Consider the following 90,233-nt stretch of genomic DNA (forward strand, 5'->3'; position numbering starts at 1 on the left):
AGTTCCCGCTCAATGCCTCCGGCAAGCTGGATCGCAAGGCGCTGCCCGCACCGACGTTCGCGGCCAAGGTATTCCGCGCGCCCACCACCGCGGTGGAGGAGATCGTCGCGGGCACCTTCGCCGAGGTGCTCGGACTGCAGGGCGCCGGCCAGCGCATCGGTCTGGACGACGATTTCTTCGAACTCGGCGGCAACTCGCTGATCGCCACCCAGGTCGCCGCCCGACTCGGCGCGGCACTGGACACCCACATCCCGGTGCGCGCGCTGTTCGAGGCTTCGAGTGTCGCGGCGCTGGCCGCACTGGTGGAATCGACCGCCGGTGCAGGCGGTCGGGCACCGCTGACTCCGCAGCCGCGCCCCGAGCTGGTCCCGCTCTCGCTGGCCCAGCAGCGGATGTGGTTCCTGAACCGCTTCGACAACCGCACCGCGGTCAACAACATTCCGGTCGCCGTTCGGCTCACCGGCGATGTCGATCTCGCGGCGCTGCATGCCGCCATCGGCGATGTGTTGGCCAGGCACGAGGCGCTGCGCACCATCTACCCGGAGGTCGAAGGCACGGGCTACCAGCACGTCCTGCACACCGACGAGGTGCGCGTCGAGCTGGCGACCGAGACGATCACCCCCGCAGCGGTGCCCGCGCGCATCGTCGAGCTGGCGAGCGTGCACTTCGATGTGACCACCGAGGTGCCGTTCCGGGCCAACCTGCTCAGCATCGATGCGGACAACCACATCGCGGTGCTGGTCATGCACCACATCAGTGGTGACGGTTTCTCGCTGCGTCCGCTGCTGCGTGATGTGGTGCTGGCCTACACCGAGCGCAGCCGCGGTGAGGTGCCCGCCTGGGCGCCGCTGGATGTCCAGTACGCCGACTACGCGCTGTGGCAGCGCGCGGTGCTCGGCAGCGAGGACGATCCGGAATCGGTCGCGGCACAGCAGCTCGCGTACTGGACCGAACAGCTGGCCGATCTGCCCGATCAGATCGAACTGCCCGCCGACCGCTCGCGACCCGAGGTCGCCTCCAATGCCGGTGGCACCCATGGCTTCTCGATCGACGCCGAATTGCGCGCGGCATTGGCCGAACTGGCCCGCGCCCGCGGCGTCACGCTGTTCATGGTCATGCACGCCGCATTGGCGACCTGGGCGGCCCGGCTGTCCAATAGCACCGATATCGCCATCGGCACGCCGATCGCCGGGCGCGGTGAACGCGCGCTCGACGACCTGGTCGGCATGTTCGTCAATACGCTGGTGCTGCGCAATGCGGTCGAGCCGAGCGCCAAGTTCGGCGATCTGCTCGCGCAGGTGCGTCGCACCGATCTGGCGGCCTTCGCCAATGCCGATGTGCCGTTCGAGCGGCTGGTGGATGTGATCAGCCCGGCTCGGTCGCAGGCGCATCACCCGCTGTTCCAGGTGGCGTTGACCTTCGAAGCCGCCTCGGCCGCGGATATGGGCACCGTCGCGCTGCCGGGTGTCGAGCTGTCGGTGGTCGAATTCGATGCCGGTACGGCCAAATTCGATGTGCAGCTGACCGTCGGCGAGACCGCCGACGGTGCGCTGGGTATGTCGTGGAACTACGCGACCGAGCTGTTCGATCCGGAGACGGTGGCGTCGTTCGCCGATCGGCTGGTCCGGATTCTGCGGAGTGTGGTCGAGAATCCCGAGATCATCATCGGCGATATCGATCTGCTGGGTGAGGCCGAGCGCCTGAATGTGTCGCAGCGTTGGGTGTCGTCCGGATTCGACAGCCTGGCGCGCGCGACGGGCCAGGAGGCGGCAACCGCACACAACCGGGGGGCCGTCAACGCGGCACTCGGCAAGGTGCACACGGAGGGCACCAGAGGCGCCGCAAGCCGGCACAGCACAGCGCGATTCAACGCGCCGGGCACCACGCTGGTGGACCTGTTCGACCAGGCGGTGTCCGCGCATCCGGACAATACGGCGGCCAAATTCGGTATCGAATCGCTGACCTACGCGGAGCTGGATCGGCGCGCGAATGTGTTGGCGCGCAGGCTGATCGCCGACGGCGCGGGTCCCGAATCGCTGGTCGCGGTCATCCTGCCGCGCTCGCTCGATCTCGTGGTCGCCCTGCTCGCGGTGGTGAAGACCGGTGCGGGCTATGTCCCGGTCGATCCGACCTATCCGGCCGACCGTATCGCCTATGTGCTCACCGATTCGCGTCCGACCAGTGTGATCCTCGATTCCACGGTCCAGGTGAGCGTGCCCGCCGAACTGCCGACCGTGGTCCTCGATGGATTCGCGGTGGAGGCCGGCAATGTCGAGGACGCCGACGATGGCCCGATCACCGACACCGACCGCCTCGCCGCGCTCGGCCCGGACAATGTCGCGTACGTGATCTACACCTCCGGCTCGACCGGCCGCCCGAAGGGTGTGGCGGTCGCGCACCGGAATGTGGTGCGGCTGTTCGCCAATACCGATCGTGACTTCGGCTTCGGCCCCGGCGATGTGTGGACGCTGTTCCACTCCTACGCCTTCGACTTCTCGGTGTGGGAGCTGTGGGGTCCGCTGTTGTTCGGCGGCACCCTGGTCGTCGTCGACTACTACACCTCGCGCTCGCCCGAACAGTTCCTGGAACTGCTGCGGGTGGAACAGGTCACGGTGCTCAACCAGACGCCGTCCGCGTTCTACCAACTGGCCGAGGCGGATCGCAATGCCGCATCGGATGCCGAGCCACTGGCACTGCGTTACGTGGTGTTCGGCGGTGAAGCCCTCGAACTGCGCAGGCTCACGGATTGGGTCGCCCGGCACGGCGACGGTGTCGACCGGCGCTACGCGACCGCAGCGCGGACCGCTCCGCTGCTGGTCAATATGTACGGCATCACCGAGACCACGGTGCACGTGTCCTACCGCGCACTGGACGCGGCGACCATCGCCGCCGCATCGGGCAGCGTGGTCGGCCGCGCCATCGCTGGTCTGCGCGTGTACGTCCTCGACAACCGGCTGCGGCCGGTTCCGGTCGGCGTCGCGGGCGAAATGTATGTCACGGGACCACAATTGGCCCGCGGCTACCTCGGCCGCCCGGACCTGACCACCACCCGTTTCGTCGCGAACCCGCTCGCCGACGCGGACGCCGCGGGCACCCGCCTGTACCGCTCCGGCGACCTCGCGCGCTGGAACCGCTTCGGCGAACTCGAATACCTCGGCCGCGCCGACGATCAGGTCAAGGTGCGCGGCTTCCGCATCGAACTCGGTGAGATCGAATCCGCCATCCTGGCCCAGCCGGGCATTGCCCAGGCCGCGGTCATCGTGCGCGAGGACCAGCCGGGCGATCAGCGGATCGTGGCCTATGTGGTTGCCGAACCCGAGGTGATCCCGGATCTCGACGTGGTGCGCAGCGGCGCGGCGCAGCGACTTCCGTCCTATATGGTGCCCGCGGCACTGGTGCGACTCGAGTGGATTCCGTTGACCGTCAACGGCAAGCTGGACCGTCGCGCGCTGCCGGCGCCCGCGGTGCAGGCCAAGGCCTTCCGCGCCCCGGTGACGCCGGTCCAGGAGACCGTCGCCGCAGTCTTCGCCGATGTGCTCGACCTACCCAGGGTCGGCGTCGACGACGACTTCTTCGACCTCGGCGGCAATTCGCTCATCGCGACCCGGGTGGTATCCCGGATCGGCGCGGCGCTCGGCACCACCGTCCCGGTGCGCGCGCTGTTCGAGGCATCCACCGTGGAGGCGCTCGCGGCCCGGGTGGAATCGCATGCCGACGGCGCCGCGCGCGCCCGGTTGATCGCCCGGCCGCGTAAGGCCGACGAACTGGTGCCGCTGTCGTTCGCACAGCAGCGCATGTGGTTCCTGAACAAGTACGACACCACATCCGCGGCCTACAACATCCCGGTCGCCATCCGGCTGACCGGCACATTGGATACGGATGCACTCCGACTTGCGATGGCGGATGTGGTGCGCAGGCACGAATCGCTGCGCACCCGCTACCCGGAGCATGGCGGAACCCCGGTCCAGGTGATCGTGCCCGCCGATGCGATCGCACACGACCTGCAGCCGGTTTCGGTCGATCCGGCCGAGCTGACCGCGGTGGTGACCGAATTCGTGACCACCGGATTCGATGTGTCCGAACAGGTTCCGCTGCGGGCCAGGCTCTTGCGCGCCGGTGCCGACGAGCATGTGCTCGTCGTCGTCGTGCACCACATCGCGGCCGACGGCTTCTCCATCGGCCCGCTGACCCGCGACGTGATGCTGGCCTACACCGCGCGCACCCAGGACGCCGCACCCGGCTGGGCGCCGCTGCCGGTGCAGTACGCGGACTTCGCCATCTGGCAGCGCGAAGTCCTCGGCGCCGAGGACGATCCGACTTCGCTGATGGCGCGTCAGGTGGCGCACTGGCAGCGCGCACTCGACGGCGTTCCGGACGAACTGCCGCTGCCCACCGACCGGCCGCGCCCCGCGATCGCCTCGCATCGCGGCGCGACCCTGCGGACCGATCTGCCCGCCGAACTGATCGCGGCGCTGGAAGGTATTGCGCGCCAACGCGGTGCGTCGCTGTTCATGGTGATGCACAGTGCGCTCACGGTGCTGCTGGCCCGGTTGTCGGGCACCGACGATATCGCCGTCGGTTCGCCGATCGCGGGACGTGGTGAGCAGGCGCTCGACGATCTGGTCGGCATGTTCGTCAATACCCTCGTGCTGCGGACCGGTATCGATCAGTCGGAATCCTTTACCGCGCTGCTGGACCGAGTGCGGTCGACCGACCTGGATGCCTTCGGCAATGCCGACGTACCGTTCGAACGGCTCGTGGAACTGCTGTCGCCGCAGCGTTCGCAGGCGCGCAACCCGCTGTTCCAGGTGATGCTCGCATTCCAGAACCTGGAGCGCACCGCACTCGAATTGCCGGGTCTTTCGGTGGCCGCGCTCGACCTCGAAGAGAATGTTGCCCGCTTCGACCTGCAGTTCACCCTGTCCGAATCCGGTTCCACCGGAATGACTTTGGCGCTGACCTACGCCACCGAACTGTTCGACGAGTCGACCGTGGCGCTGATCGCACAGCGTTGGCGACGGGTGCTCGAGGCGATTGCCGCCGACCCGACGATCACGGTGGGTGCCATCGATGTGCTCGACGCGCAGGAGCGGGCCGAGCTGATCGCCCGCACCGGTGCGCCCGCGGTGCCCGCACGCACCCTGCCCGAGCTGCTGGCCGAGGCCGCCGCGCTGGATCCGAACGCGACCGCCGTGGTGTTCCAGGGGACACGTGTGTCCTACGGCGACCTCGACGAGCGGTCGAACCGGTTGGCGCGCTTGCTCATTGCCGAGGGCATCGGTACCGAGGATCTGGTCGCCGTCGGCGTGCCGCGATCCGCGGATTCGGTCTTCGCCGCCTGGGCGGTATCGAAGACGGGTGCGGCATTCGTCCCCGTCGACCCGAACTACCCGGCCGAGCGCATCGCGCACATGGTGACCGATTCCGGTTCTCCCGTCGGTCTCACCGTCGCGGCGGTCCGCGACGGCCTGCCGGATTCGGTGCGCTGGCTGGTGCTCGACGAACTCGACCTGGACGGATTCGACGGCGCTGCGATCACCGACGCCGACCGGGTCCGCCCGCTGCGTCCGGCGCATCCGGCCTATGTCATCTACACCTCGGGCTCTACCGGTGTGCCCAAGGGTGTGGTGGTCACCCACGCCGGTCTTGCGAACTTCAGTGTCGAGCAGATTGTGCGTTACGACCTCGATTCCGGTTCGCGCGCACTGCATTTCGCTTCGCCCAGCTTCGATGCCTCGATTCTCGAACTGCTGCTCGCGGTCGGCGCCGGTGGTGCGCTGGTGGTGACGCCGCCCGGCGTGTACGGCGGTGAGGAACTGTCCGAGCTGATCCGCACCGAGCGGGTCACGCACGCGTTCATCACCCCTGCCGCGCTGGCCACCTTCGATCCGACCGGCCTGGATTCGCTGCGGGTACTGGTCGCCGGTGGTGAGGCGGTACCGGCGGATCTGGTCGCGAAATGGGCGGTGCCGCTGGAGAACGGGTCAGTCCGCAGCTTCCACAATGGTTACGGTCCGACCGAGACCACCATCATGACCAATATCAGCGCTGCGCTGGTGGCCGGTGACACGGTGGTGATCGGTGCGCCGATCCGCGGCATGCAGTCGCTGATCCTGGATGCCCAGCTCCGGCCGGTGCCGGTGGGTGTCGCGGGTGAGCTGTATCTGTCGGGCATCCAGTTGGCGCGCGGTTATCACGCCCGTGCCGGGCTGAGCGCCGAACGCTTCGTGGCCAACCCGTATGTCGCGGGTGCGCGCATGTACCGCACCGGTGACGTGGTTCGCTGGACGAACAACGGTGAGGTCGAGTATGTGGGCCGCTCCGACTTCCAGGTGAAGGTGCGTGGCTTCCGCATCGAACTCGGTGAGATCGACGCGGCGCTGGCCGCGCACGAGACCGTCGACTTCGCGGTCACCGTCGGCCACAAGGGCGGTGCGGGCGCCACCTCGCTGGTGTCGTATGTGGTTGCGGCGCAGGGGCATTCGATCGATGTCGCCGAACTGACCGCGCACGTCGAGCAGCGCCTGCCCGCGTATATGGTGCCGTCGTCGGTGATGGTGATCGACCATATCCCGCTGACCCCGGTAGGCAAGCTGGACCGCAAGGCCCTGCCGGAGCCGGTCTTCGCGACCGAGGTGGTCTTCCGCGCACCGCGCACGCCGATCGAGCACACCATCGCCGAGGTCTTCGCCGAGGTGCTCGGCCTCGAGCGGGTCGGTGTCGACGATTCGTTCTTCGCGCTCGGCGGCGACAGCATCGTGTCGATCCAGCTGGTTTCGCGGGCCAAGGCCCGCGGTGTGGTCTTCACCCCGCGCCATGTCTTCGAGCAGCGCACCGTGGCCGGACTCGCCGCGGTCGCCGAAACCGCCGACAGCACCGAAACCGCCATTGCGGCACTGGCCGAGCTGCCCGGTGGTGGCATCGGCACCATGCCGCTGACCCCGGTGGTCCGGTTCATGGCGCAGCGGCAGGGTTCGTTCGGCCGGTTCAACCAGACCATGGCACTCGAATTGCCGGTCGGCATCGATCGAGCGGGCATCGCGAAAACCGTTGCCGCGGTGATCGACCGCCACGACATGCTGCGGGCGCGGCTGTACCGCGCGGAGGACGACTGGATCCTCGAAACCGCCGAACCCGGCACCGTGGATGTGGACGCGCTGATCGAGCGCACCGAATTCGCCGCCGATATCGACGATGCCGGACTGTTCGACATCGCCTCCGCCGCACTGGATGCCGCGCTGGATCGACTCGATCCGGCCGCGGGCGTGGTGATTAGATTCGTCTGGCTGGAACCGTCGGATGGCAGCCGCGGCGGCCGGCTCATCGTGGCCGCGCATCACCTCGTGGTGGACGGTGTTTCCTGGCGCATCCTGGTGCCGGACTTCGTCGCCGCATGGGGCCAGCTCACCGCGGGTCAGGAACCGCAGCTCGTCGCACCCGCGACCTCGATGCGGGCCTGGGCGGACGCACTGCGCCGCGAGGCCGAAAGTGCCGAGCGGGTGGCTGAACTCGACTACTGGCGTTCGGTGGTCGCGACGCCGGATGCCCTGCTGACCGACCGTCCGCTGGATCCGACCGTGGATACCTCGGGCGCCATCGAGAAGCTGCAGGTCGAGGTGTCCGCCGAGGTCACCAAGGCGCTGCTGACCACCGTGCCCGCCCTGTTCCACGGCGGCGTGAACGACGGTCTGCTCACCGCGCTCGCCCTGGCGACCGCGAAGTGGCGCGCGCGCCGCAGCACCGGCCGCACCGACGATGCGCTGCTGATCCGGCTGGAGGGCCACGGCCGCGAAGAGGGCATCGTGCCCGGCGCGGATCTCTCGCGCACCGTCGGCTGGTTCACCGCGATCTTCCCGGTCCGCTTCGACCTGTCCGGCATCGACATCGATGCCGCGCTGACCGGCGGCCCGGCGCTCGGCAAGGCCATCAAGGCGGTCAAGGAGCAGCTGCTCGCGGTGCCGGACAAGGGCATCGGCTACGGCCTGCTGCGCTACCTGAACGCGGCCACCGCCACCGAACTGCCCGTCGAACAGCCGGGCCAGGTGAGCTTCAACTACCTGGGCCGCGTCTCCGAGGGCGATGTGCCCGAGGCACTGCGCGGCTTCGGCTGGATCCCGGCCGCCGAACTCGGTGCGCTCGGCGGCGCCTACGACGCGGATATGCCCGCGATGGCGCCGCTGGATATCAATGCCATCGTGGTCGGCGACAAGCTGACCGCCAATATCGGCTACCCGACCACCCTGCTCGACGCCGAGCAGGTCCGCGAATTCGGCGAACTGTGGACCACCGCACTGGAAGCGGTTGCCCGGCACGCCAATTCGAACGGCGCGGGCGGGCACACACCGTCCGACTTCGCCCTGGTGCGCTCGACCCAACGCGATATCGACAACTGGGAGCAGCGCTTCCCGGCGCTGGCCGATATCTGGCCGCTGTCCGCGCTGCAGGCGGGTCTGCTGTTCCACGCGCGCTTGGCCGCCACCTCGGTGGACGTCTACACCGCGCAGGCTGTGCTGACGCTCACCGGCCGCGTGGATCCGACCCGATTGCGTTCGGCCGCACAGGCTCTGGTGGATCGCTACGAGAACCTGCGCACCGCCTTCGTCACCGATAGCGATGGCAATCCGGTGCAGGTCGTCCTCGACAGCGCCCGCGTCGCCTGGGCCGAGCACGACCGGACCGAATCCGGCGATGCCGCCGATATCATTGCCGCCGATCGCACCCAGCGGTTCGATCTGACCGTGCCGCCGCTGATCCGCTTCACGCTGATCCAGACCGACACAACCCGTTGGCAGTTCGTGGTCTCCAACCACCACATCCTGCTCGACGGCTGGTCCATGCCGCTGCTCATGCGGGATCTGCTGGTGCTCTACGCGGCGCACGCCGATGCCAATGTGCTGCCCGCGGCGCGCTCCTACCGACACTTCCTGGAATGGACCAGGCAGCAGGATCACGCCGCCTCGGTGGCCGCGTGGACGGTTGCGCTGCGCGGTGTCAGCGAACCGACGCTGCTGTCGCGCCCAGATGCGAGCCGCGAAATCACCGCGCTGTCCGGCGAATACTTCTTCGAGCTGGACGAGCAGGCGACCGCGCGACTGACCGCACTCGCTGCCTCGCTCGGCGTCACCCCGAATACCGTGCTGCAGGTCGCCTGGGGCTTGTTGATCGGCCGGATGACCAGCCGTGACGATGTGCTGTTCGGCACCACGGTGTCCGGCCGTCCGGCCCAGCTGTCCGGCGTCGAATCGATGGTCGGCCTGTTCATCAACACCGTTCCGGTGCGGGTGCGCTTCGATCCGTCGGAATCGGTGGAGCAGTTGCTCACCCGGACCCAGGGCGAGCAAGCGGATCTGCTCGATCACCACTACGTCGGCCTGGCCGATATCCAGTCCGCCGCCGGTATCGGCGGCCTGTTCGACACGCTGGTGGTCTTCGAGTCCTACCCGGTCGATGCCGAGGGCATCCGGGCGCAGGCCGCCGATATCGATGGCATGGCCGTGGTCGACATGCAGGCCGCCGATGCCACGCACTATCCGTTGACCCTGATCGCGCAGCTGGACTCCCAGCTGCGGATTCGCGCGGGCTACCTGCGCGACCTGTTCGACGAGCCGACGGTGCGCCGCATCGCCGATCGACTGGTGCGGGTACTCAGCGCGATCACCACCGAGCCCGCCGCGCCGGTCGGGGATATCGAACTGCTCGACACCGCCGAGCGCGAACTCGTGGTGTCCGGTTGGAACGACACCGCGCACCAGGTGGACGCGGTGGCCACGCTGGTCTCGATGTTCGAGGCCCAGCTCGCTGCGTCGCCGGACGCGACCGCGCTGACCTTCGAGGGGACGAGTCTGACCTACGCCGAGTTCGGCGCTCAGGTCTTCCGCCTCGCGCGCTGGCTCATCGAACGCGGTGTCGGCGCGGAATCGTATGTGGCCCTTGGTATGCGCCGGTCCATCGATCTGGTGGTCGGCATGTACGCGGTGGCCGTGGCCGGTGGCGCGTATGTGCCGCTGGATCCGGACCATCCGGCCGAGCGCACGGAATACATTCTCGCCACCGCCGATCCGGTCTGTGTGCTGACCTCCGGTGACGATCTGAAGATCGATACCGCCCAGGTGCGCATCGATCTGCTCGACCTGTTCGGGCTGTCGGACCAGCCGGTGACCGAGGCGGAACGGCGGGTGTCGCTGCGGCCGTCGAATACCGCGTACGTGATCTTCACCTCGGGTTCGACGGGTCGGCCGAAGGGTGTGGCGGTCAGCCACGCCGCGATCGTGAACCGTCTGGTGTGGATGCAGTCGGCCTTCGGGCTAACCAGCGCCGACGCCGTATTGCAGAAGACGCCCGCCACCTTCGACGTTTCGGTGTGGGAGTTCTTCTGGCCGTTGCAGATCGGTGCGCGCCTGGTCATCGCGAGGCCGGACGGGCATCGCGATCCGGCCTACCTCGCCGAGATCATTACCGCGGAGCGGGTCACCGTCACCCACTTCGTGCCGTCCATGCTGTCGGTCTTCGTGGCCGATGCCACTGCGGCGCTGAGTGATCCGGCGCGCGCGGCGCGGTCTGATTCGCTGCGGCTGGTATTCGCCTCCGGTGAGGCGCTACCGCCCAAGCCCGCGCATCGCCTGCGCGAACTGACCGGCGCGGCGCTGCACAACCTGTACGGCCCGACCGAGGCCGCGGTCGACGTCACCTTCCACGAGGTGGTCGCGACCGATACCGACACCGTGCCGATCGGTGCGCCGGTCTTCAATACCCAGGTGTACGTGCTGGATTCGCGGTTGCGTCCGGTTCCGGTCGGTGTCGCGGGTGAGCTGTATCTCGCGGGCACCCAGCTGGCGCGCGGTTATGTCGCGCGTCCGGATCTGACCAGTGATCGGTTCGTGGCGAACCCGTTCGCCAGCGATGGTGCGCGCATGTACCGCACCGGCGACCTGGTGGCCTGGACGGCCGACGGTGAGCTGGATTACCTGGGCCGCACCGACTTCCAGGTGAAGCTGCGTGGTCTGCGCATCGAACTCGGGGAGATCGAATCGGCGCTCACCGCGCTGGACGAGATCGCCCAGGCCGTCGTGGTGGTGCGCAGTGATCAGCACACCGGCGATCAGCTCGTCGCGTATGTCATCGCGACGCCGAACCTGCGGCTGGATATCGAGGCGGCGCGCGAGGATCTGGCGCGGCAGTTGCCCGCGTACATGGTCCCGTCGGTGGTCATCGTGCTCGATGCCTTCCCGCTCAACGCCTCCGGCAAGCTGGATCGAAAGGCGTTGCCCGCACCGGTATTCGAGGCCGCGGTCTTCCGTGCGCCGACCACGCCGGTCGAGGAGATCATCGCGGCCACCTACGCCGACGTGCTCGGCCTGGAACGCGTCGGCCTCGACGACGACTTCTTCGCACTCGGCGGCAACTCGCTGAGCGCCACCCAGGTCGCCGCCCGGCTCTCGGCCGCACTGGATACCGATCTCGGTGTCCGCGAACTGTTCGAGGCGTCCACGGTGGCCGCCCTCGCGGCCCGCGCGGAGTTGCGGGCCGGCGCCGGTGCGCGCACGGCCCTGGTGCCACAGCAGCGCCCCGAGCGGGTGCCGCTGTCGCTGGCACAGCAGCGCATGTGGTTCCTCAACCGCTTCGATCCGGAATCGGCCGTGGACAATATCCCGGCCGCGGTCCGGCTGTCCGGTCTGCTCGACCGGCAGGCACTGCAGATCGCGGTCGCCGATGTGCTGGCCCGCCACGAATCGCTGCGCACCTTCTACCCGGAACACGACGGCACCGGCTACCAGCAGACCGTCTCCACCGGCCGGGTGATCCCGGATCTGACGTCGATCGATGTCACCGAAGCCGAACTGCCGCAGCGCGTTGCGGAGGTCATCCTGACCGGCTTCGATGTCACCGCCGAAGTCCCGTTCCGGGCCAAGCTGTTCGAGATCAGCCCGACCGAACATGTGCTCGCCCTGGTGGTGCACCACATTTCGGCCGACGGCTTCTCGATGGGTCCGCTCACCCGCGATGTGATGACGGCCTACGCGGCCCGCGTCGAGGGCGGCGAGCCCGCCTGGCGGCCGCTCGAGGTGCAGTACGCCGACTTCGCGCTGTGGCAGCGGGCGGTGCTCGGCGCCGAATCCGATCCGGAATCGGTGATCTCGGCGCAGATCGAGTTCTGGTCCGAGACCCTGCGCGGCCTGCCCGAACAGCTCGACCTGCCCGCCGACCGGCCGCGTCCGGCGGTGGCATCGGGTCGCGGTGCCACGCACGTCTTCGAGATCGATGCCGAAACCCACGGCAAGCTCACTGAACTCGCGCGTACCCGGGGTACGACGCTGTTCATGGTCGCGCACACCGCGCTGGCTGTGCTGCTGTCGCGGTTGTCCGGCGAGGAAGATATCGCGATCGGTACGCCCATCGCCGGACGTGGTGAGCGCGCGCTCGACGATCTCATCGGCATGTTCGTCAACACCCTGGTGCTGCGGACCCCGATCGACGGCACCGCCACCTTCACCGAACTGCTGCGCACCGTGCGTGCCATCGATATCGGCGCATTCGGACATGCCGACCTGCCGTTCGAGCGGCTGGTGGAGATCCTGAACCCGGCCCGTTCGCAGGCGCGGCATCCGCTGTTCCAGGTGATGCTGTCGTTCCAGAACACCGGCCAGAACAGTCTGGAGCTTCCGGGACTCACGGTCAGCGCGGTCGATCTGCCGATCGATGTGGCCAAATTCGATCTGCAGCTGGTGCTTTCGGAGCAGACCGCGACCCCGATCACCACCACCAACGGTGCCGGTACCACCGTCGCCCCATCGGGCATTGCCGCCGAATTGATCTACGCCACCGATCTTTTCGACGCCGACACCATGGCGGCGTTCGGACAGCGGTTCAACCGGCTGCTGCGAGCCGTCGCGACCGAACCGGATCGGGCCATCGGTGATATCGATCTGCTCGACGCGGACGAAGCCGAACTGGCACTGCGTGGTTGGAACGACACCGAGCGCGATCTCGGTGCGGTCGGCACACTGGTCGACGAATTCGCCCGGCAGGCGGCGGCGACGCCGGATGCGGTCGCGATCGTGGATCCGGCGACCGGAACCTCGTTCACCTACGCCGAATTCGGTGCCCGCGTGCACCGCTTGGCGCGGCGCCTCATCGCGGACGGGGTCGGCCCGGAAAGCCTGGTGGCCCTCGGTTTGCGGCGCTCGGTGGACCTCGTGGTCGCGGCCTATGCCGTGCACGAGGCCGGTGCCGGCTATGTGCCGCTCGATCTCGATCAGCCCGCGGAGCGGATCGGGTATGTGCTCGAGTCCGCGGCACCGGTCTGTGTACTGACCACTTCGCGTGACGACTTCGACGGCACCGGTCTGCCCATCCTCGTCATCGATGACCTGGATCTGTCCGAGTACTCGGACGAGCCGGTCGCCGATGCGGAGCGGATCGCGCCGTTGCGGTCGGAGAACACCGCGTACGTGATCTTCACGTCCGGTTCGACGGGTCGGCCGAAGGGTGTGGCGCTGCCGCATGCCGCCGTCGTCAACCAGATCCGTTGGATCACCGGTGAATACGGCATCGGTGCCGATGACGTGGTGTTGTTCAAGACCCCGGCGACCTTCGACGTGTCGGTGTGGGAACTGTTCGGCCCGTTGTCGACTGGCGGTCGGATTGTGGTCGCGAGCCCGGACGGGCATCGCGACCCGCAGTACCTGGCCGACGTGATCGCGGCCGAACGGGTCACCATGACCTCGTTCGTGCCCTCGATGCTGAGTGTCTTCGCGAGCAGTGTGGACGCGGCCGTCGGTAGCGAGGCGCTGGCATCGCTGCGTGCGCTCCTCATTGCCGGTGAGGCCTTCACCGCCGATGCCGCGACCGCTATCCGCCGGGTCAGCTCGGCCGAGCTCTACAACCTGTACGGTCCGACCGAATTCACCGTCCACGCGACCCACGGTCCGGTGGCCGACCAGATCGACGGCGCGGTGCCGATCGGCCTGCCGGTGTGGAATTCGCAGGCGTACGTCCTGGACTCGCGTTTGCACCCGGTCGCGCCGGGTGTCGCGGGTGAGTTGTATCTGGCCGGTGCGCAGTTGGCGCGCGGCTACTTCGGTCGCACGGATCTGACCGCGGATCGCTTCGTGGCCAACCCGTTCGGCGCACCGGGCGCTCGCATGTACCGCACCGGTGACCTGGTGACCCGGGCCACCGACGGTGCCATCGAATACCTCGGCCGGACCGACTTCCAGGTCAAGCTGCGTGGTCTGCGCATCGAGCTGGGGGAGATCGAAACCGCCCTCACCGCACATGATTCGGTGGCTCGAGCCGTGGCACTGGTGCGTTCGGATGCCAGGACCGGCGATCAGCTGGTCGGCTACGTGGTGCCCGCGAATGGCGCCACCGTCGACATAGCCGAACTGCGTACGCACCTGACCGCGCAACTGCCGTCGTACATGGTCCCCGCGGCGCTCATGGTGCTCGATGCCATGCCGTTGAACCCCAACGGCAAACTCGATCGCCGCGCACTGCCCGAACCCGCCTTCGAGGCCAAGGAATTCCGGGCACCGTCCACCCCGATCGAAGAAATCGTGGCCGACACCTTCGCCGAGGTGCTGGGTCTGTCGACCGCGGACGGCGCGCGTCCGGTGGGCTTGGACGACGACTTCTTCGACCTCGGCGGCAACTCGCTGATCGCCACCCAGGTGGTCGCGCGCCTCGGCGCCGCACTCGACACCCGCATTCCGGTGCGGATGCTGTTCGAGGCGCCGAATGTCGCCGCGCTCGCCGCGCGGATGGAGGGGCAGCAGGGTAGCGGCCGACGTCGAGAACTGACGGCCGGGCCACGGCCGGAACAGATTCCGCTGTCGCTGGCCCAGCAGCGGATGTGGTTCCTCAACCGCTTCGACAACCAGACCGCCGTCAACAACATTCCGCTGGCCGTCCGGCTCACCGGCGCACTCGACACCGATGCGCTGCGCCTGGCCGTCACCGATGTGATGGACCGGCACGAGGTGTTGCGCACCGTCTACCCGGAGACCGCGGACGGTCAGGGTGTGCAGGTCGTACTGCCCACCGGTCAGGTTCACCTCGACCTGAACCCGGTCGTGGTGTCCGAGACCGATATTCGCGCTCGCATCAGCGAGCTGGTGCTGACCGGCTTCGACGTGACCGCTGATGTTCCGGTGCGCGCCAAGCTGTTCCGGCTCGCGGCGCCGGCGGGAGCGGAGCCTGCGCAGCGACCAGAAGACACAGATGGCTCTGTGTCAGGCATCCACGTGCTGGTCTTGGTGGTGCACCACATTTCCGGTGACGGCTGGTCGGTGCGTCCGCTGGCCCGCGATGTGATGGTCGCCTACGCGGCCCGCAACCGCGGCGAATCGCCTGCCTGGGCGCCGCTGCCGGTGCAGTACGCCGATTTCGCGCTCTGGCAGCGCGACACCCTCGGCTCCGAGGACGATCCGGAATCGCTGATCGCCCAGCAGGTCGCGTACTGGTCGCGGAATCTGGCGGGGCTGCCCGACCAGCTGGATCTGCCGTCGGATCGTTCGCGTCCGGCCGTCGCGTCCAACCGCGGTGATGTCTACGAATTCGGCATCGACGCGCAGTTGCTGACCGGGCTCAACGCACTGGCCCGCGCGAATGGCGCGAGCCTGTTCATGGTGGTGCACGCGGCGTTCGCTGCCCTATTGTCGCGGTTGTCCGGCAGCGACGATATCGCCATCGGTACCGCGATCGCGGGTCGCGGTGAGGCCGTGCTCGACGATGCGATCGGCATGTTCGTCAATACCCTCGTGTTGCGCACGCCGGTCGATGCGGGTGCGTCCTTCACCGATGTGGTCGCGCGGGCCCGGGAAACCGATCTGGCCGCCTTCGGCCACGCCGACCTGCCGTTCGAGCGCCTGGTCGACATCCTGAACCCGGCTCGTTCGCAGGCCCGGCATCCGCTGTTCCAGGTGATGCTGTCGTTCCAGAACACCGGTGAGGCATCGTTCGAGCTGCCGGGTCTCGAGGTGGCCGGTGTGCCGCTCGACGTGGTGACCGCGAAGTTCGATCTGCACCTGAACCTCGCCGACCGGTTCGACGCGGCCGGGAACGCGGACGGTATGACCGCCGAATTCGCCTACGCGACCGATATGTTCGACGCGAAGACGATCGCCGGTGTCGCCAAGCGCCTGGTCCGCCTGCTGCATGCGGTGGTCGCGGATCCGGCCGTCGCGGTCGGCGACGTCGAACTGCTGGATGTCGACGAGCGTCGCAGCGTGCTCGAAAAGTGGAACGAGACGGCCGCTGTCGTCGATGCCGAGGCCACGCTGGTCTCGATGTTCGAGGAGCAGGCGGCCCGGAGCCCGCAGGCGACCGCGCTGACGTTCGAGGGGACGAGTCTGTCCTACGGTGAGTTCGCCGCGCAAGTGAATCGCCTTGCCCGGCACCTGCTTTCGCTGGGTGTCGGACCCGATTCGATGGTCGCGCTCGGCATGCGCCGGTCCTTCGAGCTGGTGATCGGCATGTACGCGGTGAGCGTGGCCGGTGGCGCGTATGTGCCGCTGGATCCGGATAATCCGGCCGACCGCACCCGGTATGTGCTCGACACCGCGCAGCCGGTCTGCGTGCTGACCACCGGCGCCGACGAGTTCGACGCGGGTACCACAATGGCGCTGGATATCGCGGCACTGGATCTCTCGGCATACTCCGCCGAGCCGCTGAGCGATGCGGAACGTCTTGCGCCGCTGCGGCCGTCGAATACCGCGTACGTGATCTTCACTTCGGGTTCGACCGGTCGGCCGAAGGGGGTCGCGGTCAGCCATGCCGCGATCGTCAACCGCCTGGTGTGGATGCAGGCCGAATACGGGCTGGATCGCGGCGATGTGGTGCTGCAGAAGACCCCCGCCACCTTCGATGTGTCGGTATGGGAATTCTGGTGGCCGCTGCAGGTCGGCGCGCGCCTGGTCATCGCGCGGCCGGACGGCCATCGCGATCCGGCCTACCTGGTGCGCACCATTGCCGACGAGCAGGTCACCACGGTGCACTTCGTGCCGTCCATGCTCTCGGTCTTCGTGACCGACGACCGGGTGAGCGAATGCTTCGACCTGCGTAATGTTTTCGCCTCCGGCGAGGCGCTGCCGGCGGTGACCGCACAGCGGTTGCGCGAGCTGACCGGTGTCTGGCTGCACAACCTGTACGGTCCGACCGAGGCCGCGGTCGACGTCACCTATCACGAGGTGACCGATGCCGATACCGTCTCGGTCCCGATCGGCGCTCCGGTGTTCAACACCCAGGTGTACGTGCTGGATTCGCGGCTGCACCCGGTTCCGGTCGGTGTCGCCGGTGAGCTGTACCTCGCGGGCGATCAGCTGGCGCGTGGCTATGTGGCGCGTCCGGATCTGACCGCGGATCGCTTCGTCGCCAACCCGTTCGGCACCGGTGCGCGGATGTACCGCACCGGTGACCTCGTCACCTGGACCGCCAGTGGTGAGTTGGAATATCTGGGCCGCACCGACTTCCAGGTGAAGCTGCGCGGTTTGCGCATCGAGCTCGGCGAGATCGAATCGGCGCTCACCGCGCTGGAGCCGATCGCGCAGGCGGCCGTGGTGGTCCGCTCCGATGACCGCCTCGGCGATCAGCTGGTCGGCTATGTGATCGCGGCGGCGGATCGTGCGGTCGATATCGACCAGGTGCGTGCCGAACTCGCGGGTGAGCTGCCCGCGTACATGGTGCCGACGGCCTTCGTCGTCCTGGACGCGTTCCCGCTCAACGCCTCCGGCAAGCTGGATCGCAAGGCGCTGCCCGCGCCGGTGTTCGAGGCGAAGGTATTCCGCGCACCGTCCACCCCGATCGAGGAGATCGTGGCGGGCGTCTTCAGCGATGTGCTCGGGGTCGCGCGCGTCGGCCTCGACGACGACTTCTTCGAACTCGGCGGCAACTCGCTGCTGGCCACCCAGGTGACCGCACGCATCGGCGCGGCGCTGGATACCCAGCTCGCGGTCCGCGATCTGTTCGAGGCATCGACCGTCGCCGCGCTGTCGGCCAAGGCCGAACACAATGCCGGATCCGGCCGCAGCCGGCCGCGGCTGGTCGCGGGGGAGCGTCCGGCCCGGGTGCCGCTCTCGCCCGCGCAGCAGCGGTACTGGTTCCTCAACCAGTTCGATACGACCACCTCGGCCGTGGACAATATTCCGCTCGCGGTGCGGTTGTCCGGCGCGCTGGATGTGGCGGCACTGGAGCAGGCGGTCGGCGACGTATTCGCCCGGCACGAGGTGCTGCGGACCACCTACCCGAGTTCGGCCAGTGGCCCGCACCAGGTGATCCTGCCCGCCGATCAGGCCACCCCGGAGCTGACCGTCATCGATATCTCGGAGTCGGACCTGGTGGGCACGGTGATCGAATTCGCGCTCACCACCTTCGATGTCACCGTGCAGGTGCCGCTGAAGGTGGCCCTGTTCCGGCTCGCCGAACAGGATCACGTACTGGCGTTCACGGTGCACCATGTCGCGGCCGACGGTTCGTCGATGGGTCCGCTGGCCCGCGATGTGATGACGGCGTATGTGGCGCGGGCCCAGGGTGAGATCCCGCAGTGGCAGCCGCTGCCGGTGCAATATGCCGATTACGCGCTGTGGCAGCGTGCGGTGCTCGGTTCCGAGGAGGATCCGGAATCGCTCGCGGCGCAGCAGGTCGCCTACTGGCAGTCCGCGCTCGCGGGTATGCCCGATCAGCTCGAACTGCCCGCCGACCGGCCGCGCCCGCCAGCACAGTCGTTCCAGGGCAAGGCGATTCGTTTCGAGATCGCACCGGACAAGCACGCCCGGCTGCACGAGCTGGCGCGGGCCAATCACGCCTCGCTGTTCATGGTCGTGCACGCGGCGCTGGCCGTCCTGCTTGCGCGGCTGTCGGGTACCGATGACATCGCGGTCGGCACCCCGATCGCGGGTCGCGGTGAACGTGAGCTCGACGATCTGATCGGTATGTTCGTCAACACCTTGGTGTTCCGTACGAACCTCGAGCCCGGTGATACCTTCGCCGACCTGCTCGCCGATGTGCGCGAGCGGGACCTGGAGGCCTTCGCGAACGCCGATGTGCCGTTCGAGCGGTTGGTCGAGGTGCTCAACCCGGAGCGCTCGACCGCGCGCAACCCGCTGTTCCAGGTGGGACTTTCGTTCCAGAACCTGGCCGAGACCACCTTTACGCTGCCCGGCCTGTCGGTCAGCGCGGTGAACTTCGATTCGCAGCTGGCCAAGACCGACCTGCACGTCACGCTGTACGACCGCTACGCCGAGGACGGCACGCCCGCCCAGATTCTCACCGAATTCGGTTACGCCATCGACCTGTTCGATGAGGCGACGGTGCAGGGCTTCGCCGACCGCTTCGTCTTGGTGCTCGATGCCGTACTGGCCGATCCGGATGTGCGGGTCGGCGAGATCGATCTGCTCTCACCCGCCGAGAACGCGCGAATTCTGCGCGCCTGGAACGACACCGCGCATCCGCTCGATATCGACGCCTCGACCACGCTGGTGTCGCTGTTGGACGCCACGGTGGCGGCGAGCCCGGATGCGGTGGCGCTGGTAGCCGACGACACGACGCTCACCTACGCCGAATTGGATGCCAGGACCAACCGCCTTGCGCGCCACCTGATCACCCTCGGTGTTGGTGCGGAAGACCGAGTGGCGCTGGCCATCCGGCGCTCGGTGGATCTCGTGGTCGCCATGTACGCGGTGGCGAAATCGGGTGCGGCGTATGTGCCGATCGATCCCGATCAGCCCGCCGAGCGCATCGACTACATCCTGCGCACCGCGGCACCGGTCTGCGTGCTGACCACCGGCCGCGACGCTTTCGACAGCGCCGTGACCGAGGTGGTGTCGATCGACGAGTTGGATCTGTCCGGCGTCGCGGCCGATGCGATCTCCGACGGTGAGCGGCTGCGACCGCTGGCGGCGGCGAATACGGCGTATGTGATCTTCACCTCGGGCTCCACCGGTCAGCCGAAGGGCGTCGCGGTGCCGCATGCGGCGATCGTCAACCAGTTGCTGTGGAAGACCGCCGAATTCGGCCTCGGTGCCGATGACGCGGTGCTGCTCAAGACCGCGGCCACCTTCGACCTGTCGGTCTGGGAGTTCTGGTCGGCCGCCGTCTGCGGTGGTCGTCTGGTCATCGCCGACGCCGATGGTCATCGCGATCCCGCCTACCTCAACGACCTGATGCGTTCCACCGGCGTCACGACACTGCATGTGGTGCCGTCGATGCTCGACGCACTGCTCACCGAATCCGGTCGCCACCTGCCGCCGTCGTTGCAGCGGGTGCTGGCGATCGGTGAGGCGCTGCCCGCGATGACCGCACAGCGCTTCCGGCTGGACAACGCGGCCGAGCTGTTCAACCTGTACGGGCCCACCGAGGCCGCGGTGTCGATCACCGCGCACACCGTCACCGACGCCGACACCGTGTCGGTGCCGATCGGTGGACCGGAGTGGAACAGCCAGGTGTACGTGCTGGATTCGCGGCTGCGTCCGGTTCCGGTCGGTGTCTCCGGTGAGTTGTATCTGGCCGGTGCGCAATTGGCGCGCGGATACTTCGGACGCGTGGATCTGACCGCGGATCGCTTCGTGGCCAACCCGTTCGGCGCGGGTACCCGGATGTACCGGACTGGTGACCTGGTGGCCTGGAATGCCGCCGGTGAGCTGGAGTATCGCGGCCGCACCGACTTCCAGGTGAAGATCCGTGGCTTCCGCATCGAACTCGGTGAGATCGAAGCGGCCCTGTTGCGGCAGCCCGAGGTTTCGGCCACGGCGGTGCTCGCACACACCGACCCGAATCTGGGTGACCGGCTGGTCGCCTATGTGGTGACCCAATCCGGTGAACTCGACAGCGGGCAGCTGCAATCGGCATTGGCCGCCGAGCTGCCGTCCTACATGGTGCCGACGGTCTTTATCGCGCTCGATGCGCTGCCGTTGAACGCGAACGGCAAGCTGGATCGCAAGGCGCTGCCGGAGCCCACCTTCGAGAAGGCGGTCTTCCGCGCGCCGGTCACCCCGATCGAGGAGATCGTCGCGAACACCTTTGCCGAGGTGCTGCACCTCGGTTCGGGAGCGCATGCGCGCCAGCTCGGCCTGGATGACGACTTCTTCGCGTGGGGCGGCAACTCGCTGCTCGCGACCCAGGTCGCGGCCCGCCTCGGCGCGGCACTGAACACCCGTGTCCCGGTGCGGCTGCTGTTCGAGGCGCCGACCGTCGGCGCACTGGCCATCCGGGTCGAACAGCAGGCCGACGGGCATGGGCGGCACGCCCTGGTCGCCGGTCCACGGCCGGAACATATTCCGCTGTCGCTGGCACAGCAGCGGATGTGGTTCCTCAACCGCTTCGACACCCAGTCCGCCGCCTACAACGTCCCGATCGCGGTGCGACTGACCGGCGCGCTCGATGTGGACGCACTGCGCGCCGCGATCACGGATCTGGTGCGCAGGCACGAGGTCTTGCGCACCATCTACCCGGAGACCGAATCGGGTCCGGTGCAGCTGATTCTGCCGGTGGGACAGGCGATTCCGGAGCTGGACATCCGGACGGTCACCCCCGATCAGATCGAATCCGCCGTGATCGAGTTGATTTCGGCGCCGTTCGACGTCACCGCCGAGGTGCCGGTGCGGGTGCGGTTGTTCGAGATCGACACCGAGAGTTCGGCTCCCGAGTTCGTGATCGCGATGGTCGTGCATCACATCGCCGGTGACGGTTCCTCGATGGGACCGCTGACGCGCGATCTGATGACGGCGTACGTGGCGCGCTCGGCGGGTGTCGCACCCAACTGGGCGCCGCTGGCGGTCCAATACGCGGATTACAGCATCTGGCAGCGCGAGCTGCTCGGCAACGAGGACGATCCGGATTCGCTGATGTCCAAGCAGGTCGCCTACTGGCGGACCGCGCTGGCCGAGCTGCCGGAGCAGTTGGACCTGCCCGCGGATCGTCCGCGGCCCGCGGTGCAGTCCTTCGCCGGTGGCACCGTCACGGTGCGCATCGACGCCGATACCCACCGCGGTCTCGGCGACGTGGCGCAGGGCGAGGGCGCGACGCTGTTCATGGTCGTGCACACGGCGCTGGCCGTCCTGCTGTCGCGGTTGTCCGGCACGCAGGACATCGCGATCGGTACGCCGATGGCGGGCCGGGGTGAGGCGGCGCTGAACGATCTGATCGGCACATTCATCAATACGTTGGTGTTCCGGACCCGACTGGATTCGGCTGAGTCGTTCACGGATCTGCTCAGGCGGCAGCGCGAAACCGACATCCAAGCGTTCGCGCATGCCGACGTGCCGTTCGAGCGGTTGGTCGAGGTGCTGAACCCGGTGCGGTCGCAGGCGCGGCATCCGCTGTTCCAGGTGGGTCTGTCGTTCCAGAACCTGGCTCAGACCACCTTGGAATTGCCGGATCTCACGGTCTCCGCCGTGGAGTTCGATACCCGTCTGTCGCAGTTCGATCTGCACCTGATCCTCACCGACCTGTACGACGAGTCCGGGGCTCCCGCGGGCATCAGCGGCGTATTCACCTACGCCACCGACTTGTTCGACCGGAGCACGGTCGAAGGGTTCGCGGACCGGTTCACCAGGCTGCTCGGCGAGATCATCACCGCGCCGCGCACGGTGGTGGGCGAACTCGAGCTGCTCACTCCGGTGGAGCGGGAACAGATGCTGGCCGGCTGGAACGCCACCACGCATACGGTGGCGCCCGAGCTGCTGCTCGACGGGTACCGGCGCGCCGCCGCGGCGCATCCGGATGCCGTCGCAGTGGTCTTCGAGGGCGCCGAGCTTACCTACCGCGAATTCGACGAACGGGTGAACAAGCTTGCCCGCCTGTTGATTTCGCGGGGTGTCGGTGCCGAGTCGCTGGTCGGTCTCGCCGTTCGGCGCTCGCTCGATCTGGTCGTCGGCATGTACGCGATCGTCGCGGCCGGTGGCGCGTATGTACCGCTGGATCCGGATCATCCGGCGGAGCGGATCGCGCACATCCTGGATACCGCCCAGCCCGCGTGCGTGGTCACCACCGTGGCCGACGCGGTGCCGGTCCCGGCGGACATCCCGGTGCTCGAACTGGATTCGCTGGAGCTGGACGGGTTCTCGTCCGCGCCGATCGAACCCGGTGAGCTGCTGCGCCCGGTCACCGAGGACAACTCGGCTTATGTCATCTTCACCTCGGGTTCGACCGGTCGTCCGAAGGGCGTCGCGGTATCGCACGGGGCGATCAACAACCAGATCGAATGGATGCTCGCGGAGTACCCGCTCGGCCCGGACGACGTGTACCTGCAGAAGACCGCGACCACGTTCGATGTGTCGCTGTGGGGCTACTTCATGCCACTGCGCGCGGGCGCGAAGCTGGTGGTCGCCACCCACGACGGCCATCGTGACCCGGTCTATGTGGCGGATGCGATCGCCGCGCACGGGGTTACGGTCACCGACTTCGTGCCGTCCATGCTGACGGTGTTCGCCGCGCAGCTGGCGGCGGGCTCCTGCCCGACCCTGCGGGACGTGTTCGTGATCGGTGAGGCGCTGCCGCCGGAAACGGTGACGGCGTGGCGGGCCGTTTCGGACGCGGTACTGCACAACCTGTACGGGCCGACGGAGGCCGCGGTGTCGGTGACCTACTGGCCCGCGCGCGATACCGATGTGCGCACCGTGCCGATCGGCTTGCCGCAGTGGAACACTCAGGTGTTCGTCTTGGATTCGCGGCTGCGGCCGGTGCCCGCCGGTGTCGCCGGTGAGCTGTATCTGGCCGGTGATCAGCTGGCCCGCGGTTACGTCGCGCGCCCGGATCTGACCTCGGATCGCTTCGTGGCCAACCCGTTCGCGCCCGGCGAGCGGATGTACCGCACCGGCGACCTGGTGGTCTGGCGTGCACCCGCGGGTGCGGGTCAGCGCCTGGAATACCTGGGGCGCACCGACTTCCAGGTGAAGTTCCGCGGCCAGCGGATCGAGCTCGGCGAGATCGAGACGGCGCTGCTGGCACATGCCGCGGTGAGCCAGGCGGTGGCACTGGTGGCCGCCTCGGCGCTGGGTGACCAGTTGGTCGCGTATGTCGTGCCCGCGCCGGGACAGTCGGTCGAGCAGCGCGAGCTGCTGGCCGCGGTATCGGATGCGCTTCCGGCATACATGGTTCCGGCGGCCATCGTCGTGCTCGACGCCTTCCCGCTGAATTCGAGCGGCAAGCTCGACCGCAAGGCGCTGCCCGAACCGAGCTTCACCAGTCGCGAATTCCGTGCCCCGGCAACGCCGGTGGAGGAGATCGTGGCGGGCGTCTTCGGCGATGTGCTCGGTATCGAGCGTGTCGGTGCCGACGACGACTTCTTCGCGCTCGGCGGCAACTCGCTGGTCGCCACCCAGGTGGTCGGCCGGTTGAGCGCCGCGATCGGTGGGCGGGTGCCGGTGCGCGCGCTGTTCGAGGCGCCCACCGTGGCGGCCCTCGCGGTGAAGCTGGAGCAGCTCTCCGGTGTCGGCGAGCGGCGGGCGCTGGTCGCCGCCGCGCGGCCGGATCCGGTGCCGTTGTCGCTGGCGCAGCAGCGGATGTGGTTCCTGAACCGTTTCGACACCGAGTCGGCGGCCTACAACCTGCCCATCGCGGTCCGGTTGACCGGTGCGCTGGATGTCGATGCGCTGCGCGCGGCGATGGCGGATCTGGTCGGCAGGCACGAGATTCTGCGGACGGTGTACCCGGAGACCGTGGGTGCCCCGGCGCAGGTGATTCTCCCGGCGGCGCAGGCCGTTCCGGCGCTGGAGCTGCGGCCGATCGCGGCCGCGGAGCTGGAATCCACGGTGATCACGGTGATGGCGGCGCCATTCGACGTCACCGCCGAGGTGCCGGTGCGGGTCGAGCTGTTCCAGGTGATGGACGCACCCGCCGCTGTGTCATCGGGTCACTCCGCAGGCTCTGCTCCTGCCCCAGCCGAGTTCGTGCTGGTGCTCGTGGTGCACCACATCGCGGGTGACGGTTCGTCGATGGGCCCGTTGACCCGGGATCTGATGACGGCGTACGCGGCCCGCTCGGTCGGCGAATCCCCGACGTGGGCGCCGCTGCCGGTGCAGTACGCGGACTACGCCATCTGGCAGCGCGAGCTGCTCGGCAGCGAGGACGATCCGGAGTCGTTGGCGGCCAAGCAGATCGCCTACTGGCGGTCGGCATTGGCGGATGTGCCGGATCAGCTGGATCTGCCCTCGGATCGTCCGCGTCCGGCCGTGCAGTCCTTCACCGGCGGCAAGGTCGAGCTGAGCATCGACGCGGAAACGCACCGTGCGCTGGTCGGTCTGGCCCGCGCCGAGGGCGCGACGCTGTTCATGGTGGTGCACACCGCGTTCGCGGTACTGCTCTCGCGGCTCTCGGGCACCGATGACATCGCGATCGGTACCCCGATGGCCGGCCGTGGTGAGGCCGCGCTCGATGATCTGATCGGCATGTTCGTGAACACCTTGGTATTCCGTACCCAGCTGGATCGCGACGAGCCCTTCACCGAGCTGCTCGGCCGGCAGCGCGAAACGGATATCCAGGCGTTCGCGCATGCGGATGTGCCGTTCGAGCGGTTGGTCGAGGTGCTGAACCCGGTGCGGTCGCAGGCGCGGCATCCGCTGTTCCAGGTGGGTCTGTCGTTCCAGAACCTGGCGCGGACCAGACTGGAACTGCCCGGACTCACGGTGGCCGGATTCGATATCGACACCCAGTTGTCGCAGTTCGATCTGCATCTGATCGTGGCGGACAGCTACGACGAGGATGGCATTGCGTCCGGTATCGGCGGGTACTTCACCTACGCCACCGACCTGTTCGACTCGGATACCGTCCGTGGCTTCGCCGATCGCTTCGCCCGCGTGCTCACGGAGATCATCGCGGCGCCGCGCACCGCGGTCGGCGATCTCGAGATCATGGCTGCCGACGAACGCCGCGCACTGGTCGCCGGTCGGAATGCGACAGCGCACCAGGTGGATTCGTCCGCGACGCTGGCGTCGCTGCTGGATCGAACCGTTGCGGCCACGCCGGACGCGGTGGCGCTGGTCGGTGACGACGGCACCGCCGTCGCCTATGGCGAGCTCGCTGCTCGGGTGAATCAGCTTGCCCGGCATCTGATTTCGCTGGGTGTCGGACCGGAAGCGCGAGTGGCGCTCGCGCTGCGCCGCTCGGTGGACCTGGTGGTCGCGATGTACGCGGTGACCCAGGCCGGTGGCGCGTACGTGCCGCTGGATCCGGATCAGGTGGGTGAGCGGACCGACTACATTCTCGAGACCGCTCGGCCACTGTGTGTGGTGACCAACGCCGACACCGATTTCCAGACCTCGGTGACCGAGGTGGTCCGGATGGACGCACTCGCGGATGTCGCGGACGCGCCGATCACGGATGCGGAGCGGATCGCGCCATTGCGCGCGGCGAATACGGCGTACGTGATCTTCACCTCGGGTTCGACCGGCCGCCCCAAGGGCGTCGCGGTGCCGCATGCGGCCATCGTCAACCAGTTGCTGTGGAAGACAGCCGAATTCGGCCTCGGTGCCGATGACGCGGTGCTGCTGAAGACGGCCGCGACGTTCGACCTGTCGGTGTGGGAGTTCTGGTCGGCGGCGGTTTCCGGTGGCCGACTGGTCATCGCGTCCGCCGACGGACATCGCGATCCGTCCTACCTCAACACGCTGATGCGTGATACCGCCGTCACCACCCTGCATGTGGTGCCGTCGATGTTGGATGCCCTGCTGACCGAATCGGACGGACAGCTGCCCGAGTCGTTGCGCCGGGTGCTCGCCATCGGTGAGGCGCTGCCCGCGGCGACGGCACAGCGGTTCCGGGAGTCGAACGCGGCCACCTTGTTCAACCTCTACGGCCCGACCGAGGCCGCGGTCTCGATCACCAACCACGAGGTGACCGCTGCGGATACCGTCTCGGTGTCGATCGGTGCCCCGGAGTGGAACAGCCGTGTCTATGTGCTGGATGCGCGGTTGCGTCCGGTGCCGGTGGGTGTTTCGGGTGAGTTGTATTTGGCCGGTGCGCAATTGGCGCGCGGTTACTTCGGGCGGGTCGATCTGACCGCGGAGCGGTTCGTGGCCGACCCGTTCGAATCCGGTGCTCGGATGTACCGCACCGGTGACCTGGTGGCCTGGAACGCCGCCGGTGAACTGGAGTACCGCGGCCGCACCGACTTCCAGGTGAAGATCCGCGGCTTCCGCATCGAACTGGGCGAGATCGAGGCGGCCCTGCTGCGGCAGACCACGATCACCTCGGCAGCGGTGCTCGCGCATACCGATTCGACACTCGGTGACCGACTGGTCGCCTATGTGGTTTCGGCAACCGGCGAGCTCGATAAGCCCGCGCTGCAATCGGCGTTGGCCGCCGAGTTGCCGTCGTACATGGTGCCGAGCGTCTTCCTGGAGCTCGATGCCCTGCCGCTCAATGCGAACGGCAAGCTTGATCGAAAGGCGTTGCCGGAGCCCACCTTCGAACATGCCGCATTCCGCGCGCCGGTCTCCCCGGTCGAGCAGATCGTGGCCGGTGTGTTCGCCGATGTGCTCGGCATCGAACGGATCGGCGCCGAGGACGACTTCTTCGCACTCGGCGGTAACAGCATCCTGTCGATCCAGCTGGTATCGCGGGCGAAGGCGCTCGGTGTGGTGTTCTCCGTGCGCGACGTCTTCGACAAGCGCAGCGTCGCCGGACTCGCCGCGATCGCCACCTCGACCGCCGATCTGCGGCAGGCCACCATGGCCGAACTGCCGGGCGGTGGCATCGGCGAGATTCCGCTGCCGCCGAGCATCGCGGCGGTGCTGGCGAACGGCACGGCGTACCAGCGCTTCTCCTATGAGACGGCGGTGGCACTGCCGAGCGAACTCGATGGGGATCGGCTGCGTGCGGCGATCGCCGCCCTGGTCGACCGGCACGATGCGCTGCGCACACGCTTGCGCCCGGCGGGCGAGGGCTGGGAATTCGAAGCGCTCGAGCGCGGTGCCATCGATATCGATGCGCTGGTGCACGAGGTCGCCTTCGATACCACCCTCGACGAGGACTACGGCTATGACGAGCTCATGCGGCTCGCCGATAACGAACGCGCGGCCGCCGCGGATCGCCTCGATCCGGCCAACGGTGTGCTCGCACAGTTCGTGCGCTGCACCGCCGACCGGCTCGACGGCGGCAACTTCCTGCTCGTCGTGGTGCACGGCTTCGCGGCCGATCCGAAGTCCCTCGGCATCCTGACCGGTGATCTGCTCGAGCTGATCGCCGACGACCAGGTCGCCCTGCCGGAGGTCGGTACCTCGCTGCGGCGCTGGGCCTACGGCCTGGCCGAGCAGGCGAGTGGCCGCACCGCCGAACTGCCGTTCTGGCAAGAAGTTTCGGCCACATCCGAGCCGCTGCTCGGTGCGCGGGCCTTCGATCCGGCGCTGGATACGGTCGCCACCACGCGCCGGGTTCGCGTCGAGGTGCCCGCGGAGATCTCCGAGGTACTGCTCACCACGGTTCCGGCCCGATTCCACGGCGGCGTGCCGGACGGACTGCTGTCGGCATTGGCCATGGCGCTGCTGCGCTGGCGCGGTGCACAGCACGGATCGGAGGTGCTGATCCGGCTCGATGGTGATGGAAGGGCGGCGGTCCCCGATGCCGAATTGTCGCGCACCGTGGGCGCTTTCACCGCCCTCTACCCGGCCCGGCTCACGCTGGGCGGGATCGATCTGGCCGACGCGTTCGATGGCGGCGACGCCGCGGGTTCGGTCATCAAGTCGGTGAAGGAACAGCTGCGCGCGGTGCCGGATCAGGGCGTCGGCCACGGGCTGCTGCAACTGCCGCCGGCGGGTCAGGTCGGCTTCCGGTACCAGGAAGTGGCGGTCAAGACCGAGCGGGATGCCGCGATGCCCGCGAACGGGGCGCTCGATATCGCCGTGACCGTCGGCGACGAGGACGATGGTCCGCGGCTGCTGGCCACCTTCGAGTTCCCGGTCGGTCTGCTGTCCCCGGAGCAGGTGCAGGAGTTGGCGGAGCTGTGGGTCAGCGCGCTCACCGCGCTTGCCGAGCATGCGCGGCGGCCGGATGCCGGTGGTCATACGCCGTCGGATCTGCCGCTGGTGCAGGTCGGCCAGGCCGATATCGACCTGTGGGAACAGACCTACCCGGGCCTCGATGATGTCTGGCCGGTCTCGCCGCTGCAGTCCGGTCTGCTCTTCCACGCGCTGATGACCTCGGCCACCCTGGACATCTACACCATCCAGGCCGTGGTGCGGCTGGCCGGAACGGTGGATGTGGCGCGGCTGAACGCGGCCGCGCAGGCGATCCTGGATCGGTACCCGAATCTGCGCACCGCATTCGTCACCGACTCCACCGGTCAGGTCCGGCAGGTCGTGCTCGATCGGGTCGAAGTGCCTTGGCGCGTGGTGGATCTCACCGAACTGCCGGAGGCGGAGCGGGACGCGGAACTGCGTCGCCGGATCGAGGCGGACCACGCGGAACGCTTCGATATGTCCACCCCGCCGCTGGTGCGCTACACGCTGTTGCGCACCGCGGCCGAGGAATGGTCACTGGCGATCACCACGCATCACGTACTGCTCGACGGCTGGTCGATGCCGCTGCTGATGCGGGATCTGCTGGTGCTCTACGCGACTCGTGGCGATCAGTCGGTACTGCCGCAGGTCTCCTCGTACCGGGACTTCCTGGACTGGCTCGCCACGCGCGACGAGGACGCGTCGTTGCGGGTCTGGACCGAGGCCTTCGACGGCGCGACCGAACCGACCGAATTGGCCGCGCCCGCACGGACGGCCGAGACCTACGAGACCGCCAAACTGATCACCCGGATCGATGCCGACCGCACCCGTCAGCTGACCAAGCACTGTGCGGGACTCGGCATTACGGTCAACACCCTGGTGCAGGCGGCCTGGGGCATCCTGCTCGGCAGGCTCACCGGCCGCGCCGATGTGGTGTTCGGCGCCACGGTGTCGGGTCGGCCCGCCGAACTGACCGGCGTGGAGTCGATGGTCGGCCTGTTCATCAATACGCTCCCGGTGCGGGTGCGTATCGATGACCGCGCGACCATCGGCGATCAGCTCGAGCGGTTGCAGCGCGACCAGGCCGACCTGCTCGATCATCACTACGTCGGCCTCGTCGATATCCAGCGGGCCGCCGGAATCGCCTCGCACTTCGACACCCTGCTGGTGTTCGAGTCGTACCCGATCGATCGGGAGGCGATCGCCGCGGCGAGTTCGATCGATGGCATGTCGGTGACCGATGTCGGTGTGGACAGTGCGACGCACTATCCGCTCACCCTGCAGGTGACCGCGGAGTCCACGCTCGAGTTCACCCTCGAGTACCTCATCAGCCGGTTCACTGCCGATGAGGTGGAAACCCTGTCCACCAGGCTGGTCCGGGTACTGGACGCACTGATCGGCGATCCCGCCGGGCTGGTCGGCGATATCGATATCCTCGATGCCAGTGAGCGGGCTCAACTGCTCGTGGAATCCGGTATCGGGGGCGCGGCGCCCGTGTTGGAACCGGTGGGCCGGGTCGGTGCGCGCACGGTGTCGCGGGTGCTCGCCGAGGTGGTCGAGGCGGATCCCGAGGCGCCCGCGCTGCTGGTTGACGGCGACGAAATCGCCTACCACGTGCTGGATCGCCGTTCCTCGCAACTGGCCAGGGTGCTCATCGCACACGGTGCCGGACCCGGCGACGTGGTGGCCATGGCGCTGCCGCGTTCGGTGGATGCGGTGGTCGCGGTCTGGGCCATCCAGAAGGCCGGTGCCGCCTGCCTGTTCGCCGGTGATCTGACCGTCGCCGAAATGGTCACCGCCGGAGCTGTTTTCGGTATCACGCTGGAACCGGTCGATGGCCCGATCAACTGGCTGGTGCCGAGCGATCCGGCGGTACAGGCCGAATTGGCCACCGCCCCGGTGCATCCGGTCTCCTACGCCGATCGGGTGCGCCCGCTCAGCGAGGAACACCCGGCCTTCGTGGTCCTCGCGGCCGACGGCACGGCACGCGCCTTCAGCCAGACCGAGGCGCTCGAACAGGCCGAGCGCGTGCGCTCGGAATACGACATCGATTACGAGTCGACGACATTCACCACCGCCGTCTCGGGTCGAGTCGCACTCCTGGAGTGCATGGCGGCGGCCATCGCCGGTGCGTTGTCGGTGCTGCCCGGCGCGGACGAGATCGCGGATGACCTGGCCGACGGCGAGGTCAGCCACTGGTTCGTCGCCGTGGACGAGCCGACCGACGCGGCGGACGAGAACGTGCGGATCGTGGTCGTCGAGTAGGTCCGAACGCAGTGCGAAAGCCGTTGCCAGTGCATGGCAACGGCTTTCGCTGTTTATTGGCGGTTATGCCGTCTGTGGGTGTAGCAGCGCGGCAAGGTCTGGCGGCGTCGGCATCGGCTGGCGCAGCCCGACGTTCGTACGGCCGGTATTGCCTTCGGGGTATCGGCCGGTCAGCGATCCGGGGGCGGCGACGATGATCCGCACGATCTGTCCAAGCGCCTCGCGGCGATCTCGCTGCCGGACAGCGAGGGCGAGCATGGCGATGTGATTGCCGGTGTGCAGCCAGGGATCCGGTTGCGACAGGATGTGCGCGCGTTCGAGATGCGTCCACCGTTGAGCGGGGTCGGCGGCAGAACGCGCAGCGCGCATTTCCTCCTGATAGCGGAGGCGGGCCTGGGCGGGAATGCGGGTCATAGGTGTGCCTTTCGCGGTGTGCTGGTGAGGTCGGTTCAGCCGAGGAACAGGACGCCGATCGCTACCGCAGCCACTGCGGTCATCGACTCCCTCCCTTAAGTAAAAGCATGCGAATGTGACTATATATTGTACGGGCGACGGGCCGAGAAGTGGTGGGCCGAACTGCCCCGGCGACACTCCATGCTGTTCGGAGTGACGGGCGACTGTCACGTTCCGTTCTGTAAGTGCGATTCGCCCGGGCCACCCGGCACAATATCTCCAGATCCAGCTTTTCGGCGCGGAGCGAGAACCCACGCCGGGCCGAGTTCAGCTAGCGGTGGCCCGGGCAATGCGGTCGGCCAGGTCTTTCGAACATGCGATGAGTTCGGGAGGTGCCTCGATGGTGTACGGCTCGCCGACTGCCGCTAGCGCGACCGCCAGCCACTCCCACGAATCGACGCTGGTGGTATAGCGGCAACTGGTGTCGTCGATGGCCTCGAGGGCTCCTGCCTCGGCGCCGAGTCGTTCGGCGACCACCGACACCGGCGCGCCGAAGCGCACCACCCCGCGTCGGGCGGTGGCAGGCATCCGAGTGCTGTCCTGAACAAAGCTGACCGAGTCATCGGGCGGAGGTTCGCGAGGGATGAAGGTGGTGCCCGGTGTAGTGACCGCGCCGATCCGGTCGATGCGGTAGGTGCGCCAGCCCTCGCGGTCGAGATCCCAACCGAGCAGATACCAGCGGCGACCGAGTGCGACCTGCCGATGCGGCTGTACCCGTCGCTCGGTGTGCCTGCCTGCGCGGTCCGTGTATTCGAAGCGCACGTCGAGATGCTCGTGCGCTGCGGAGGCAAGCGTCTGCATGATCCGAGGATCCAGTGCGCGCATGGTGCGGGAGGCGGCCACGGTGGAGGCGGTCAGCGCGTGGATGCGGGAGCGCAGCCGAGTGGGCACGTTGCGCTCGAGCTTGCGCAGTGCGCCGTCGGCGGCCTCGCCCAGGTGGGTGAGAGCGGCGATCCGTAGGCCGATGACCAACGCGACGGCCTCGTCGTCGGTGAACAGCAGCGGCGGCATGGCTCGCCCCGCCACGAGCCGGTATCCACCGCTGCGTCCACGCGAGGCGGACACCGGATAGCCGAGCGTGCGCAGCCGGTCGAGATCCCGGCGCAGGGTCCGCGGCGACGTGTCCAGCCGCGCGGCCAGTTCGGCAGCCTGCCAGCTTCGTTTGCTCTGCAGCAGGGACAGCAACTCCAGCATTCGCGCACTCGGATCTGTCATCGGATTCCAAGCTACCTTCCATTGTGGTCAGGATCCGGCCACAATTGCTCCTAGCGTTCGTCGTATGACACACATCGGCAAGAAGATCGTTGTCACCACACCGACGGGACACGTCGGTTCCCGAGTCGTGCGGCTGCTGCTGCAGGCGGGTGTCCGGCCGACCCTGCTGGTGCGGGACCCGGCCAGGCTCGATGCAGTAACCCGGGACCGCGTTGACATCGTCCAGTGCGACCAAGGCGACTCCGACGCGGTGCGCCATGCGACACGGGGCGCAGACCGTCTGTTCTGGGTCGACCCGCCCGCCCCCGCGGACAGCAACCCGATCGCGCATTACACCCGCATGGGCGCCAACGCGGCACATGCCGTCGAGGCCAACGGCATCGGACACGTCGTCTTCCTCAGTAGTGTAGGAGCGGAAAAGCGAACTGGTGCAGGAGAAATCGACGGTCTGGCCCGGACCGAGCTGCTGCTGGACGAGACCTCGGCTGAGGTTGTGCACCTGCGCTGTGGCTACTTCTTCACCAACCTGCTCATGGATCTCGCCGGGCTCCGCGCCGGACAGTTGCCCACCTCGTGGCCGCTCGACTACCCGATGGCCTGGGTGGATCCGCGTGACATCGGCGAGATCGCGGCCGCCCGTCTGCTGTCGGACTGGTCGGGTCGGCAGCGGCAGGCCGTGCACGGCCCACAGGACCTGACCTTCACCCAGGTCGCCGCGATCCTGAGTCGGGCGCTCGGCCACCCGATCCGCGCGACGCGCATTTCCCACAACGACTTTCGCGCCACCCTGCGCGCCGCCGGCCTGAGCCCGGACCACGCCGAGGGAATCGCCGGAATGTCGGCCGGCCTGAGCGAGGGTTTCGTCCCCGAGGACAAGCGCTCGATCATCACCACGACTCCCACCGCCCTTGCCGCGTGGGCCCACGTGCATCTGGCGCCCCTGGTCGGGACCAGTTAGTGCCCAGAGGGTGTCTTATGTGGTTGTGATTCGTCGAGGGGAGAAATGATCAACCGCAAGTCGGACCTCGGGAAACTTTCCGGAGCCGACTCGTCGTTCAAACGTGCGGTCCAACTGGGAACTCTCCAAGTCATGTTCAACCGGTAAGGTGCGGATTCGGTTCTGGTAGAGGGGGATTCGGCGGTGGTAGACCAGTCGAGGGCTGGAAGACGGTGTGCGCGCAACCTGTAGCATCAATCCGTGAAACTCGGAATGCTCTCTTTCATAGGTGCTCTCACCGCTGCTGCGGTGTCCGTGGCGGCTCCCACTGTCTCGGCCTTCCCGACCGGCTCAGCCGGAGGCGGGGACGGACGAGCAGTGGTGATCATCGACGGCACCATGGAGCTGAGCGACCTTGACTCGTGCTGGGCTAGTGGCTTCCCGCGTGACATACGCTTCGAGAACCGCAGCACGCGCAATTTCCTGGTGTATGCGTCCAAGGACTGCACAGGTGAACCCACCGCGACCGTGGCTCCGGGGGGATTCGCGACGTATTACGGCTGGTCGGCCATGGCGGCCAGGTAGACAGCACTCAGGTGCGCAAGTAACCAACGCAGTTGACTCCGGACGAAGCTGGTTTCGTCCGGAGTTTGCTATTACTAGAACGTGCGGATTCGTGCGTGAAGGCGCGAACTCCGTTGCGGTGGTGGATAATTCAAATGTAACCGCCCCGGAAGCCCTGGTCGGCTTCATTTTGTGAACTCAGATGATGGTCAGTGACGGGCCTTGGTGCTGGGCGCCAGCGCGAGCAGTTCATCGACCGACCATTGGTCATCGGCGTGTTGACCGAGTTTGCTGGCAAGCACACGCCCGTCGGGTGCGATGAGGAAATCGCCGGGGAGGCCAAGGCGGCCGCCTTCGGGTTTCGCTGGGGGAGCAGGCTTTTCCTTGCGGAGGACGGCCATGCTTACGGTGACGACGCTGCGCAGGATCGTGGGCCAGGCGCGGGGGTCGAGGAGGGCGCGGGGTTTGGCTTCGATGCCGAATTCGCGGTAGAGGGTTCGGGTGGGGTCGGCGATCAGGTCGAAGGGGAGGTCGCCTTCGTATTTGCGCAATTCGGCTGCGCTGGAATGGAAGACGACGACCTCGCGGATATCGGCGGCGCGGATTTCGGCGTGCCGGACCGCGAACGAGCGTAGGTGCAGGTTACAGATCGGGCATCCGGCGAAGCGGCGGAATTGCAGATGGGTCAGGCAATTCTGATCCGGAATCCGAAGTGTGCTGTCGGCGATGGTGACCAGTTCTCGGGTGGGCACCGTGGTCGGCAATGGCATGGGAACTCCCTTCGTAGGTGTACTGCGTACTCCTATGACAAGTATGCGCGTACCTTGTACGCTGTCAACCCGTGCCCCGCCCTCGCTCGCTGACCAGCCCCGCCATCGCGGCCGCCGCCATCGCGGTGCTCGACCGCGACGGTCTGTCCGGCCTCACCATGCGCGCGGTCGCCAAGGAACTCCGCATAGCCACCATGGGCCTCTACCGCTACGTCGCCGACCGCGACGCACTCGAGGTGCTGGTCGTCGACCATCTCTTGGCCGATATCGACCTCACCCCACCGGCCGACACGGACTGGCGCGACCGCGTCGCGGTCCTCCTGGACCGGATGCGCACGACGGTATCCAGCCACCTGGCTACGGTCCCGCTGGTCGTGCGCCACCGTCAGTCCGCCCCGAACAGTCTGCGCTGGATCGAGGCGATGCTGACCGTCCTCACCGATGCGGGCTTCACCGGTATCGGCCGCGTCCTGGCCCAACGCACCCTCATGGCCTTCCTGCTCGGTCACCTCCAGAACGAGCACTACGGCCCACTCTCCGGTGCGGGCACCGCCGCCATGACCCGACTGGCCCCGGCCGAATATCCGGTACTCGTCGAAACCGCCACCGACGCCAGAAATGTCGATGCCGAGACGGAATTCCGCCTCGGCATCGACATCGTCCTGCGTGGCCTTGCCCCGTAGTCAGGTAAGTCCTGGAATGGACATGGTCGCCCCCATGGTGCGGTGGCCCGCATCGTTCAAATGCAGACCGTCGCCACTGTCGAGATCGGGTCGAATGAAGTCGGGATCATTCGGATCCTCGACGGCGGCAGCAACATCGAACACCGCATCGAAAATCCTTGTGGTGCGAAGCCATTCGTTGACCGCGCGGCGTGCCATCCGCCCCTCGGCGACATTGAGGTCCGGATAGATGGCACCTGCGAAGGGGCCGATGGTGTTGGCGTACACCGCGAGTCCGGCCGCATGTGCACGTCCGGCCAATTGCCGGAAACCGGCGATGAGCGCATCGGCCGACGATGTGCTGTTGTCGAGGATCAGATCGTTGATGCCGAAGTTCAGCACAACATGAGTCACGCCGGGAACTGCGAGCACATCGCGGTCGAAACGGGCCACACCGTGCTCGCCGATCTGGTCGGTCAGCAAACGGTTTCCGCCGATGCCCTGATTGAGAACCCAACCGCTGGCGAGGCGTTCATTGAGGACATCGACGCTACGATGGTTCGCACCCGAGGTGGACCCGACCCCTTCGAACCAGGAGTCGCCGAATGCGACGACGATCGGGGCATTCGTCGAGGTGAGCACGTCGACGCCGGTCACGTAGAAGCGTGAGGTGGTCTCCTGCGCATCCGACAGCGCGGTAGCGGCGGCCTGATCACCGGCGGCGACGAAACCGGATTCCATCGGCAGGTGTGAAAAGGGTGCCAGGCCAGTCTCTTTCGGCAGATATATGCTCAGCGTCAGATCGGTACCGGCTGTCGTCACGAAATCGACTGGGTCGCTGACGATATCGGCCCCCGCCGGAATGGTCACCTGCGTCTTGCCGTCGAAGCGCAGTTCGGTATCGGTCTCCGCGACGATATCGGCCCCGGACTTGCGCACCGCGATCCGGGCCGCGCCGATCGTCACCGGCGTCGCGCCATAGCGGTTCGTCAGCCGCACCCGCAGCTGCTCGCCGCCCCCGACCAGGTGCAGCACCTGACGCACAGTCTCATCGGCGAAGTCGCGCGGCTCGGCCAACCGAATCCGCTCGGCGGGGTCGACCAGTGTGCAGCGGAAGCCCGCGACCCAACGCGAAGAGGTAGTCATCGGAATCTCCATTTAGTTGCGGTGAGGAATATTGCAGTGACAACAATCTAGCGTACATATTCCTCATGTCAACTATCCCCGCAGCAACTATGTCGGCTAAGCTCGGCGCCGTGGACGCAGAACTCTTCGACGACCCCAGGCTCACCACCATGGGCCTGCTCTACGAGGCGTACGACGGCCTGATCCGAAAGTTGGAACCGACCTGGAAGAAACACGGTCTGTCCGGCCTCGATGTCAATGCGCTCATGCGCCTGAGCCGCTCACGGGACCGTCGCCTGCGGATGACCGATCTCGCCGCCCAGACCAACCTGTCCACCAGCGGCGTCACCCGCCTGGTCGATCGCTTGCAGCGCAACGGTTTCGTCCGCCGCGAACTCGACCCGGTGGACCGCCGCAGCTCCTACGCCGTGCTCACCGCCGCCGGTGCGACCCGCTTGGCCCGAGTGCTCCCCGAATACCTCGAGGTCATCGAACGCTGGTTCACCGGTCTGCTGCCCCCTGACCAGCTCGACGCCTTTGTCACCGGCCTGCGCACCATCCGCGATCAGGTGAGTCCGGAAGCCACCGCGCGCGAAGCCGATTGAAACCCCTGGAGGTCGGCGTCGGTTGTCAGGTCGCGGACATGACGATCACGACGCACGATTCTGATCGTCGACGACCCGCCACTGCGGGACGGATTCGCGGCGTTCGGCGAAATGTGGGGTCCGCGGCCGAATCCGCCCGCGACCGCGTGGCGAGGTGGCCGGACTCGCCGTGCCAGGAGCGGTTGTCGAGATCGAGGCCGTCGCCGTTCTGGTGTGACCGCTGGTTGTAGGAGGGCTGGCGGCGCTCAACTAATCGCCGCCTGCCCTCGCTCGACAAGGGAGCGTTGTGGTGGTTCATCGGTCATTCTCTGATGTCGTGTCACCGGTGGGTGAGCCGGATCTACGGCGGGCCGCTCGTCGACGCGCCGCGTCGTGCGCCGTCCGAAGCAGACTTTCCGCCAATGCGTGAGTCTGCGTGTCCGGGTTGACGATCGAGATCCAGCCCTGTCTGCGATACACCGGATGAGGCAGGACGGTGTCGACTGCGGTGAAGTCGACTACGCCCGTGCCAGCTCGGGGATCCTCGCCGATGAGTTCGGAGAAGGCGCTCCTGCCGACGTGAATGTTCAGCCGCCATCGGCCCGGCCGATCGAGGTCACACGAAGTGTCGTCGGGGTAGTTTTTCGTGACGATGGTGGCGTAGGGCTGCTCACGTTGCGGCACTTGGCCATCGGGGGCGTAGTAGAAGAAGTGGTCGCCCCACGCAATCTCGGGGAACGGGCTGCCTTCGGCCGGCGCAAGCTCGAGGACACCGTCGAACGCGCGGATCGTCTCGAGGAATTGATCCATACTCATGGTTCAAGTGTGCGGTTGAAGCGCTTATGGAGGGTTGACTCATGATCGTGACCATCAGGCGGCGGAGTTGCTGACGGTCTCGGCGCTGGCAGCGGCGACCGGCTACTCCGTCCAGCAGGTCCGTGACTTGGAGCGGCTCGGTGTCATCGCATCCGCGAACCGGGCGGGTAACGGATACCGACAGTTCTCCGCAGACCACGTCCGCGACCTCGGCGCCTACCGCGATCTCGCGTACGCCGTTGGGCCAGTCGAGGCCCGCCGAGCGATGCGCGCAATCCGCTCGCTGCCAACCGACCAGGCGACCGCTCTGGTGTGCACCTTCCACGCACGGCTCAACCAGGAACGAGAGCAAGCGCTGGCTGCCCGCGCAGCGCTGGAGGCCATCCACAGCGAGGCCAAGACCGACGCCAACCCGGTAGAAGCAGATGCGATGACCATCACCGAACTGTCGCAAGCGCTCGAGCTTCGTGCCTCCACCCTGCGCTTCTGGGAGCAGCAGGGGCTGGTGCGGCCGGAACGGATCATCACCCGAGCAGGATCGGCCCGGCGCTATCAGCTCGCGGCGATCCGAGAGGCACGCATCACAGCAGCCCTGCGGGCCGCCGGCTACCGCATTCCCGACGTCCGGAAAGCAATCACAGCGATCCGGGACCTGGACGACGCAGGTCACTCGCTCGAAGCGCTCGACGCCCGTCTCATCACCATCGCCCAGCGTGGCCTTGCGCTCATCCGCGCAGGAGCGACGCTGGTCCAGATCATCCGGCCAATCGCTGAGAAAGCAGCGGCAGCACCAGCCATGAGCTCGCCCCGGTCGCAAAAGCCGTGACCCGCAACAGCTCATCGATCGCCGAGGTGCGGCAATCGGTGAGTTCGCTGATGTGGGCGATCAACTCGGGGGTCCGTGTTGTGCCCGACTCTAGCCTTTGCCACGTGTGGCGGTGAACTCGAAGCCCCAGTTGTACATGCGCGCGATTTCGCGCACACCGCCGCCCGGATGCCCCGAGGGCGGCCGGATGAAGGTGCCGTCGCGCCGAACGATCAACTCGCCGTTGACATTCTCGATATGGGCGAGGATCACATCGCGCGAATTATCGTGACAGCCGCTGATGATCATTTCGATCGGTGGCGAGTTCAGCGGATACAGCGTGGCGGTGGACTCCACGCCCTGGAAGTTGTTCGTGCCCTCGTAGATCGAAGCGAAGACCAGAATCCGGCGGAACTGCGCGGTGTAATCGAGATTGATATCGAGATTCTCACCAGTCGCGCTGCCACCGGTCCGGTCGTCCTGATCGAGCCGGATGAACGGCGGGCGATCCAGCGCGCCGAACGAACGGTCCAGGGCGCGAACGGATCCGATCCGGCCATCGGCCAGTTCGAAGAAGCAGCACAGATCGAGGTCGAGGGCATTGGCGCGCTTGCGGCCGAACAGGCCACCGCCACCGGTCTGCGCGGTGGTCCAATTCAGGTTGACCCGCATGGTTCCCGAGGTCGCACCGTGCTTGGTCAGCGAGACCGTCGGCGCTTCCTTCGTCAGCGAAACCTTGCTGAGGTTGACCGGCGCACCGAAAGCGGCAGCAGGCGGGGCGAATTGGTTGGACGCGGTCGGCGGCGCATAAGGCTGCGGTGGTTGGTTCGGTGGGTAAGGCGGCTGCGCGTTGGGCTGCGGCGTGGGGTTCGCCGGATACGGCTGCGCCGGATTCGGCGGATGTCCGGGCGGTGCCGCGGGCGGATACGGCGAAGGTGCTCCGAACTGCTGAGGCGCGGGCGGCGGCGTGAACTGCTGCTGCGGCGTGGGAGGTGGGTACTGCTGTGTCGGCGGCGGAGGGTAAGCTGGTTGCTGGTGGGCCGCAGGCTGCTGTCGCGACTGCCCGGTCCCCGGATCATCGACCGAAATCCCGAAATCGGTAGCCAGCCCGGCCAATCCGGTCGCATACCCCTGACCAACCGCCCGGAACTTCCACGCCCCTTGCCGTCGATACAGCTCCCCGAGCACGAACGCGGTCTCGGTGGTCGCACCGGTACTGTCGAACCGCGCCGCCTCCGCGCCGCTCACCGCATCGAGCACTCGCACATAAAGCCCATGGAACTGTCCGAATGTGCCACCATCCGCGGATGCCGCAATCACAATCGTGTCGATCTGTGCTTCGACCTGCGCCAGATTCACCGACAATGTGTCGATGACTGTCGGTCCCGGACGCTTACCATCGTGTCGCACCGCGCCGGATGGATGATTCGGCTGGTTGTAGAAGACGAAGTCGTTGTCCGAGCGCACCTTCCCGGAGGCCAGTAGCAGCGCGGAGGCGTCCGCATCCGGAACCCCTGGACCTGATTGCCACCCCAGCTCGACGCGGACTGACGACATCGGCACCGCGACATTGGCACCCTTCATCATCGACACATCTGCCAAGGTATACGACGTGAGCGCGGCCTGTTCGGTCACCGCGGCCCCGGCTATCAGCGGGTAGGCGGCGCGATCTGCCAATGTTGTTGCAGCGCACCGGCGATCTCCGGCAGCACGGTGATCGGCACGCGCTTGCGCCGCAACATGGCCCGAATCTCGTTGACCTGCTCGCGTTTGCGCATGTCATACGCTCCGGCGACCGGCCGCCACACCGGCGGGATGGACAGCAGTACGAGTTCGCCGTGCCGTTCGTCGCCGCCGATCAGATCCAGCGCGAGTGACCAGCGGGCCCGCTCGTCGAGTGCGAACCGTCCGGCTACCACCCGCTCCCAGTCGATACTGGATTCTCGCCACGGGGTGCGCTGGTAGATCGATGCCTCGGTAAGGACGACGACATCGCGCCCGAACAATGCGGCCAGCATCGCGATTCCCGCGACCGCACCGGCCAGCAGACCGGTGAAGATTCGGTTGACCCCGAATCCGGCCACGATCGCACTACCGACCAGCACGGTGACCACGATCCCGAGCGTCCCGTACAACATTGCCCGCCAGGTCGGAACCACACCCGCCCGTACCATCGACATCTCGACCTCCCTGCGTACCGCACACCAACCTAGTTGGTGGGTTGACCGGTGGCTTCCCGACGCGGGCGGGTTCCTCAATATCTCCGACGACAGCTCAGGACGCCAGCGCGACCGCCGCCTCACGGGTGTAGACGAGGAACTGCAGACTCTGCTGGAAGTAGAGCTGCACCGATTGCGCGTCGTGGGTCAGGTAGCCGATGGAGAGGTCCTGGCCGAGCTGTAGATCGAAGTCGCCGCCGCGCGTGGTCAGCACGAACGCACCGTCGATGGCCGGGGCCCAGATGATCTCGCCGTCCGGGAGGAGGCGTTCTATATGGGTGCGGATCGGGTGACCGTGATCGGAGGTCTCACTGACCGCCGTGTACAGATCCGCGCTCAACAGCGCCGAATACGGACCGTCGACGCCCGCCAACCGCAGCGCGCTCAGCGCCTGGGCGACGGACTCCGGCACCAGTCGCGGATCGCTGGGCAGTGTGATCGGGGAATTGGACGAACTCGCCCGAATGCCGGTAATATTCGCGGCCCGATAGCCCTCGAAAATCGCCCGGTCCTCGGCGAAGGCGATCTTGCGCGCCGCTTCCTTGACCGCATCCAGATCGGTGTCCTGCGCACCGCGCTCGACATCGTCGAGTTCCTCGCGCGACAACGTGAACGGCACCCGCAACTCGACCAGCGGTGCGACCACGCGCTGGCGGGCCTGCACACCCTCATCCGGCGCGGTGATGACGGTGGTGCGGCCGAGGCCGACCGCGGAGTAGTCGGTGCCATGCGGTCCGGACAGATCGACCACCCGGCGACCGGCGATATGGCGCTTGAAGGTGCGCGTCGCCTCGTGTTCGATGGCCTCCCATGCCTCGGCGGTGATCGGCGCGAGTTCGCGATGGAGGTTATTCATGACTGCGTGCTCCTTTTCAACGTGCCAATACCCAGAGAACCGTTGCTGCCAACACGATTCGGCGATAGAGATTCCGCGAGCGCGGTCGCGGCGACCTCGGGTGCGTCGGGGAGGTCGTCGAAGAAGTCGAGCGGCGGTGTGAAGAACAGCGTGCCGGTCACCGCGATGGAGAAGTCCAGGATCCGGTCATAGGCCGCCTCCGCCGTCCCGACGAACATCCGGGACAGCATGGTTTCGGTAATGCTCGGGCTGGCCGCGTAGGCGATGTAATACGTGCCGAATTCGCCGTCCTTGACGCTGCCGAAGGGCATATTGGCGCGCAGGATCTTTCGTTCGGTGCCGTCGGCGTCGGTGACAGTGTTGACCGCGACATGTGAATTCGCGGGCTTATCCGCATCGGAGAGCTCGAAATCGTCGAGTTTGGTGCGTCCGATCACCCGCTCCTGCTCCTCGACTGAGAGCGCCCGCCATTGCGCCATCGTGTGCAAATACTTCTGCACGATGACATAGCTGCCGCCCGCGAAGTCGGGGTCCGCATCGCCGATGACGGCCGCATCGACGGCCGCGGTGCCCTCCGGATTCTCGGTACCGTCCACGAAGCCGAGCAGATCACGCTGCTCGAAATACCGGAAGCCGACGGTCTGATCGACAATGGTGACCGCGCCTTCGAGCCGGTGACCGATGGTCATCGCCAATTCGAAGCAGGCGTCCTGGCTTTCGGATTTGATGTGGAAGAGCAGATCTCCCGGCGTGGTCGGTGCGCTGTGGTGCGCGCCGACGAATTCGGGCAGCACATGCAATTCGGCCGGTCGCGGTCCCGCGAAGAGGCGATCCCACGCGGTCGACCCGATCGATGTGACGCAGGTCAGCCCCGCGCCGGGCAGCCGAAAGCCGACCGAACGGCGTAACCCGGGAAGATCGGCGAGCAGGTCGCGCACCGTCGCTTCGCCGCCCTCGTCGATGGTGGCGACGAGGAAGATCGCGGCCGGTGTGAGCGGTTCGAGGATCGGCTGCGGCGCACTCATGCGCTCCACCCTAGGGCCCGGCACCGGCAAACCGGCCATGCGGTGCGGCCCGTCGGCTACTACTTGGCGACTGTCAGCAGGAATGCGACATCGTCCACGGCCTTGACGCTGTGCCGCGCCCTTGGCACGACCAGCAGGTCTCCGGCCGAGCCCTTCCACTCGTTGGTGCCGCTGAGCAAGGTCAGTGTGCCGCTGAGCACCAGCAGGGTGGCCTCACCCGCATTATCGTGTTCGGCCAGGCTCTGGCCCGCCGATAGACCGACCACCGTCTGCCGGAGCGCATGGGCGTGACCACCATAAATGGTTTGCGAACTGCGCCCGCTCGTGGCGGTGGCGGCCAACTTCAATTGTTGGCGCGCTACCGCAGTCAGCGATTTCTTGTCCATGGACACCGCCTTTCGCAGATGCATATCAGCCGGATCAGAGCTGGTGACATGGGCTGATATCCAGGAGTATGCCCGAATGGCGGGTGATGTGTGTCCGGTTTGGTCGCCTCGCCGGTATGCCGTGCGTTCAATGCGGGCCGGTACGAGAAGGGTGTCGTGTGGGCGGCGAACGCGCGATAAGGAAAGTTTGCGAAATAGTTGGCTTACTGACGGGTGTAGCGACGAATCCGGAAGCGCAGGCCGGACTTGGACTCGCGCCACGGCTCGGTATCGTCGGCGTGCCATTCGGGGCCGATGACGGGTGCGTAGGCGTCACCGTCGACGGCGGTATCCACCTCGGTAACCAACAGGTCGGTCGCGAAATCCATGGCGGCTCGGTAGATTTCGCCGCCGCCGATGATCCAGATGTCCTGTGGTGTTGTCATCGCCATGGCTTCGGTCGGCGATGCGGCGCGTTCGGCACCCACACCCGACCAGTCCGGCCGGCGGGTCACCACGATATTGCGGCGGCCGTCGAGCGGGCGGAATTTGGGCGGCAGGGAGTCCCAGGTGCGCCGACCCATGATGACCGGATGCCCCATGGTGACGGCCTTGAAGTTCGCCATATCCTCGGGCAGGCGCCAGGGGATGGTGTTCTCGAAGCCGATCACCCCGTCCGGAGTCTGTGCCCAGATCAGACCGATGGTGCGGTCACGCCCTCCCGTCACCCGAGCACCACCCCGCACCGAATCGCTACGCGATGCTGCGTTCATACCGCGACCGGTGCCTGGATCGCCGGATGGTGTTGGTAGCCGACCACTTCCACATCTTCGTAGGTGTAATCGAACAGCGTCGGCGCGGGCCGTAGGTTCAATGTCGGGAACGGGTAGGGCTGTCTGGTCAGCTGTTCGGTGACCTGCTCGACATGGTTGTCGTAGATATGGCAGTCGCCGCCGGTCCAGATGAAATCACCGGGTGCCAACTCGGTCTGCTGCGCGACCATGTGCGTGAGGAGGGCATAGCTGGCGATATTGAACGGCACGCCGAGGAACAGGTCCGCGCTGCGCTGATAGAGCTGGCAGGACAGCTTGCCGTCGGCCACATAGAACTGGAAGAACGCGTGGCATGGCGCCAATGCCATCTTGTCGAGTTCGGCCACGTTCCAGGCCGAGACGATGATGCGCCGGGAATCCGGATTGGTGCGCAGCGTGTGCAGCACTTCGGCGATCTGGTCGATATGGGTGCCGTTCGGTGTGGGCCAGGACCGCCATTGCACGCCGTAGACCGGGCCGAGTTCACCGTGGCGGTCCGCCCATTCGTCCCAGATGGAGACGCCGTGCTCATGCAGCCAGGCCACATTGGAATCGCCGCGCAGGAACCATAGCAATTCGTAGACGATCGACTTCAGATGCACCTTTTTGGTGGTGATCAGCGGAAACCCCGCGGCGAGGTCGTAGCGCAGCTGATGGCCGAAGATGCTGCGGGTGCCGGTGCCGGTGCGATCCGCCTTCGCGGTGCCGGACTCCAGGACCAGTCGCAGCAGGTCCTCGTACTGGGTGTCAGCGTTATTGGCCACGTCTGGCGAGCTTACCCATGTCGTGCCTGGCAAGCTCGAGCCATGCGCAAGCTCTATGTGATCGGCATCGGTGCCGGGGATCCGGACCAGGTGACGGTGCAGGCGATCAAGGCAATGCGGCAGGTCGAGGTGTTTTTCGTGATCGGAAAGGGGGGCGAGAAACAGGAGTTGGTCGACGTGCGCACGGCGATCCTCGCCGAACATCTCGATCACCCGTACCGCATCGTGCAGATCGCCGATCCGCCGCGCGACCGGGATCCCGCCGACTACCAGGGCGTTGTCGAGGATTGGCACGATCGCCGTTCGGCGCTGCTGGAAGATGCGTTCGCGCGGGTCGACGGTGTCGGCGGCATTCTCGTCTGGGGTGATCCGTCGCTCTACGACAGCACACTGCGCATGGTCGAGCGGGTGCTCGATCGCGGGGCGCTGAGCTTCGATTACGAGGTGATTCCAGGCGTCACCAGCGTGCAGGCATTGGCCGCTCGGCATCGGATGGTGCTGCACCGCATCGGCGAGCCGGTGCACGTCACCACCGGGCGTCGACTGCGCGAGGACGGGCTCAGCGGCTCGACCGTGGTGATGCTCGATGGCGACTGTTCGTTCACCGAGGTGCCCGGTAATGATGTGCACATCTGGTGGGGTGCATATCTGGGCATGCCCGACGAAATAGTAATCGAGGGCCCACTGCGCAAGGTCGAGCAAGAGATCCTCGAGCGGCGCACCCACTTGCGTACCGAAAAAGGTTGGATCATGGACGTATACCTCCTGCGCCCAGGTTCCTGATCAAGATCAGGTGGAATCTATGGCGGCATCCCCCGAGAAGCCCCTCCACAACTTCCACCTGATCTTGATCCATCGTGTCGGTGGGGCCGGGTAGCGTGAGGGCGTGCCCGAGCTACCGGAAGTGGAGGCGTTGGCGCAGTTCCTGCGGGAGCACGCCGTCGGCGCCGTGGTGGGGCGTGTCGATGTGGCGGCCCTGAGTGCGGTCAAGACGTTCGATCCGCCGGTTACGGCGCTGTCCGGCCGCGATGTGACCGGGGCGGGCCGGTGGGGGAAATTTCTCGGGCTGGAGTGCGACGGGCTCTGGTTGATCACTCATCTGTCGCGCGGCGGCTGGTTGCGCTGGATCGATGAGCCGAGCCAGACACCACCCAAACCGGGCGGCAAGAGCCCGCTCGCATTACGGGTGCACTTCTTCACCCCCGAGGGCATGACGCCCGCATTCGACCTGACGGAGGCGGGCACCAAGAAACGACTCGCGGTGTATATCGTCGACGATCCGAAACTCGTGCCAGGCATCGCGCGCCTCGGCCCCGACGCCCTCGAGGTGACCGAGGAGCAATTCGGCGAGATCCTGCACGGCGCATCGCAACGCATCAAGACCGCGATTGTCGACCAGTCCCTGCTCGCCGGAATCGGCAATGCCTACTCCGACGAGATCCTGCACACCGCCAAGATCTCGCCCTTCGCCACTACCAAAACCATGTCGGCGGAGACCATTTCGGTGCTGTACGAGGCCATGCGCTCGGTGCTCACCGACGCCGTGCGGCGTTCCGTCGGGCAGGATGCCGCCCGCCTCAAGGGCGAAAAGCGTTCCGGCATGCGGGTACACGCCCGCGCCGGACTGCCGTGCCCGGTATGCGGCGACATCGTCCGCGAGGTTTCCTACGCCGAGCGCTCGTTCCAGTACTGCCCGACCTGCCAGACCGGCGGGAAGGTACTCGCCGACCGCCGCATGTCACGCCTATTGAAGTAGGTCAGATCAAGGTAGGCACCCGGATTCCTTGCCAGGCAATCCGTTTGGCCTGGTCCGGATCATTCTCCAACCGGGTGATCTCATCGATGATCAGCGTCGTGCGCCGGTCTTCGGTATAGGCGGGCCAGGAGGGGAGCGGTCGGCCGGTCCGCGCGAATGCGAGCCAATTGTCCTGGAACTGCTGGGTGACCGAGAGCAGTCCGCGCCGCCCACCCGCGACGGTCAAGGCCCGGCCGATCGGCGAATTGCCCGCGCCGAAGACCGGGATCAGCTCGGTGGCATGGGTCGCGCCGATTCCTGCGAGCCGCAGTGCGCGCGGAGCGAAGTCGTAACGGTAGGCATAGGTCGGGGCATAGCGACTGTGCCCGGCCGCGACGGTGACCGAGGGCCGCCAGAACACATAATCACCACCGGCACGAACGGCGACCTTCGCATCCGGATAGCCCGGATAGGCCGCTATGACTCGGGATTCGAGTTCCGCGCCACCGGCCCGGGTGAGCAGGGCATGCAGGCGGTCCGGGGTGGTCGGCAGTTCATCGGCGAATTTCGCGAACAAGGTGCCCTCATCGCGATTGGTGCCGATGATGAGTGGAACCTGTTGTGCGGCACCGCTGGTGATCGCATCGATGGGGGACTGCGGCAGATATTCGCCGTCCACGACCGGCGCGACGGGGTACAGTCCGGGGCGCTCCCGCCAAACCTTATCGCTGGTCCTGTCGACAGCCCGCCGAATGTCATTGGCACCGGCGGTGATCAGGGCTTTGGCCGCGGTATCCGGTGTGGCGCCGAGCGCGTCTATGCATCGGCGGGCAAACGCGCGCCCATCCTCGGCGCTCATGCCCCAATCGGCGGGCGGGCTCTGTGCGATGCCGCGGTGGAATAGTCCCTTGGCCGCCGGTGTGGCCAGCAGCGCGAGTACCGCATGGGCGCCGGCGGATTCGCCGAAAATAGTGACATTGCCCGGATCCCCGCCGAATGCGGCGATATTGCGCTGTACCCATTCCAATGCCGCGACCTGATCGCGCAGCCCGAGGTTGCTGTCGAAAGGTCGTTCGGGCGTGCTGAATTCACCGAAATCGACATAGCCGAACGCACCGAGCCGGTAGTTCAGCGACACCACGATCACATCGCCGCCGACCGCCAGTCGCGCACCGGAATACAGACCGAGCGCCGAGGTGCCGATCTGATATCCGCCGCCGTGAATGAACACCAGCACGGGCCGGGGTGTCGACGATGGTTCGATCGGTGCGACGACATTGAGTGTCAGCGCGTCTTCACTGGTCGGCTGATACCGGCGCGGCCCGATCCTGGCACCGGACCGATGCTGCATCGCAGCGAACCCGAATGTGGTCGCCTCGCGGACACCGGTCCACGGCGTCACCGGCTCCGGCGCGCGAAATCGCAGGTCGCCGACCGGTGCGGCGGCATAGGGCAGGGAGCGCCAGCGCAGCACGCGACGGCCGCGGTAGCCGCGGACAACTCCATCGGCGGTCGTGATATCAGACATCTTTCCGATGGTAACTACGCGCGGTGGGCCTCCAACAGACGCAACCAGAACTCGCTCACCGTTGGATAGGCTGGCACTGCGTGCCACAACGCGGCCAGCGGCACCCTGCCGACCACAGCGATGGTCGCCGCGTGGATCAGCTCGCCGACCCCCGGGCCGACGAAAGTGGCGCCGAGCAGCGTGTCGGTCGCGGTATCGATGACGATCTTCGCCCGCCCCGCGTAGTCGTCGCGGGCCAGCGACGATCCGGCGACCGCGATATCCAGCTCGACGGTGTCGACCGCATAGCCCGCTTTACGCGCCGCTGCCTCGGTACGCCCGACGGATGCGACTTCCGGTGCGGTGAAAATCACCTGCGGCACCTGTCCGTGGTCGGCCGTCGCCGCGTATCGCGCATCCGCGAGCGCACGCCCCTCGGCCCGTGCGGCAATGACATCACCACACACCCTGGCCTGGTATTTCCCCATGTGTGTCAGCGCGGCCCGGTGATTCACATCGCCGACCGCGTACAGCCAGTCGCCGTCGATGTCCAGAACCGTCAACCGGTCGTCCACGTCGACATAGCCGTCGGCGAGCCCGACCGAGCTCAGGCCGAGTTCCGCGGTCGCGGGCCCGCGCCCGGCGGCCACCACGATCTCGTCGGCCTCGATCTCGCTCTGCCCGATCTCGACGGTCACCGGACCGCCATGAATCCAGCCCTCGCCGGAGTCCTTCGCATCGACGCGGGTCACCCGAGTCGGTTGGGTGCCGAATCGAATCCGAACACCGGCTTCGGACAGTGCCGCGGTCACGCGTGCGCCCGCGAACGGTTCGGCATTGCCGAGCAAGGCATCGCCGCGGACCAGCATGGTGATCTCCTCCGCGCCGAGCGCAGCGAGCCAGGTAGCCGCCTCACACGCGACCACACCGCCGCCGACGATCACCACCCGGCGTGGCACCTCATGCAGATTGGTCGCATCCCGGGAAATCCACGGCAGCGCGTCGCGCAATCCGGGCACGTCGGGAACCGCGGCCTTGGAGCCGGTGGCCAGCACCACCGCGTGGCGGGCGCGCAGCTGTCGGCCGCCGACCTCGACGAGTCGTTCGCCAACGAGCCGCCCCGTCCCGCGGACCACCGCGATGCGATTGTCGGTGGCCCAGTCGACCTGCGAGCGGTCGTCGTGGTTATGCGTGAAGGCGTCGCGCCGCCGCAACACCGCGTCGACATCGAGGCCGCTCGCGGTGATTCCGGCCATGGCCTTGGCGCCGGACAGCACGTGGGCCGGTCGCAGTAGCGCCTTGCTCGGTATGCACGCCCAATACGAACATTCACCGCCGACCAGTTCCCGCTCCACGATGACGGCCGTGCGGTCACTGCCCGCGATCGCGTAGGCGGCGGCGTTCTCACCGGCGGGCCCACCGCCGATCACGATGACGTCGTATTCGGCCGCGGAATCGGCGGTCACTGGAGATAACCCTCGACCTGGCGGGCCGGGTTCTGCTGCGCCTCATCTGGCGTGGTACCGGCATCGATCCGCGCCCGGCGCTGTCGCAGCAGATCCCAGGCCTGATCGAGCATTACTTCCAGTTCGGCGAGCTGCTGCCGCTCGAGCACCGGATCGACCGCACCAGCGGTCGCCTTGGACCGCAATTCGTGCTCGCGATCGACCAATTTCTTGATGCGGGCCAGGATGTCCTGTTCGGTCATGGGGACTATGCTACGACCGCGTTGGCGCGGTCACGATCCTTCGGGAATCGGGGAGGGAGCGGCGGCGCGGAATCCGGCGGAAGCACAAATCGACCCAGAGCTGGGTCACGATGCCGCGCACACCGCGGTGTCGAACACATGCTGTAGCGCCGAGGTGGACGTGGGATCGGTGGGCCGCTGATTGGCCACCACGGTCACCGCGCGGCCCTTCGCCGTCACCCCGTCGGTGGTGCGGAAGCCCGGGATGGAACCGCCGTGCCCCCACACCTGGGCGTCGCACGGCACCGCCAGCCGGGCCAGGCCGAGACCGTAGTCGATACCGGCGGGCCGGTTCGTGAGTGGTTTGGTGTCGCGCTGCATCTGCGCCAATTGCGTCGGCTGAACCAGTTTTCCGGCGAGCAGCGCGGTGAAGAACCGATTCAGGTCGCCGCCCGTGGAGACCAGCGCGCCGGCTGCTCCCGCCCAGGTGGTGTCCAGTCGCGTGACATCGACGCGTTTGCCGTTGTCGGGTTCGTAGCCCTGCGGGTGCGGATCCCGCAGATCGAGGTCACCGGTGGCCGGAAAATAGGTGTGGCGCAACCCAAGTGGCTCGATGACCCGGCGGGTGACCTCCTCGGCGACGGGATGCCCGGTGACCCGTTCCAGCACCATCCCCACCAGCAGATAGTTGGTGTTGCTGTATTCGGCCTTCGCCCCCGGCGGGAAATGCGCGGGCATGGTCGACAGCGCGCGCTGCACCAGATCGGCGGCATCGTGATGCTGGGTCAGCATCACGTCGTAGTCGACGTCGAGTTCCGGTAACTCCAGGTATTCGGGCAAACCGCTGGTGTGCTGCATGAGGTTTCGCACAGTGATGCGGTTGCCGTCGATGCCCTCGCCGCGCACCACCCCGGGCAGGTACCGCTCCACCGGCGCGTCCAGCTCGACCGTCCCCGCGGCCACCAGCTGCATCATCGCCGTGGCGACGAAAGCCTTGGTGTTGCTGCCGACCCGGACGACAGCATTGTCCGGGAACACCGCCCCCGACTCGGTGTTCCCGACGCCCGCCGAGGCGGTCCAGTCCCGGCCGTCCTCAGTGACGACCACCTGCACGCCGGCCAGGCCCGTCGCCACCGCCGCCTCCAGCGCGTGCCGCACCGCGGCCCGATCACTGTCGGAAAGTTGTCGCGGCGCAGCGGAATCCGTCCCCGAATCGCAGGCTGTCAGGGCGAACATCGCGGCGACCCCGCCCGCCACGATCCGCCGAACCCTCAGCGAAGTCATACCTGCACGGTGACACGGCCGCACCGGGCCCCGCATCGCCCTCAGGTCTCACCCCGCCCTGGGGATTGCCCCTGAGTGAGCCCTCAGGGCCGCACGCCGCTACAGCGAGCTGTTGCGGGCGGCTGCATCAAGCTTGGACTGGCTGTTTTCACTGGGGGCTCCGAAGCAGCCAGTTCTGCGGACACGAAAAGGCCCGATCCGAAAGATTCGGACCGGGCCTGATGCTCTGCTCTTGCCGGGGACTACGCGCGGTCGAACTCGCCGTCGGAAACGCCTGCCGTGAAGGCGTCCCATGCGCCGGGGGTGAAGACGAGTGCGAGGCCAGCCGGATTCTTCGAATCCCGAACTCCGACCATGCCCTCATCGAGGAATGCGACCTCGACGCACTCCGAGTTCCCGGCACTGCGGGTGCTCTTGAACCACTTAGCCCCACCAGGCGGTTGTTGTCCACTTTCACGAATCCCTTCTTGCCACCTGCCGCAGCAGGGCCCTGCTGGCCACCACATCCAGCGCAGCGTGCTGGATTGTCGCGAACGCCTTACGGTACTTGTCGACATCCGACTCTCCTTCAAGGTACGCATCACCGGTGAAGTTCTCGACATAAATCACAGTCGGATCGGCTACCCCCTTTATGTCGGGCTTGAAGTCCAAAATGACGAACGGGCCTACCGCCATTCCGAGTGGGAAACCTGCCCTGAACGGCAGTATGCGGATTGAGATGTTCGGCCTGGTGCTGAGATCGGCGAGATGTCGTAGCTGGGCCGCCATGACCACTTCGTTGCCAACCATCGAGCGCAGCGCCGACTCATGCAGTATCAGATCGACGCTGATCGGCGACTTCTTGCGCGTAATGATCTTCTGGCGCTGCAACTTCAGCTCGATTCGACGATCCTGCTCCTCCTCGGAGTCCTTGGGGAAGTAGATCCGATTGAGTGCGCGGGCATAGTCGGCCGTCTGAAATAGACCGGGCACCAGGTCGGGCCGAAAGATCTCCATGGCGTGCGCATCTGTTTCCAGCCGCATGTACACGTCAAGGTTCTGGCGGATCAAGTCATTGAAGGTGTTGTACCAAGTCTTCTCGCCGGCAATCGGAATGGCGGTGCTCAACTCGGCCCAGCTCAGTGCGGTGTAGCTGAGTGCGACGCCGATTCGGTCATGGGGACTATGCTACGACCGCACCGGCGATCCGAATGGTTAGTGCGATCCGGTATCGGTCGCCGGTATATCTATACCTCGCTGCAGTGCGGCCACGATGCCGTCCAGGATTTCGTACAGCGCCGCGATCGAATGGTCGGTGCCGAGCATCCAATTGTCGAGGCCGACGCCGAAGGCGGCGAAGCAGGTGGCGGCGACCAGTTGCGGGCGCAGATCGGATTCGGGCAGACCGGATCGCTTGGCGAGGAATTGGGCGAGGGCATGTTTGCGGCTCATGGCCCCGGTGAAATTCTCCTGGCGCAGTTCGGGATTGGTGACCAGCAGGTGGCGGGCGCGGCGGGCGGTATCGGCCTGATGGCGGCGCAGCGCCGCTTCGGATTTGTCGAGCAATAGCTCCTGGATCGCCGAACGCATTGCGGTGAGCGCGGATTCGGTGACCGGTCGGCGTTCCAGTGCCGAAAGCAGTTGCGCCATCAGATCTTCCTCGTGCGCGAACACCACGGCCATCTTGGACGGGAAGTGCCGGTGGAAGGTGCGCCGCGAAACCTGCACGGCGTCGGCGATCTGCTGCACTGTGGTCTGTTCGAAACCCTGCCGCTCGAACAGGCGTAGCGCGGCATCGATCAGTTCCCGGCGCACCCGGGCCTTCTCCTGCTCGCGCAGACCGCTCGGCTCCATGCGCCCTCCCGAACATATCTGTCTCAAAGTGACACTTTCTAGTCTAGTCTCACTGAAGTGTCTCAATGAGACAGCAACTCCGAGTGAGAGGAATAGTGTCGATGCGTCGCACACTGATCACCCTGGCCACCGCGGCCATGCTGGCCGGACCATGGGTCGCCACCGCGCAGGCGGATCCGGTCGAACCAGCACCGGGAACAGTGGTGCGCGACGAGGCGCTGCCATCGGATCTGTGGCTCGCGGGCACCGGATCGGCGCGGCGACTCACCTATTGGACCAGCGACTCCGACAATCGCCCCGCCCAGTCGACCGGCGCGATCTTCATCCCGGCGGGTGCACCCCCACTCGGCGGCTGGCCGGTGCTGTCCTGGGAGCACGGGACCGTCGGCGTCGGCGACGATTGCGCACCGTCGACGACGGGCCGGTCCGAGCGCGACCAGAACTATCTGGGCACCTGGCTACGGCAGGGTTATGCCATCGTGGCCACCGATTACATCGGCCTCGGCACACCCGGTGTGCATGCCTATCTCGATAGTCGGGCCGAGGCGCATGCCGCGATCGATATGGTGCGCGCCGCCCGCGCCGTCGACGATTCGCTCGCGTCGAAATGGGTGGCCATCGGTCAGTCCCAGGGCGGCGGGGCCGCGGTGTTCACCGCGTCGCTGGCCACGAAGTATGCCCCCGAACTCGACTACCGCGGTGCGGTCGCCACCGGTCCCGCTTCGAATATCGTCGACGCGGCCATGCTGGTCGGACCGTCGACACCGGCGCTCAGGTCGTCGCACCTGACCGCGTACGCGACATATGTGATGAACGGTTTACAGGCGGCACGTCCGGACTTCGACTTGGACAGCTACCTCACACCCGTCGGTAAGGAGTTGGTCGATGCGGCCCGGACGCTGTGCTTCACGCCGCTGGCCCAGCGCGCCGAGGGCATCACCCTGGATCAGCTGTTCTCCCGGCCGCTTTCGGAAGGTGACTTCGCCGCGACTGCCCGTCCGATCATGGATGTGCCGATGACCGGATACGACCGCCCGCTCTTCATCGGCCAGGGCACCAATGACACCGATGTGCCCGCGCCGTTGACCGCGAAACTGGTCGCCGATCTTCAAGCCAATGGCGTCCGGCCCGAGGTCCACGTCTACCCCGGCCTGGACCACAGTGCGACCGTCGCGGGTTCGCTACCGGACAGCATGCCCTTCGTCGCCCGATTGTTCGGCTGAAATCAGCACCTGGGGCTGCGTAAGGCAGTCTCCGGCAATCGGAATGGCGGTGCTCAACTCGGCCCAGCTCAGTGCGGTGTAGCCGAGTGCGATGCCGAAGGTGTGCGGACCAGCCGCCGTGGCGAGTGGATGTTGTTGTGCGGCAAGGTGGTGGCGGGACAGTCCGTCGAGCGCCACCCCGCGTGCTCGGCCCGCTGCCACGGCACGCTGTTCGGCCGCGAGCGAATCCAGTGGCACCACCACGTGGGAACCCGCATCGTCGCCGAGTACTTCGAGTCCGCGCCGGCGCAGCTCGGCCACGACCAGGGCTCGGCGCGGCGGCACCGCGCGGCGCAGCCGGCGCAGGTGTCGGGCGAGATCGCCGTGCCGGGCGAATGCGGTGAGCACGCGCTGGCCGACCGGGCTCGGGCCGGTACCGGTTCGCTCGCGATGCGCGATAACAGCTTCGGTGATATCCGGGGCGGCGACGAGCCAGCCGGTGCCCAAGGTCGGTGTGAGGATCTTGCTCGTGGTGCCGAGATGGACGACGACGTCCGGGGCCATCGCCGCCAGCAGTGGCAAAGGCGCGGTGTCGTAGCGCAATTCGCCGTCGTAGTCGTCCTCGATGATGAGCAGGCCCGCACGCCTGGCGAATTCGACGAGCTGTACCCGCCGCGCCGCTTGCATGCGGGTGCCGAGTGGAAATTGGTGCGCCGGAGTGCAATACACGGCCTTGATGCCATCGGGCAGTCGATCGACGCGCAGACCGTCGGCATCGATCGGCACCGGCAGTACCCGGACGCCGGCCGCGACGAATGCGCCCGCGGCCCGCTGATAGCCCGGATCTTCCATGGCAATGGCGTCACCGGGACGCAGCAGGGCGGTCGCGAGTTCGCCTACGGCCGAACTGGTTCCGGCCGTCGCGAGCACCACGGTCTTGCTGCCAGCGCCCAAGCCGCGGTGGCGTAGCAGGTGTTCGGCGACCGTCGCGCGGTATTCCGGTTCGCCGCCGCGATCCTTACGGATAACGGGGGAGTCGTCGGCGGCCGCACGCCAGGCACGCCGCCAGGCCGCCCGGTCGATCGCCTCGATGCACGGTGCGCCGGGGCCGAGATCGAGTAGGTCCGGTTCCTGCTCGGCGGTGTCGCGGGTACTCGGTCGAGCGGGCGGTTCGGCGGGGGCGGTGGTCAGGTAGGTGCCCGAGCCCCGGCGGCCCGCGATCCAACCCTCGGCGTGTAGTTGGTCGTAGGCCGCGGCGACCACCGTGCGGCTCACCCGGAGGCGTTGGGCGAGTTCGCGCGACGACGGGAGTCGATCATCCGCACGCAGGAGTCCGTTGCTGGCCGCGGCCCGCAGTCCTGCCGCGACCTGAACCGATAATGGCTGGTCGGCACCGCGGTCGAGGATGATCGGAAGTTCCTCCAGCATCGCGCACCTCCCCGAATTGGACTGTTCGAATTTCCCTGAATTGGCTATTCTGGAATGCCACTTACGGCTCCACGCTAGAGGTATGACGAAGTCCATCAGCTCTCGGCCGCCGCTTTCGCCGACCCAACGCACCACCCTGACACGTTCCAAGGAGCGCGGCCGGGCCGACCGGGCCGAACTGGATGCGGTCCTCGACGCCGGCCTGGTCTGCCACCTCGGCGTGCTGCTCGGTGGCAGTCCGGTGGTGCTCCCGACCGTTTACGGCCGCGACGGCGACACGCTGTACCTGCACGGCTCGACCGGCGCCGGAAACCTGCGGGCGGCGCTGACCGGCGAGATCTCCATCGCCGTCACCCTGGTCGACGGCATGGTCTACGCCCGCTCGGCCATGCACTTCTCCACCAACTACCGCTCGGCCGTGGTGCGCGGTCGTGCCGTCGAACTCACCGACCCCGATGAGCGCAGGCACGCGCTGCGGGTCATCGTCGAACACTCCGCCCCGGGCGCGTGGGATCGCGTGCGGCCGCCGAACAAAAAGGAAATGGCCGCCACCATGGTCCTCGCCCTCGACCTGACCGAGGCATCGGTGAAGGTCCGCACCGGTGGCCCCAAGGACGACGCCGCCGATATCGAAACCGGCGGCGTCTGGGCAGGTGTCCTGCCCTTGCGTCAGGTCTGGGATGCCCCGATCTCCTCGGACGATCTAGAGCCGGGCATCGAGGTTCCGCCGGATGTACTCGATCGAACCGAGATGGCAACGCTCCCCACCCGGTAACCCATGCCCGCTCCGCCGCCGCATATGCCCAGTGCGCACCTCACAGAGCCGCGCCATGTGTCGGGCCTCCTCGCCGGTCCGCGCGACCAATCCGCGCATATCGCCGAGCTCGCGGACGCGCTCTCGGCCACAGGACGCGGCGGCTTCGTGCCGGCAGCTATTTCTCCAGTGCTTCGCGTTGTGCCGGGCTCAGGCGGTCCGGTCTCGCGATGAGGGTGTACGTCGTGGGCCCGATGGCTTGCAGGACAAAGGGATCGGCGATGGCTGGTTGATGTTGAATCGCGTCCAGCGCGGCGACGGCGCGGTCTCGGGGCCAGTCGAGCGCGGTGGCCAGCGTGTCCACGGTGAGCGGTCGGCCGGCGTGTACGAGGGCGGCGAGCACGGTCAGTGCGTCGTACACGGCGGTCTCGGCGAGGGGGCTGCCGCTCATCTGCTCGCTGAGTCGACCGAAGAATTGGCCCATCGCGTCGAGCCGGGCGCCGGCGGTTGTGTCGGCACCGAAGATCTCGATGCCCCGCCGTGTGGCGGTCGCGATCTCGCGGTGCGCGCCGGTGTCGGCCTGCCATGCCTGGAGCCAGACGTCGTCGTCGATGACGTACCGCTCGCGGCGCCGACCGGAGTCCGGTTGGCGCACCACCAGTTTCATGCCTTCGAGGTAACCGATGGACTTGGATACCGATGCCGGGCTGACCTGTAGCCGGTGCACCAGGTCGGCTGACGTCAGGCCGCCGGCGTCGGCGGTGAGCACGCAGGTGAACACTCGGGCGGTCATCCGGGGCAGTCCGGTCGCTGCCAGCAGGGTCGCGAACTGGTCCACGAAGCCGCGCACCATCTCGGTCGGCTGTGCGTCGGTCGCGGACTCGCTGGGTGGTGTCGGCTTGCGTCGGCGGGCACGGTGGCCGGCGGCTTGCTGCGCGTGGTCGGCCAGGTAGTCACCGGGCGCAGTGTTGCGTGCGACCTCGCGACTGATCGTCGACGTCGGCCGACCGAGCCGACGGCCGATCTCGGCGTACCCGAGCCCGTCGGCCAGCCAGGCCGCGATTCGGCGACGGTCTCGATGGGTCAGTCTGCCTCCCGGCATCGGCGCACCTCCTCTCCTTGCGTTCATCAACAGTACATTGCAACGAACAGAGTAGGCGGTTGCATTTATTCGCAATCCTGTTGCAACAATTTTCGTATTTACCTGGCTCTATATAGTAGATGCGTTGATGGATCACAAAATGCAACGTAGCTTTTCCTTATCTGGAAATATTGGACAGCGAGGAAACCATGATGCATGTGATGGCCGTGTCGACCGTCTCGGACGTCGAAAAGTTCTGGGATGGCCTGAAGAAGGCGCACGCCAAGCTCCCCAAGGGCGCCAAGTGGAAGGTGGCGGTCGCGAGCAAAGATGGCGGCAAGGCGGTGAACATCATCACCCACGACTCCGTCGAGGATGTTCGGGACTTCGTCGAGGCATACGCCGGCACCTACGCCACGACCGAATATTTCGAAGCGGATGCCGCGAACGCGGTCGGTCTCCCGCGATGACGATCGACGTGCCGCGGCTTCAGGCCCGAGTCGCCGAACTCCTGACGGAGTACGCCATTCCGAGCGCCGCGATCGGTGTGCTCCACGAAGGAGAGATCGCCGAATTCGCGATCGGCGTCAAGAACGTGGAAACGCGGGAACCCGCGACAACGGACACCATTTACCAGTGCGGCTCCATGACCAAGACCTGGACCGCGCTGGCCTTCATGCAGCTCGTCGACGAAGGCAAGGTCGATCTGGACGCGCCGGTGCGGACCTACCTGCCCGGTTTCACAGTGGCCGATCCCGAGGTAAGCGCCAAGGTCACCCCTCGTCACCTGCTGTACCACGCCAACGGCATCGAGGAAGTCTTCGATGATCCCGGTGAAGGCGACGACGTCTATGAGCGCATGGTGGACACCATCACCACCGCGCCCCAAGTCTTCCCGCTGGGCTACACCCACGGTTACAGCGCGGCGCTGGGCTACGCCATCCTCGCTCGGATCCTGGAGGTGATCGACAACAAACGCTGGGACGACGTCATGCGGGATCGCCTCTTCGACCCCATGGGCCTGACCAGCACGAACAGTTGGCGTGAGCAGGTGGACCACACTCGGGCCGCGACCGGGCACCTGATCTTTTCCCTGGACGAAGGCCCCATCGTCACACCGGTGGACCACCTGCCGCGCGCCTTCGGGGCCGGCGGCGGCATCACCTCGACGACCACGGAAGTGCTCGCGATGGCGCACGTCCTCCTCACCAGCGGCACGGCGCCGAACGGGAAGCGCATCGTCTCGGCAGACAGCATCCGAGAGATGGCGAGTTCGCGGGTGCCGGTACCGGATCCGTACATGTTCGGGCCGGAATGGGCGCTCGGACTCATCGTGTGTGACTGGCGCGGCGAAACCGTCTACGCCACCGACGGCAGCACGATCGGCCAGAACGCCCGGCTTCGGCTCCTGCTGGATTCCCATACCGCCATCGCGATGCTGACCAATGGCGGACCGCGGGAAAGCTTCTACCGCAAGGTGTTCAACGAGATCCTGACCGACCTCGGCACGGTCACCATCCCGGATCTGCCCGCACCGGATCCGACGCTGAACCTCGACCTGGCCAGGTATGAAGGCGTCTACGGGCGACCCGGCGCACGGTACGAGGTGTCAGCGAAGGGCGAAAAGCTGTACCTGACCTTGGTCCTCGACCCGATGCAGGCAGAGTTGCTGCAGAAACCAGACCGCATCAGATACGAACTGCTGCCGGTGAGCGAGACACATTTCCTGATGCCACCGGCGGATCCGCTGGAGGACACCCAGACAGTCGCGATCTACGACTTCGCCAACGGCGCCGCCCAATACCTCCACACCAACTGCCGGGTGAACCCACGACTGGGATGATCTGTGAACTATCGTGCGGATTCACCGTCGACGCTATCGAAGAGCCGTGACCCCAACGCCATTGCCTCGCAGTCGATCCCAAGCTTCGGGTAGTTCTCACAACCCAGCCGATCTTCGATTGTGACGGCGCTGTCACGGCACGTTCGGCAACACCTCCACACCCGGTGCGAGGTGCGCACCGGGTGTGCGAGGACGGATCGCGGCGTGGGCTGGAGGTCACCACAAGGTGATCGGTAGGCCGAGGGCGGTTGCGGTTTCGTGGGCCAGGGCGCGGAGGGTTTCCGGGGTGCCGACGCGTTCGGGGTCGAGGCTGACGACAGCGAGGGTGTAGGTATCCGCGATGTGACAGAGATAGCCGGACAGACGGGTGCGCGGGAGGCGGTTCGCGGTGAGGCCGGGGTGGATGGCGCGCGCGGCGACGCCGGTGCATCGGTGTGGGCCGAGGGCGCGCAGGGAGTCGGGGAGCGTTCCGAGATTGGAGCACAGGATGTCTCGCTCACCGGCGCCCTTGGACAGGGCGTATGCCCAGCGGTCCGGAATGACCTGCAGCAGTTCCTCCGGCATCTCGCCCGGGCTGGACATCCGCCGCTCGTAGGCGATTCGCGCTTTCTCGCGGATGGTGGCCGGGGTGTCGGCGCGCTCGATGGTTATCTCGGTCATCGAGAGGTCATTGTCGACGCGCGGTTCGTCGCGGGTATCGACCGGAAGGCTGGCATCGATCATCTCGCCCGGAAATCCACTGGCCCACAACATCTTCGCGATCAGCGCAATGAACAGGCTGTTGGCAGTACCACCCTGTGCGGCGGCCACCGACTCCCAGTCGCCTGCCGGGCATTGCAGAACCACGCTATGGGTCATCTTCCCGGTGTGTTCGCGGGCCGATACCGCAGATTCGCGGTCCGCTACCGCGCGAGCAGGACGTTCTGGGATGCCCCGGCGCAGCGCGCGGACCGTGCCGCGCACAACGATCGACCATTGCCGCCAGGCATCGGACCAATCCGACGTTGCCGCCCGGGGCCCTGCGGCGTTCACACGGGCGTCGGACCGGTCTGCTTCTCCTGCGGGGGATGTCATCGGCTCGCTCGTATTCGATCGGTCGGGCGCGCCGGTGACCAAACGCGGCGCATCCGAGCAATCCACCTCTGGTGCAGTTGATTTCGACGATGAGCGCCGGACCAGCGCCGACGGCCTCCGCAGGCTTGTGCCGCCGAGCGCGTCATCGACCGCCAGCACAAGGGCTCGACCGTCGGCAAGCGCATGGGAGCAGGTCAGCGACACAATCGAGCCGCCATCAGCCAGGGCGGCGGTCGACAATCGCCAACCCGGACCGTATTCGGGATCGAGGTTCGCGCCCTGCTCAGCGGCCCACTCGAGCAGCTCCCCGTTGGTGATGGTGCCGGCGGTGAGCTCGAGCGGATACGCCCGAGTGTTCGCCCGCCAACTACGCCGTGCCCCCGGAACCCGAGGCCGAATCACCCTGCGGCCCAACGGGCCAACCCGCAGCGCCGCGTGCACCTGCCGCAGCAACTCCGGATCGACGCGATCGGCGGTGCGCCACAAACCCTGGAGCGCGATCGGGGTACCGAGCCCGCGATGCGTGCGTAGGAAGATCTCGTCGACGACGCTCGCGCGCTGGGCCGGGCTCATTGTCAGGTACGCGCACCGTGCCGGCCCGCACCGGCGGCGAACCGCTGCGCGCCGTCCAAGGCGCCGTCGGTCAGGGCCTTCAGGCCGTGCCGGTACTCGTTGCGCAGCGCCGTCTCTTCGTCCATGCCGTCCTGTTCCAACAGCGACATGCGGTCCGAACGCAGGCAGGTCTGCGGCAGTGCGGCCAATTCGGCGGCGAGCTGTTCGGCGGCGTTGCGGGATTCGCCATTCGGCACCACGCGATTGACCAGTCCGATCTGCAGCGCCTCCGTGGCGGCGACGGCACGACCGGTGAGCACCATATCCATGGCGCGCCCGGTACCGATAATGCGCGGCAACCGAATCGTGCCGCCATCGATCAGCGGTACCCCCCAGCGGCGGCAGAACACGCCGAAGGTGCTGTCCTGCTCGGCAACTCGCATATCGCACCACAGGGCCAGCTCCAGCCCGCCCGCGACCGCATATCCCGAGATCGCGGCGATTACCGGTTTGGACAGCCGCATTCGAGTCGGTCCCATCGGGCCGTCACCATCCTCGGTGACCCGATTGGAGCGCTCGGTGCCCAGCGCCTTCAGGTCCGCGCCCGCGCAGAAGGTGCCGCCGTCGCCCCACAGCACGGCGACCGCCGCATCCGGATCGGCGTCGAATTCGCGGAATGCGTCGACCAGCGCCGCGGCTGTCGGACCATCAACGGCATTGCGTGCCTCGGGGCGGTGCAGGATCACAGTGGTCACGGGCCCGTTGCGTTCGATTCGCACAGTCACGAGCATGACCATACGCCGTCGGAATTACCCTTGTGTGAAGAAATGAATTTATGGTTCACTTCTTGTATGGCCTACCGCAGAACCCCTGCTGTCCAGGCCCGCCTCGATGCCCAGGCGGGCCTGATCGTGCAGGCCGCGACCAAGGTGCTATCGCATGCCGGCTATGCCGGACTGTCCATGGCGGCCGTCGCCGCCGAGGCTGGCGTGGCCACCGGGACGGTCTACAAGAACTTCACCGGCAAGGCCGACCTGGTGAGCGCGGTATTCCGGAAGGTGGTGGCGCACGAGGTGGCCGCGGTGGTCACCGCGAGCGCCGCTGGAACGGCCGTCGAGCGGGTGACCGCGGCGGTGGAGACCTTCGCGGGCCGGGCGCTGAAGAATCCGAAGCTCGCCTACGTCCTGCTCGTCGAACCCGTCGATACCGTGGTCGACACTGAGCGTCTGCGCTTCCGCCGCGCCTTCGCCGAAGCCTTCGAATCCGCGGTCGCGGCAGGCGTTTCGGATGGGGAACTGCCCGCACAGGATGCCAAGACCAGCGCGGCCGCCCTCGTCGGCGCGATCGGCGAGGTCCTGGTCGGCCCGCTGGCCGACGCACCGCACAGCGAATCCGTTGTGCCCGAACTCATCAGTTTTGCGTTACGCGCACTGGGTGTGCGCGATGAATCCGACTCAGGAGTGTCCGATGCCGACGCATGAAGTCTTCAATCAGGTTCCCGATATCGTGCCCTTCGATGTCGCGCAGAACCCGGCCCTGCTCGAGGGACTGCACCGCGAAGGCGCGGGCTGGGCCGAACCGGAGCTACATGAACTCGGCACGCGCGCAGGCGGATTCGAAGCCCAGGAGTGGGGCCGGCTGGCCAATGAATACCCGCCGGTCCTGCACACACACGACCGCTACGGCAACCGCATCGACGAGGTCGAATTCCATCCGTACTGGCACGAACTGATGAAAGTCGCTGTCGCGCACGGACTCCACGGTTCGCCCTGGCTCGACAATCGGCCGGGTGCCCATGTCGCCCGCGCGGCCAAGTTCTACACCTGGGGCGCCGCCGACGCCGGGCATATGTGCCCTATCTCCATGACCTACGCGATCGTGCCCGCACTGCGCCACAATTCCGAACTCGCGGCCAGATATGAACCGCTACTCGGTTCTCGCACTTACGATTTCGGCCTGCGTGAGCCGTCGACCAAGGCCGGTCTCATCGCCGGCATGTCGATGACCGAGAAGCAGGGCGGCTCCGACGTTCGCGCCAACACCACCATCGCCACACCACAACCCGACGGCAGCTACCGCATCGTCGGCCACAAGTGGTTCACCTCGGCCCCCATGTCGGATATGTTCCTCACCCTGGCCCAGGCGCCCGGTGGCCTGTCCTGTTTCCTGCTCCCGCGCGTACTTCCGGACGACACCCGCAATCCCATTCGGATCCAGCGCCTCAAGAACAAGCTCGGCAACAAGTCGAACGCTTCCTCGGAGATCGAATACGAGAATGCCACCGGCTGGCTGGTCGGTGCGGAAGGGGCTGGCGTCAAGACCATCGTCGAAATGGTCAACATGACCCGCCTGGACTGCGTTATCGGCTCCGCCATGGGCATGCGCGTCGGCGCCGTCCACGCCGCGCATCACGCGCGGCACCGCGAAGCGTTCGGGGCCAAGCTGATCGACCAACCCGCGATGCGCAATGTGCTGGCCGACCTGGTCATCGAATCCGATGCCGCGACCACGGTGATGATGCGCCTGGCCGGTGCGACCGATCGCGCGGGCACCGATCCCGCGGAGGCCGCCCTGCGCCGAATCGCCTTGGCGGTCACCAAGTATTGGGTGTGCAAGCGCGCCCCAGCACATGCGGCCGAGGCCCTGGAATGCTTCGGCGGCAATGGCTATGCCGAGGAATCCGGTATGCCCCGGCTCTACCGCGAGGCCCCGCTCATGTCCATCTGGGAAGGTTCTGGCAATGTCGCGGCGTTGGATGCCTTGCGCGCCATGGGCCGTCAGCCCGAAACCGTGGAGGCCTTCTTCAACGAAGTCTCGCTCGCCGCGGGCGCCGACGCCCGGCTCGACGATGCCATCGCCCGTCTCGGCAAGGAACTGTCCGACCTCGACGAAATCGAATACCGCGCCCGCCGTGTCGTCGAACTCATGGCCCTGGTCCTGCAGGGTGCGCAACTGGTCCGCCACGGCCACCCCGCCGTGGCCGACGCCTTCTGTGGCACCCGCCTAGGTGACGACTGGGGCATCGCTTTCGGCACCCTCCCCACCGGCGTGAACACCACCGACATCATCGCCCGCGCCCTCACCTGACCCCGGCCGCTCGCGAGCATCCCATGCGAGGTCGACGACGGTGCGAATCCAGGGATCTTCTTTCGGGTGCTCGCGTCCGCGCCGCTGCGAGTGCTCGCGTCGGCCCGCTGTGGCGCTCGGCTCAGTGCGCGAGCGCGGCAGGCTGGGCGCGCCATTGCCGTGGCGAGAGGTCGTGATTGCGCCGGAACAGGCGGGTGAAGTAGCCCGCGTCCGGCATCCCGACCCGCCGGGCGATCTCGCCCACCGGCAGATCCGTCTCCGCCAACAGACGGCGTGCCTCGGTCATCCGCCGCTCGGTGATCCACGCCTGTACGGTGCGCCCGGTGCGGCGGCGCACCACGGTGGTCAGATGCCCCGGCGTCATGCCGACCGCATCGGCCACATCGCGTAGTGACAGCGGTGCGCTGTGCCGCTGATCGATCACGTCGAACACCTCGGCGAGCAGCGGTTCACCGCTGCGCCGTAGATCGCCGACCACATCGGCGGCCAGTCGCGCGAGGTCGATGAGCAGTAGCGTCAGATGTGCCGAGGCCGCCTGCCGATATCCCTCCTGCCGCTGGGTCAGCTCGGCTTCGATAGCAGCAATCGCATTGTCCCACCATGGCCTTCGTTCCACCGGGACGGCCAACTCCAGCACGCCTCCCGAATGCTGGTGCAGGAACGGAAATAACAATGGATGCGCCCGCCACGTGGGCCAGGGCGCGCGTCCGGCATCACCGAGCGCCGCGGGATCGAAGAACACCGCGACCGAGCCTTCGGACTCATACGGTGGTGCGTCCGCGATCACCTGACCCGGTGCGACCACGTACACCATCCCGGCGGACTGGATGTACAGCAAGGCCGGAAAGTTGTGAATATGCGGGCTGTGGCCGTGTTCGGTAAGGCGATCGAACCACAGCAGCGATACCGGCGGCGTGACCTGATCGCTGCGATAGTCGTACGCCGGAACACCACGGCGGTGCCGGACCACCCGGGTAGCCTCGGTCATATCACCGAAAATAGTCCAACTTCGGCCGATTATCACCCAATTATGGCGCGGGATCAGCGGGCATCATGAGATTTATGACCAAAGATCATCCACATTCCGTAGTCGAAGCCATGGGTAACCGGCACGACTACCTGCCCGCCGCGGGTCGTGATGCGCTCCTCCCCGGCTACGACCTGCTGACCCGCCTGCTCGGCATGTACAAACTCCACGAAACCCTCGTCGCACAGGCCGAACTCACCGCTGATCAGCGGGTACTGGAAATCGGCTGCGGCACAGGTAATCTGACGATCCGCGCCAAACGCGCCCAGCCCGCGGCGGAGGTGATCGGCTCCGATCCCGACCCGCTCGCACTCGCCCGTGCCGAGCGAAAGGCGCACGGGCTGAACGGAATTCGCTTCGAGCGGGCCTACGCGCAGGAACTGCCCTTTCCGGACCAGGAATTCGACCGGGTGCTGTCTTCGATGATGCTGCACCACCTCGAAACCGATATCAAAACCGCCGCACTTGCCGAGGCGCTGCGCGTGCTGCGCCCTGGCGGCAGCCTGCACATCGTCGATGTCGGTGGTGCGGTGACCCCGGACGACGGCCTGATGGCCCGGCTGCTGCTGCACAACGACCATGCCAGGGACAACCTCGGCGACGGCATCCCCCAACTCCTGCGCAAGGTCGGCTTCGACTGCGCGGTCGTCGCCTCGCAGCGGCACCGTCGCCTCGGTCGCGTCACCTTCTACCGCGGGACCCGCCCGAATTGACCGCCGCCGCGCTGGAGCGGTTGGAGCACCCGCTCGACCAGCGCGGTATCGCAATGTTCGATCATCCCGCCGCGGTACGCCCGACCTGTGTCGTCTATCGCGGCGCGGCCTCGGCTACCCCGAGGCGGCTCTTCATCGAGGCACTGCGCGACGCCGCCGACGTCGCGACCGAAGTCCGGCAACGACTTCGATAGCCGACTTATTTAGCCATGCGCGCAAATTCGAGGCGGACCGACGCAGGCTGAGTAGGGTGATTTCGATGACACGGACTTCCGTCGAAAAACCGTTGCGCTCGTTGGTCGAGCACCTGCGGATTCGGGCGGCGGGGTGCGCCCGACGGTATGTGCTCGGCATCGCGGGTCCGCCGGGTGCGGGTAAATCCACGCTGTCCAAGGCCATTCGCGACGATCTGAACAATCGAGCCGGTGCTCGGATCGCTGAGATCGCGCCGATGGACGGCTTCCACCTGCCCGGCGCCGTCCTACGCGCGACGGGAAATCTGGAGCGCAAGGGCGAACCGCACACCTTCGACGTCGCGGCCTTCGTGGCATCCCTACGCCGCCTGCGCGATACCCCACTCGGCGAGCCGATGCCGTGGCCGACCTTCGATCGCGCCATCGAGGAACCGACTCCGGCCGGTGTCGTCTTCGATCGGCAGGAGATCGCCATTGCCGAGGGCAACTACCTGCTGCTGTCCGACGCCGCCTGGTCGGGTGTGCGTGAATTCCTCGACGAGGTCTGGTATCTGGATGTGGCCCGCGAGGTGATCGAACAACGCCTGCTGCGCCGCCACATTCGCGGCGGCCGGACCCCTGAGGCCGCGAAAATCAAGGTGTACGACAGCGATCTGCCCAACGCCGATCTGATCGCCGATACCAGCCACCGAGCCGACCTCCTCCTGCGCCAGCGCGGCGGCCGCTACTACGCCGCCCAGGGATGATGAGCACCCGCGTCGCCGAATCATGCTGGAGGTGACGTGATCTCGCTCGACAGTTCAGGCCGAGGACCACGGCCGCACCGGAGGTGCTGGTCGAATGGGGAGTCCTGGCCCGAACGGAACGAGGGGGTCGACGAGATCGAGATCGACGGCCCGTTCGAGGTCGACACTTCGTTCACCTGAGGGACTCCGGCGACGATACCGTGCGGCTGCGCCTGGGGAGATCGAACCCGGCGAACTGTTCATCGGTGAATTCGACGGCGGCGATTTCACCGTCGTTCCGAGCACCGCCTGGAGTCGGCGGGTGCGGGCTGGACCCGCGTCGTCTACCGGACCGAGATCATCGGCGACGCCGCCGATACCGTCGGAATCGGTCCGGAGATCACCGTCGACTTCCCGGATGTCGTTGCCGCCCTGATCAAGACGGCGCACGCGCCGGGCTGAGGCTCAGCGGTTGGCGCGGTACCAGCCGATCAGGGCGTCGGTGGACGAGTCCCCTTGCGGCTGGGGCTCTTCCGGAGACGTCAGCAGGGGAGCCAGCGCTAGCGCCTGCTGCTTGCCGAGTTCCACACCCCACTGGTCGAAACTGTCGATGCCCCAGATGGTGCCCTCGACGAATACCTGATGCTCGTAGAGCGCGATCAACTGGCCGACCACCGACGGTGTCAGCTGCGGCGCCAGGATGGTCGTGCTCGGCCGATTGCCCGGCATCACCTTGTGCGGCACCACCTTCGGATCGGTGCCCTCGGCGATGATCTCCGCGGCGGTCTTGCCGAAGGCGAGCACCTTGGTCTGCGCGAACAGGTTGCTCATCAGGATGTCGTGCATACTGCCGGTACCGTCGCGGGTGGGCAGATCATCGGTGGGACGGGCGAATCCGATGAAATCCGCCGGAATCAGCCGCGTGCCCTGGTGCAGCAGTTGGTAGAAGGCGTGCTGGCCGTTGGTGCCCGGTTCGCCCCAGAAGATCTCACCGGTCGAGGTGGTCACCGGGCTGCCGTCGGCGCGCACCGATTTGCCGTTGGACTCCATCGTCAGCTGCTGTAGATAGGCCGGGAAGCGCGCCAGATCGTTCGAATACGGCAGTACCACACGTGATTCCGCGTCGAAGAAGTTCGAGTACCAGATGCCGAGCAGACCGAGCAGTACCGGTCCGTTCTCGGCCAGCGGCGCGGTCGCGAAGTGCCGGTCGACGGCGTGCATTCCGGCCAGGAATTCGGCGAAGCGCTCCTTGCCGATGGTCGCCATCACCGAAAGGCCGATGGCCGAATCCACCGAATAGCGGCCGCCGACCCAATCCCAGAAGCCGAACATATTCGCGGTGTCGATCCCGAATTCGGCGACCCGCTCGGCATTCGTCGACACGGCTACGAAATGCTTGGCGACGGCGTCCGCGCCGAGCGCGGCGACCAGCCAACGCCGGGCGGCAGTGGCATTGGTCAGCGTCTCCAGCGTCGAAAACGTCTTGGAGGCAACGATGAACAGCGTGGCGGCCGGGTCGAGTCCGTCGAGTTTCGCGAGCAGATCGGCCGGGTCGACATTCGAGACGAAGCGAGCGCCGATCCCGGCGTCGGCATAGTGCCGCAGTGCGCGATGCACCATATCCGGGCCGAGATCCGAACCGCCGATGCCGATATTCACCACGGTCTTGATGCGTTCGCCGGTCGCGCCCCGCCACGCACCCGAACGCACCGCGTCGGTGAATTCCCCCATCCGCCGCAGCACCTCGTGCACCTCGGCGCCCACGTCCGCGCCGTCCACGATGACCGTCTCGCCCGCGGGCAGACGTAGCGCGATATGTTCGACCGCGCGGTCCTCCGAGGTGTTGATGTGGTCGCCGCGCAACATCGCGTCGCGGTGCTCGGCCACCCCGGCCTCATGCGCCAATTCGACCAGCAGATGCAGGGTTTCCCGCGTGACGCGGTGCTTGCTGTAGTCGATGTGCAGGTCGCCGACCTGGACGATCAGCTCACTGCCGCGGTCGGGATCCTCGGCGAAGAATTCACGCAGGTGTCGTCTTGCGACGGCACCGTGGTGCTCGTGCAGTTTCCGCCAGGCCGCCGATGCGGTGATGTCGCTGCTCACGTCCGCGAGGTTACAAGCACTCGATCGGGCGCGCAGGCAAGGACGGCATACTTTCGCCGATGTTGTCCTGACGGCTACCTATGGCGATCACTCGTGTGTCGCTCGAGCAGGAGCAGCGGCGAGCGTATGCGGCGGCTCGAAAGGTCGATGATTTCGGATCGATGAGTCAGGTGATGCGCGAGCGTGCGGCCTAGGCTTGGGTGCATGGTGTCCGAACGTGAAGTACTCCACTCCGTGCCGACGCAACTGTGGATCGGCGGTCCTGTCGACGCCACCGGGGGCGGCACCTTTCCGGTGCATAATCCCGCCGACGGGCAGGTGCTGACCGAAGTCGCCGACGCCACGCCGGAAGATGCCGTGCGCGCCCTCGACGCGGCCGTCGCGGTGCAGGCCGAATGGGCGGCGACACCGTCGCGCGAGCGCGGCGAGATCCTGCGCCGCGTCTTCGAGCAACTGACCGCGCGCGCCGAGGAATTCGCGCTGCTGATGACGCTGGAGATGGGTAAGGCGTTGCCGGAGAGCCGCAACGAAGTGCGCTACGGCGCCGAATTCTTCCGCTGGTTCAGCGAGGAGGCGGTGCGGGCGCACGGACGTTATCTGCACGCGCCGTCCGGCACCGGGCGGATCATCGTGCACAAGCAGCCGGTCGGGCCGTGTCTGGCCATCACGCCGTGGAACTTCCCGCTCGCCATGGGCACCCGCAAGATCGGACCGGCGCTGGCCGCGGGCTGCACGATGATCGTCAAGCCGGCATCGGCCACCCCGCTGACCATGTTGGCCCTGGCGAAGCTGTGCAGCGAGGCAGGGTTGCCGGACGGGGTGCTCTCGGTGATCACCTCCAGCCGGTCCGGCGCCGTCACCCAGCCGCTGCTCGATGATCCGCGCCTGCGCAAGCTCACCTTCACCGGATCCACCGAGGTCGGCAGGAAGCTGGTGGAGAAGTCGGCGAACGGATTGTTGCGCACCTCGATGGAGCTCGGTGGCAACGCACCGTTCGTGGTCTTCGACGATGCCGATATCGATGCCGCCGTCCAGGGCGCGATGCTGGCCAAACTGCGCAATGGCGGCGAGGCGTGTACCGCGGCCAACCGCTTCCACGTGCAGAACGGTGTGCTGGAAGAGTTCACCACCAAACTCGTGAAGGCGATGTCGAATACCGTGACCCTCGGACCGGGCACCGATCCGGACACCACGCTCGGCCCGCTGATCAACGAGGAACAGCTCAATACCGTCAGCGAACTGGTCGACGACGCGGTGGCGGTCGGCGCGCAGGTCCGCCTCGGCGGCAAGGCACCCGGCGGCCCCGGCTGGTTCTATCCCGCGACCATCCTCAGCGAGGTACCGGCGAATGCGCGGATCCTGCGCGAGGAGGTCTTCGGTCCCGTCGCACCCATCGTCGGGTTCGAAACCGAGGACGAGGGCCTCGCCGCCGCCAACAACACCGAATTCGGCCTGGTGAGCTACGTCTACACCCGCGACCTCGACCGCGCCCTGCGCATCGCCGAGGGCCTCGAATCCGGCATGGTCGGCGTCAACCGCGGCGTAATCTCCGATCCCGCAGCACCTTTCGGCGGCGTCAAGGCCTCGGGCTTCGGCCGCGAAGGCGGTATCGAGGGCATCGAGGAGTACTTGTCCACCAAGTACATCGCCCTCACCTGACCCGCGGACATGAAACGACCGCCCCGGGGTGCGAAACACCCGGGGCGGTCGTCTGGAAGGCGGCGATCTCACGAACGCCGCGCGGTTCGATCGGGCCGCTGGTCGCGGCCGAGGGTTAGTGGCCGAGTCGGCCGCGACCGAGACGCAGCAGCAGCATGGCGAGGGTATGGCCCTCCTGGCCGAGTTCGCTGAAGCGCTCGAGCACCTTCATCTCACGACTGTGTACGAGGCGGGGGCCGCCGGAGGCCATGCGCGTGCGACCGATGATCCGCGAGATCTCGCTGCGGCGCTTGATGGCGGCCAGAATTTCCGCGTCGAGCTGGTCGATCTCCTTGCGGAGCTTATCGATCTCGGCCTCGGTGTGGGGCAGAGCCGAGTCGGACCCGGTCGTCGTGGCGGGGGTGCTCATCATTCATCTCCTCGTGTCAGAACCTGGATCGGCAGGCGATCGGAGCTCGTTACCGGTCGGTTCTTTCACCGTGCAAAACAATCCTGGCGGGTCTTACAATCCTCCCCCCAGGCGGCGCGCTCAGGTACAAAGTCCGCGATCACGATATCCGGCCGTTAGCGGAATCGGATACTTCGCGGCCATCGCGCAGGTCATACGGGCCAGTCTGCCATGGGGCCGAAGCAATGCAAAACACTTCATTTTGTGAATCTCCTGAGAAGGCTTTCACGTCGGGACGCCCGTGTCGACCCCAGGGCGGTTCAGCTGCCGTTCGCTGAATGGACACGATGTCGACCGGGACTTCATCTCTGTCGGTGCCCGCCGGTAGCGTGGATGGGCGATGGACATCACGGTGGCTCCCAAGACGCAGGCCGGGCGGACTCGGCACCCGGATTCAGCCCAGAAACCGCAGGTCGACGCTGCTCGCACCGAGGAGATGGGTGGCTCCGCCGTGCCGTCCGCAGCTGGGGTCCCGCATCCGGCCCTCGATGATGCGTCGGGGCGTGTCGTGGACGACAAGCACCGTGTCGAACAAGAAAAGCGCCGCGCCGAACGTGAGCAACGTCGCGCGGAGGAGGCCGAGCGACTCCTGGACGGTCTCAACCCGCAGCAGCGCGCCGCGGTCGTGCACTCCGGTGCGCCGCTGCTGATCGTCGCGGGCGCTGGTTCGGGCAAGACCGCCGTGCTCACCAGACGCATCGCCTATCTGCTTGCGGCCCGCGGGGTGACTCCGGGGCAGGTCCTGGCCATCACCTTCACCAATAAGGCCGCCGCCGAAATGCGCGAGCGGGTGAGCGGGCTGGTCGGCCCGCGCGGGAACAACATGTGGGTCTCGACCTTCCACTCCAGTTGCGTCCGCATCCTGCGCATGCAGGCCGCGCTGCTGCCCGGTCTGAATTCCAATTTCTCCATCTACGACGCCGACGATTCCCGGCGGTTGCTCACCATGATCAGCCGCGACTTCGATATCGACGTCAAGAAATATTCGGCGCGGTTGCTGGCCACCGCCATCTCGAATCTGAAGAACGAGCTCATCGGCCCGGAGCAGGCCACCGCCGATGCCGAAACCGACGAGACCGAACTGCCCGGACTCGTCGCCCGCGTGTACACCGAATATCAGCGCCGGTTGCGTTCGGCGAACGCACTCGATTTCGACGATCTGATCGGCGAAACGGTGGCGCTGCTGCAGAACCATCCGCAGGTCGCCGAGTACTATCGCCGCCGGTTCCGGCACGTGCTGGTCGACGAGTATCAGGACACCAACCACGCCCAGTACATCCTGGTCCGCGAGTTGGTCGGACATCACGCGCAGGAGCAGGCCGAAGACGCGGTCCCGCCGAGCGAACTGTGCGTGGTCGGTGATGCGGACCAGTCCATCTACGCCTTCCGCGGCGCGACCATCCGCAATATCGAGGAATTCGAACGCGACTTCCCGGATGCGGAAACCATTCTGCTGGAGCAGAATTATCGCTCCACCCAGAACATCCTGTCCGCCGCGAACGCGGTGATATCGCGCAATGAGAAGCGCCGGGACAAGCGGCTGTGGACCGACTCCGGCGAGGGCGACCTGATCACCGGTTACGTCGCCGATAACGAGCACGACGAGGCATCGTTCGTGGCGCGCGAGATCGACCGGCTGGTGGACGCCGGCGATGCCAACTACAGCGATGTCGCGGTCTTCTACCGCACCAACAACAACTCCCGTGCACTGGAAGAAATCTTCATTCGCATGGGACTGCCGTACAAGGTGGTCGGCGGCGTGCGCTTCTACGAGCGCAAGGAGGTGCGCGATATCGTCGCGTACCTGCGCGTGCTCGACAATCCGGAGGATACGGTGAGCCTGCGCCGCATCCTCAACACCCCGCGCCGCGGCATCGGCGACCGGGCCGAGGCCTGTGTGGCGGTGCACGCCGAACAGCGCGGCATCGGTTTCGCCGAGGCGCTGCGCGATGCGGCCGATGGCACAGTGGCGCTACTGAATACGCGGTCGCAGCGTGCGATCGCCGGTTTCCTTGATCTGCTCGAAGAGGTGCGGGCGGCCGGTGCGCAAGCAGATCAGGACTTCCCCGACCTCGGCAATATGGTCGAAGCGGTACTCGACCGCACCGGCTACCGGGCCGAGTTGGAGGGCTCCGACGATCCGCAGGACGGTGCCCGGCTCGACAACCTGAACGAATTGGTCAGCGTCGCGCGGGAATTCAGCTCTGAGGCATACAACAATGCCGAGGCCGCCAGGGCCGAGGGGCTGGTGCCGGAGGTGGCCGAGGGCGAACCCGACCCGGGCTCGCTCGCCGCCTTCCTGGAGCGCGTCTCGCTGGTGGCCGATAGCGATCAGCTGCCCGAGGAGGGCACCGGCGTGGTCACCATGATGACGCTGCACACCGCGAAGGGCCTGGAATTCCCGGTGGTCTTCGTGACCGGCTGGGAGGACGGACAGTTCCCGCATATGCGCGCACTCGGCGATCCGACCGAGCTGGCCGAGGAACGCCGCCTCGCCTATGTCGGCATAACCCGGGCGCGGCAACGGCTCTACGTCACCCGTGCGGTGGTGCGTTCCGGCTGGGGGCAGCCGGTCTCGAATCCGGAATCCCGATTCCTGCAAGAGATTCCGGCCCACCTCGTCGATTGGAAGCGGTTGGAGCCGAAGGGTTCGCCGCTGACCCGCGGCATCCGTCGCCGCGGCGGCGACGACGGCCTGGAACACGACTGGACCCGCGACGGCTGGAATCAGCAGCGGCCGGGCGTCAGCGATCGCGCGCCGCGCCGCCCCGGCCCCGGCGGCGCAACCCGCAATAATGCCAATCTCGTACTGGCTGTTGGCGATCGAGTCAGCGACGACAAGTACGGCCTCGGCCGTGTGGTAGCCGCCGAAGGCTTCGGGCCCCTGGCCACCGTCACCATCGACTTCGGCACCGCGGGCAAGATCCGGCTCATCCCGCAGTACAGCCGAACCCTGGTCAAACTCTGATAGGGGCCTTTGACCCTGATCTGTCGACGGTGCGGTCGGTAGCGTGCGCGGCATGGAGAGGATGCTGTGGCTCGGCATGGTGCTGGCCATCTCGTTCCTGGAAACGCCGCTGAAGTTCCGGGCGCCGGGGATCACCGTGCCGCTCGGCCTCGGTATCGGACGGCTGGTATTCCGGGCGCTGAATATCGTGGAAGCCGTTCTTGCCGCCCTGTTGATCGTGGCGACTCTGGTCGTCGCGCCCAGCGGTGCCGTTCGGATCTGGCTCGGCGCCGCCGCCGCGACCCTCGCCGTCCAAATCCTTGTGGTTCGGCCGCTGCTGACTCGCCGCTCGGATCGGGTGCTCGCCGGTGCGCAGCTGCCGCGCTCGCACGCTCATTATTGGTATGTGGGCTTGGAGGTGGCCAAGGTGGCGAGCCTGCTCGGTCTGGCGATCGCCGCCGCGCCCTAGTCGGGACGGCCGTCGAACACTGGTCTGTTCCGGTGCGGAGCAGGGCTTCGTCGAGCGCAGTGTGCCCTCAGCTCGAATCCGTGCCAGCCACCGTTGCCCCGGCCGCAATCCGCGCTGACGCCGTAGTTCTGGTTACTGCGTCTTGCAGAGTGCCGCCGTGCCCCTGGCGTGCGTCGTAACGCTGGCATGCATCCTGCGCCGACGACGTCTCGACGGGCAAATCAGTCGCGCTGCGGACCCAGGCTGATGCCGCGTGTCGCCAGCCAGGGCAGCGGATCGATCTTGTCGACCCCGTTCAACCACACCTCGAAATGGCAGTGCGGACCGGTGGAGAAACCACGGTTGCCGATGGTGGCGATCTGATCACCGGCCATAACGCGCTGACCCGCCGACACCGTGGCGGTGTCGATGTGGCCGTAGATGGTGACGGTGCCGTCATCGTGCAGCAGTCGCACCCACATGCCGAAACCGGATGCCGGACCGGCTTCGATCACGGTGGCGTCGGCGACGGCGTAGATCGGAGTGCCGATCGGGCCCGCGATGTCGATGCCGAGATGCTGTACGCCCCAGCGGGCACCGAATCCGGAGGTGAAATTGCCCGCGGCGAATTTGGTGAACAGCGGGCGGAGTTTCGCGGCCTCCTGCGCCGCCATATCTTCGGCGAACTTCTGACCCTTTTGCAGCATGTCGCCGAACTGACCGAGATTGGTCGGTGCCGAAACATTGAGCACCTGTGGCGAATCCGGCGCAGTATTCGGATCGGCCACGCTGACCGACTGTGCCGCGATTTCGTGAATCTGTCCGGCGGCCTCGTAATCGACGGCCTGCGAAGGCTGTTCGGGTGCGGCGAAGGCGGCCTGTCCGGCGGCGACCACCGCACCCGCGGCCACGGCGACGACCGCAGCGCGGCCCTTGAGTGAGGCGGGGGGCGCGGGCATCCGATGCGCGCCACCATTACCGCGATTCGTCCGGCGGGCCGGAAGTACCGTGGGAGCGGCCGGAGCTTCCGGATCCTCGGGCTCCCAAGCGGAGTCGTCGTCCCAAGACCCATCGCCGTCGTAGGAACCGTCCGCCTCCGGCGTCCAAGACGCTTCGGAGTCGGCGTGCCAGGAAGCGTCACCCTTGGAAGTCCACGCATCGTCGGACGCCCACGCACCGCCATCGGACCAGGAATCAGCTTGGTTCCAAGACTGCGACTGTCCCCACGAATCACCGTGCGACGACGAATCGGCCTGCGACTGTCCCCAAGCGGAATCGGACTGCGCCCACGAATCGTCCGAGCCCCACGCGCTGTCGCCGTGCTCGTATCCCCCCGCCGCGGCGGGGGCGGCATATCTGTGGCCACCGGCACGCTGTGACGGGGTCCCGAACGGGTCTACCGCGGCGCTGGAGTGTCCACCGAAGCCTTCGTCATCATCATCGGACCGGTAACGATGTCCGGAGTGAGCGCGATTTTCGGTTGCGAATGTCGAGCGATTGTTCATCGGTGGAGCCACATCGTCGAACGAGAGATCACGGTATCGAACTGCCTGATCAGAGGTGTTGTTAAGGGACGGCTCTCCGTCTGCGGAGTGCTGTGCTGGGTCAAGCTTGCCGTCCTCCTAGTCGTGACCGTGCTGTGACATCGACCGCAATGACGGTAACGAAACGATTGCGGGATCCGCAAGCGCTACGTGCGATCAATCCGAACATGTGAGATTGATCACGGTAACGCACCGGAATATCTCACTGCGATCGGGGCACGCGCGTAAGTCCGGGCGACGACGAACCGTAGCGAAAGGCCGTCGGTCAACCGGTTCGGCCTCTCTACCTGGCGCGCCGCCGGCAACCTACTGGCGAGTAGTCTTGGCCAGGCGTTTTCCCGCCCTGGGCGGCACCTCGTGACCTGCGCCACTTAGGATGAACGTGGCCGCTTGGGCCCTCCATGTGACTGGTTAAAGTCCGACCCGACCCGCTTCCGACGTCGGGCCGCCAACAAAGACGTTGTTATCACAACGCAGACGAGACGGTGAATACATGGATCTCTTCGAATATCAGGCGAAGGAGCTCTTCGTTAAGCACGGAGTACCTTCGTCCGAGGGCCGCGTCACGGACACGGCCGAGGATGCCCGCGCCATCGCGGCGGAAATCGGCAAGCCGGTGATGATCAAGGCCCAGGTCAAGGCCGGTGGCCGCGGCAAGGCCGGTGGTGTCAAGTTCGCCGCCACCGCGGACGACGCGTTCACACACGCGCAGAACATCATCGGCCTGGATATCAAGGGCCACATCACCAAGAAGATCCTGGTCGCCGAAGCCAAGGACATCGCGGAGGAGTACTACATCTCCTTCCTGCTCGACCGCTCCAACCGCACCTACCTGGCCATGTGCTCGGTCGAAGGTGGTATGGAGATCGAAGAGGTCGCCGCGACCAAGCCCGAGCGCCTCGCCAAGGTGCCCGTCGACGCCGTCAAGGGTGTCGACCTCGCATTCGCCCGTTCGATCGCCGAGCAGGGCCACCTCCCCGCCGACGTGCTGGACGCCGCGGCCGTGACCATCCAGAAGCTCTGGGAGGTGTTCATCGGCGAGGACGCCACCCTGGTGGAGGTCAACCCGCTGGTTCGCACCCCCGACAACGAGATCCTCGCGCTCGACGGCAAGGTCACCCTGGACGAGAACGCCGAATTCCGGCACCCGGACCACGAGGCGTTCGCGGACAAGGACGCAACCGATCCGCTGGAGCTCAAGGCCAAGGAGAACGACCTCAACTACGTCAAGCTCGACGGTGAGGTCGGCATTATCGGCAATGGTGCGGGTCTGGTGATGTCCACCCTCGACGTGGTCGCCTACGCGGGCGAGAACCACGGCGGCGTCAAGCCCGCCAACTTCCTCGACATCGGTGGTGGCGCCTCGGCCGAAGTCATGGCCGCCGGCCTCGATGTCATCCTGGGTGATGCCCAGGTCAAGAGCGTGTTCGTCAATGTTTTCGGTGGTATCACCGCCTGTGACGCGGTCGCCAACGGCATCGTGAAGGCACTGGAAATCCTTGGCGCCGAGGCGAACAAGCCGCTGATTGTCCGGCTCGACGGCAACAAGGTGGACGAGGGGCGCAAGATTCTCGTTGATGCCGCGCATCCGCTGATCACACTCGCGCAGACAATGGACGAAGGCGCCGACAAGGCCGCCGAACTGGCAGCGGCCAAGTAAGGAAACCGGAAATGTCTATCTTCCTTAACAAGGATTCCAAGGTCATCGTCCAGGGCATCACCGGCGGCGAGGGCACCAAGCACACCGCGCTGATGCTCAAGGCCGGCACCCAGGTCGTTGGCGGCGTCAACGCGCGCAAGGCGGGCACCACCGTCGCGCACACCGACAAGGACGGCAACGCGATCGAGCTGCCGGTCTTCGGCACCGTCGAAGAGGCCATCAAGGCGACCGGCGCCGATGTGTCGATCGCGTTCGTGCCGCCGAAGTTCTCGAAGGACGCCATCATCGAGGCCATCGACGCGGAGATCCCGCTGCTCGTGGTCATCACCGAGGGCATTCCGGTGCAGGACACCGCCTACGCGTGGGCCTACAACGTGGAGAAGGGCAACAAGACCCGGATCATCGGCCCGAACTGCCCCGGCATCATCACCCCCGGCGAGGCGCTGGTCGGCATCACCCCGGCCAACATCACCGGCAAGGGCCCGGTCGGCCTGGTGTCGAAGTCCGGCACCCTGACCTACCAGATGATGTACGAGCTGCGTGACTTCGGTTTCTCCACCGCCATCGGCATCGGCGGCGACCCGGTCATCGGGACCACCCACATCGACGCCATCGAGGCGTTCGAGAAGGATCCCGAGACCAAGCTGATCGTGATGATCGGTGAGATCGGCGGCGACGCCGAGGAGCGGGCCGCGGCCTACATCAAGGCCAATGTCACCAAGCCGGTCGTCGGCTACGTCGCGGGCTTCACCGCCCCCGAGGGCAAGACCATGGGCCACGCGGGCGCCATCGTGTCCGGTTCGGCCGGTACCGCCCAGGCGAAGAAGGATGCGCTCGAGGCCGCCGGTGTGAAGGTCGGCAAGACGCCGTCCGAGACCGCCGCGCTGGCACGGGAGATCCTGGAGAAGGCAAGCGTCACCGCCTGATTCGCGGACTACGCGAAGGCCGCCGGCCCAATCGGGGTGGCGGCCTTCGTCATATTCAGAAGAAGTGGACTACCGAAGCGATACCGAACACGAGGCTGTATACCGCGAACGGCAGCAGTGAATTCGATCTGAAGTAGCGCTCCAGGAAGCGGACCGCCAGATACGCCGCGCCGCCCGCGACGATCGATCCGACCAGCACCTGACCGAGGATGCCGTCACCCTGCGGACCGGCCAGCGTCGGCAGCTCGAGCACACCCGCGGCCAGAATGACCGGAGTGGCGAGCAGGAAGGCGAATTTCGCCGCGTCCTCATGGTCCAAACCGCGCAGCAGGCCGCCGACCATTGTCATGCCGGAGCGGCTGATGCCCGCGAACAGTGCGCCGGTCTGCGAGACACCGATGATCAACACATCCTTGATCGGCAGATCGCCGAGGCCGATCGGCTCTTCCTCCGCCGTCGCGACGAAATATCCCTCTTCGATCGCCTTGGCCCGCGCCTCGGCCTCGGCGAAGCGGTGGCCGTAATCGGATAGCGTCGGCTGGCTGCGCCGGCGCAGCACCTCACCGGTGACCAGCACAATTCCATTCAGCGTCAGGAACAGGCCCGCCGCGAGGGGTTTCGCGAACAAAGTACGCAGCGGATGTTCCAGCAGCAAACCGAGCACACCGACCGGCACGGTCGCCAGCAGCACCAGCCAAGCCAAGCGCTGGGCGGAGGTCTCGATCCGCCGGGTGCGCAGTGTGGTGAGCAGGCCGACCACGATCTCGACCCAGTCGCGCCGATAGAACACCAGCAGTGCGATCGCGGTCGCCACATGCAGTCCGACCACAAGGGCGAGATACGGTGTGCCGGAATCGGAATCACCTTGGGTGACCAGATCGCTCCAGGACCCACCCAGCCATGCGGGCACCAAAACGGAATGACCCAGGCTGGAAATCGGGAACAGTTCGGTTATGCCTTGCAATGCGCCGATCACAACGGCTTGGGTGTACGTGAGCATCGCCTGACAGCTTGGCACGCCCAACCCGCCACGACACCGCCCTGAAACAGACCTGTGTCCTTTTTGAAATGCTTGGCGCCGTTGGAGTTTCAGTCGGCAGGGGGCGCCGCCACGTCCGTCGAATTGCTGCCGTCGCGGCCACTCTGGTCGGCGCCGCGGGCAGCGGCAAATCCCGCCGCACAGCCGAACCCACCCGCGCCGCCAACTCCGGCCGCCCGGTCGCCTTCGTCGAACTGCCCCGCTGGCCCGAGCCGAGGACGTGCTACCGCTGTGCTCGATGGTGAGCTCCGCTCACACCGCGGGGATTCGCGTTCCCATCAGGGGTGGTAGCACAGAATTGTTATCGGTCGGCACAGATCACGCAGGACCAGCGTAGACGCAGTTTTCCCGGCGCCGGGCCGGTTGCTCGAGGGTGACCTGGGCCAGCGAGTGCAGTAGCGTCAGGGAGAGATCCAGCCGTCCAGACGTCCGACTCGACCTAGGAGACGACGACCATGTCATACCCGACCGGGGGCTCCGGGTACAACGCACCCGCGACGCCGCCTGCACCTGCCAGCTCCGGCCAGTCGGCTGGCACCGGCACCGAGTCCAGCGCCAAGGGGCTGCCGTACTTCCTGGTGGTCGGCGTCGCCGCGCTCGGTGTGATCAACTTCCTGCTCGGCTTCCTCCCGTTCTTCGGTCAGAAGCCGCGGGATCTGGGCCGCGGTGTCACGGTCGAAGGTAACGACACGATCAGCCTCTTCCAGTACTTCGGCGGGGCGGGACTGCTGGCGATCCTGCTGCTCGGCGGCCTGCTCGCCGGACTTTCGTTGCTGCCCAAGCAGAATTGGACCGGCGCCGCGGCCGCGGCATCGGCCGCCGGCTTCCTCGGCACGCTGTTCCTGTCCTTCACCACGCCCGACGATCTGGATGTCGAGCTGAAGTGGGGCGCCTACGTGCTGCTATTACTGGCCTTCGTGCAGACGGCCATCGCGGTTGCCGCGACGCTGTTCGACGCTGGCATCCTGACTCCGCCCGCGCCCAAGCCCGCCACTCCGCAGGCCCCGCCGAGCGGTTTCGGCGGCGGCGGCTACGGTCAGCAGGGAGCGTTCGGTCAGGGTCAGCCGGGTCAGTTCGGTCAGGGTCAGCCAGGTCAGTTCGGTCAGGGTCAGCCGGGACAGTTCGGTCAGGGCCAGCCGGGACAGTTCGGCCAGGGCGCTCCGCAGTACCAGTCGCAGCAGCCCTACGGCCAGAGCCAGCCGAGCCAGCCGGTCTACGGTCAGGGCCAGCAACCGCCCTATGGCCAGCAGCCGTCCTACGGCCAGCAGCCGCCCGCCTATGGTCAGCAGCCCGGATACGGTGCGGCACAGCAGGGTTCGCCCTACGGTGCTTCGCCTGCCGCGCAGCCGCGCCCGGATGAGAATGCCACCCAGCACTTCGGGACCCCGCAGTCCGGACAGCAGTACGGCACACCGGGTTTCGGCCAGGGTCAGCAGAACCAGCCGTTCGGCGGTGAAACCGGTTCGGACCCATCCGCCGACGCCACGCACGTATTCCGTCCGTCGGACGAGAACAAGTAGTTCGTCGGCTCTCCCGGCGCGCCCCAGACCGGGTCGGCGCGCCTGACCCGCTTGCGCCGGGGGAGCTGCCACGCTGAATGTCCATGAGCTCCTCGAGATCCTCTCTTGTGCGCCGGGCCGCCGAGTCCCGCGGCGGGCCGGAACGTTCGGCGCGCAGCGACCGATCGACGTCGCCACGCGCATCCGCGGACGGTTTCGACGAGGCCGGATTTCTGTCGCTGACCCCTGAGCGCGCTCGCGTGCTGCTCCTGGTCGCCGCCAGGCCGACGACCTATGCGCTCGTCGCCGTCATCGTTCTCATGCTTGCCGCGCTGTTGTCCTCGGGCAGCGGCCTGGCCGGTACTTCAGGTGCGATCGCCGCGGGTTGGCTTGCCGCGCATCAGGTTCCGCTGGTGATCGGCAAAACCTCACTCGAACTCTTACCGCTGCTGCCCACCGGACTGCTGGTCTGGCTGACCGGCCGGGATTGTGCCCAAGCGGTCGAACCGGACAGTTCGCGCGCAGATCTCGGCTGGCTCGTCGGCGCGGCTCTGGCCGGACCGCTACTGGTGACGGCCGTCTGCCTGGCGGTCGCCGAGGACGCCTCCAATGTAGTCGCATTGCAGCCGCCGAATACGCTCGCCGCCTTCGCCTGGGTCGGCGGCGTGCATGTGGTCGCCGCAGTCGGTGGCATCGCGAGTCGGCACCGGCGTCGGCTTCTCATGCTGCTGCGATTGCCGGACTGGGCGATCGCGGGCACGTTCGGCGCGGGCCGGACGGTGGTGCGACTGCTGGTCTGCGCCACTGCGGTCGTCATCGTGTCCTTCCTCATGCAGTGGTCGCGCATCGGTGACACCTTTCATGCCGCTGGCAATGCGGCGGGTGTGCTCGGGCTGATCCTGCTCTCGGTGGCGTATCTGCCGAATGTGGTGGTCGCGACGGTCGGTGTGCTCGTCGGCTCCGGCGCGCAGTTCGGGGATGCGTCGATCGGACTGTTTTCCGTTGTCGGTGGCCCGATTCCGGCCATTCCGCTCATGGCGGCGGTGCCGACCGGACCCGCGTCGGGCTGGTGGCCGGTGCTGCTGCTGATTCCGGCCGCGGTGGGCGTGCTCGGTGGACTCGATATCGGACGGACCTCCCACGACCGGGCGGCCGCCCCGTGGGCGACGCTGACCTCGGCCGGGCTGGCGACCGTGGTGTTGATGGTGCTCGGTGCGGTCGCCGGCGGTGGCCTCGGGACGTTCGGACAGTTCGGTTTCGACCTGCCGATCTTCGCGCTGGTGACCTTCGGCTGGTTGGCCGTAGCCGGATATGCCGGTCTGATGTTCGCGCGCTGGTTCGTCGTTCCGATCGGCGTGCCGGTGACCGGGTACGACGACGAGTACGTCGATTACGACGACGACTATTACGACGACAGTGATCATGACGACGCTCACTACGAGGACGATCACTACGACGAATACGACAATGAATACGAGGACGAATACCAGGACTACGACGGTCCCCACTTCGACGTGGAACTCGACGGCGAACTGGTCGAGGAGCAGACCGCCATCGCCACCTCGGGCGCCCGGGGCAGCGATACCGTCCCCGACATCGTCGATGCCGAAGTGGTCGAGGCGGACCTGCCGGAAAGTGACCGGGTGGACGGTCGTTAGGCTCTACCTGGCGGCGTCGTACCGCCGCCGCCACTCGACCGAACCGCAGGAGTAGACCGCTGAGTTTGCCCACCCCGCCGACTCCGTCGGCTGCCGTCCCCCGGCGTTTGCCCACCCCGCCGACTCCGTCGGCTGCCGTCCCCCGGCGCTTGCCCACCCCGCCGGCTTCGCCGGTTGCCATCCCTCAGGCGTCTTCCAATGCCCCATGGGTGCCAACGGCGGTCCCGGCAACCGTTGTCGTACTGGCCTCTGGCACCGGTTCACTGCTGCGCGCCCTCATCGAGGCCGCCGCCGCTTCGGAGTATCCGGCGACCGTCGTCGCCGTCGGGGTCGACCGCGTTTGCCAGGCTACCGAACACGCGGCCGCCGCGGGGATTCCATCCTTCCGGATGGCGGTGAAGGACTTCCCCGATCGCGCAGCATGGGATGTCGCGCTGACCGATGCGGTCGCCGCCTACGAACCCGATCTGGTGGTCTCGGCCGGATTCATGAAGATCCTCGGCCCGGTCTTCTTGGCCCGCTACGGCGGCCGGATCATCAATACCCACCCCGCGCTGCTGCCCGCATTTCCCGGCGCGCACGGGGTCCGCGACGCACTCGCCTACGGGGTGAAGGTCACCGGTTCGACCGTGCACTTGGTCGATTCCGGCATCGATACCGGACCGATCCTGGCACAGGAGGCGGTGCCGGTGCTCGACGATGACGACGAGGCCACGCTGCACGAACGCATCAAGGTTGTCGAGCGACGGTTGCTGGCGGAGGTTGTCGCCGCCGTCGCCACCAGAGGCATTGTCTCCGACGGACGAAAGGCAGTAATTCCAGATGAGCGGGTACTTCGGTGAGTGATCGTAAGGGGATTCGCAGGGCGCTGATCAGCGTCTACGACAAGACGGGGCTCGTCGAGCTCGCGACCGGGCTGAACGCCGCCGGTGTCGAATTGGTCTCCACCGGATCGACCGCGGGCAAGATCGCCGACGCGGGCATTCCGGTGACCAAGGTCGAGGATCTGACCGGATTCCCAGAGACCCTGGACGGCCGGGTGAAGACCCTGCACCCGCGGGTGCACGCGGGCATCCTCGCCGATACCCGCAAGGCCGAACACGTCGACCAGCTGGTCGAACTCGGCGTCGAGGCATTCCAGCTCGTGGTGGTGAATCTGTACCCGTTCACCCAGACTGTGGCCAGCGGTGCGAGCAATGACGAATGCGTCGAGCAGATCGATATCGGCGGTCCGTCCATGGTGCGCGCCGCCGCCAAGAACCATCCGTCGGTCGCGGTGGTCGTCGACAGCGGCGACTACGACGATGTGCTCGCCGCGGTGCGCGGTGGCGGCTTCACCCTGGCCGAGCGGACTGCGTTGGCGGCCAAGGCATTTCAGCACACCGCAAGCTATGACGTCGCGGTCGCGGGCTGGATGACCAGCGTGCTCGCCCCAGCCACCGAGCCGAATGAGGCTGCCGCGCAGCAGTTCCCGAATTGGATCGGCGGCTCCTGGGAACGCGCCTCGGTGCTGCGCTACGGCGAGAACCCACATCAGACCGCCGCGTTGTACACCCATGACGGCAGCCGGGGTCTGGCGCAGGCGAAGCAGTTGCACGGCAAGGAAATGTCGTACAACAACTACACCGACGCCGATGCCGCCTGGCGCGCCGCCTACGACCATTCGGCGCCGGCGGTCGCGATCATCAAGCACGCCAACCCCTGCGGTATCGCTGTCGGCGCGGACCTCGCCGAGGCGCATCGCAAGGCGCATGCATGTGATCCGGTGAGCGCCTACGGCGGCGTGATCGCGGCCAATGGCGAGATCACCGTGGAAATGGCCGAGCAGGTCGCCGAGATCTTCACCGAGGTGATCGTCGCGCCGTCCTATGCCGATGGCGCCGTCGAGGTTTTGCAGCGCAAGAAGAATGTGCGCATCCTGGTCGCCGAGCCGCCGCGCCGCGCCGGTGCGGAGCTGCGCCCGATCAGCGGCGGCGCACTGCTGCAGAGCCGCGATATCCTCGATGCTCCGGGCGACAACCCGGAGAACTGGACCCTGGTGGCCGGTGCGGCGGCCGATGCGGAAACCCTCGCCGATCTCGAATTCGCTTGGCGCGCCTGCCGTTCCGTGAAGTCCAACGCGATTCTGCTCGCCAACGACGGCGCCTCGGTCGGCGTCGGTATGGGCCAGGTCAACCGGGTCGACGCGGTCGGTCTCGCGGTGCAGCGCGCCGGCGACCGCGCCAAGGGGTCGGTCGCCGCATCGGATGCGTTCTTCCCGTTCTCCGACGGTCCGCAGCAGCTCATCCAGGCCGGCGTCCGGGCAATTGTGCAGCCCGGCGGTTCGGTCCGCGACCAGGACACCATCGACCTGGCCCGCGAGGCGGGAGTCACCCTGTACCTCACGGGCTCTCGCCACTTCGCGCACTGACTTGCCGCTGCGACGGGCGGGCGCCATCGGCTCCCGCCCGTTCTGCATGTCATACGCCTCGCCGCGGCGAACTGCGGGGCAGCGCAGGGCAACTTTCGTAGCGTGGCCGGTACGCCGACTCGTGCAAACAGGCCGCACCGCTGACGGTTCCGTCGGTGCAGAGCTCGACACCCGGCGGGGTCGGGTTCCGGCTCGGCGCACGTGCGTGAGTGGTGTACACCCTGGACCGGCTGCGCGCCGCCGCGGTAGATCTGGCGGCCGGCTCACACATGCTGACCGAGGCGCAAAAGCCCTGGGGCCCAGCCAAACCCACAACCTACGTCGAGTTCGCCGCCCGCTCGGAAGCGATCGCCGAACTCTAGACCGCGCTGAGGACCTGTCGGCTGCCGAGCGGCGCCTTCAGTGGCACCTCGAGGGTGCCGAAAACCGCGATCATGGTGCACATTCGGCCGACGGCATCGGCGCGGGTACCCGATCGGAGTTCCACGGTGACCGTCGAATCGGTCTCGGTCACGCTGGCATCCACGCCGTAGCACTCCGGTGATCCGGTCTCGAAGTTGACGGCGATCCGATTATCGGCCACCCGTGACCAGGACGTGAACGGAATCGGATGCGCGCCAACGATCGTCGGATCGGCGACGAATGCCCGGCCCGCGTCGGCGGGTGACCCCTCGGTGGGCGTACTCTTCGCCGCACTGCTTGTCGTTGTTTTCCCTTGTGTCCCATCGTTATCGGAGCCACCGCAAGCCGTGACGGCCAGGCTGACGAACAATGCGACGATGACTGCGGCGGGCCGAACGCGCGACATCCGATACATGCCGACTACCCTAATCGACGCGCCGATGCGGCAAGACTTGACGGCCAGCAAACCAGGAGAGCCGACGCCTCAGTTTGTGCGGCAAGATGATAGAGCGATGAAGCCCACATAGTGAACTTTTGGCTAAGCCCGCGCGTAATACCTGCGCACCGCCTGCTCGCACAGTAGCCTCGGGGCCGATGCGCGCCAATAAGTTCGCGGCGCGCATCGAGTCGAATGCTTGGCACAGTAAATAGGTGAAAGGAAGAACGTGGGCGACACGCTGCGCGTTGGTGAAGAACTCCGGCTCGGCCAGTCTCTGGTCGGCGGTGCGTACACCCTGACTCTGCAGGCCGACGGCAATCTGGTGCTGTCGGAACCGGATGGAAATGTCGTGTGGTCCACCTTGACTCACGATCAAGGTGTCGAGCGGGCCATCCTGCAAGAGGATGGCAACTTCGTGCTCTACAAGAGTGAGGGTGCCGCCTGGGCCTCCGAGACCAACGGCCGGGAGGCTGACCGGCTGACCGTGCAGGCCGACCGCAATGTGGTGCTGTACGGCACGGACGGCAGCGCGCTGTGGGCGTCGGAGACCCATACCGACAGCCCGCTGCCCGCACCGGAGCCCGAGCCGGTTGCCGAAGAGGTCGCCGCACCCGCTGCCGAAGAGGTTCCGCCTCCGCCGCCGGCCGCGCAGACCTACACGGTCGAGCCGGGCGACACCCTGTGGGCGATCGCCGAACGCTTCTACGGCGACGGCAACCGCTACCAGGAGATCGCCGACGCCAGCGGAATCGACAACCCGGACGTCATCAACCCCGGTCAGGTACTCACCATCCCGTGATATGCACCGCAGCCGTGTCGTGACACTCGGATAGTCGTCCAACGGCAAAGGGCCCCGAAGCCGATATGGATTCGGCTTCGGGGCCCTGGTACGTCGGTGTCTACCGGCTGGTGAACGGCAAAAGTGCCATCTCGCGGGCGTTCTTCACCGCGACGGCGACCTGGCGCTGCTGTTGCGGGGTGAGCCCGGTGACCCGTCGGCTGCGGATCTTGCCGCGGTCGGAGATGAAGGTGCGCAGCAGGTTGACGTCCTTGTAATCGACCGTCTCGACGCCCGCCGCGATCAGCGGGTTCTTCTTCGGGCGGCGGGCTTGCTCGGCGCGAACCTTCTTCGAGGGTGCTCGCTTGACTGCCATATGACGGGTTTCCTTCTCGAGATCAGTGGTTGTCTACCAGCTCGATTTGTGCACACCGGGGAGTTCACCCCGATGGGCCATCTCGCGCACACGTACGCGGGAGAGTCCGAACTTCCGGAGATGACCGCGCGGTCGTCCGTCCGCAGCGTCCCGATTACGTAATCGTACCGGACTGGCATCGCGGGGCAGCCGCTGTAGCGCCGACTGTGCCGCGGCGCGGTCTTCCTCGGATGTGGTCGGCTTGCGGATCATCTCCTTGAGTTCCGCACGCCGCGCAGCATGGCGGGCGACGATCTCCTTGCGCTGCTCATTGCGGGCGATCTTCGACTTCTTGGCCATCAGCGCTCCTCGCGGAAGTCGACGTGCCTGCGCACCACCGGATCGTATTTGCGCAACACCATCCGGTCCGGATCGTTGCGCCGGTTCTTTCGCGTGACGTACGTATATCCCGTTCCCGCAGTGGATTTCAGCTTGATGATCGGCCGGATCTCGGTCGATTTCGAGGCCATGGTGCTCCCGTCAGATCTTGTTGCCGCGGGCCCGGCTGTGTTTCGTGGACCGCTTCGCTTCGCTCGCGCGGATGCGCGCCACCACGGCCTCGATCCCGTCCCGGTCGATGGTCTTGATGCCCTTCGCGCAGACATGCACCGTGATGCGACGGTCCTCGCTGGGCAGGTAATAGGTCTTGCGCTGGATATTGGGATTCCAGCGCCGGCTCGTCCGCTTGTGCGAGTGCGATACGGACTTGCCGAATCCCGGCTTGCGCCCGGTGACCTGGCAGTGGGCCGACATGCGGACTCCTTTCAGTTTTTGAAAATCATTTTCGACAACGGCTGCTCGACAATGTACCGTTGCTCGACAGCAAATGAAAATCGTTTCCGGTATGAGTGGATCGGGCCCGGAGGATGCGGTCTGCGTAACCAGGTAGGGCCTCCGCTCATGCCGAATTGGATATCGAAAGGGAGCGCCCGTGGAACCCGCCCTACTCCCGCCCGGGAGGCAGTCCGACCGGAGAACGCCCGTCGTGGTGGCCACCGGATGTTCGGGAGCGGCCGCGGCGAGTGTGGCTCGACTGGCCGCCACGCTGCGCGAGACGCCGGGCACCGTCACCATCCGCCACGACCTGAGCGGACTCGGCGAGGGCATCGTGCATCGCACGGTGCGCATCGGCGAGCAGGAGAGCTGCACCGTGCTCGAATTGGCGCACGGCTGCGTCTCGTGCACCCTGCGCATCGATCTGCTGCCCCTGCTGTGCAGGCTCGCCGCCCGTGATTCGGTGGATCGCATTGTGCTGGAACTGGATCCGGCCTTCGAGGCGGAAGCGGTGTGCCAGGCGATCGAAAGTATCGCCGTCACCGGCGTGGTCGGTCGCGTCGACGGCCCGGCCGGCCGTGATGTGCGGGTCGAGGCGGTACTCGCCTGTGTGGACGCGCGAACGTGGTTGGCCGATGCCACCGGCGAGGACACCCTGGCCGAGCGCGGACTGGCTACCACCGACGACGACCGGACCGTGGCTCAGGTGGCGGTCGGCCAGGTCGGCTTCGCGGATGCCGTTGTGGCACACGGTCATACCGGCGATCCCAACGATCGTGCGCGACTCGGCGCTGTGTTTTCCCGGCTCGTGCCCGAGGCGCCGGTGGCCTGGATCGACGATATCGATCTGCTCGACTCGGCCGATGTCGAGGCATTGCTCGCGCGCATCCCGGCCCATTCGCGGCGCGGACGTGTCTTCGATGCCCACGCGCCGCTATTGCGCGGCCAGCCGCCGCTCGGTGCCGAATGCGGTGTTGCCCTCATCGAATTCGCCGCGAACCGCCCGTTCCATCCGGCCCGCCTGCATGAGGCCCTCGACGTGCTCTTCGACGGAGTGGTGACCGCGCGCGGCCGGATGTGGCTGGCCACCCAGCCGAACGAGGTGGTGTGGCTGGAATCGGCGGGCGGCGGATTGCGCGTCGGCGGTGCGGGGCCGTGGCTGGCCGCCATGAGCCCGAGCGAATGGGAACAGGCCGACCCCACGCGTCGGGCCATGGCCGCGCTGCGCTGGGACGAGCAGTTCGGCGACCGCGATATTTCGCTGGTCATCCTGGCCCATGACGCGGACCCGGCCGAGATTCGTCAGGCCCTGCACTGGGCGCTGGTCGAGGACGACGAACTGCGCCTGGTGGAACGCGCACCCGAGCGGGTCGCGCAGTGGGCGGACCCGTTCGGCGAATGGCATGCCGACCCCTGCGAGACCGGCGAATCCACCGGCCTGCCGATCGACGGCCAGGCGAAAAGCCCGAGAGGAGAAGCGAAATGAAGAGCGGCATACATCCGGACTACCACCCGGTGGTGTTCGAGGATTCGAGCACAGGAAAGCGGTTCCTGACCCGATCCACCGCCACCAGCGCACGCACCGTCGAGTGGACAGACGGAAACACCTACCCGCTGCTGGTCGTGGATGTCACCTCCGATTCGCACCCGTTCTGGACCGGCGCGCACCGTGTGCTGGATACCCAGGGCCGGGTGGAGAAGTTCGAGCGCAAATACGGCAAGCGAGCGCGGGTCGCGTCCCAGCCCTCACGAGGGGAGGGCTGACATGGCGGTGCCCAAACGCAGGTTGTCGCGGTCGAATACCCGCAGCCGCCGCTCGCAGTGGAAGGCGACCCCACCGGAGCTGGTGCCGGTCAGTGTCGGTGGGGTTGTACACAAGGTGCCGCGTCGTCTGGTGCAGGCGGTCAAACGCGGACTCGTTGATCCACGGAGACTTTGACTTCAGGTAAGCACCGCAGAGCTATCTGACGAGCGACGTTCGCGGCCCGTCCCGCGTCCGTGCGACGGCGCCGCTCATCGACTCAGCCGAGTCGTCGAAATGCATGCGCCACAGCGCCGTTCTTCCCCGGCATGCTCCAAGTGCTGAGACTCCACACATCGCCGACCACCGCGGAGCGAGTCTTACGAGCGACCCGTTCGCGGCCCGTCTCGCGTCCGAGTCGTCGAAGCGCATGCGCCGCAGGCGCGAGTCTCGAC

Annotated in this window: 64 protein-coding genes; 31 read left to right on the plus strand and 33 right to left on the minus strand. The window is 66.8% G+C overall.

All coding sequences use genetic code 11. From position 1 onward, the window contains the following. Positions 1-31,190: non-ribosomal peptide synthase/polyketide synthase (locus tag AB0J29_RS25735; protein WP_364791262.1), on the plus strand; the 31,190-nt coding region annotated here is incomplete at its 5' end. A 63-nt stretch (positions 31,191-31,253) separates the two neighbouring features. On the opposite strand, the gene AB0J29_RS25740 is transcribed toward AB0J29_RS25735, so the two are convergent. Beyond that, on the minus strand, positions 31,254-31,604 hold the full coding sequence (locus tag AB0J29_RS25740) for a DUF3703 domain-containing protein (RefSeq protein WP_364791265.1): 351 nt from the start codon (positions 31,602-31,604) through the stop codon (positions 31,254-31,256). Between the two features lie 306 nt (positions 31,605-31,910). After that, the gene (locus AB0J29_RS25745) at positions 31,911-32,858 is read right to left on the minus strand and encodes a YafY family protein (RefSeq protein WP_364791268.1); all 948 of its coding nucleotides are present in this window, start codon (positions 32,856-32,858) and stop codon (positions 31,911-31,913) included. 64 nt (positions 32,859-32,922) lie between these two features. Here AB0J29_RS25745 and AB0J29_RS25750 point away from each other — a divergent pair, with 64 nt between their 5' ends. Next, positions 32,923-33,816: an NAD(P)H-binding protein gene (locus AB0J29_RS25750; RefSeq protein WP_364791271.1), complete on the plus strand. Its 894-nt coding sequence runs from the start codon at positions 32,923-32,925 to the stop codon at positions 33,814-33,816. A gap of 357 nt (positions 33,817-34,173) precedes the next feature. Further along, positions 34,174-34,380 carry a hypothetical protein gene (locus AB0J29_RS25755; RefSeq protein WP_364791274.1) on the plus strand — a complete coding sequence of 69 codons (207 nt, stop codon included), beginning with the start codon at positions 34,174-34,176 and terminating at the stop codon, positions 34,378-34,380. A 188-nt stretch (positions 34,381-34,568) separates the two neighbouring features. Here the strand turns inward: AB0J29_RS25755 and AB0J29_RS25760 are convergent, their stop codons facing one another. Next, a complete protein-coding gene (locus AB0J29_RS25760; RefSeq protein WP_364791277.1) occupies positions 34,569-35,129 on the minus strand; it encodes a peroxiredoxin-like family protein in 561 nt (186 codons plus the stop codon). 71 nt (positions 35,130-35,200) lie between these two features. On the opposite strand from AB0J29_RS25760, the gene AB0J29_RS25765 reads away from it, so the two are divergent. Next, complete coding sequence (locus AB0J29_RS25765) at positions 35,201-35,812, plus strand: TetR/AcrR family transcriptional regulator C-terminal domain-containing protein (protein WP_364791280.1); 612 nt, start codon at positions 35,201-35,203, stop codon at positions 35,810-35,812. Here AB0J29_RS25765 and AB0J29_RS25770 read toward each other — a convergent pair whose 3' ends face one another. Next, positions 35,813-36,937, minus strand: coding sequence for a GDSL-type esterase/lipase family protein (locus AB0J29_RS25770; RefSeq protein WP_364791283.1), 1,125 nt, complete (start codon positions 36,935-36,937; stop codon positions 35,813-35,815). Positions 36,938-37,047: 110 nt separating this feature from the next. Between AB0J29_RS25770 and AB0J29_RS25775 the strand changes: the two genes are divergently transcribed. Beyond that, positions 37,048-37,521 carry a MarR family transcriptional regulator gene (locus AB0J29_RS25775; protein ID WP_364791286.1) on the plus strand — a complete coding sequence of 158 codons (474 nt, stop codon included), beginning with the start codon at positions 37,048-37,050 and terminating at the stop codon, positions 37,519-37,521. Positions 37,522-37,815: 294 nt separating this feature from the next. On the opposite strand, the gene AB0J29_RS25780 is transcribed toward AB0J29_RS25775, so the two are convergent. Next, positions 37,816-38,316 carry a DUF6194 family protein gene (locus AB0J29_RS25780; protein ID WP_364791289.1) on the minus strand — a complete coding sequence of 167 codons (501 nt, stop codon included), beginning with the start codon at positions 38,314-38,316 and terminating at the stop codon, positions 37,816-37,818. Positions 38,317-38,383: 67 nt separating this feature from the next. On the opposite strand from AB0J29_RS25780, the gene AB0J29_RS25785 reads away from it, so the two are divergent. After that, positions 38,384-39,142 carry a MerR family transcriptional regulator gene (locus tag AB0J29_RS25785; protein ID WP_364791438.1) on the plus strand — a complete coding sequence of 253 codons (759 nt, stop codon included), beginning with the start codon at positions 38,384-38,386 and terminating at the stop codon, positions 39,140-39,142. 90 nt (positions 39,143-39,232) lie between these two features. Here the strand turns inward: AB0J29_RS25785 and AB0J29_RS25790 are convergent, their stop codons facing one another. The 7 genes from AB0J29_RS25790 to AB0J29_RS25820 all read right to left on the minus strand — a co-directional run bounded on the left by AB0J29_RS25790 (position 39,233) and on the right by AB0J29_RS25820 (position 45,162). After that, entirely contained in the window at positions 39,233-40,798 is a 1,566-nt protein-coding gene (locus tag AB0J29_RS25790) for a TerD family protein (RefSeq protein ID WP_364791292.1), read from the minus strand. After that, complete coding sequence (locus AB0J29_RS25795; RefSeq protein ID WP_364791295.1) at positions 40,771-41,301, minus strand: hypothetical protein; 531 nt, start codon at positions 41,299-41,301, stop codon at positions 40,771-40,773. Before AB0J29_RS25795 ends, AB0J29_RS25790 begins: the two co-directional genes overlap by 28 nt. A gap of 94 nt (positions 41,302-41,395) precedes the next feature. After that, positions 41,396-42,196: a family 1 encapsulin nanocompartment shell protein gene (locus tag AB0J29_RS25800; RefSeq protein ID WP_364791298.1), complete on the minus strand. Its 801-nt coding sequence runs from the start codon at positions 42,194-42,196 to the stop codon at positions 41,396-41,398. After that, entirely contained in the window at positions 42,193-43,221 is a 1,029-nt protein-coding gene (locus AB0J29_RS25805; protein WP_364791301.1) for a Dyp-type peroxidase, read from the minus strand. The genes AB0J29_RS25800 and AB0J29_RS25805 overlap by 4 nt, the downstream gene beginning before the upstream one ends. A gap of 59 nt (positions 43,222-43,280) precedes the next feature. Continuing rightward, the gene (locus AB0J29_RS25810; protein WP_364791304.1) at positions 43,281-43,607 is read right to left on the minus strand and encodes a cupin domain-containing protein; all 327 of its coding nucleotides are present in this window, start codon (positions 43,605-43,607) and stop codon (positions 43,281-43,283) included. A 203-nt stretch (positions 43,608-43,810) separates the two neighbouring features. Further along, a complete protein-coding gene (locus tag AB0J29_RS25815; RefSeq protein WP_364791308.1) occupies positions 43,811-44,314 on the minus strand; it encodes a dihydrofolate reductase in 504 nt (167 codons plus the stop codon). 41 nt (positions 44,315-44,355) lie between these two features. Further along, entirely contained in the window at positions 44,356-45,162 is an 807-nt protein-coding gene (locus tag AB0J29_RS25820) for a thymidylate synthase (RefSeq protein ID WP_364791311.1), read from the minus strand. Positions 45,163-45,204: 42 nt separating this feature from the next. On the opposite strand from AB0J29_RS25820, the gene cobF reads away from it, so the two are divergent. Then, a complete protein-coding gene (cobF, locus tag AB0J29_RS25825; RefSeq protein ID WP_364791314.1) occupies positions 45,205-45,945 on the plus strand; it encodes a precorrin-6A synthase (deacetylating) in 741 nt (246 codons plus the stop codon). Between the two features lie 103 nt (positions 45,946-46,048). Next, positions 46,049-46,918: a DNA-formamidopyrimidine glycosylase family protein gene (locus tag AB0J29_RS25830; RefSeq protein ID WP_364791318.1), complete on the plus strand. Its 870-nt coding sequence runs from the start codon at positions 46,049-46,051 to the stop codon at positions 46,916-46,918. A gap of 1 nt (position 46,919) precedes the next feature. On the opposite strand, the gene AB0J29_RS25835 is transcribed toward AB0J29_RS25830, so the two are convergent. The 7 genes from AB0J29_RS25835 to AB0J29_RS25865 form a co-directional block, all read right to left on the minus strand. Then, positions 46,920-48,425: a carboxylesterase/lipase family protein gene (locus tag AB0J29_RS25835; RefSeq protein WP_364791321.1), complete on the minus strand. Its 1,506-nt coding sequence runs from the start codon at positions 48,423-48,425 to the stop codon at positions 46,920-46,922. Positions 48,426-48,439: 14 nt separating this feature from the next. Then, complete coding sequence (locus AB0J29_RS25840) at positions 48,440-49,870, minus strand: NAD(P)/FAD-dependent oxidoreductase (protein WP_364791324.1); 1,431 nt, start codon at positions 49,868-49,870, stop codon at positions 48,440-48,442. Next, positions 49,867-50,112 (minus strand): DUF2630 family protein, encoded by a 246-nt coding sequence (locus AB0J29_RS25845; RefSeq protein ID WP_364791327.1) that lies wholly within the window; start codon positions 50,110-50,112, stop codon positions 49,867-49,869. Before AB0J29_RS25845 ends, AB0J29_RS25840 begins: the two co-directional genes overlap by 4 nt. A 105-nt stretch (positions 50,113-50,217) precedes the next feature. Continuing rightward, the gene (locus AB0J29_RS25850; protein ID WP_364791330.1) at positions 50,218-51,375 is read right to left on the minus strand and encodes a serine hydrolase domain-containing protein; all 1,158 of its coding nucleotides are present in this window, start codon (positions 51,373-51,375) and stop codon (positions 50,218-50,220) included. Positions 51,376-51,617: 242 nt separating this feature from the next. Next, complete coding sequence (locus tag AB0J29_RS25855) at positions 51,618-51,836, minus strand: DUF397 domain-containing protein (protein WP_364791441.1); 219 nt, start codon at positions 51,834-51,836, stop codon at positions 51,618-51,620. Further along, positions 51,829-52,482, minus strand: a complete 654-nt coding sequence (locus AB0J29_RS25860; RefSeq protein WP_364791333.1) for a DUF5753 domain-containing protein — start codon at positions 52,480-52,482, stop codon at positions 51,829-51,831. The genes AB0J29_RS25855 and AB0J29_RS25860 overlap by 8 nt, the downstream gene beginning before the upstream one ends. An 87-nt stretch (positions 52,483-52,569) precedes the next feature. Further along, positions 52,570-53,208, minus strand: coding sequence for a TetR family transcriptional regulator (locus tag AB0J29_RS25865; protein WP_364791336.1), 639 nt, complete (start codon positions 53,206-53,208; stop codon positions 52,570-52,572). A gap of 101 nt (positions 53,209-53,309) precedes the next feature. Between AB0J29_RS25865 and AB0J29_RS25870 the strand changes: the two genes are divergently transcribed. Continuing rightward, entirely contained in the window at positions 53,310-54,431 is a 1,122-nt protein-coding gene (locus tag AB0J29_RS25870; protein ID WP_364791339.1) for a lipase family protein, read from the plus strand. Here AB0J29_RS25870 and AB0J29_RS25875 read toward each other — a convergent pair. Continuing rightward, the gene (locus AB0J29_RS25875; RefSeq protein ID WP_364791342.1) at positions 54,390-55,838 is read right to left on the minus strand and encodes a PLP-dependent aminotransferase family protein; all 1,449 of its coding nucleotides are present in this window, start codon (positions 55,836-55,838) and stop codon (positions 54,390-54,392) included. The genes AB0J29_RS25870 and AB0J29_RS25875 overlap by 42 nt on opposite strands. A gap of 82 nt (positions 55,839-55,920) precedes the next feature. Between AB0J29_RS25875 and AB0J29_RS25880 the strand changes: the two genes are divergently transcribed. Continuing rightward, positions 55,921-56,613, plus strand: coding sequence for a pyridoxamine 5'-phosphate oxidase family protein (locus tag AB0J29_RS25880; protein WP_364791345.1), 693 nt, complete (start codon positions 55,921-55,923; stop codon positions 56,611-56,613). Between the two features lie 157 nt (positions 56,614-56,770). Here AB0J29_RS25880 and AB0J29_RS25885 read toward each other — a convergent pair whose 3' ends face one another. Next, positions 56,771-57,694 carry a helix-turn-helix domain-containing protein gene (locus tag AB0J29_RS25885; protein ID WP_364791348.1) on the minus strand — a complete coding sequence of 308 codons (924 nt, stop codon included), beginning with the start codon at positions 57,692-57,694 and terminating at the stop codon, positions 56,771-56,773. 200 nt (positions 57,695-57,894) lie between these two features. On the opposite strand from AB0J29_RS25885, the gene AB0J29_RS25890 reads away from it, so the two are divergent. Then, complete coding sequence (locus AB0J29_RS25890; protein ID WP_364791351.1) at positions 57,895-58,143, plus strand: hypothetical protein; 249 nt, start codon at positions 57,895-57,897, stop codon at positions 58,141-58,143. Then, positions 58,140-59,516 (plus strand): serine hydrolase domain-containing protein, encoded by a 1,377-nt coding sequence (locus AB0J29_RS25895; protein ID WP_364791354.1) that lies wholly within the window; start codon positions 58,140-58,142, stop codon positions 59,514-59,516. Before AB0J29_RS25890 ends, AB0J29_RS25895 begins: the two co-directional genes overlap by 4 nt. A gap of 216 nt (positions 59,517-59,732) precedes the next feature. On the opposite strand, the gene AB0J29_RS25900 is transcribed toward AB0J29_RS25895, so the two are convergent. Further along, entirely contained in the window at positions 59,733-61,163 is a 1,431-nt protein-coding gene (locus AB0J29_RS25900; RefSeq protein WP_364791357.1) for a hypothetical protein, read from the minus strand. A 2-nt stretch (positions 61,164-61,165) separates the two neighbouring features. Then, the gene (locus AB0J29_RS25905; protein WP_364791361.1) at positions 61,166-61,933 is read right to left on the minus strand and encodes a crotonase/enoyl-CoA hydratase family protein; all 768 of its coding nucleotides are present in this window, start codon (positions 61,931-61,933) and stop codon (positions 61,166-61,168) included. Positions 61,934-61,993: 60 nt separating this feature from the next. On the opposite strand from AB0J29_RS25905, the gene AB0J29_RS25910 reads away from it, so the two are divergent. Both AB0J29_RS25910 and AB0J29_RS25915 read left to right on the plus strand, forming a co-directional pair. Next, positions 61,994-62,623, plus strand: coding sequence for a TetR/AcrR family transcriptional regulator (locus AB0J29_RS25910; RefSeq protein ID WP_364791364.1), 630 nt, complete (start codon positions 61,994-61,996; stop codon positions 62,621-62,623). Beyond that, entirely contained in the window at positions 62,610-64,229 is a 1,620-nt protein-coding gene (locus tag AB0J29_RS25915) for an acyl-CoA dehydrogenase family protein (protein ID WP_364791367.1), read from the plus strand. The genes AB0J29_RS25910 and AB0J29_RS25915 overlap by 14 nt, the downstream gene beginning before the upstream one ends. A 121-nt stretch (positions 64,230-64,350) precedes the next feature. On the opposite strand, the gene AB0J29_RS25920 is transcribed toward AB0J29_RS25915, so the two are convergent. Beyond that, complete coding sequence (locus AB0J29_RS25920; protein WP_364791370.1) at positions 64,351-65,217, minus strand: helix-turn-helix transcriptional regulator; 867 nt, start codon at positions 65,215-65,217, stop codon at positions 64,351-64,353. 74 nt (positions 65,218-65,291) lie between these two features. Between AB0J29_RS25920 and AB0J29_RS25925 the strand changes: the two genes are divergently transcribed. From AB0J29_RS25925 to AB0J29_RS25935, 3 genes are all read left to right on the plus strand, one after another. Further along, on the plus strand, positions 65,292-65,969 hold the full coding sequence (locus tag AB0J29_RS25925; protein ID WP_364791373.1) for a class I SAM-dependent methyltransferase: 678 nt from the start codon (positions 65,292-65,294) through the stop codon (positions 65,967-65,969). Then, positions 65,966-66,163 carry a hypothetical protein gene (locus AB0J29_RS25930; RefSeq protein ID WP_364791376.1) on the plus strand — a complete coding sequence of 66 codons (198 nt, stop codon included), beginning with the start codon at positions 65,966-65,968 and terminating at the stop codon, positions 66,161-66,163. The genes AB0J29_RS25925 and AB0J29_RS25930 overlap by 4 nt, the downstream gene beginning before the upstream one ends. A gap of 65 nt (positions 66,164-66,228) precedes the next feature. Further along, positions 66,229-66,909, plus strand: a complete 681-nt coding sequence (locus AB0J29_RS25935; RefSeq protein ID WP_364791379.1) for a nucleoside/nucleotide kinase family protein — start codon at positions 66,229-66,231, stop codon at positions 66,907-66,909. A 444-nt stretch (positions 66,910-67,353) separates the two neighbouring features. Here the strand turns inward: AB0J29_RS25935 and pgi are convergent, their stop codons facing one another. Next, positions 67,354-68,991: a glucose-6-phosphate isomerase gene (gene pgi, locus AB0J29_RS25940; RefSeq protein ID WP_364791382.1), complete on the minus strand. Its 1,638-nt coding sequence runs from the start codon at positions 68,989-68,991 to the stop codon at positions 67,354-67,356. Between the two features lie 204 nt (positions 68,992-69,195). Between pgi and AB0J29_RS25945 the strand changes: the two genes are divergently transcribed. Next, positions 69,196-70,650, plus strand: a complete 1,455-nt coding sequence (locus AB0J29_RS25945) for an NAD-dependent succinate-semialdehyde dehydrogenase (RefSeq protein ID WP_364791385.1) — start codon at positions 69,196-69,198, stop codon at positions 70,648-70,650. A 115-nt stretch (positions 70,651-70,765) separates the two neighbouring features. Here AB0J29_RS25945 and AB0J29_RS25950 read toward each other — a convergent pair whose 3' ends face one another. Continuing rightward, positions 70,766-71,059: a chorismate mutase gene (locus tag AB0J29_RS25950; RefSeq protein ID WP_364493557.1), complete on the minus strand. Its 294-nt coding sequence runs from the start codon at positions 71,057-71,059 to the stop codon at positions 70,766-70,768. Positions 71,060-71,438: 379 nt separating this feature from the next. On the opposite strand from AB0J29_RS25950, the gene pcrA reads away from it, so the two are divergent. Both pcrA and AB0J29_RS25960 read left to right on the plus strand, forming a co-directional pair. Next, positions 71,439-74,066, plus strand: coding sequence for a DNA helicase PcrA (pcrA, locus tag AB0J29_RS25955; RefSeq protein WP_364791388.1), 2,628 nt, complete (start codon positions 71,439-71,441; stop codon positions 74,064-74,066). A gap of 52 nt (positions 74,067-74,118) precedes the next feature. Then, the gene (locus AB0J29_RS25960; protein WP_364791391.1) at positions 74,119-74,514 is read left to right on the plus strand and encodes a hypothetical protein; all 396 of its coding nucleotides are present in this window, start codon (positions 74,119-74,121) and stop codon (positions 74,512-74,514) included. A gap of 221 nt (positions 74,515-74,735) precedes the next feature. On the opposite strand, the gene AB0J29_RS25965 is transcribed toward AB0J29_RS25960, so the two are convergent. Beyond that, positions 74,736-75,998 (minus strand): M23 family metallopeptidase, encoded by a 1,263-nt coding sequence (locus AB0J29_RS25965; protein ID WP_364791394.1) that lies wholly within the window; start codon positions 75,996-75,998, stop codon positions 74,736-74,738. A gap of 532 nt (positions 75,999-76,530) precedes the next feature. Between AB0J29_RS25965 and sucC the strand changes: the two genes are divergently transcribed. Continuing rightward, positions 76,531-77,697 (plus strand): ADP-forming succinate--CoA ligase subunit beta, encoded by a 1,167-nt coding sequence (sucC, locus tag AB0J29_RS25970; protein WP_364493549.1) that lies wholly within the window; start codon positions 76,531-76,533, stop codon positions 77,695-77,697. Positions 77,698-77,708: 11 nt separating this feature from the next. After that, entirely contained in the window at positions 77,709-78,623 is a 915-nt protein-coding gene (gene sucD / locus AB0J29_RS25975; protein ID WP_364791397.1) for a succinate--CoA ligase subunit alpha, read from the plus strand. Positions 78,624-78,678: 55 nt separating this feature from the next. On the opposite strand, the gene AB0J29_RS25980 is transcribed toward sucD, so the two are convergent. Further along, on the minus strand, positions 78,679-79,623 hold the full coding sequence (locus tag AB0J29_RS25980; protein WP_364791400.1) for an undecaprenyl-diphosphate phosphatase: 945 nt from the start codon (positions 79,621-79,623) through the stop codon (positions 78,679-78,681). Positions 79,624-80,117: 494 nt separating this feature from the next. Between AB0J29_RS25980 and AB0J29_RS25985 the strand changes: the two genes are divergently transcribed. The 5 genes from AB0J29_RS25985 (at position 80,118) to AB0J29_RS26005 (ending at position 85,591) form a co-directional block, all read left to right on the plus strand. Then, positions 80,118-81,182, plus strand: coding sequence for a DUF5336 domain-containing protein (locus AB0J29_RS25985; protein ID WP_364791403.1), 1,065 nt, complete (start codon positions 80,118-80,120; stop codon positions 81,180-81,182). An 83-nt stretch (positions 81,183-81,265) separates the two neighbouring features. Continuing rightward, positions 81,266-82,819, plus strand: coding sequence for a DUF6350 family protein (locus AB0J29_RS25990; RefSeq protein WP_364791406.1), 1,554 nt, complete (start codon positions 81,266-81,268; stop codon positions 82,817-82,819). A gap of 209 nt (positions 82,820-83,028) precedes the next feature. Next, positions 83,029-83,661, plus strand: a complete 633-nt coding sequence (gene purN, locus AB0J29_RS25995; protein ID WP_364791409.1) for a phosphoribosylglycinamide formyltransferase — start codon at positions 83,029-83,031, stop codon at positions 83,659-83,661. Further along, a complete protein-coding gene (gene purH / locus AB0J29_RS26000; RefSeq protein ID WP_364791412.1) occupies positions 83,658-85,229 on the plus strand; it encodes a bifunctional phosphoribosylaminoimidazolecarboxamide formyltransferase/IMP cyclohydrolase in 1,572 nt (523 codons plus the stop codon). Before purN ends, purH begins: the two co-directional genes overlap by 4 nt. A gap of 209 nt (positions 85,230-85,438) precedes the next feature. After that, complete coding sequence (locus AB0J29_RS26005) at positions 85,439-85,591, plus strand: hypothetical protein (protein WP_364791415.1); 153 nt, start codon at positions 85,439-85,441, stop codon at positions 85,589-85,591. Here AB0J29_RS26005 and AB0J29_RS26010 read toward each other — a convergent pair. Further along, positions 85,588-86,037, minus strand: coding sequence for a hypothetical protein (locus AB0J29_RS26010; RefSeq protein WP_364791444.1), 450 nt, complete (start codon positions 86,035-86,037; stop codon positions 85,588-85,590). The genes AB0J29_RS26005 and AB0J29_RS26010 overlap by 4 nt on opposite strands. A 259-nt stretch (positions 86,038-86,296) precedes the next feature. Between AB0J29_RS26010 and AB0J29_RS26015 the strand changes: the two genes are divergently transcribed. Next, a complete protein-coding gene (locus tag AB0J29_RS26015; RefSeq protein WP_364791418.1) occupies positions 86,297-86,869 on the plus strand; it encodes a LysM peptidoglycan-binding domain-containing protein in 573 nt (190 codons plus the stop codon). A 100-nt stretch (positions 86,870-86,969) separates the two neighbouring features. Here AB0J29_RS26015 and rpsR read toward each other — a convergent pair whose 3' ends face one another. From rpsR to rpmB, 4 genes are read right to left on the minus strand one after another with little or no spacing between them, the layout of a single operon-like run. Beyond that, positions 86,970-87,224, minus strand: a complete 255-nt coding sequence (gene rpsR / locus AB0J29_RS26020) for a 30S ribosomal protein S18 (protein WP_040695439.1) — start codon at positions 87,222-87,224, stop codon at positions 86,970-86,972. Between the two features lie 33 nt (positions 87,225-87,257). Beyond that, positions 87,258-87,563, minus strand: a complete 306-nt coding sequence (gene rpsN, locus AB0J29_RS26025) for a 30S ribosomal protein S14 (RefSeq protein ID WP_364791422.1) — start codon at positions 87,561-87,563, stop codon at positions 87,258-87,260. Beyond that, a complete protein-coding gene (gene rpmG / locus AB0J29_RS26030) occupies positions 87,563-87,733 on the minus strand; it encodes a 50S ribosomal protein L33 (RefSeq protein ID WP_040695436.1) in 171 nt (56 codons plus the stop codon). The genes rpsN and rpmG overlap by 1 nt, the downstream gene beginning before the upstream one ends. A gap of 10 nt (positions 87,734-87,743) precedes the next feature. Beyond that, positions 87,744-88,016: a 50S ribosomal protein L28 gene (gene rpmB / locus AB0J29_RS26035; RefSeq protein ID WP_364791426.1), complete on the minus strand. Its 273-nt coding sequence runs from the start codon at positions 88,014-88,016 to the stop codon at positions 87,744-87,746. Between the two features lie 178 nt (positions 88,017-88,194). Between rpmB and AB0J29_RS26040 the strand changes: the two genes are divergently transcribed. The 3 genes from AB0J29_RS26040 to rpmF are packed head-to-tail and all read left to right on the plus strand — an operon-like array spanning position 88,195 to position 89,976. Next, positions 88,195-89,523 carry a GTP-binding protein gene (locus tag AB0J29_RS26040; protein WP_364791429.1) on the plus strand — a complete coding sequence of 443 codons (1,329 nt, stop codon included), beginning with the start codon at positions 88,195-88,197 and terminating at the stop codon, positions 89,521-89,523. Beyond that, a complete protein-coding gene (locus AB0J29_RS26045; protein WP_364791432.1) occupies positions 89,520-89,801 on the plus strand; it encodes a type B 50S ribosomal protein L31 in 282 nt (93 codons plus the stop codon). Before AB0J29_RS26040 ends, AB0J29_RS26045 begins: the two co-directional genes overlap by 4 nt. Before the next feature lies 1 nt (position 89,802). Next, positions 89,803-89,976 carry a 50S ribosomal protein L32 gene (gene rpmF, locus AB0J29_RS26050; RefSeq protein ID WP_364791435.1) on the plus strand — a complete coding sequence of 58 codons (174 nt, stop codon included), beginning with the start codon at positions 89,803-89,805 and terminating at the stop codon, positions 89,974-89,976. Positions 89,977-90,233 lie beyond the last annotated feature (257 nt).

The sequence above is a fragment of the Nocardia sp. NPDC049707 genome, assembly GCF_040674855.1.
Classification (GTDB): Bacteria; Actinomycetota; Actinomycetes; order Mycobacteriales; family Mycobacteriaceae; genus Nocardia.

What these genes read in the sequence shown, in the direction of transcription:
- AB0J29_RS25810 (WP_364791304.1), bottom strand. Translation starts at nt 43,607, where the DNA reads ATGGACAAGAAATCGCTGACTGCGGTAGCGCGCCAACAATTGAAGTTG.
- AB0J29_RS25960 (WP_364791391.1), top strand. Translation starts at nt 74,119, where the DNA reads ATGGAGAGGATGCTGTGGCTCGGCATGGTGCTGGCCATCTCGTTCCTG.
- AB0J29_RS25985 (WP_364791403.1), top strand. Translation starts at nt 80,118, where the DNA reads ATGTCATACCCGACCGGGGGCTCCGGGTACAACGCACCCGCGACGCCG.
- AB0J29_RS25880 (WP_364791345.1), top strand. Translation starts at nt 55,921, where the DNA reads ATGACGAAGTCCATCAGCTCTCGGCCGCCGCTTTCGCCGACCCAACGC.
- AB0J29_RS25980 (WP_364791400.1), bottom strand. Translation starts at nt 79,623, where the DNA reads ATGCTCACGTACACCCAAGCCGTTGTGATCGGCGCATTGCAAGGCATA.
- AB0J29_RS25990 (WP_364791406.1), top strand. Translation starts at nt 81,266, where the DNA reads ATGAGCTCCTCGAGATCCTCTCTTGTGCGCCGGGCCGCCGAGTCCCGC.
- AB0J29_RS25750 (WP_364791271.1), top strand. Translation starts at nt 32,923, where the DNA reads ATGACACACATCGGCAAGAAGATCGTTGTCACCACACCGACGGGACAC.
- AB0J29_RS25920 (WP_364791370.1), bottom strand. Translation starts at nt 65,217, where the DNA reads ATGACCGAGGCTACCCGGGTGGTCCGGCACCGCCGTGGTGTTCCGGCG.
- AB0J29_RS25875 (WP_364791342.1), bottom strand. Translation starts at nt 55,838, where the DNA reads ATGCTGGAGGAACTTCCGATCATCCTCGACCGCGGTGCCGACCAGCCA.
- AB0J29_RS25845 (WP_364791327.1), bottom strand. Translation starts at nt 50,112, where the DNA reads ATGACCGAACAGGACATCCTGGCCCGCATCAAGAAATTGGTCGATCGC.
- rpmB (WP_364791426.1), bottom strand. Translation starts at nt 88,016, where the DNA reads ATGTCGGCCCACTGCCAGGTCACCGGGCGCAAGCCGGGATTCGGCAAG.
- AB0J29_RS25945 (WP_364791385.1), top strand. Translation starts at nt 69,196, where the DNA reads ATGGTGTCCGAACGTGAAGTACTCCACTCCGTGCCGACGCAACTGTGG.
- cobF (WP_364791314.1), top strand. Translation starts at nt 45,205, where the DNA reads ATGCGCAAGCTCTATGTGATCGGCATCGGTGCCGGGGATCCGGACCAG.
- AB0J29_RS26045 (WP_364791432.1), top strand. Translation starts at nt 89,520, where the DNA reads ATGAAGAGCGGCATACATCCGGACTACCACCCGGTGGTGTTCGAGGAT.
- AB0J29_RS25900 (WP_364791357.1), bottom strand. Translation starts at nt 61,163, where the DNA reads ATGAGCCCGGCCCAGCGCGCGAGCGTCGTCGACGAGATCTTCCTACGC.
- AB0J29_RS25965 (WP_364791394.1), bottom strand. Translation starts at nt 75,998, where the DNA reads ATGAACAATCGCTCGACATTCGCAACCGAAAATCGCGCTCACTCCGGA.
- AB0J29_RS25780 (WP_364791289.1), bottom strand. Translation starts at nt 38,316, where the DNA reads ATGAGTATGGATCAATTCCTCGAGACGATCCGCGCGTTCGACGGTGTC.
- AB0J29_RS25950 (WP_364493557.1), bottom strand. Translation starts at nt 71,059, where the DNA reads ATGAGCACCCCCGCCACGACGACCGGGTCCGACTCGGCTCTGCCCCAC.
- AB0J29_RS25770 (WP_364791283.1), bottom strand. Translation starts at nt 36,937, where the DNA reads ATGACTACCTCTTCGCGTTGGGTCGCGGGCTTCCGCTGCACACTGGTC.
- AB0J29_RS25795 (WP_364791295.1), bottom strand. Translation starts at nt 41,301, where the DNA reads ATGTCGATGGTACGGGCGGGTGTGGTTCCGACCTGGCGGGCAATGTTG.
- rpsR (WP_040695439.1), bottom strand. Translation starts at nt 87,224, where the DNA reads ATGGCAGTCAAGCGAGCACCCTCGAAGAAGGTTCGCGCCGAGCAAGCC.
- AB0J29_RS25850 (WP_364791330.1), bottom strand. Translation starts at nt 51,375, where the DNA reads ATGACTTCGCTGAGGGTTCGGCGGATCGTGGCGGGCGGGGTCGCCGCG.
- AB0J29_RS25740 (WP_364791265.1), bottom strand. Translation starts at nt 31,604, where the DNA reads ATGACCCGCATTCCCGCCCAGGCCCGCCTCCGCTATCAGGAGGAAATG.
- AB0J29_RS25760 (WP_364791277.1), bottom strand. Translation starts at nt 35,129, where the DNA reads ATGCCATTGCCGACCACGGTGCCCACCCGAGAACTGGTCACCATCGCC.
- rpmF (WP_364791435.1), top strand. Translation starts at nt 89,803, where the DNA reads ATGGCGGTGCCCAAACGCAGGTTGTCGCGGTCGAATACCCGCAGCCGC.
- AB0J29_RS25835 (WP_364791321.1), bottom strand. Translation starts at nt 48,425, where the DNA reads ATGTCTGATATCACGACCGCCGATGGAGTTGTCCGCGGCTACCGCGGC.
- sucD (WP_364791397.1), top strand. Translation starts at nt 77,709, where the DNA reads ATGTCTATCTTCCTTAACAAGGATTCCAAGGTCATCGTCCAGGGCATC.
- sucC (WP_364493549.1), top strand. Translation starts at nt 76,531, where the DNA reads ATGGATCTCTTCGAATATCAGGCGAAGGAGCTCTTCGTTAAGCACGGA.
- AB0J29_RS25805 (WP_364791301.1), bottom strand. Translation starts at nt 43,221, where the DNA reads ATGAGTGCGCCGCAGCCGATCCTCGAACCGCTCACACCGGCCGCGATC.
- rpsN (WP_364791422.1), bottom strand. Translation starts at nt 87,563, where the DNA reads ATGGCCAAGAAGTCGAAGATCGCCCGCAATGAGCAGCGCAAGGAGATC.
- AB0J29_RS25925 (WP_364791373.1), top strand. Translation starts at nt 65,292, where the DNA reads ATGACCAAAGATCATCCACATTCCGTAGTCGAAGCCATGGGTAACCGG.
- AB0J29_RS26010 (WP_364791444.1), bottom strand. Translation starts at nt 86,037, where the DNA reads ATGTCGCGCGTTCGGCCCGCCGCAGTCATCGTCGCATTGTTCGTCAGC.
- pcrA (WP_364791388.1), top strand. Translation starts at nt 71,439, where the DNA reads ATGGACATCACGGTGGCTCCCAAGACGCAGGCCGGGCGGACTCGGCAC.
- AB0J29_RS25910 (WP_364791364.1), top strand. Translation starts at nt 61,994, where the DNA reads ATGGCCTACCGCAGAACCCCTGCTGTCCAGGCCCGCCTCGATGCCCAG.
- rpmG (WP_040695436.1), bottom strand. Translation starts at nt 87,733, where the DNA reads ATGGCCTCGAAATCGACCGAGATCCGGCCGATCATCAAGCTGAAATCC.
- AB0J29_RS25745 (WP_364791268.1), bottom strand. Translation starts at nt 32,858, where the DNA reads ATGACAGATCCGAGTGCGCGAATGCTGGAGTTGCTGTCCCTGCTGCAG.
- AB0J29_RS25800 (WP_364791298.1), bottom strand. Translation starts at nt 42,196, where the DNA reads ATGAATAACCTCCATCGCGAACTCGCGCCGATCACCGCCGAGGCATGG.
- AB0J29_RS25870 (WP_364791339.1), top strand. Translation starts at nt 53,310, where the DNA reads ATGCGTCGCACACTGATCACCCTGGCCACCGCGGCCATGCTGGCCGGA.
- AB0J29_RS25865 (WP_364791336.1), bottom strand. Translation starts at nt 53,208, where the DNA reads ATGGAGCCGAGCGGTCTGCGCGAGCAGGAGAAGGCCCGGGTGCGCCGG.
- AB0J29_RS25905 (WP_364791361.1), bottom strand. Translation starts at nt 61,933, where the DNA reads ATGCTCGTGACTGTGCGAATCGAACGCAACGGGCCCGTGACCACTGTG.
- AB0J29_RS25895 (WP_364791354.1), top strand. Translation starts at nt 58,140, where the DNA reads ATGACGATCGACGTGCCGCGGCTTCAGGCCCGAGTCGCCGAACTCCTG.
- AB0J29_RS25885 (WP_364791348.1), bottom strand. Translation starts at nt 57,694, where the DNA reads ATGCCGGGAGGCAGACTGACCCATCGAGACCGTCGCCGAATCGCGGCC.
- AB0J29_RS25915 (WP_364791367.1), top strand. Translation starts at nt 62,610, where the DNA reads ATGCCGACGCATGAAGTCTTCAATCAGGTTCCCGATATCGTGCCCTTC.
- AB0J29_RS25890 (WP_364791351.1), top strand. Translation starts at nt 57,895, where the DNA reads ATGGCCGTGTCGACCGTCTCGGACGTCGAAAAGTTCTGGGATGGCCTG.
- AB0J29_RS25935 (WP_364791379.1), top strand. Translation starts at nt 66,229, where the DNA reads ATGACACGGACTTCCGTCGAAAAACCGTTGCGCTCGTTGGTCGAGCAC.